We start from the raw sequence: 113,654 nt of genomic DNA, 5'->3' as shown, positions 1-113,654 counted from the left end.
GGCGCAGCGCTCGGCCAGCGCCGCCAAGGACATCAAGCAGCTGATCGGCGCATCGGTCGAGCGCATCGCCAACGGCGGCATGCTGGTGGACGAGGCCGGCAAGACGATGGAAGAGATCGTGCGCAGCATCCGCAACGTCAGCGAGATCATGGAGCAGATCACCATGGCCAGCGGCGAGCAGGAGGCCGGCATCGAGCAGATCAACCGCGCCATCATGGAAATGGACGGCGTGACGCAGCAGAACGCCGCGCTGGTGGAAGAAGCCGCCGCCGCCGCCGAGGCGCTGCAGGGCCAGTCGGCGCATTTGGCCGAGCTGGTCAGCGTGTTCCAGGTCGAAGGTGGCCCGCGCGCGGCCGGCGCATCGCCGCTGGCGGCACGTTCGCGCCAGGCGACGGGTCGCGCGCCGGCGCTGGCATGGCGCTCGTCGGCCGGCTGACCGACCACGGCACCGGAGGGCGGCATGCGGCCGCCTGTTCCCCGCCGGCGGACGGTACAATGACGCCGTCTATGATCAGGGGAAAATAACAATGTACAAGACCGCTTTGCACGCCGCCGCCACCGGCCTGGCGTTCGCCGCCATCAGCGCCTCGGCGCAGACCGCCGACAAACTCTACCAGGCCAACTGCGCCGTCTGCCACGGCGCCAGGATGGAAGGCGCCATCGGCCCGACCTTGGGCGAGCACGCCTGGATCCACGGCGCGCCGACCAAGGCCAATCTCATCAAGATCATCAGCAAGGGCGTGCCGGAGAAGAATATGCCGGCCTGGTCGCCGGCGCTGAGCGCCGCGCAGATCGCCTCGCTGGCCGACTACATCGCCGCCAACGCCAACAAGAAACTGGCGGCGCCGGCCGCCGCCGCCCCGGCCGCCAAGCCGGCCGCCAGCGATTTGCTGAGCGGCTTCAAGCTGCCGAAAGGCTTCCGCATCAGCGTCTACGCCGACGGCGCCGCCACCGCGCGCAGCATGGTCGTGTCCGACAGCGGCATCGTCTACGTCGGCTCGCGCAAGGCCGGCAAGGTGTACGCGCTGGTGCCGCGCGCCGACCAGCAAGGCGCCGACGTGGTCACCGTGGCCGAGGGACTGGAAAATCCGATCGGCGTGACGCTGCTGAACGGCGCGCTGTACGTCGGCGAAATCAGCCGCGTGATCCGCTTCGACAACATCGACCAGCGCTACGCGCAAAAGCCCGCCTACACCGTGATCAACACCGGCCTGCCGAACGACAAATGGCACGGCGAAAAAGTGCTGCGCGCCGGGCCGGACGGCAAGCTCTACATCCCGGTCGGCGCGCCGTGCAATATCTGCGACACCGACGACACCCGCAGCGCCAAGATCTACCGCATGAACCCGGACGGCAGCCAGGTGGAGGAAGTGGCGCGCGGCGTGCGCAACACGGTCGGCTTCGACTTCCATCCGTCGACCAAACAGCTGTGGTTCACCGACAATGGCCGCGACGAGCTGGGCGACAACACGCCATCCTGCGAGCTGAACGTGGTGACCAAGCCCAAGCAGCACTTCGGCTTCCCCTACTGCCACGGCGGCGTGGTGCCCGATCCGCAGTTCGGCAAGGGCCGGACCTGCGACGAGTTCGAGCCGCCGGTCGCCAAGCTGGGACCGCACGTGGCGCCGCTGGGCATGACCTTCTACACCGGCAAGCAGTTCCCCGAGGCGTATCGCAACAACATCTTCGTGGCCGAGCATGGCTCGTGGAACCGCTCGACCAAGATCGGCTACACCGTGCATCTGATCACGCTGTACGGCAACAAGCTGGTCAGCGACACCGCCTTCATCGACGGCTTCCTGCGCGGCGACGCGGTGGTCGGCCGTCCGGTGGACGTGGCCACGCTGGCCGACGGCTCGCTGCTGGTGTCCGACGACTACGGCGGCCGCGTCTACCGCGTGACCTACGACGGCAAGTAATCCAGCGCCAGCACCTGCTCAAGGGGGCTCCTCCTGTCCAGCGTCCCTATTGGACCGACAAGGGAGAAATAAGTTCGCACTCTATCGTTCAGGATTGCGGATCGAAATAAAAAACCCGCAGCTCCTGGCTGCAGCGGCAAGCCTTGGCAAGGCGCGCAGCCCAGGCGACGGCCTCCTCGCGCGACGGCAGTTCCAATACCGCGAATCCGCCATCCAGCGACGGCGCCCAGGAATAGCCGCCCTCGGCCGCCACGCCATCCGCAGACACCAGCACCGGCGCCACGCTCTCATCGATGCCGCCAGCAAAGACGTAGACGCCCGCCACCTTCGCCTCTTCGATCACCGCGTGCGAATCACGCACCACCGCTTCCCATTCGCCATCCGGCACCACCATTGCCGCACTCGGGAAAGAAATCAGATATTTCGCCATCGTCACCTCCGCGCAAATTAGCTCATGGAACTCATTTCGAAAGGACAGTGTGGCTCAAGCGCACGATGTGCGTCGCTCCATAACGGCGATAAGCTGGTACAAGCGTCTCTTGTTGTATTGCTGAAGCAAGCACGGATAGAGATTGCCGACAACATTAAAAAACACAAAGCCGAGGCCCGTCTTGGGCCCCGAGGAACTCCATACGTAGCCGGTCAGCAGCAGCATCACCGCAAACCCCACCCAGTGCGACACTTCCGCAGTCGCAATGTGCTGTCGCACATCCTTGAGCAAGTGCAGGTCGCGGTTCTTCGGCGGTTTGATGTTGGCGTTAAGCATCCGCAGCGGCGTCGCCAGCAGGATTTTCCGAAACCACGCGACCCCAAGCATTTCATACGTTCTTGCATCGGAAAACAAGTAGCGTGAACTGATCCATCCATAAATCGGCATTCGGCGCAACACAAGATCCGCGAAGAGTCCAATGATGAACGACAGGAACATCACGGCAATAGGGTTATTCAGAACTTGCATTCTTGCTCCTGAAAGATTCTTAAAATGTATGGGAACGAACTCCTCCAATGTGCTTCCGTATTATCACCTGAGCAGGCATTCACTGGGTCATTGCATGGCCGCCGAGATCAACCACGATCAACGAATAGTCCTGTCAAGCCGCCAAGACAATGGCATTTCAGTAGTGGTGGATCTACATCAAAGGGCGAAAAAAAACCGCCGGGGCTTGCGCACCCGGCGGTTCTTGCTGAGGCTAGCTCAGATTACTGCGCGTTGGCGGCAGCGGCGGCAGCTTCTTCCGCAGCGGCTTTCATCGACAGCTTCAGGCGGCCGCGGTCGTCGGTTTCCAGGACCTTGACGCGCACTTGCTGGCCTTCTTTCAGATAGTCGGCCACGGCGTTCACACGCTCATTGGCGATCTGCGAGATGTGCAGCAGGCCGTCCTTGCCTGGCATGACTTGTACGATCGCGCCGAAGTCCAGCAGCTTCAACACCACGCCGTCGTAGGACTTGCCCACTTCGACCGAGGCGGTCAGCTCTTCGATGCGGCGCTTGGCTTCCTGGCCGGCGGCGGCGTCCACCGAGGCGATGGTGACCACGCCTTCGTCGCTGATGTCGATCTGGGTGCCGGTTTCTTCGGTCAGCGCGCGGATCACGGCGCCGCCCTTGCCGATCACGTCACGGATCTTCTCAGGGTTGATCTTGATGGTGATCAGGCGCGGGGCGAAGTCCGACAGCTCGGTCTTCACGCTCGGCACGGCCTTTTGCATTTCGCCCAGGATGTGTTCGCGGCCTTCCTTGGCTTGCGCCAGCGCCACTTGCATGATTTCCTTGGTGATGCCCTGGATCTTGATGTCCATCTGCAGCGCGGTGATACCGTTGCGGGTGCCGGCTACTTTGAAGTCCATGTCGCCCAGGTGGTCTTCGTCACCCAGGATGTCGGACAGCACGGCGAACTTGCCGCCTTCCTTGATCAGGCCCATGGCGATACCGGCCACGTGCTCTTTCATCGGCACGCCGGCGTCCATCAGCGCCAGGCAGCCGCCGCAGACCGAGGCCATCGACGAGGAGCCGTTCGATTCGGTGATTTCCGACACCAGGCGCACCGAGTAGCTGAACTCTTCCGGCGATGGCAGCGCGGCAACCAGCGCGCGTTTGGCCAGACGGCCGTGACCGATCTCGCGGCGCTTCGGCGTGCCGACGCGGCCGGTTTCACCGGTGGCGAACGGTGGCATGTTGTAGTGCAGCATGAAGTCGTCGGTGTACTCGCCCATCAGCGCGTCGATCTTCTGCGAGTCGCGGGCGGTGCCCAGCGTGGCAACCACCAGCGCCTGGGTTTCACCGCGGGTGAACAGCGCCGAGCCGTGGGTGCGTGGCAGTACCGAGGTGCGGATCGAGATCGGACGCACGGTGCGGGTGTCGCGGCCGTCGATGCGTGGCTCGCCGTCCAGGATCTGCGAACGGACGATCTTCGATTCCATGTCGAACAGGATGTTGCCGACTTCTACCGAGTCAGGCGCGGCGGTGCCGGCGGCGGCAGCTTCCGCGGCCAGGTCGGCCTGGATTTCAGCCGAGGCGGCGCGCAGCTTGTCGGTGCGGGCTTGCTTGTCGCGGGTCTGGTAGGCGTCGCGCAGTTTGGCTTCGCCGAAGTGGGCCACGCGGGCGATCAGCGCTTCGTTCTTGGCGGGCGGCGCCCATTCCTGCTCCGGCTTGCCGCCGTCGCGCACCAGGTCGTGGATGGCGTCGATCACGGCCTTCATCTGGGTGTGGCCGTAGACCACGGCGCCCAGCATGATTTCTTCCGACAGTTGCTGGGCTTCCGATTCCACCATCAGCACGGCGGTTTCGGTACCGGCGACCACCAGGTCCATCTGCGAAGTCTTCAGTTGTTCAACGGTTGGGTTCAGGATGTACTGGCCGTTGGCGTAACCGACGCGGGCGGCGCCGATCGGGCCGTTGAACGGCACGCCGGACACGCACAGCGCGGCCGAGGCACCGATCATCGAAGCGATGTCTGGATCGATTTCTGGATTGACCGACAGAACGTGCACAATCACTTGCACCTCGTTCATGTAGCCCTCTGGGAACAGTGGGCGGATAGGACGGTCGATCAGGCGGGATGTCAGCGTTTCTTTTTCCGAAGGACGACCTTCACGCTTGAAGAAACCGCCCGGGATCTTGCCCGCGGCATAGGTTTTTTCAACGTAGTCGACGGTCAGCGGGAAGAAGTCCTGGCCTGGTTTCGCGTCTTTGCGCGCCACCACGGTAGCCAGCACGACGGTGTCTTCAATCGACACCATCACTGCGCCGGAGGCCTGGCGAGCGATTTCGCCAGTTTCCAGCGTGACGGTGTGTTGACCGTACTGGAAGGTTTTCGTAACTTTATTAAACATGGGTAATCCCTTTCTATTTGCCGACAGATTTTCAGGAGCTGTCGTTCACCTCACCACAGGCCGCCGGCCGGAGCCGGCCACCTTTACTACTACGGTACTACAACGTTCTACTTAGCAATTATTTAACGCCTTAAAAGACAAAATGCCCGCGACAGCAAACTGGCGCAGGCATTTTGTTTTAAGCCGGACGACGCAAGAATTACTTACGCAGACCCAGTTTGGCGATCAGATCGCGGTAACGGGTGGCGTCCTTGTCCTTCAGGTAGGACAGCAGGCTCTTACGACGGTTAACCATCTTGATCAGGCCACGACGCGAGTGGTGATCCTTGGTGTGCTCTTTGAAGTGGCCGTTCAGTTCGTTGATACGGGCGGTCAGCAGTGCAACTTGCACTTCTGGCGAACCGGTATCTTTTTGGCCACGGGCGTTGTCAGCGATGATCGCTGCTTTGTTGATGTTTTCTACGGTCATGATATTTACCTTTAACATGCGGTGCGCGGAGTCGTAACCCTGCCCACCGTGATTACAATAAAGCCTGGCCGAAAAGACCAGACCCGGAAGTATAACGGAAAAACGCAGGCATGGCGCTATTTTTGGCGCTTTTTTCGGGAGGTAAACATGAAAAACGCGATCGTTCTGACCATTCTGGCGCTGGCAACGAGCGCCTGCGCGCATTTTGGCGAGCCGCTGCCGCAACCCGGCGCGCCGCTGGCGGCGGTCAAGCAGCGGCTGGGCCAGCCCACCAACGTCTATGCCGACGGCGCCGACAGCCTGCTGGAATACGCCACCGGGCCGATGGGCCAGTACACCTGGATGGCGCGCATCGGCGCCGACGGCCGGCTGGTGTCGTATGAGCAGGTGCTGACCAGCGCCAAGTTCGGCACGGTCAAGCCGGGCAAGGACGACAAGGCCAGCATCCTGCGCACCTTCGGCCGGCCGACGCAGGTCACGCATTATGCCAGCGTCGATGGCGACGTCTGGCTGTACCGCTACAAGGAACAGGATGTGTGGAATTCGATGATGTCGGTGGAGTTCAACCGCCAGGGCGTGGTGCAGGCGATGGTCAACGGACCGGACGAGGAGCGCGAGGTGCGGCGGCGCTAGGTAGGAACTGTCCGACGCGCACTCTGGGCGTGCGCCGACGTGATTCGCGGCGCGCGGTTGCTATTATCTTCCCATCAATATTGCAACTTTTGGAGAAGCTATGTCCTTACGCACGCCCCCTGCCCGTCACGCCCTGTACGCCGCCACTGTGCTGGCGCTGAGTACCGTCAGCGCCATCGCCTGGGCCGATCCGTCGCCGGCGCTGGACCGCGCCAGTGTGTCGGTGGGCGCGTTTTACACCGAACCGCGCATCAACTACGAAGGCGACACCAACTACGGCCGCATCGACACCGGCACCTACAAGACCGACCACGTGACCCTGCCGCGCGTCAAGGCGCAAGTGCTGCTGGGCGACTCGCAGGGCCTGGACTTCGATTACTACCGCTACGACAAGACCTACAGCCCGACGCTGAGCGGCACCACCAACTATAACGGCCTGCCGCTGACCGGCAACGGCCGCCTGGACGCCAAGCTGAAACTGGACCTGGCCAACCTGGCCTATAAATGGTGGATCGGCAGCGGCACCGACGTGTTCGGCGTCGGCGTCGGCGCGGCCTACTATCAGGCCAGCCTGAAGGGCACGGCCAGCGGCGTGCTGAACGGCGTGGCCGGCAGTGGCTCCTACGATGAAAAAGAAAGCGCCTGGGCGCCGTTGCTGGAGCTGGGCTGGCGCCATGCGATTTCGGAAAACGTGCGTGTCTACGCCGACGCGTCCGGCATCAAGAAAAACGGCGGCAATATTCAGGGCCACATTTATGGCGGCGCCATCGGCGTTGAGTGGTTCCCGTCCAAGATGGTGGGCGTGGTGGCGGAATACACCGCCAGCAAGATCAGCCTGAACCGCGACCGCGACGGCACCGACCTGAATATTCGTCTGAATGGGCCGGCGGCTTACGTCAAAGTTCGCTTCTAAATCAGCAAGCATGTTAAATTGACACCTTCTAACTTGAGGGTGTCGATATGACGAAATCTCTCGCCGCGGTTCTCGCGGCGTTTTCATTGGCGACGCCGCCGGCGCTGGCATTGGCGGCCAATCGCGCGGTGGTGGAGTTCAGTACCTGTGCCAAGCCGGAGTGGCCCAAGGAGTCCTTGCGCAACAGCGAGCAAGGGACGGTGCAGTTGGCGTTTCTGATCGGCGCCGATGGCGGTGTGCACGATACCCGTGTCGAGCGTTCCAGTGGCCATCCGCTGCTGGACCAGGCGGCGCGGGAAGGTCTGGCGCGCTGCACCTTCAAGCCGGCGCAGGAGAACGGCAAGCCGGTCGAGAGCTGGACGCGGATGCAGTATGTGTGGACGCTGGAGGATCCAACGCCGCAGCAGATCGAGGCGTCGCGCGCGGCCCTGCGCGTCGCCGCCGAGCGTGGCGAGGCGGCCAGCCAGTATTCGCTGGCGGTGATGCTGCGCATGGACCATCAGGAGGTGCAGGCATTGTCATGGCTGCGCAAGTCGGCGGCCGAGGATTTTGCGGCGGCCGAGTCGATGCTGGGTGTGATGCTGCTCAACGGCGGCCAGGCGGGCGATGTGCCGGAGGCGGTGACGTTGCTGGGCAAGGCGGCGGAGCAGAACGAACGCACCGCGCAGGTGGCGCTGGCCGATTGCTACGAGAACGGACGCGGCGTGGCGCAGGACTACGCGCAGGCGGCGAAGTGGTATCAGCGCGCGGCGCAAGCGAACAGCCGCAACGCCCTGATTTCACTGGCGCGGCTTTACGACAATGGCCAGGGCGTGCCGAAGGACAGCGCCAAAGCGCAAGCGCTGCTGGAACAGGCCGTCGCGCAACGATAACCCCCGCACCTTGCCACTGTCGTCCCGGCGACAGCCGGGACCCATGCTGAGCTTGTGGGCATACGCCCTATGGATATCCTCTTCGCGGGTAAGACGGACCGGCGGTCACGAGTCGACGGTTAGTGGTCGACGACGCCGCCCTAGCCGAGCACCGCACGCACCTGATCGGCGGTAGGAATCGGCGCCACCGCGCCGTGGCCCAGCGTCGACAGGCCAGCGGCGGCGTTGGCGTAGCGCACCGCATCGGCCAGCGCGTCGCCAGCGGCCAGGCGCGCCAGCAAACTACCGTCGAAGCAGTCGCCGGCGCCGGTGGCGTCCACCGCCTGCACCTTGCGCGCGGCCGCCAGTTGCGGCTCGGCGCCCCGCTCCGCGTACCACGCGCCGGACGATCCGGCCTTCAGCACCACCGTATGCGCGCCATGCGCGCGCGCCCAGGCGAAGATCGCCGGCACATCGTCGGTGCCAGCCAGCGCCACCGCCTCATCCAGACTCGGAAGGAATAGATCGGTCATCGCAATCGTGGCGGCGATGGTGGCGCGGGCGCGCGCCAGTGGCCACAGCGACAGCCGCAGGTTGGGATCAAAACTGACCTTGCCGCCCGCCGCGCGCGCGGTCTCGATGGCGGCAAACACCGTATCACAGGCGCCGGCCGATATCGCCTGCGAGATGCCGGACACGTGCAGCCAGCGCGTGCGCCCGGCCGCGCCCAGGTCCATGGTCTGCGGCTGCATGCGGCTGGCCGCCGAGCCGGCGCGCAGATAACTGAAGCTGTGCCCCTGCGGCCCGTGGCTCACGAAATACAGGCCGGTCGGCGCCTGCGCATCGCGCGCCACCGCGCTGACGTCCACGCCCTCGGCCTGCCACAGGTCCAGCAGCATGCGGCCGAAATGGTCCTCGCCCACGCGGCTCAAATAGGCCACGCGCGCGCCCTGGCGGCTGGCGGCGATCACCGCATTGGAGGTGTCGCCGCCAAAGCCCTGGCGGTACATCGGTTCGCTGGAGGTGGCCTGGTTGAACTCCACCATCGCCTCGCCCAGCGCCACTACGTCAAATTGCGCGCTCATGGTTGCGGGTTCACTCGCTCAATCTTGGAATGCAGCTTGTTCAAAGCCGACAGATAGGCCTTGGCCGAGGCCACGATGATATCCGGGTCGGCGCCCACGCCGTTGACGATGCGGCCCTCTTTCGACAGGCGCATCGTCACCTCGCCCTGCGACTGCGTGCCGGTGCTGATGGCGTTCACCGAGAACAGCACCAGTTCGGCGCCGCTGCCTACCTCGCCCTCGATGGCGTTGACGGTGGCATCGACCGGGCCATCGCCGCGGCCTTCGCTGACGTGTTCTTCGCCATCGATCTGGAACGCCACCCTGGCGGTCGGCGTCTCGCCGCTGGCCGAGCGCTGCTCCAGCGAGATGAAGCGATAGAACTCGCTCTCCTGCGACTGCTGCTCGTCCGACACCAGCGCCAGGATGTCCTCGTCAAAAATCTCGGCCTTGCGGTCGGCCAGTTCCTTGAAGCGCGCGAAGGCGGCGTTGACGTCCGCTTCCGATTCCAGGTCGATGCCCAGCTCCTGCAAGCGCTGCTTGAAGGCGTTGCGGCCGGACAGCTTGCCCAGCACGATCTTGGTCGCGGTCCAGCCCACGTCCTCGGCGCGCATGATCTCGTAAGTTTCGCGCGACTTCAGCATGCCGTCCTGGTGGATGCCGGAGGCGTGCGCGAAGGCGTTGGCGCCCACCACCGCCTTATTGGGCTGGACGGCAAAGCCGGTAATCTGCGACACCATCTTGGACGCCGCCACGATCTGCGTGGTGTCGATGCCGCATTCGAGGTTGTAGTAGCCGCCGCGCGTGCGCAGCGCCATCACCACCTCTTCCAGCGCGGTGTTGCCGGCGCGTTCGCCCAAGCCGTTGATGGTGCACTCGATCTGGCGCGCGCCGCCGACCATCACGCCGGCCAGCGAGTTAGCCACTGCCAGGCCCAGGTCGTTATGGCAGTGCACCGACCACACGGCCTTGTCGGAATTGGGAATGCGCTCGCGCAGGCGGCGGATGGTTTCGCCGAACATCTCCGGCACCGCGTAGCCCACCGTGTCCGGGAAGTTGATGGTGGTGGCGCCCTCGTCGATCACGCCTTCCAGTACGCGGCACAGGAAGTCCTCGTCCGAGCGGCTGCCGTCCTCCGGGCTGAATTCGATATCGTCGGTGTACTGGCGGGCGAAGCGCACCGCGTTACGGGCCTGCGTGAGCACCTGCTCCGGCAGCATGCGCAGCTTGGCCTCCATGTGCAGCTTGGAGGTGGCAATGAAGGTGTGGATGCGTTTGCGCTCGGCCGGCGCCAGCGCCTCGGCGGCGCGGGCGATGTCGCGGTCATTGGCGCGCGACAGCGAGCAGATCGTCGATTCGCGCACCGCCGAGGCAATCGCCTTGATGGATTCAAAGTCGCCCGGCGAGGCCGCCGCGAAGCCGGCCTCGATGACGTCCACGCGCAGGCGCTCCAACTGCTTGGCGATGCGGACCTTTTCGTCGCGCGTCATCGAGGCGCCCGGCGATTGCTCGCCGTCGCGCAGCGTGGTGTCGAAGATGATAAGGCGGTTGGATGAGGTACTCATGATGGCTCCGTTGCTGATGCTGCGTTGCGTTGAATTCTCAGGGCCTGCCGCCCCGGCGTTAGCGCCGTTCGCTCGGATCGTCGCTGTGCATGTCGGTCTGGATCAGGCTGACCTTCTTGCCCTTGGCCGCGCGCCACGCCGCCACCGCGTAGCCGGACAGGCCGTAGATGGCGAACAATGGCCACAGCGTGGACGCCGGCTTGATGGCGATCAGCGCCAGTCCCAGCGCGATCAGGAACACCGTGATGAACGGCACCGACTTGCGGAAGTTGACGTCCTTGAAGCTGTAGAACGGTACATTGCTGACCATGGTCAGGCCGGCGAAGACGGCGATCGCCCACGAATACCAGCCCATCTCCAGTCCGGACACTTCCAGGTCCAGCATCATCAGGATAAAGCCGGCCATCAGCGCCGCGGCCGACGGCGACGGCATGCCCTGGAAGTAGCGCTTGTCCACCACTTCGATGTTGGTGTTGAAGCGCGCCAGGCGCAGCGCGGCGCCGGCGCAGTAGACAAAGGCCGCGATCCAGCCCAGCTTGCCGAGGCCGCGCAGCGACCACTCATACATCACCAGCGCCGGCGCGGCGCCGAACGACACCATGTCCGACAGCGAGTCGTACTGCGCGCCGAATTCGCTCTGGGTGTTGGTCAGGCGGGCGACGCGGCCATCCAGGCCGTCCAGCACCATGGCGATGAAGATGGCCCAGGCGGCGTGCTCGAACTTCTGGTTCATCGCCATGACGATGGCGTAGAAGCCGCAGAACAGCGCGGCCGTGGTGAAGGCGTTGGGCAGCAGGTAGATGCCGCGATGGCGCGGCCGGTCCAGGTCCTCTCCGCGGGCACGACGCGCAAAACGGCTGAAGCGGGACGTTTTGGGCAGTTTGGCTTGGGCCGCGTTCTTGGCGCGGCGGCGGGGAAAATTGGGCATAGGGTTCCGTTCTGGTTATCGGGTGTGCGCCACCATTATAGAGGAGGCGCCTGCTTACTTGAAGCGCACCTTGCCGACCGCGCGCATCGGCAGCGTGGTTTCGCCCGGCTCAAAGCTGGGCTCCTCGACGCCGGCGCGCAGATTGGTGGCATTCGCCACCACGCGCGCGCCGGTCACTTCCACCCGGTTGACGTAGTTGCCGGAACCCTCGAAATCTACCGTCTCGAGCACGGCGTCGGCGGGCTGGCGACCCATGGCGCTGGCGATGGCGTTGATGCGTTCCTTCAGGTTGAGGTAAGTGGCGGCGATGCGCTGGTCGTCCAGCCGTTTGCTGGTGGTCGGCGACAGCCCGAAACGCAGATTATTCAGGCTCAACACACCTTGCGCGGCGGCCACGGTTTTAGGCAGGCTGTCCAGATTGGTGGTGATCAGTTGCACCGACTGGCCGACGCGCCAGGCGGTGGGCACCCGTGGTGGGCGCGGCTGGCCCGGCGGCACCGGGCTTTCTTCCGGATAGACCGGGTAGGTGTAGTAGTTCTGGGTCTTGAGCTGGGCTTGCGGATCGGCCTTCTTGAGGATCTCCAGGCCCTGCTTCATCTTGCGGTTGGCGCGCGAGGCGGCCGCTTCCTTGTCCTTGTCGGTTTCCTCGACCGACAGCGTGGCGGTGGCCTGGTCGTTGGCGTGGGTCACTTCGCCGGCCGCCGGCACCACCACCAGCGTGCCGGCGGTCGACAGGGATTGTGCCTGGGCGGCGACGGCGAACGCCGCCAGGACGGCAACAGCGAGGTGTTTCATTGCGGGCTCCAGTGAGGGATAAACCCTCACTGTACCGCAACTGGCCCGGCGTGCCGGACGCTTACTTGAAGCGGACCTTGCCCACCAGTTGCATCTGCAGCGTGGTTTCGCCGGGCTCGAAGCTCGGCTCGGCCACGTCGGCGACGTCGGCAGTCTTCATGCGCATGAGCATGGCTGGCGCCGGGGCGGCGGCCTCGCGCTGGACGTAGTTGCCCGAGCCTTCGAAGTCGACCGTATCGAGCACGGCGTCGTTAACCTTGCGGCCCATGGCGTTGGCAATCGAGGCGATGCGTTCGTTCAGGTTCTTGTAGGTGGCGGCAATGCGCTGGTCATCCAGCTTTTTGGTGGTGTCCGGCGTCAGGCCGAAGTTGATGCTGTTCAGCGTCAGCACCTTTTGCGCGGCGGCCACGGTTTTAGGCAGCTTGTCGAGGCTGGTGGTGGTCACTTCCAGGTACTGGCCCACGCGCCAGGCGGTTGGCACGCGCGGCTGCCTGGCCTGGCGGCCGTTGTTGACCACCACTTCTTCCGGGTAGACCGGGTAGGTGTAGTAACCCTGGGTTTTCAGGCTGGCTTGCGGGTCTTCTTTCTTGACGATTTCCAGGCCCTGCTTCATCTTGGTGTTGACGCGCGAGGCTGCGGCGGCCTTGTCCTTGTCGCTTTCCTCGATGGCCAGCAGCACCACGGCCTGGTCGTTGGCGTGTTTGACCTCGCCGTAGGCGGGCACCACCACCAGGGTGCCGGTGGTCGGCAGTGCGTCAGTCGGAGCGGCATGGGCGCCCAGCGCGAGGGAAACGGCAGCGGCAGCGGCGAGTTGTTTGATCATGTTCATTACGGCTCCAGAGTTGAGATTACGACAAGCCGCACTTTACATGAATTCACTTTCCGCACGTGTAAGACATGGTGAGTGTTTGTAACAAAATCACTTGACGGCGCCGCTGCCGTCTTTGGTCTCCTGCCGGTCAATGCCCTCCATTTTGATGCCGCTGCGCGCGATCGTATAGATCACCGCGCCGATGCGCTCGAAGTCATTGCCGACGTCGGCTTCCGGGCGCAGGCGAACGTGCTGGACTTTGTTCTGTTCCAACAGCTTGACCAGCGCTTCCGGCGTTTGCACGCTGGTGCCCAGGGCCTGGATTTTGTCCTTGCCAATCACAACAGCGGTGGGTTGCGCCGGCAAGTCGGCGGCGATGCCGGCCGATGCCGCCAGCACTGAACTCATCACAATGGAAGGCCACAGCAGCAGCATTTGATTACGGGTCATGACAGCCCTCTCACAGTTTTACCGACAGCCGATCATACTCCGCTTTAAAGGCGGCGAAATACACAGATTTTCACCTGGTTCAGCGTCATGCCTGGCGCCGTTGCCATTCGTCGGCGATGTCGCCGACGGTTTTGGCGTTGCCGTTGCGTATCCAGGCCATCAGGCCGCGGTCGAAGCGGAACGACGGGCCGCATTGCCCGATCAGGAAGCGGCGGACATTCTGGGTGTTTTTGTAGGCAGCATCGACTTTCGTTGCGCGCGAGATGGCGCCGCCGTGCCAGTCAAAAGTGTTCATGCAGCCTCCTGACGCGGGTTTCGAACTGGACGAGGGTGTCGTCGTGGTGTAGACAAGGGGGAACTGGTGAAGATGATGGAGACGCTAGCATAGCCATAGTTGGCGCTCCAGATGCTCACACATTCCCACTGCGCAAATAAAAAGTACCCAAAACGAAAGGGTCTGACCCCGTACGGGGTCAGACCCTGGCCGCAGCGGTGTGCGGGTTTTGGTGGTGCCGCTAACTTTTACGGCGCGGCGGAATTTAGTTCTTCGACTGGTCGACCATCTTGTTCTTGGCGATCCAAGGCATCATGGCGCGCAGCTTGGCGCCGACTTCTTCGATCTGGTGCTCGGCCGTCAGGCGACGGCGCGAGATCAGCGTCGGTGCGCCGGCCTTGTTTTCCAGGATGAAGGACTTGGCGTATTCGCCGGTCTGGATGTCCTTCAGGCACTGGCGCATCGCGTCCTTGGTGGCCGAGGTCACGACTTTCGGGCCGGTCACGTACTCGCCGTACTCGGCGTTGTTCGAGATCGAGTAGTTCATATTGGCGATGCCGCCTTCGTAGATCAGGTCGACGATCAGTTTCAGCTCGTGCAGGCACTCGAAGTACGCCATCTCCGGCGCATAACCAGCTTCCACCAGCGTCTCGAAGCCAGCCTTGATCAGCTCGACCGTACCGCCGCACAGCACGGCTTGTTCGCCGAACAGGTCGGTCTCGGTTTCTTCGCGGAAGTTGGTTTCGATGATGCCGGCCTTGCCGCCGCCGTTGGCCGAGGCGTACGACAGGGCGATGTCACGCGCGCTGCCGGACTTGTCCTGGTACACGGCGATCAGGTGCGGCACGCCCCCGCCCTGGGTGTAGGTGGCGCGCACGGTGTGGCCCGGCGCTTTCGGCGCGACCATGATCACGTCGAGGTCGGCGCGCGGCACAACCTGGCCGTAGTGCACGTTGAAGCCGTGGGCGAAGGCCAGCACCGCGCCCTGCTTGGCGTTCGGCGCGACGTTTTCGTTGTAGACCTGGGCGATGTTCTCGTCCGGCAGCAGGATCATGATGACGTCGGCGGCCTTGACCGCCTCGTTCACTTCGGCGACCTTCAGGCCGGCCTTCTCCACCTTCTGCCACGAGGCGCCGCCCTTGCGCAGGCCAACGGTGACGTTGACGCCGGAGTCGCTCAGGTTTTGCGCGTGGGCGTGGCCCTGCGAGCCGTAGCCAATGATGGCCACGTTTTTGCCTTTGATCAGGGAGAGGTCAGCGTCTTTGTCGTAGAAAACTTTCATGTTCATTCCTAATTAAATTCGTTGTAAGTGACGTGCTTATACTTTGAGGATGCGTTCGCCGCGTCCGATGCCGGAACCGCCGGTGCGGACCGTTTCGAGGATCGAGGCGCGGTCGATCGAGTCGATGAACGCGTCGAGCTTGCTCTTGGCGCCGGTCAGTTCAATCGTGTAGCTCTTTTCGGTGACGTCGATGATGCGGCCGCGGAAGATGTCCGCCGTGCGCTTCATCTCTTCGCGCTCCTTGCCCACCGCGCGCACCTTGATCAGCATCAGTTCGCGTTCGATGTGCTGGCCTTCGGTCAGGTCCACCACCTTGACCACCTCGATCAGGCGGTTGAGGTGCTTGGTGATCTGCTCGATGATGTCGTCCGACCCGGTGGTGACGATGGTCATGCGCGACAGCGTCGCGTCCTCGGTCGGCGCCACGGTCAGCGTCTCGATGTTGTAGCCGCGGGCCGAGAACAGGCCCACCACGCGCGACAGCGCGCCGGCTTCGTTTTCCAGCAATACAGAGATAATGTGTCGCATGTCAGAGATCCTCCGAACCCAGCAGCATTTCGGACAGACCCTTGCCTGCCTTAACCATCGGCCAGACGTTTTCCGATTGATCGGTGATGAAGTTCATGAACACCAGCTTGTCCTTCATGGCGAAGGCATCGCGCAGCGCGCCGTCCACATCGCCCGGCTTCTCGATGCGCATGCCGACGTGGCCATAGGCCTCGGCCAGCTTCTCGAAGTTCGGCAGCGAATCCATGTAGGACTCGGAATAGCGCGAACCGTAGTCGATCTGCTGCCACTGGCGCACCATGCCCAGGAAGCGGTTGTTCAGCATGATGATCTTGGGCGTCAGGTGATACTGCTTGCAAGTGGCCAGCTCCTGGATGCACATCTGGATCGAGCCTTCGCCGGTGATGCAGGCGACGGTGGCGTCCGGATTGGCCATCTGCACGCCCATGGCGTACGGCAGGCCGACCCCCATGGTGCCCAGGCCGCCCGAGTTGACCCAGCGGCGTGGCTTGTCGAACGGGTAGTACTGCGCGGCCCACATCTGGTGCTGGCCGACGTCGGAGGTGATGAAGGCGTCGCCCTTGGTCACTTCCCACAGCTTTTGCACCACCGATTGCGGCTTGATGACCAGGTCCGAGGTCGGATACTTCAGGCATTCGCGGCCGCGCCATTCCTGGATCTGCTTCCACCAGTTCTTGAGCGCCGGCGCGTTGGGCTTGGCGTCGGTGGCGTCCAACTGGGCCAGGAATTCGATCAGCACGTCCTTGACGTTGCCGACGATTGGAATATCCACTTTCACGCGCTTGGAGATCGACGATGGGTCGATGTCGACGTGAATGATCTTGCGCGGGTTGGCGGCGAAGTGTTTCGGATTGCCGATCACGCGATCGTCGAAGCGCGCGCCGATGGCGATCAGCACGTCGCAGTTCTGCATCGCCATATTGGCTTCGTAGGTGCCGTGCATGCCCGGCATGCCGACGAACTTGTCGTCGCTGGCGCGGTAGGCGCCCAGGCCCATCAGCGTGTTGGTGACCGGGAAGCCGAGCTTGTCCACCAGCTTGTTCAGTTCCGGCGAGGCGTTGGCCAGGATCACGCCGCCGCCGGTGTAGATCATCGGACGTTCGGCCTGCAGCAGCAGTTGCACCGCCTTGCGGATCTGGCCGGAGTGGCCCTTGTCGACTGGTTTGTACGACCGCATCTCGACCTCTTTCGGGTACGAGAAGGTCGTCTTGTGCATCGAGATGTCCTTCGGAATATCGACCAGCACGGGGCCGGGACGGCCGGTGCGGGCGATGTAGAAGGCTTTCTTGACGGTGTCCGCCAGGTCCTTGACGTCCTTGACGAGGAAATTGTGCTTGACCACCGGGCGGGTAATACCGACCGTGTCGCATTCCTGGAACGCGTCCTGGCCAATGACGGCGCTCGGCACCTGGCCGGAAATCACCACCATCGGAATCGAATCCATGTACGCGGTGGACAGCCCGGTGACGGCATTGGTGACGCCCGGACCGGACGTGACCAGCGCAACACCGACCTTGTTCGACGAGCGCGAATACGCATCGGCGGCGTGGACCGCGGCCTGCTCGTGGCGTACCAGAACGTGTTGGAATTTGTCTTGCTTGAAGATGGCGTCGTAGATGTACAGGACCGCTCCGCCCGGATAACCAAAGACGTGCTCGACGCCCTCTTCGGCCAGGCAGCGCACCAGTATTTCTGCGCCCGTAAGTTGATTACCGCTGGAATGCGGTGAAGATGCTTCGGTATTCATGAAACATTCCTTTCAAGGTCCATAGGAGATTGATCGGATGCTCTGTCCTGACGAAGTACGAATACCGCTGCAGCTCTGCCCAGCTTCCCTTTATTTATGCGGTCGCACTGCCTCTTCCGCCAACCGTAGTGGCGTGCAAAGCGGCGCTAGCGCAAACTCTCGTTTGGCCGGGTTTTCCGTAGTGGTGTCGCATACCTCTCGTGCTTGTGGCACGGGCGAGAGCAAACTGCCTACATATGAAAGCGCGTCGTGTCGTGTGCGGCGTTGTGTGCCTGCGGCGACCAGACCATAGAGCTTCGGGGTTGTTCAAAGCGTTCCATACGGTACACCGGCGCACCATTTTGAGCAAGGGATAATTCGGATTTTGATCGTTTTTGCGCTAAAACCATGCAAATAATGACGTTTTTTGCTAGGATGCGCCTCAGTTCAAAACACCCGGCAGCCCTTTTCCCAGACGCATGGCCACAGACAAAGAATTATCCGACTTCCTCGAAAGCGTCGAACGCCGGGCCTTCAAGCAAGCCGTCTACGCAGTACGCAAGGACGAATCCGCGCTGGACATTGTCCAGGACGCGATGATCAAGCTTGCCGAAAAATACGGCGACAAGCCGGCCGCCGAGCTGCCGATGCTGTTCCAGCGCATCCTGCAGACCACCATCCTCGACTATTTCCGGCGAGAAAAGGTGCGCAACACCTGGGTCAGCCTGTTTTCCGGCCTCGGCCCCTCGGGCGACGAGCACGAGGACTTTGATATACTCGAATCGTATGCCGCCGAGGCCGGGTCCGAGGCGGCCGAGTCCAGCGCCGACAAGATCGAGCGCCAGCAGATGCTGGCCATCATCGATGCCGAGGTACAAAAGCTTCCGGCACGTCAACGAGAAGCCTTCCTGATGCGTTATTGGCAGGATATGGATGTCGCTGAAACCGCAGCGGCCATGGGCTGCTCGGAAGGCAGCGTCAAAACGCATTGCTCACGTGCAACACATGCGCTGGCCGAGGCGCTGGCAGCCAAGGGAATTAAATTATGAACACCGACGATCTGAACTTCGCTTACAAAGTGCGCCATGCGCTCAATGAACAGCTGGACGCGCTGCCGGCCGCCACCACCGACCGCCTGGCGCAGGCGCGCAAGCAGGCCTTGGCGCGCAAGAAGGCCGACGCGCCGGCGGCCGTGCGCGTGACCCGCACCGAGCCGGCGCTGGCCGGCGGCGGCCTGGGCGGCTTCTTCGCGCAATTCAACTGGCTGGGCCGCGTCAGCATGGTGGTGCCGGCGCTGGCGCTGATCATCGGCATGGTCGGCATCTACCAGTACGAGCAGCAGGAACGCATCGCCGACCTGGCGGAAATCGACGCCGCCGTGCTGTCGGACGAGCTGCCGCTGAACGCCTATCTGGACCACGGCTTCAACGCCTACCTGTCGCAAAGCGAGTAAGCCGATGGCATGGAGCGGTGGCGCCAAGCTGGGCGCAGGCGTGGCGGTGGCGGTAGTGGCACTCGGTGGCGCGGCGTGGCTGGGCAGCCAGCCGGACGCGCCGGCGCTGGTCAAGGCGCCGGTGGCGGCCGTGACCGGCGCCAAGCTGGCCGGCAAGGCGCCGGAAAAAGTCCTGTGGAAAGATTTGTCGCCCGCGCAGCGGCAGGCGCTGGAGCCGCTGGCCGCCGAGTGGGACGGCATCGAGCCGATCCGCAAGCAGAAGTGGCTGGCGATCGCCCGGCGCTACGAGCACATGAAGGCGGACGAGCAGGCGCGCGTGCACGAGCGCATGCGCGAGTGGGTATTGCTGTCGCCGGAGGAACGGCGCCAGGTGCGCCAGAACTATGCCCGCGCGCAAAAGCTGAATCCGTCGCAGAAGGCGGTGTCGTGGGAAGAATACCAAATGCTGTCGGACGAGCAGAAGAAGGAACTGGCGGCGCGCGTCCCGCAGCGCAAGCAGGTGGTCAATCTGCCGACGCCGGCCCAGGCCAAGGTGGCCACGCCGGCGCCGATCAAGCCGGCCACGCCTGCGGTGATCACGCCGATCGTGCCGCCGGCTTCGGTAGCGCCGGCCGATCCGAGCGTGCCGCTGCCGAACGCCTCCAACGTCACGCCGGTGCCGCCGACCGCCACGCCAGCCACGCAAGGCACGCCAGCCGATGTCAAATAACGTGGGCGCCACCATCCCGACCGTCAAGCGGCGCCTGGTTTCGATGGTGTACGAGTCGCTGCTCGGCTTCGCCGTGCTGTTCCTGCCGTTTCTCATTTTTGAGATTGCCACGCGCGCCAGCCACACGCCGCTGGTCGAGCACATGCGGCAGGCGCTGGCCTTCATCGTACTGGGCTTCTACTTCATCCACCAGTGGAGCCGCGACGGCCAGACGCTGGCCATGAAAACCTGGCGCATGAAACTGGTGGCGGCGGACGGCGGCGCGGTCACGCCGCGCGCGGCCGCCGTGCGCTACCTGCTGAGCTGGCTGTGGATCCTGCCGGCGCTGCTGCTGGCGCTGGCGCTGGACCTGCACCAGTGGCAGGCGCTGGGCGCCATCCTGGCCGGCATCCTGCTCTGGTCGCTGACCGCCTTCCTCGACAAAGACCGCCAGTTCCTGCACGACAAACTGGCCGGCACCCGCCTGGTGCAACTGCCGCCGCTGCCCAAGAAAAAGAAAGCCGCCGCGCCGGTGTAACGCCCCCCGTCACTCCGGCGGAAGCCGGAATCCATAGAACGCCTGCTCAGCGTGGACTCCCGCTTTCGCGGGAATAACGACGGTCTTTCATGGCAGAATAGAATTTTCCCCGCCACGAAGGACCGAAAATGAAACCAGTCGTCCTGGGCCTCGCCCTCGCCCTCGCGTTCGCCAGTTCCGCAGCCTTTGCCGCCGACATCCCACCGGCGCCTGTCGCCCGCGTCGCCCCGGTCACCGATACCTATTTCGGCGAAACCATCTCTGACCGCTACCGCTGGATGGAGAACGACAAGGCCCCCGACTGGCTGCCGTTCCTGAAGCAACAAAACGCCCACACCCGCGCCATCCTCGACACGCTGCCCAAGCGCGACGAACTGCTGAAGCGCATCCAGCAACTGTCCGGCGACATCGCCGCCCCGGCGCGCGTGGAAAAAGCCGGCGCGCGGCTGTTCTATCAACAGCGTCCCGCCGGCTCCAACAACTTCAAGCTATTCGTGCGCGAAGGCGGCAAGGACCGCGTACTGGTCGACCCCACCAAGTTCGACACCAAAACCAGCCACACCTCGCTGGACTGGTGGCACGCCTCGCCGGACGGCAGCAAACTGGTCTACGGCTTGTCGAAAGACGGCAGCGAAGACTCGGTGCTGCACATCATGGACGTGCGCAGCGGCACGGTGCTGAAGGAACGCATCATCAACACCCAGGGCGCGGAACCCAGCTGGCTGGCCGACAGCTCCGGCTTCTTCTACAACCAGCTGACCGGCGCGGTGAACACGCCCGAACGCTTCCTCGATTCGCAAGTGCGCTTCCACAAAGTGGGCACCGACGCCGGCAAGGACCCGATCCTGATGAAGCGCGGACTGGACGCCAAGGTCCAGTACGAAAAAATCCAGGCGCCGTACATCTTCACCTCATCGCACTCCCACTACGCGCTGCTGGTGCTGGCCGATGTGCGCAAGGAACGCCGCGTCTACATCGCGCCGCTGAAGGACGCGCAGACCGGCAAAGCCGCATGGCAGCCGGTGGCCGACTTCGCCGACGAAGTGATCGACATCGACCTGCACGGCGACGACCTGTATCTGCTGTCCACCAAAGACCATCCGCGCGGCCGCGTGCTCAAGACCTCCGCCAAGTCGCCAGCGCTGGCCAGCGCGCAGGAAGTGGTGGCGGAATCGGAGTTGGTCCTGCAAGGGACGGCGCGCGCCAAGGACGGCTTGTATATCCGCGCGATGGACGGCGGCATCGGCAAGCTGCTGCGCCTCGGCACCGACGGCAAGGTCGCCAGCATCGCCCTGCCCTTCGACGGCACGCTGGGCTCCATTGATGCCGACGCCGACGCGCCCGGCGCGCTGGTGATCCTGTCCGGCTGGCTGCAGCCGACCGGCATCTGGTCGGTGAGCGCGGACGGCAAACTGGCCGACACCGGCATCACGCCAAAACCCGCCATCGACGTCAGCGCCTACACCACCGAGCGCCGCTTCGCCACCGCCAAGGACGGCACCAAAATTCCGTATTCGCTGATCTACAAAAAAGGCCTGAAGCTGGATGGCAAGAATCCCGCCTTCATCTCGGCCTATGGCAGCTACGGCGCGGCCGCGTACACGCCGGCGTTTGCCGGGCGCACGCTGGCGCTGGTGGACCAGGGCGCGGTGGTCGGCTACGCCAATGTGCGCGGCGGCGGCGAATTTGGCCGCGAATGGCACCGCGCCGGCCAGCTGGAAAACAAGCCGAACACGTGGCGCGACCTGATCGCCGTGTGCGAAGAGATCCAGGCCAAGGGCTATACCTCGCCGGCCTACCAGGCGATTGGCGGACGCTCGGCCGGCGGCATCACCATGGGCCGCGCGCTGGAAGAGCGGCCGGACCTGTTTGCGGTGGTGGTGTCGGGCGTCGGCTGGCATAACCCGCTGCGCTACGTGGCGGAACAGAATGGCTATGGTGAGGAACCTGAATGGGGCGCGATCGCCGATCCGGCGGGCTTCAAGGCGCTGAAGAGCATCGACAGCTATCAGCAGGTGGTGGATGGCGTGAAGTATCCGGCGGTGCTGCTGACCACCGGCGTGACCGATCCGCGCGTGGCGCCGTTCCATCCGGCGAAGATGGCGGCGCGGCTGCAGGCTGCCACCACCAGCGGCAAGCCCGTGCTGCTGCGCGTCGACTTTGACGCCGGCCACGGCATGGGCTCGACCCGCGCGCAGCAGGACGCCGAGGCGGCCGATACCTACGCCTTCATCCTCTCTCAAACAACACCGCCGCACGGTGATTGAGACGCGGCGTTACCCCAAAAGGTTGGGGTCTGACCCCGTACGGGGTCAGACCCCTGTGCGCCGCAGTGCGGGGTGAACGGTTCCCGCTTGCGCAGCGTTAGAATCGTTCGTAGTTCTGCAGGTAGCGCCACTCGCCCGACGGCAGGCTGGCCATGGAGATGCGCCCCACCCGGATGCGCTTCATGGACACCACCTTCAGCCCGACTTCCTTGCACAGCTTTTCGATGGTGCCGAGCTTCAGGCCTTTGACCGCCCAGCGCAGGCGCGTTTCGTTTTGCCAGCTTACCTTGCCGTTGATCTGGTTGAGCTGCTGCAGGCCGCCTTCGATGATGTCGCCGGAGACTTCGACGATGATCTCCTGCTCCAGCGCTTCTTCGCTCAGTTTGCGGTTGACGCGGAAGTCCTGCGTGAACACAACCAGGCCACTGGCCTTGGCGTCCAGCGGCACCATCTGCTCCTGGCCGGTGACATGGCGCTTGAGGAAGCGCTGCCCCGGCGCCGAGCGCGTCAGCGTCTCGGCCTTGAGCAGATGCAGCGGCTGGGCCACACCCGCCGGCTTGTGCAGCAGAATGGTGACAGGGACGATTTCCATCAGCGTCGCATCGGCGGCGATGGTGATGTGCTGCCCGGGCGCGACGCGCGCGCCGACTTCTTCCACCACCTCGCCATCCACGCTGACAAAGCCGCCTTCAATATACAGCTCCGCCTCGCGGCGCGAACATTGGCGCTCTTCGGCGACGCGCTTGGACAGGCGGATGGTGTTGTCGTCGTTATCCAAAGAAGTCTCCAAACACGGTGATGGCGCGGTCGATATCGTCGCGCGTGGTGTCCATGTGCGTGACGATGCGCGTGCGCGGCCCCAGCGACATGCGGATGCGCGTCAGTTCCAGCACGTCGCCCAGCCCTTTCAGCACGAACTGTGGAATGTCGACGTAAAAGATGTTGGTCTGCGGCGTGCTGACCTTGAGGCCTTTCATCTTCGCCAGTTCGCCGGCGAAGTAGGCGGCGTTGTCGTGATCCTCGGCCAGGCGCGGGATGTTGTGCTCCAGCGCGTACAGGCCGCCGGCGGCGATGATGCCGGCCTGGCGCATGCCGCCACCCAGCATCTTGCGCCAGCGCTTGGCCTCCTTGATGAATGGACGGCTGCCCAAGAGGACCGAGCCGACCGGCGCGCCGAGGCCCTTGGACAGGCACACGGAGACCGAGTCGAAGCCGCGCGCGACCTCACGCGGGCTGACGCCCAGCATGACGGCGGCGTTGCACAAGCGCGCGCCATCGAGGTGCGTGGCCAGGCCCTTGTCGTGCGCCAGCTGCGTGGCCTGCTGCACGTAATCCATCGGCAGCACGCGGCCGTTGATGGTGTTTTCCAGCGCCAGCAGCCTGGTGCGCGCGAAGTGGAAATCATCCGGCTTGATGTAGGCTTCGATATCGGCCAGCGCGATGCTGCCGTCGGCCTGGTTGATGATGGGCTGCGGCTGGATGCTGCCCAGCACCGCCGCGCCGCCGCCTTCGTAGCGGTAGGTGTGCGCTTCCTGGCCGACCAGGTATTCGTCGCCGCGGCCGCAATGCACCAGCAGCGCGAGCAGATTGCTTTGCGTGCCGGAGGGCGCGAACACCGCGTCTTCAAAGCCGAACAAATCGGCGGCGTATTCCTGCAGGCGGTTGACGGTCGGGTCGTCGCCGTAGACGTCGTCGCCGACGTCGGCGGCGTTCATGGCCGCGCGCATCGCGGCGCTGGGGCGCGTGACGGTGTCGCTGCGCAGATCGAGCCAGTTCTCCATTACGCTACCTCTTCTTCAGCGAAGAAACGGGTGTTCATCTCCTGCAGGCCGACGGTTTCCAGCACCTCTTTCAGGCGCTCGGCCGGACGCTTGCGCGGCAGGTTCTTGTAGGTGGCGATGATCAGTTCATTCTTCATCGAGTGCTCCCAGCCCACCAGTTCCGTCACGGTGACGCTGTAGCCGTGCGCTTCCAGTTGCAGGCAGCGCAGCACGTTGGTGATCTGGCTGCCGAATTCGCGGGTGTGAATCGGGTGGCGCCAGATTTCGGTCAGCGCCGATTTGCCCAGCGACTGCCCTTTGTTTTTCTTCAGGACCGAGGCCACTTCGGCCTGGCAGCACGGCACCAGCACGATGTGTTTGGCCTTCTTCTTCAGCGCGAACTGGATGGCGTCGTCGGTGGCCGTATTGCAGGCGTGGAGCGCGGTGACGACGTCGATCTGCTCGGGCAGCAGCTTCGACTCGGTGGACTCGGCCACCGACAGCGGCAGGAAGGACATGCCGGGGAAGTTGAACTGCTTCGCCAGTTCCTGCGAACGCGCCACCAGTTCTTCGCGCGTCTCGATGCCGTAGATGCGCGAGTCGTTCTGCAGCGCCTTGAAGAACAGGTCGTAGATGATGAAGCCGAGATAGGACTTGCCGGCGCCGTGGTCGACCAGCGAGACCTTGTCTTTTTCGGCCAGCACTTCCTTCAGCAGCGGCTCGATGAACTGGTACAGGTGGTAGACCTGTTTCAGCTTGCGGCGGCTGTCCTGGTTCATCTTGCCGTCGCGCGTGAGGATGTGCAGCTCCTGCAGCAGGGCCACGGTCTGGCCCTCGCGGATCTCCGGCATGTTGTCGGCGCTGGTGACGGTGGCGCCGATCTTCTGGACGGGTTTCTTAGGCTGCTTCATCGATCCACGCCTGCTGAACTGCTTCGAGGACCTTTTCACCACCGCGCGACTTGTCGTCATCGAAGTCTTCGAGCTCGATGATTTTGTTGTGCAGATCGGTGAAGCGGATGGTGGCCGGATCGACGTCCGGGTATTTATCGTACAACGCTTCCGCAATCGCGGTGATGTCAGTCCACTTCATCTCAGTGTCCGCCTTCGCTCGCGTGGTTGATGGTGTACTTGGGGATTTCGATGACCAGGTCTTCGTCCGCCACCACGGCCTGGCACGACAGGCGCGACACGGCCTCCAGGCCCCAGGCTTTGTCCAGCAGGTCTTCTTCGGTTTCGCTGGCTTCGTTCAGCGAGTTGAAGCCCTCGCGCACCAGCACGTGGCAGGTGGTGCAGGCGCAGGACTTTTCGCAGGCGTGCTCGATGTGGATGTCGTTGTCCAGCATGATGTCGCACAGCGTTTTGCCGGCTGGGGCTTCGACGACAGCGCCGTCCGGGCACAGTTTTGCGTGGGGCAGGAATACGATTTGTGGCATGGTTAAACTCTTTATAGGGCCGTTCCCGCAGCGCGGGAACGAATAATCAAACGACTTGGTCCAGCGCCTTGCCGGCCAGTGCGCTGCGCACGCTGCGGTCCATGCGGCGCGACGCGAATTCTTCGGTGCCGTGCGCCAGCGCCTCCACCGCCGCCTTCACCGCCTGATGATCCACCGCACCGGCTTGCGACTGCGCGAGGATCTCGCGGGTGCGCGCCATCAGCGCATCGACCGCCGCGCGCTCGTCGTCCGACAGCAGCGCGCCATCCTCGTCCAGCGCCGACTGGGTCGCCAGCAGGATGCGCTCGGCCTCCACCTGCTCTTCGCGCAGCGCGCGCGCCTTCATGTCGACATCCGCCGACTTGTGCGAATCCTGCAGCATGCGCGCCACGTCATCATCGCCCAGGCCATACGACGGCTTGACGCTGATCGACGCCTCCACGCCGGAACGCAGTTCGCGCGCCGACACCGACAGCAAGCCGTCCGCGTCCACCTGGTAGGTGATGCGGATGCGCGCCGCGCCGGCCGCCATCGGCGGAATGCCGCGCAGCTCGAAGCGCGCCAGCGAACGGCAATCGGCCACCAGCTCACGCTCGCCCTGCAGCACGTGCACCGCCAGCGCGGTCTGGCCATCCTTGAACGTGGTGAACTCCTGCGCGCGGGCGCACGGGATGGTCGAGTTGCGCGGGATGATTTTCTCCACCAGGCCGCCCATGGTCTCGATGCCCAGCGACAGCGGAATCACATCCAGCAGCAGCCAGTCATCGCCCGGCGCGCGGTTGCCGGCCAGCAGATTGGCCTGCACGGCGGCGCCCAGCGCCACCACCTTGTCCGGATCGATGTTCGCGTGCGGCGTGGTGTGGAAGTATTCGCTCACCGCGCGATGCACGTGCGGCATACGCGTGGCGCCGCCGACCATGACCACGCCATCGACATCGTCCGCGTCGACATTGGCGTCGCGCAGCGCTTTCTTGATGGCCTTCATGGTCTTCTCGATCAGGTGCGCGGTGATTTCCTGGAACTTCTCGGCGGTGATGGTCAGGTGCACCTGCTCGCCTGACTTCAGCGTCGCGTCGACCACCACTTCCGATTTGGTCGACAGCAGTTCCTTGGCCTCGCGCGCTTTCACCATCAGCACGGCGGTATCCTCGTCCGACAGCGGCGCCAGTTTTTCCTGCTGGTGGATGTAGCAGAACAGGCGGTGGTCGAAGTCGTCGCCGCCCAACGCGGAATCGCCGCCGGTGGCCAGTACCTCAAACACGCCCTTGCTCAGTTTCAGAATCGAGATATCGAAGGTGCCGCCGCCCAGATCGTAGACCGCGTAGATGCCTTCCGAACCGTTATCCAGGCCATAGGCGATGGCGGCGGCGGTCGGCTCGCTCAGCAGGCGCAGCACGTTCAGGCCGGCCAATTGCGCCGCATCCTTGGTGGCCTGGCGCTGCGCGTCATCGAAGTAAGCCGGCACGGTGATCACCGCGCCCACCAGGTCATCGCCCAGCGAGTCCTCGGCGCGCTGGCGCAGCGTGGCCAGGATCTGCGCCGACACCTCCACCGGGCTCCTGACGCCGGCGACGGTCTTGAGTTGCACCATGCCCGGCGTATCCTGGAAATCGTAAGGCAGGTTCTCCGCGTAGGCGATATCCGCCAGGCCACGGCCCATGAAGCGCTTGACCGAGACGATGGTGTTCTTCGGATCGGTGGTTTGCGCCGCCTGCGCCTTGTAGCCGATGTTGGCGTGACCATTGGGCAGATAGCGCACCACCGATGGCAGCAGCGCGCGGCCATCCTCGTCGTTCAGCACTTCTGGAATGCTGTTGCGCACAGTCGCCACCAGCGAATTGGTGGTGCCCAGATCGATCCCCACCGCCAGCCGGTGCTGGTGCGGCGCGGTCGACATGCCTGGTTCGGAAATTTGCAGTAGTGCCATTGTGTACCTTTAATTCGGGGTCAGGTCCGCCATTTATACACGAGCCCAACCATTGCATGGTTGGGCTCGTGTATAAATGGCGGACCTGACCCCGGTTTTATGCTTCGATTGCTTCAAAGGCGAAGCGGACTTCTTCGCCGAATTTTTCGAGGAACATCAGCGCGCGCACGCCTTGCGCGGCGGCGGCGTAATCGCCGGCGTTGAGCTGCTGTTCGATCTGCGCCAGCTGCTCCTTGCGGGCGCCACGCAGCTGCTGGTCGAGCGCTTCCAGCGCGTCGCTGTCCTTGTCGGCGCGGGCGTCGCCCAGCGCTTCGCGCCATTCCATCTGCTGCATCAGGAAGGCCATCGGCATCGCCGTGTTCGACTCGGTCTGCAAATCGACGCCGTGCAGCTCGCACATGTATTGCGCGCGCTTTTGCGGATTCTTCAGGGTCTGGTAGGCTTCGTTGGCGCGGGTGGCCCACTGCATGGCGACGCGCTTTTCGGCGTCGGTGGCGTTGACGAACTTGTCGGGATGGACGCGGCTCTGCACGTCGCGGTAGGCGCTGTCCAGCGCCCCCGCGTCTACGGCAAACTGCTGCGGCAGATGAAATAGCTCAAAGTGATTCTGCATGACCTGTCAGACGCGGAAGCTTTCACCGCAACCGCAAGCGTCTTTCTCGTTCGGGTTGTTGAACTTGAAGCCCTCGTTCAGGCCTTCGCGCGCAAAGTCCAGCTCCGTGCCGTCGATGTACGGCAGGCTTTTCGGATCGACGAATACTTTGACGCCGTGCGATTCGAAGACGCTGTCCTCGTCCGTCACTTCGTCCACGTATTCCAGCTTGTAGGCCATGCCCGAGCAGCCGGTGGTGCGCACGCCAAAGCGCAGACCGATGCCCTTGCCGCGGCGCTCGATGTAGCGGTTGATGTGTTTCGCTGCTTTTTCGGTCAGGGTGATTGCCATGTGATTCTCCGTTGTCGCTCCGGCGTCAGCCGGAACGACCGTGTTTTTTACGCCGCCGCGGTGTGCTTGTTCTGGTAGTCCAGCACGGCGGCCTTGATGGCGTCTTCCGCCAGGATCGAGCAGTGGATCTTCACTGGCGGCAGCGCCAGTTCTTCGGCGATCTGGGTGTTCTTGATGGCCAGCGCCTGGTCCAGGGTTTTGCCCTTGACCCATTCGGTCACCAGCGAGCTCGATGCGATCGCCGAGCCGCAGCCGTAGGTTTTGAACTTGGCGTCTTCGATCACGCCGTCCGCCCCCACCTTGATCTGCAGCTTCATCACGTCGCCGCAGGCCGGCGCGCCGACCATGCCGGTACCGACGCTGTCGTCGCCTTTTTCAAACGCGCCGACGTTGCGTGGGTTTTCGTAGTGGTCCAGTACTTTTTCCGAGTAAGCCATGTTGATGCTCCTATTTCTTGAGTGTTAGTGGGCTGCCCATTGGATCGAATTGATATCGACGCCTTCTTTGAACATATCCCACAGCGGCGACAGTTCACGCAGTTTGTTGACCTTGGACTTCATCAGCTCTACCGCGAAATCGATGTCGGCTTCGGTGGTGAAGCGGCCGATGGTGAAACGGATCGAGCTGTGCGCCAGTTCGTCGCTACGACCGAGCGCGCGCAATACATAAGATGGTTCCAGCGAGGCCGAAGTACAAGCGGAACCCGACGACACGGCCAGGTCTTTCACCGCCATGATCAGCGACTCGCCCTCGACGTAGTTGAAGCTGACGTTCAGGTTGTGCGGCACACGGTGGTCCATGTCGCCGTTGATGTAGGTTTCTTCGATCTCCTGCAGGCCCTTGGCCAGACGGTCGCGCAGCGCCTTGATGCGGGCGATTTCGGTGTCCATCTCGACCTTAGCCAGGCGGAACGCTTCGCCCATGCCGACGATCTGGTGGGTCGGCAGCGTGCCCGAACGCAGGCCGCGCTCGTGGCCACCGCCGTGCATCTGCGCTTCGATGCGCACGCGCGGCTTGCGGCACACGTACAGCGCGCCCACGCCTTTCGGGCCGTAGGTTTTGTGCGCGGTGAAAGTCATCAGGTCGACCTTGGTCTTTTGCAGGTCGATGTGCACCTTGCCGGTCGCTTGGGCGGCGTCGCAGTGGAAGATGATGCCTTTCGAGCGGCACAGTTCGCCGATTTCGTCGATCGGCTGGATCACGCCGATTTCGTTGTTGACCAGCATGACCGAGATCAGGATGGTGTCCGGGCGGATGGCGGCGGTCAGCTGCTCGATGGTGATCAGGCCGTTGTCCTGCGGCTCCAGGTAGGTCGCTTCAAACCCCTGGCGCTCCAGTTCACGCACGGTGTCCAGCACGGCCTTGTGCTCGGTCTTGACGGTGATGATGTGCTTGCCCTTGGTTTTGTAGAAGTGCGCGGCGCCCTTCAGCGCCAGGTTGTTCGACTCGGTGGCGCCGGAGGTCCAGATGATTTCGCGCGGGTCGGCGTTGACCAGGGCGGCGACGTTGGCGCGCGCCTCTTCCACCGCTTTTTCGGCGGTCCAGCCGTACATGTGGCTGCGCGAGGCCGGATTGCCGAACTGCTCGCGCAGGTACGGAATCATCGCATCGGCGACGCGCGGATCGATCGGCGTGGTGGCCGAGTAGTCCATGTAGATCGGGAAATGCGGCGCGGTCTGGAAATTCACGTCGGCGATGTTTTTTTCTGGGGCGTTCATCTGGTTACTCCGTTATCTATCCGTATGGGCAGAGGGCTTACACTGCGGCGTGATTGCCGTTGCGGTGCAGGTGCACCACGTTTTGTGCCGCGTCCTTCTGCTTCTGTTGATCGACCAGATCCTGCAGCGATACGGAATCCAGATAATCAACCATTTTTTCGTTCAGCGTGGCCCACAGCTCGTGGGTCATGCAGCGCGCGCCACTGGCGGCGTCGGCGCCGTGGCAGTTTTCCTTGCCGCCACACTGGGTGGCGTCCAGCGGCTCGTCGACGGCGATGATGATGTCGGCCACCGTGACCTTGTCGGCCCGGCGCGCCAGGCTGTAGCCGCCGCCCGGACCACGGATCGATTCGACGATCTCGTGGCGGCGCAGCTTGCCGAAGAGCTGCTCCAGGTAGGACAGCGAAATCGCCTGACGCTGGCTGATGCCGGACAGCGTGACTGGTCCCTTGCCCTGGCGCATTGCCAAGTCAATCATCGCAGTCACAGCAAAACGGCCTTTGGTGGTCAGACGCATCACTACCTCGGTTGGGTTAAAATATCGACCTCATCGCCAATCACAAAGCCTGATTAGTTGATCGATTTAGTCAAGTATACCAAACTTTGATCAAGCTTGCTGGAGACGCTTTTTTTCAGCCCTTGAGCAATTGCATCGGCTGGAACAGCTGGTGCATGGTCGTGTTGGCAATGAAACTGAGGTTGTACGGGTGCTCCGCGACGATCTGCGGGAATTTCTTCATCACCGGCAACTTGCTCAACAGTTCAGCGATTTTCCCCCACAGCACCATCGTCGGCACCTCGGCGGCTTCCCTGGCCAAGCCGGCCATCACCGTTTCGAAGAACGGCAGCCAGGCCTTGGCGTCCTTGGACGGCGCCACGTGGCTGCGGAACACCAGCGAGGCGTTGAGCAACAGGAAACCCTGCGCGGTCAGCTTGCGCTGCAGGTCGGCCAGCGTCAGGATATGGCTGCCGCCGCCGCTGCGCGCCTGGGCCGAGACCGCCGCCATCGCCTCGCCGGCGGTGTTGTCCAGCTGGAGCTGGCCGTCGGCCACCAGCAGCATCTTCATGAAGTTGCGCAGCGAGGTGGCCTTGTTGACCGGCTTCGACAGGCCGCCGCCGACCTCGTCCGACCAAAGGCTGCCCACCGCCCCATCCATGAAACAGACGCCGGTGGCGCTCTCTGCTCGGGGATATGGTCCCTCGCCCACCAGCACATACTTCACCTGATGGAGCGGCAGGGCGAACGCCGCGAACAGACGCTGTTCGGTCGGCAGGTACTGGTCCTGCGCCAGTTGCGGCAGGTAGTCGGGGGTGGCCGCCATCACGGCTTCCAGCCCCTGGATCAGCAGCGGGCGCCAGGAAACATCGGCGCGGTCGAGCGCCTCCAGGATGGTGCTTGGAATCGTCATGCGGGAAAAAGCTGTAGAGGAAAGGCGCGATTGTAACGCGCCGGGGCCGTCCACGGCATTTTCTGATGGGAAAGTGTTAATATAATTTTCGAATAACTGTCTCACATTGAGGAATACATGGGTCGTCGCCGCTGGATTGCCGCTGCTGTGCTGTTAATGATGACCGGTGCCGGCGCGCAAACCGCCGCGCCGCCGGCGCTGGACGAGGCGCTGGACGCGCCGGCCCGCGCCCACGTCATCAACGAATTTGCGCGCCGGCTGACGGAGCAGCATGTGGATGGCGCACGCGCCAAGGCGGCGGCGGACGATCTGCGCAAGCGCCTGGCGCGCGGCGAATATGACGATCAGTTGACGGCCCGTGCGCTGGCCGCGCGTGTGACGCGCGATGTGGCAGCGGTGGCGCCGGACCGGCATACGTATCTGGAATGGGTGCCGTATGACCTGGGCGACGAGCGCCAGCGTCCCGCGGCGCCGTCGCCGGCGGCGGATAACTATGGCCTGAAGCGTTTTGAGACCTTGGCCGACGGTATCGGCTATCTGAAAATCACGCGCTTTGGTCCGCTGGACCGGGGAGCGATCGAGGCGGCCGGCCGTTTCATGTCACAGGCGGCCGATTGTCCGGCGCTGATCATCGACGTGCGCGATGCCGGTGGCGATGGGCAGGCGATGGCGGCGCTGTTGTCCAGTTATCTGCTGGTGGACCGGCGCAGTTATTTTTTCCGCGACAAGCAGATTCATCTGCATGACCAGATCGACCGCGAGGGCCGGGTCATGGCCGAGTACTGGACGTCGGACGACGTGGCCGGGCGCCGCTTTGGCGGCGACAAGCCGCTGTACGTGCTGGTCAACGACAAGACCAGCGGCGCGGCGGAAGGCTTTGCCTACGATTTGCAGCAGTACGTGAAGCGCGCGGTGGTGGTGGGCACGCCGACGCTGGGCGACGCGCGCGTCGGCGCCAGGCAGCGCATTTCGCGCCAGTTGCAGACGTCGATTGCGGTCACGCGCGCCAGCAACGTCATCACGCGCGCCAACTGGGAAGGCATGGGCGTGCAACCTGACCGGCTGAGCACCTCCGGGGCCGCGCTCGACACCGCGCTACAACTGGCGCGCAGCACCCTCCTCCAGCCAGCCGCCGGCAAAGCCGGCGCGGCGCAGGCCGTTCCTTAAGGCGGCGTTGTCCCGCATCAGCCGCCAGGGAAAGTCGTGCAGATGGTTTTCCACCATGATCACGGTCGGCCCTTCGTTGATGCCGAAGTGGTAGGGAGAGACCCAGCGGGCGCCACTCCTGCCGTGATGAAAGACCGTGGAAAACGATGCCTTGAAACCGTACGGGTTGCGCTCGCACAGATGCAGCCCCTGATAGTGCGCGATGCTGGGCAGGACGATTTCCGGGGCGAACGGTAGCGACGCGGCCACCGCCCACGGCGCCAGCGTGCCATCGTCCGGACCGTATGGTACGCCGCGTCCCACGTAGTCGTAAAACTTGCGCTGAATGCCGTCAATCTTGCGCGTGGCCGGACCGGGACCGTCGCTGGCGGTAATGCCCCAGCACAGCGCGCCGTATTCCGGAAAACCGAGCGGATTTTCGATCGCATAGCGCTGCTGCACGTAGGTGGCGCGGCGGCTGTTCTCAAAATAATCGAGGTCGTGGGCGCGCATGAAGTCGTCGCGGATGCCGCGCAGGTCCAGCCAGATGTGCGACATCTGGTGAATGAACAGCGGACCGGCGTACAGGTAGTCGATGCCGTAGACGGACTTCCATTCATAGGTGCTGGCCCAGGCGTCGTAACTGGCGCGCTCGATGGGGAAAGTCGGCGAGCCCAGCGCCAGCACATACAAGATCAGGGCCTCGTCGTAGCCTTCCCAATGCCAGCGCAGGAAACCCTGGCCCGGCTTCCAGCCGTGGCACATCAGGCCCTTGCGGCCGCGCATCCATTGCCAGTCGACGCGGCGGTACAGCAGGTCGGCCAAATCACGGATCTCGCGTTCGGCCGGCGTGTCGGCGCTGAAGTAGCCGGCGGCGGTCAGCACGCCGGCAATCAGCAAGGCGGTATCGATGCTGGAAAGCTCGCAGTCGAGCACGCGCTGGCCGCTGTGCATGTCGAGAAAGTGGTAGTAAAAGCCCTTGTAGCCGGTCGCGGTCGGCGACTCGCCTTGTTCGCTGGCGGCAAAGAAGCGCAGCGTGGTCAGCGTGCGCGCGACCGCGTCCTCGCGCGGCATGCAACCGCGCTCGACGCCGATGGGATAAACCGTCAGCGCCATGCCAACCGCCGCGATGCTGGCCGGCCAGTCGTCGGCGGTCTTGTCCCGAATCAGACCGTTGCGCGGATTGACCTCGTTGATGAAATAATCAAACGAGTCTTTTTGCAGCTTGTGCAGCAATGCCTGTGAGTCGCCAGAAGTCATGGGTAATGTGCCTGGATACCGAAGGCTGCATACTGGCACAGCGGACATCGCCGGTATGTACTGTTGCGCACGTTAGATAGAGCATGGCCGCTATTCAGCGTCCGGCTGCTGTGCGGGATGGGCTTGCTGGAATGCGGGCAACTCGCTGCACGCGGCGTGGATGCGCTGGATGGTCGGATATGGCGCCAGGTCGACGTCGAAGCGCAGCGCGGCAAACACCTGCGGCACCAGGCAGCAATCCGCCAGCGTCGGCGAGTCGCCATGGCAGTAACGGCCGGTGCGCGTATCATGGGCCAGCAACGCCTCCAGCGTCGCCATGCCGGTGCGCAGCCAATGCTGCTGCCATGCGAGTTTGACCTCTTCCGGCTGGGCGAGTTCCCCGGTCACATACTTCAGCACCCGCAAGTTACCAAGCGGATGCGTATCCGCCGCCACCGTCAGCGCCAGCGACCGCACGCGCGCGCGGCCGGCCGGATCCGTCGGCAGCAGCGGCATTTGCGGATGCGTCTCCTCCAGATACTCGATAATCGCCAGCGACTGGCCAATCAGGTTGCCCTCATCCTCCAGCGTCGGCAACAGCATGGCCGGATTGATGGCGCGATAAGCCTCGCTCAACTGCTCGCCGCCGTTGCGCAGCAGGTGCACCGGCGCCGCGTCGTACTTGATGCCCTTGAGGTTGAGCGCGATGCGCACGCGATAAGCGGCCGAGCTGCGGAAATAGGTGTAGAGCTTCATCAGCCGCGTTCCTTGTAGTGCGTAACGGTCTGCTCGATGGCGCCGAAGATGCTGGCGCCCTGCCCGTCCTTCATCTCGATGCGCACACTGTCGCCGAATTGCAGGAAGGCCGTCTGCGGCTTGCCGGTTTCGATGGTTTCATACATGCGCAGTTCCGCCAGGCAGCAGTAACCGACGCCACCATTGGCGATGCTCGACCCATGCAGGCTGCTCTGCTTGTTGGACACCGTGCCGGAGCCGATGATGGTGCCGGCCGCCAGCTCGCGCGTCGCCGCCGCGTGCGCGACCAGTTGGGCAAAGTTAAAGGTCATGTCGTCGCCGGCATTGGGCTTGCCGAACGGTTGCTGGTTCAGGTCCACCAGCAACGGCAGATGCAGCTTGTGGCCGGCCCAGTGCGTGCCCAGTTCGTCCGGCGTCACCGCCACCGGCGAGAACGCGCTGGCGGGCTTGGACTGGAAGAAGCCGAATCCCTTGGCCAGCTCGTTGGGAATCAGGTTGCGCAGCGAGACGTCGTTGACCAGCATCACCAGCCGGATGGCCTTGGCTGCCTCGTCCGGACTTGCGCCCATGCGCACGTCACCGGTGATGACCGCCACTTCGGCCTCCAGGTCGATGCCCCAGTCCTGCGACAGCGCATAGATCGGGTCGCGCGGGCCGACGAAGCTGTCCGAACCGCCCTGGTACATCAACGGGTCGGTGTAGAACGAGGCTGGCACGTCGGCGTTGCGCGCCTTGCGCACCAGCTCGACGTGGTTGATGTAGGCCGAGCCGTCCGCCCACTGGTAGGCGCGCGGCAGCGGCGAGTGGCATTGTTGCTGGTCGAAGGGCTTGGCGTCGACCGCGTCGCCGGCGTTGAGCGCGGCGTAGACTTGTTGCAGGCGCGGCGCCACCAGGTCCCAGTTGTCCAGCGAGTGCTGCAGCGTGGCCGAGATTTTCGGCACGTGCTGGTAGTGCGCCAGGTCGCGGCTGACCACGACCAGTTTGCCGTCGCGGCTGCCGTCCTTGAGGGTGGCCAGCTTCATGCGTTGTCTCCCGCCGATACATGCATCCAGGCGGCGTGCGTGGGGGCCTTCTTGGTTTGCGACCATTCTTCCAGCATCGCCCACTTGACCTCGTCCAGCTTGCGCATCATCTCCGGCGTGCCGACGTTGCAGGCCAGTTCCAGGCGGTGGCCGTTGGGGTCGAAGAAGTAGATCGACTTGAAGATGGTGTGGTTGACCGGGCCGATCACGTCGATGCCGGCGGCGACCAGGCGTTCCCTGGCGGCCAGCAGTTCGTCCATGCTGTCGACTTCCAGCGCCAGGTGCTGGACCCAGGCGGGCGTGTTGCGGTCGCGGTCCATTTCCGGCTGCGTCGGCAATTCGAAGAAGGCCAGCACGTTGCCGTTGCCGGCGTCCAGGAACACGTGCATGTACGGGTCCGGCGCCTTGGTCGAAGGCACTTCGTTTTCGGCGATCGCCAGCACGAAGTCCATGTTCAGGTGTTTGACGTACCAGTCGACGGTTTCCTTGGCGTCCTTGCAGCGGTAGGCGACGTGGTGTATCTGTTTGATTTTCATAGCTGTCTCCTTCTTGATTCCGGCATTAGATGCCAGATTCAGATATCATGCCAATCGTATTTTTCAAGCCATTTATCAGAATTTCCCATGAATCCCAGCCTGCGGCAAATGCGCGCCCTGGTGGCGCTGGCCAAGACCGGCAGCTTCACGCTGGCCGCCAGCCACCTCAATGTGACGCAATCGGCGCTGAGCGGCCAGATCAAGGAACTGGAGCAGTTGCTGGGCATGCGCGTGGTTGAGCGTACCACGCGCAAAACCCAGCTTTCCGAGTTGGGCCGGGAACTGTATCCGCTGTTCGACAAGATGCTGCACGATCTGGACCGCGCCATGGCCGACATCGCCAGCCGCAAGGCGCTCAAGCAGGGCTCGGTGCGCATCGCCGCGCCGCAGATGCTGTCCTGCACCATGGTGCCCGAGGTGATCGCCGCCTACCGCGAGCGCCATCCGGAGGTGCAGGTGCGGCTCACCGATTGCCCGCTGGAGCAGGTGTCGGCGCGCGTGTTCAGCGGCGAGGTCGACTTTGGCATCGGCCCCGAGCGCGACGCCACCGCCGAAATCGAGGCGCAACCGCTGTTCGACATGCCGTTCGTGGTGGTCTACCCGCCAGGACACGCCTTGGACCAACGCAAGCGCATCACCTGGAGCGACGTCAACCGCTATCCCTTTATTTCCTTGCAAGGCCAGTTCACGGAACGGCTGTTGCGCGATGTTCACGTTTCCGTCAGGGAACTTTCGCTCAGCCCGCACAACGAGGTGACCTTCATGACCACCGCGTTGGCCATGGTCCACGCGCGCCAGGGCATCACCGTCTGCCTGCCGTATGCCGAGAAAATGGTCCAGCTATATGGCCTGAAAATGCGGCCGCTGGCGGCGCCGGCGCTCACGCGGCGCTTTTTCATCTACACGCGCAGCGCCCGCGTCCTGTCACCGGCGGCCGACAGTTTTGCCGCTTTTTTGCATGAATTCGTCGCGGCGCACCAGTGGCACCGTCCGCCACTATAATTGCCAATATCCCATCCGCTTACAATTTCTTTCAATTCAGAAATGCTAATTGCCTGAAATCTATTGTGGAAGCGGTTTCTCTCTGTGTATCCTTCATTGATGAACATTCTGCACATTGATTCCTGCGCCCTTGGCGACCACTCCACTTCCCGCCAGATTACCGCGGCGGCCATCGCCGCGTTGACCGCGGAGAACGAGCAGGCAACCGTCCTGTACCGCGACCTTGCCGCGTCGCCGCTGTCCCATGCCAGCGGTCCGCTGCTGCAGGTCATCAGCCAGCGCTGGGACGCCGACATCCCGATGAACGCCGAACTGCGCGCCGAAGCCCTGCAAAGCGCCTCGCTGCTGCAGGAGTTCCAGGACGCCGACGTGGTGGTGCTGGGCGCGCCGATGCACAACTTCTCGGTGCCGTCGACGCTGAAGGCGTGGATGGACCGCCTGCTGGAACTGCAACTGGCCGCCGGCCGCCGCCCGGCCGACCTGCACCTGGTGCTGGTCACCGCCGGCTGCACGGTGATGGGCCTGCAGTCCGAGGATGAACTACTGGACAACCACGAAATCCAGCTGAAAGCCGCGTTCCAGTTCATGGGCGTCAGCCGCCTGCACCTGGTGCGCAAGCTGCACGACCTCGCCCCGGCGCTGGTGGCGTTCCAGCACGCCGCCTGACGCCGACGCCACCGCTGTTTATAATGCCGTCATGACTGCCAACACCATCGCCATCAATCAACAGATGGACAAGTTTGACGGCCATCACAGCGTCTGGCTGTTTGGCTACGGCTCCTTGATCTACAAGGCGGACTTCCCCTACCTGCAACGCCGCCCGGCCAGCATCGCCGGCTGGACGCGGCGCTTCTGGCAAGGCTCGCACGACCACCGCGGCACCCCGGAGGCGCCGGGCCGCGTGGTCACGCTGATCGAGGAACCCGGCGCCATCTGCCACGGCATGGCCTACCTGATCACGCCCGAAGTGTTCGCCCACCTGGACCACCGCGAAAAGAACGGCTACCTGCGCCTGGCCCTGCCCATCCGCCTTGAGGACGAGGGCGACGTCGAAGGCCTGGTCTACATCGCCACGCCGGACAACACCGCCTTCCTCGGCGCCGCCTCCGAGCAGGAGATTGCCGCCCACATCGCCCGCTCGGCCGGCCCAAGCGGCCCCAACAGCGACTACCTCAACCACCTGGCCAGCGCGCTGCGCGAACTGGGCCGCCACGACCAGCACGTGTTCGAGATCGAGCGCCACCTGGCCGCGCTGCGGTCAGAATAAATCCATCTGCCCGGCGTCCGCCGCCTTGGCGCGCGCGCCCAGCGGCGGCACCACCAGCGGCCGGGTGAACTGCGAGGCGTCCATCCGATGGAAGCGGCTGCCGTGCCCGGTCAAGCCCAGTCGCTCCGAGGCGATCTTGACGCGCTGGCGTATCAGCTCGGCCCACACGCCCTCGCCCTTCATGCGCGTGTCGAAGTTGCTGTCGTAGTCTTTGCCGCCACGCATTTCGCGCACGCGGTTCATCACGCGCTGCGCCCGTTCCGGGAAATGCGCCTGCAGCCACTCCTTGAACAACGGCGCCACCTCCCACGGCAGCCGTAGCACCGTGTAGTGCGCGCTGACGGCGCCGGCCTCCTTGACCGCCTCCAGTATCCGCTCGATATCCGGCTCGGTGACAAAGGGGATGATGGGCGCGATGCTCACCGCCACCGGTATGCCGGCGTCGGTCAGCGTGCGTATCGTGCGCAGGCGGCGCGCGGGGGCGGCCGCGCGCGGCTCCAGCGTGCGGGCGATGGCCGGGTCCAGCGTGGTGAGCGTGATGGCGACGCCGGCCTGCTGTTTGGCCGCCATCGGCGCGAGAATGTCGATGTCGCGCTCGATCAGCGAATTCTTGGTGATCAGCCCGACCGGATGCTGGCACTCCTGCAACACCTCCAGCAGCCGGCGCGTGAGCTTGTATTCGCGCTCGCACGGCTGGTAGGCGTCGGTATTGACGCCCAAGGCGATGGATTCCGGCTGGTAGCCGGGCTTGGCCAGCTCGCGCCGCAACATCTCGGGCGCGTTGACCTTGGCGAAGATCTTGCTCTCGAAGTCCATGCCCGGCGACAAGCCCAGATAGCTGTGCGTGGGCCGCGCGAAACAGTAAATGCAGCCATGCTCGCAGCCGCGATACGGATTGAGCGAGACGCTGAACGGCAAGTCCGGCGAGGCGTTGCGGCTGAGGATGGACTTGCACATTTCCTCGGTGACGTGGGTTTTCCATGGCTGCGCCTCTTCTTCCTCGCGCTCCCAGCCGTCGTCATAGGCTTCGCGCGTGTTGAGTTCGTACCGGCCTTGCATGTTGGACACCGCGCCACGCCCTTTTTGCGCCTTGAGCGAGGGCGGCGGCAGCATCACCTGCGCCTGATTGTTTTCATCGTGGGACATGGCATCGCTCGAAATACTGTATACATATACAGTATTCTAGGCGCTGCGCGCCGCCATATCAAGCGAAATCCGCTTGCATCCTTGGGGCGCGCGCGGCCAAGCTGGTATCATGCCGGGCTTCGCCCCAGCGTGCGCCCAGCGCAGCGCTCGGCAACCTCACAGTGAGCCACAACATGAATAATTCGAGCCAACCTCTGCCGTCTTTCTTCAGCCGGATCGCCATCGCGATCGGCGCCTTTTTCCGCGCCCTGTCCGACGCTGAATACGCCGCGCGCCTGACGCGCCTGGACGACGCGCCGCAACCCTCGGCCGCCCCGGTGGCGCCCGCGCCGGCCCCTGCGCCAGCTCCTGTCCCCGTCCCTGCGCCGGTGCCGCTGCGCGTCGCCACGCCGGACGCCGCCCTGCAACTGCTGTCGCTGTTCCAGCGCGAAGCGCGCCTGATCGACTTCACCCAGGAGAACCTGAGCGCCTACTCCGACGCCGACATCGGCGCCGCCGCGCGCGTGGTGCACGAAGGCTGCGCCAAGGTGCTAAAGGAGCATTTCACCATCCAGCCGATCCGCAGCGAGGCGGAAGGCAGCCGCGTCGAACTGCCGGAAGGCTTTGACGCCGCCGCCGTGCGCCTGACCGGCAACGTGGTCGGCAAGGCGCCGTTCAAGGGCACGCTGAGCCACCGCGGCTGGCGTTCGGCCGAGGTGCGCCTGCCCAAACTGGCGGAAGCGCATGACGCCGCCATCCTGGCGCCGGCGGAGGTGGAATTATGAGCGATCCACGTTACGCCATCGGCATCGACCTGGGCACCACGCACAGCGCGCTGTCGTATGTGAACCTGCAGGCCAGCGACGGCGAGAAAACCCAGCACGGCGTGCTGCCGATTCCGCAGCTGACCGCACCGGGCACCATCGAGGAACTGCCGCTGCTGCCATCCTTCCTCTACTTGCCGCACGCCGATGAACTGGCGCCCGGCGAGAACAATCTGCCATGGCAGCAGACCGCCGAAGAACAAGCCGGCGTGGCCGGCGAGATGGCGCGCAGCCGTGGCGCCACCACGCCGATCCGCCTGGTGTCCAGCGCCAAGAGCTGGTTGAGCCATCCCGGCGTCGACCGCCGCTCGGCGCTGCTGCCGAACGACGCGCCGGAAGAAGTGGCGCGCGTGTCGCCGCTGGAAGCCTCCACCCGCTACCTGGCCCACCTGCGCAAGGCGTGGGAGCAGGCGCACCCGGACGCGCCGTTCGGCGAGCAGGCGGTGACGGTGACGATTCCCGCGTCCTTCGATCCGGGCGCGCGCGAGCTGACCGCCGACGCGGCGCGCGCCGCCGGCTACACCAACCTCACGCTGCTGGAAGAACCGCAGGCCGCGCTGTACAGCTGGATCCAGGGCAGCGAAGGCCGCTGGCGCAAGGAGGTCAAGCCGGGCGACATCATCCTGGTGGTGGACGTGGGCGGCGGCACCAGCGACTTTTCGCTGATCGCCGTGCTGGAACGCGACGGCGTGCTGGAGCCGCACCGCATCGCCGTCGGCGACCACATTCTGCTGGGCGGCGACAATATGGACCTGGCGCTGGCGCACCTGGTGGCGCGCAAGCTGGCCGCCAATGGCACGCAGCTGGACGCGTGGCAGATGCGCGCGCTGACCTACGGCTGCCGCACCGCCAAGGAAAAGCTGCTGGCCGATGCCACCGTGGTCACCTGGCCTATCGTGGTGCCGAGCCGAGGCTCGAAGCTGATCGGCGGTTCAATCCGCACCGAACTGACGCGCGACGAAGTGTCCACCTTCATCCTCGACGGCTTCTTCCCGCAGGTGGAAGCGTCGGCGCGGCCGGCGGTGCGCACCCGCGCCGGCCTGACGCAGCTTGGCCTGCCGTACGCGCAGGATGCCGGCATCACGCGCCACCTGGCCGCGTTCCTGGCGCGCCAGGTGGGCGCCACGGCGGAACTGGAAGGTTACGCCGGCAAGCAAGGCGCCGAGGCGACCTTCCTGCATCCGACCGCGGTGCTGTTCAACGGCGGCGTGTTCAAGTCGGACCTGCTGGCCCAGCGCATCATGGCCACCCTCAACGACTGGCTGTACCTGGAGGGTGCGGAGCCGGCGCGCATGCTGGGCGGTGCCGACCTCGATCTGGCGGTGGCGCGCGGCGCGGCTTACTACAGCTACGTGCGGCGCGGCAGCGGCGTGCGCATTCGCGGCGGCACGGCGCGCTCGTACTACGTGGCGATCGAGTCGGCCATGCCGGCGATTCCCGGCATGGAGCCGCCGATCCAGGCGCTGTGCGTGGCGCCGTTCGGCATGGAGGAAGGCAGCGAGATCGAACTGCCGAATCAGGAATTCGGCCTGGTGGTGGGCGAGCCGGTGCAGTTCCGCTTCTTCGGTTCCTCGGTGCGCCGCCAGGACCAGATCGGCGATCTGCTGGACTTCTGGGGCCCGGATGAACTGATCGAGATGAACGAGATTCAAGCCAACCTGTCGCCGGAAGGCCGTCAGGCCGGCGACGTGGTGCAGGTGCGCCTGCATGCCATGGCGACCGAATCGGGCACGCTGGAATTGGCCGCCGTGGCCAACGACGGCCAGCGCTGGAAGGTGGAGTTCGACGTCCGCACAGCATGAGCAACTACGTCGTCAGCATCGACCTGGGCACCACCAACACGGTGATGGCCTACGCGGAAGCCGGCAGCGCGCAGATCCAGTTGTTCGAGATCGAGCAGCTGACGGCGCCCGGCGAGGTCGGTGCCGCGGCGTTGCTGCCTTCCTTGCGCTATCACCCCGCCGCCGGCGAACTGGCGGACGGCGAGCTGCAACTGCCATGGCGCGCAGACGATGTGGCCGGGCTGTCGCAGGTGGTCATCGGCCGCCTGGCGCGCAAGCTGGGCGCGCAGGTGCCGGGACGGCTGGTGGCCAGCGCCAAGAGCTGGTTGTCGCATCCGCAGGTCGACCGCATGGCGCCGATCCTGCCGTGGGGCGCGGAGGCCGATGTGGCCAAGGTGTCGCCGGTGGCCGCCAGCGCCTCCTATCTGGCGCATCTGCGCCATGCCTGGGATGCGCGCTTCCCCGCGCATCCACTGCACCAGCAGCAGATCGTGCTGACCATTCCCGCATCGTTTGACGAGGGCGCGCGCGCGCTGACGCTGGAGGCGGCGCGCATGGCAGGCTTGCCGTCGCTGCGACTGCTGGAAGAGCCGCAGGCGGCGTTCTATGACTGGCTGTTCCGCCAGCGTGCCACGCTGGCCGAGGAGCTGGCGCAGACGCGGCTGGTGCTGGTGTGCGACGTCGGCGGCGGTACTACGGACTTCAGCTTGATGAAGGTGGATGCGGCAGCCAGCGACGGCGCGGCGGGCCAGCCGGCCATCAGTCGCATCGGCGTCGGCAATCACCTGATCCTCGGCGGCGACAATATGGATCTCGCCCTCGCCCACCTCGTCGAAGCGCGCATGGCCGCGGGCGCGGCGCGGGACCACAGCGCGACGGCTAGCGACGGCGCGACGGCGACGTCCGCACGGCAAGCCCGCGCTGCGCCACCGCCGGCCCGGCTCTCGGCCAGCCGCCTGTCGCAACTGGCGGAGCGCTGCCGCGCGGCCAAGGAGCTGCTGCTGGCGGCCGATGCGCCGGAGCGCACCACGGTCACGCTGCTGGGCGCTGGGTCGAAACTGATCGGCGGCTCCCGCTCGGCCGAACTGACGCGCGACGAAGTCTCCGCGCTGGTCGTGGACGGCTTTTTCCCGCTGAATCCCGCGCGCGAGCCGGCAAAGCGCGGACGTGGCGCCATCGTCGAATTCGGCCTGCCCTACGCCGCCGATGCCGCCATCACGCGCCACCTGGCCGACTTCCTGCGCCAGCACGCCGCCGCCGCACGCGACGCCCTCGGCCTGCCCACCAACAGCGCCGTCGTGCCGATCCCGGACACGCTGCTGCTGAACGGCGGCGTGTTCCGCGCCGACGCGCTGGCCCGCCGGCTGCAAGCCACGCTGGCCGGTTGGCGCCAGCAGCCATTGCGCGTACTGCACAACGATAATCCGGACGTCGCCGTCGCCCGTGGCGGCGTCGCCTATGCACTAGGCCAGTCCGGCGCCGCGCCAGTCATCGGCGGCGGCTCCGCGCGCAGCTACTTCCTGCTGCTGGACGATGCCGCGCACGCCGACCAGCCGCGCCGCGCCGTCTGCATCCTGCCGCGCGGCGCGGCGGAAAGCCGCGAAGTCCTGCTGGCCGACCGCACCTTCGCCTTGCGTCTCGGCCGGCCGGTACGCTTCCACCTGGCCGCCTCCACTGCCGACGCGCCGCAAGCAGGCGACGTGGTCACGCTGCAGCCCGACGACTACGTCCAACTGCCCCCCATCGCCACCGTGCTGCGCGACAGCAGTGCAGCCGACGCGCGCAAGGAGATCCCGGTGCAGCTGGCCACCTCGCTCAGCGAGGTCGGCACGCTGGAAGTCCACTGCGTGGCCAAGGAAGACCAGCAACGCTGGCTGCTGGAATTCCAGCTGCGCGGCGAGACAGACAGCGAACCGGCGGACGACGACCAACCCGCCATGCCCGCCGGCCTGCCGGCCGCCATCGACAAAATCGACCGCATCTTCGGCAGCCGCGCGCAGCAGGTCGACCTCAAGGAGGTGAAGCAACTGCGCACCCAGCTCGAACACTTGCTGGGCAGCCGTGAAAGCTGGGCCACGCCGCTGCTGCGCCGCCTGTTCGACGCGCTGCTGGAACGCGCCAAGGGCCGCCGCCGCTCGTCCGAACACGAACGCGCCTGGCTTAACCTGAGCGGCTACTGCCTGCGTCCCGGCTTCGGCCACCCGCTCGACGCCTGGCGCATCGAGCAGTTATGGGCGATGTTTGAAACCGGCATCCAGCACCACAAGGACAGCCAGGTCTGCGCCGAGTGGTGGACGCTGTGGCGCCGCGTGTCCGGCGGCTTGAGCGTGGAAACGCAGTTGCGCGTGCTGGATGATTTCGCCTTCAACGTGCAGGCCGACGCGGCGGAGCGCGGCCGGCGTCCGGTCACGCTGGTCAACGGCAGCGAAGAAGACATGCTGCGCCTGGGCGCCTCGCTGGAACGCATCCCCGGCAACTACAAGGCCGAAATCGGCGCCTGGATGTTGGACCAGCTACAGAAAGCCAGCAAGGCCGCCGTCAAAGCCGCCGCCAACAAGACCCGCGCCGGCGCCGCTGACCTGGCCAGGGCCGAGGCGGCGCAGGGCCGCTTCCTGTGGGGTCTGAGCCGCGTCGGCGCGCGCCAGCCCTTCCACGGCAGCGCGCACGACGTGGTGGACACCGCCATCGTCGAACAATGGCTGGACGAAGTGCTGAAACTGGACTGGAAAAAAGTGGAGCCGGCCGGCTTTGCGGCCGCGCATCTGGCGCGCATGACCGGCGACCGCTCGCGCGACATCACCGACACCCTGCGCGCGGACGTGCTGCGCCGCCTGCAAGGCGTGGGCGCGCCGGCCAACTGGATCGCCATGGTGCGCGAGGTGGTGCAGCTCGACCAGGCCGACGAAAAGCGCATGCTGGGCGACGCGCTGCCGCCCGGTCTCAAGCTACTGAGCTGATGGTTTGAGCACTGGTGTCAGCGCCAGTGCCACCCCTTCGCCCAGCTCTTTGTCGCTCGCGAACAGATCGCCTCGCACCTCGTTTTTCGCCGCCTGGATATTGACCGTGTAAAGCATTGATGCGCCACCGTATGTGCTGGCAACCAGTTCGCCGCTGCCAGCATATGCATCCAGCCCGACTGACAACGCCAGCGTTGTGCCATCGCTGCGGTAATCCCGCGCATACGTGTTTGATACCAGGACCCTGCGCTGTTGGCCATCCCAGCGCGCCGCTGGGCCGGAGAACTGTGCCTGACGCAGCACCAGGTTCGGCTGCAAGACCATGCTGGCCTTGGTGTCGCTGCTCACGCGCTGCACCAGTTGCCCGCGCGCACGCGCAAATCGCGCGGACTGCAGCTTGCCGGTCTTCGCATCGTACACGCCGCCGACCGCCTCAACTTCCTGCGCCCAAATCGTCTCGTAATTGGCCGCGTCCAGCCCCGCCACCCTGTAGCCGGCAGCCTTCAGTTGCCGCTGCAGTTGATCCAGCAGCAGCGGTTTGCCTGCATCCAGATCATCGGCTTCCACGCTTGGCGGCAGCAGCACGATCAAGGTGCCTGGTGGCGGAGGCTTGAAGCCGGGTGCAATCAGATTATCCGTCGATGGCCGCGGTGCCGAAGCGCAGGCGGAAAGCAAAAAAGAGACGAGGCAGAGCAGTTTTTTCACGTGACGCATTCTTTAAAATATTGCCATGCGGCATTTTAATCGATGGCGTTCTTTTAATTCTCGCGAATTCTCACATAACTGGCTTGCTGCGCGACGAAGCCATCGAAGGCCTCGATCAGCGGATCGTATTTGTTTATATCGTTTTCCAGTTGGGCCAGCGCGTAGACGGTGGCTTCCAGCGTGGACAGCTGGTCCGGCAGGTGCGCCTTGCGGATCAGGTAGTGCGAGGGCGGCGTGTCGCGCAGCGGCAGGCGTGGCAGCGATTGCAGCAGCGGATTCAGATACAGCATCTTGCGGCTCTTGCGCCAGGTGCCATCCAGCACCACCAAGCGCAACGGCTCGCGCAGCCAGGCATCATCGAATGGCTGCGGCTTCGCCAGACCAAGAGCGGCATCCTCGGTGTCGGGATACAGCAGCACATTGCGGCGGTCCGGTGACAGCATCGCTTGCAGTTGCGCCGCGTCGAACGCTTCCCCCACCTCCAGCCGGCTGTTGGGCAGGCACAGATGCAGCAGCCGCGCGCTGCCCTTGGCGTTGCCGACTTCCAGAGGGTGCTGAAGAATCAGCACCTCCACCTGGTTGGTGACCGACTTCACCCAATGGCAGATGCAGGTCTGCCGGGGACGCAGGCACACGGCGCATAGCGCGCGCCGCGTGGTGGATGGGAGGCTGGCGGTATTCATGGACCGCCATTGTACCGTGGCTTAGAACTCTTCCCAGTCCGACTCGTTGGCGGTGACGGCCTTGCGCGGCGCGGCGGCCACCGGCGACGCTGGCCTTGGCCTTGGCGTTGACGCTGGCGCGGTCGCTTGGTCTTTCATCGTGGCGATGGCGGGCCTGGCCTTCGCCATCGCGGTCGCGGTTCCCGCCGTGGCGCGGCGCGGCAGCGCGGCGGCGCGGGCCGGCGCGCGCGGCGCGTCCGGCGGCGCGGCAACCTGCGACGCATCGAGCTTGAACACGCTGACCACGTCCGCCAGCTTGGCTGACTGCTCCTGCATCGACTCCGCCGCGGCGGCAGCCTCCTCCACCAGCGCGGCATTCTGCTGCGTTACCTGATCCATCTGCGTGATGGCGTCGTTGACCTGGGCGATGCCAATGCTTTGCTCTTCGCTGGCGTGGCTGATCTGGTTCATGATCTGCGTCACGCGGCTGATGCTCTGGACGATTTCTTCCATCGTCTGGCCAGCCTTGTCCACCAGTTCGGAGCCCATCTGCACTTTCTGCACCGAGTCGTCGATCAGGCCCTTGATGTCCTTGGCGGCGGACGCCGAGCGTTGCGCCAGATTGCGCACCTCCGATGCCACCACCGCGAAGCCACGTCCCTGCTCCCCCGCGCGCGCCGCTTCCACCGCCGCATTCAGCGCCAGGATATTGGTCTGGAAAGCGATGCCGTCGATGACCGAAATGATGTCGACAATCTTGCGCGACGAATCATTGATCGATCCCATGGTGTTGACCACCTCGCCCACCACCGAGCCGCCACGGCTGGCGATTTCCGATGCGCTGATCGCCAGCTCATTGGCCTGACGCGCGTTCTCGGCGTTGAAGCGCACCGTGGACGTCAACTCCTCCATCGACGACGCGGTTTCCTCCAGCGAACTGGCCTGCTCCTCGGTGCGCGAGGACAGGTCCTGATTGCCGGCGGCGATTTGTGTGGAGGCCGTCGCTATCAGATCGGTCCCATTGCGCACCTGGCCAACGATGTTCACCAGGTTGGTGTTCATGGTTTTCAGGGCATGCATCAACTGGCCGGTTTCGTCGCTGCTGTGGACCTGGATATCGCTGGTCAGATCGCCCGACGACACGGTTTCCGCCACCTTCAGCGCCGCGTTGATCGGCTGCGTGATGGTGCGCGTGATCCACCACGCGGCCACCACGCCCAGCACAATCGCCGCCAGACCAAGCATGACCAGCAGCATGCGGCCGCTCCGGTACTGCTGTTGAATCTCGGCCGCCGATTCATCCAGCAAGGCGGCCTGCTTGTCGACGAAGGCCTTCAGCGCGCCGAGATACTTGACGCGGCTCTGGGTCATGTCGCCTTCGTAGATCTGGGTGGCCTTTTCCAGATCGCCGGCGTTCTTGGCGGTAAACACGGCCTTGCGGAAATCGGTGTATGCCTTGCGCGTTTCCAGCACCTGCTTGAACAGCGGCTTGAGTTGTTCGTCATCGAGATTGGCGCCGATCTGGTCCTGGATCTGCGTGGCGCGCGCCGACGATTCCGCCATCTGCGCTTCCAGCTTTTTTTGGTCGGCGGGATCGCGCACCATGAAGGCGCCGGTGGTGCGCGCGGCGTTGACCTCGATGATCTTGCCCCATTCCGCTGTCAGGCGCTCATCGCGGATCTTCACGTTGATCATCTCGTCGGTCTTGTCACTGGCGCTGCTCAGGCGCAGGATGCCAATGGCGGTCATTGCAACCAGGAGTAACAAAATGAGCGAGAAACCAAAGCCGAGACGGGTACCGATCTTGAGATTGTTCATAGCCAGCTCCTAGCTAAAATCTGGGTTGTCCGATTTATGCTAGCACTAATCCCTCCGCTATAAGTGGCATGCGAGAAATATTCGACATTGCATCGCAGCATTAGTCGGTGGCGGGCGCGGCGCCCAGCAACTCCTCCACGCCGGCGACCACGGCCGGGTCCTTGATCACGCTGCGCAGCCAGAGGTGCAGCGGCATTTCGCCCCAGCCGGCGGCCCGCTCGGCCAGATAGGCCACCGGGCTGTGTGGCTCGGTGCGCCGGAAGAAATCCGCTACGAGACGCAGCTGCTGCAAGGCTTGCGTACGATTTTGCAAGGCAGCGCCCGGCTGCATGACAACGTTACCAAGAGTGGCTACGCCAGCATCGGCAGCGATCACGGCGTTGCCAAATGGCATCAGGCTGGCGACCGCGGCCTGCACCGCGTCGCGGGCTGGCGCGAAGCCGGGGCCGTCGGCGCCCAGTTGCGTATCTACCACGCGTTCCAGCGCGATCAGGCTGGCGAGGCAATATTCGGCGTCACCGAGCGGCGGCGTTTGCGTCATGCATTCCCGCACCAGCGAGGGGGTGCGCGCCAACAGCCAGAACAGGTTGCCGATGCGCTGATCACAGTCGCCGTCATCGACCAACGGATACAAATCGGTCCAATACTGCTCGCATAAACCGGCCAGCACCGCGTAGCCATCGCCAAGGCCGCGCAGACCGCGCGTCTTCGCCAGGGCTTCGGCCAGCCATACGGCCAGACGCAGGTCTTTGCTGCGGGTGGCGATCAAGTCGGCACAGCGCGTGGCCACCAGTGGCCAGTCGGCTTCCTTCAGCGCGGTCGCCCACTCGCCCTGATCCAGCGCGGGATCGTCGTGCTGGCGCGCCTGCGCGATCTCGTCGACCTCTTTGCTGAAAGACAGATCCTCGCCGCAGCGCTGCTCCGCGCCGACCGGTTGCAGCAGTGACGCTACGTTGAACATGGCGGCCTCCTATTTGATGGTGTATTTGAACTGCCCCTTGCCGTTGGCGCCGGCCTTGATGCGCGTGATCGGCTCTTCCTGCGCCATCTTCTCCAGCACCGCCTGCGCGATCTCCGGCAGCAGCGTGCCGTTCAGGATATGGTCCACGTTGCGGGCGCCGGAATCGACCTCGGTGCAGCGCGACAGCACCGCACTGACCAGCGATTCGTCGTAGCTGAACTCCGCGTGGTGGTGCTCGCGGATGCGCTGGGCGATGCGCGCCAGCTTGAGGTCAATGATCCCGCTCAGCACTGCGTCCGGAATCGGATAGTACGGCACCACCTTCACGCGTCCCAGGAAGGCCGGCTTGAAATGTTTGACCAGTTGTGGGCGCAGCAGCGCTTCCAGTTCGTCCGGCCCTGGCGGGTCTTCCTTGTTAAGACACGCCTGCATGATGGTGGCCGATCCCGCGTTGGCGGTGGCGATGATGATGGTGTTGCGGAAGTCGATCTCGCGGCCTTCGGCATCGTCCATCACGCCCTTGTCGAACACCTGGAAGAACAGTTCGAGCACGTCGGGATGGGCTTTTTCGATTTCGTCCAGCAGCACCACGCTGTAGGGGTTGCGCCGCACGGCCTCGGTCAGCACGCCGCCCTGGCCGTAGCCCACGTAGCCGGGCGGCGCTCCTTTCAGGCCGGAGACGCTGTGCGCTTCCTGATACTCGCTCATGTTGATGGTGAGGAGTTTTCGTTCGCCGCCATACAGCAGATCGGCCAGCGCCAGGGCGGTTTCCGTCTTGCCGACGCCGGAGGGGCCGACAAAGAGGAACACGCCCTTAGGCTTGTTGGGGTCATCCAGGTTGGCGCGCGCCGTGCGCACCCGCTGGGCGACGGCGGCGATGGCGTGGTGCTGGCCGAGGATGCGCCCTTGCAGCGCGTCCTGAAGCCGCAGCACGGTGTGGATTTCGTCCTTGACCATCTTCCCGAGCGGGATGCCGGTCCAGCCGGAGACGATGGCCGCGACCGTGGCGCCATCCACCTCCAGCGGCACCATCGGCGTTTCGCCTTGCAGCGCAAGCAGTTCTTCTTTCAGCCCTCGCACTTTGCCGCCGGCGTCTGCATCCGCGCCAGCCTCCGCTCGCTGGCGCGTGATGGCGGCGACGATGGATTGTTCGCGCTGCCAACGCTCAGCGTGGTGCGCATGTTCCTCCACCAATGCAGCATGCTCACCCTGCAGCTTCTGCAGGCGTTGATGGAGCGCGACGCTGCCCTCCTCCCGCCGCAAGGCGAGGATTTCGGTGGCGATGCGTTCCATCTGTCGTGCCGCGTCCTCCAGCAGGGCCGGCGTGCCGCTTTGCGCCAGCGCCACCCGCGCGCAGGCGGTATCCAGCACGCTGACTGCCTTGTCAGGCAGCTGGCGGCCAATGATGTAGCGGTGCGAGAGGCGCACCGCCTCGGTCACCGCCTCGTCACGGATGCGGATGCCGAAGTGCCGCTCCATCAGCGGTGTCATGGCGCGCAGCATGGCGCTGGCGATCTGTTCGTCCGGTTCCTCCACCTTCACGACCTGGAAGCGGCGCGCCAGCGCGGCATCCCTCTCGACATATTTTTTGTATTCGCTCCACGTGGTCGCGGCAATGGTGCGCAACTCGCCGCGCGCCAGCGCGGGCTTGAGCAGATTGGCGGCGTCGTTCTGTCCCGCCGTGCCGCCCGCGCCGATCATCGTGTGCGCCTCGTCGATGAACAGGATGATCGCGTGCGGGCTTTGCTTCACTTCGTCGATGACGTTTTTCAGGCGATTCTCGAACTCGCCCTTGACGCTGGCGCCAGCCTGCAGCAATCCCATATCCAGCGTGCGGATCTCGACGTCCTTGAGCACGGCCGGTACGTCACCCGTCGCCACGCGCAGTGCCAGCCCTTCCACCACGGCCGTCTTGCCCACGCCCGCCTCGCCGGTGAGGATGGGATTGTTCTGGCGCCGGCGCAGCAGGATGTCCACCACCTGGCGGATTTCCTGTTCGCGGCCGATGACGGGATCCAGCTTGCCGTCGCGGGCCTGGCGCGTCAGGCTGGTGGTGTACTGGTCCAGCGCCGGCGTGCGCGCGCCGCCTGCCTGCGCTATCCCCGCAAGCGGTTCTGCGGCGGCATCGCGGGCTGCGGTCGTCTCTTCCCGCGAGCCATGCGTGTACTTCTCCAGCTGATGTTTGACCTGGTCGATCGGAATGCGGGCAAATTGCGGCGATGCACGCTGCGCCAGTTGCTCCAGCTCCGGATCCGTCAGCAAGGCCACCAGCAGGTGCGCGCTGCGGATCTGCGCCGGCGGCGTTTCCAGTGAGGCGATCAACCACGCATGTTCCAGCAACAGCGGCAAATGACGCGAGAACACCGGCGTACGCGTGCTGCCGGTCTTGAACTGGCTGATTTCCTGATGCAGATCCGCCTCCAGCGTCGCCACATTGACGTCGCACCTGGCGGCGATGCACGCCACGTCGCAGCGCTCCTGCTCCAGCAGCGCCAGGAACAGGTGCTCAACCTCCACCTCGTACTGCCCAAGCGCGACGCAGATACTGGCGGCGCGGGTGGCGGCAAGACGGGTGGTGTCATTCAGTTTGCCGATCAGCGTTTTCAGTTTGGGATTCATGTCCGGCCTCCGCGCGCGCTGCGGTTGATGGAGTAATGCAGCGATGACGGTTGCAGCACCGCGTCAAAGCTGACGGTTTCGTTGTACGGCAAGCCGGCCAGGGTGCCAAAGATGGCAAAGCCGATGCGGTTGATGGCGCCCGGCTCGCGCTCCAGGCGCGCCTGCACGTTGCGCAGGCGTGGCTCGTGGCGCTCGATGGCGGCTTTCAGCGCGGCGCAGACGCGGGCGCGGTCGTCGGCGCTGTTGAGGCACATGCCGGCGAAGTCCACCAGGCCGTAATTGGCGATCGAGCGTTTGCATTCCGGGTAGGCCTGCATCAGCTCATCCGGCAGCGCGCAGCGGGTGTTGAGCAGGTCCTCCAGATCGCGCGCCACGCTGTCCTTGTACTGCTCCAGCGTCATCGGCCGGTCATGGGCACCGAGCAGGCGGTCCAGCAGGCCGGGAACAAAGCCGTTCATGGTGTGCCTTCAAAAAGAAGCCAGGCCGGGCGGCCTGGCCGAAAAGCGCGCCGCGACGGAGCGCCATGCTGCCTCCGTCGCGGGCGCGGGGGAGTGTCAGACGATGCGGTTGGCGGACAAATCCCAGCCGCCGGAGGTATTGCCGCCGGCGCCGCCGCTGATTTTCTGCTGCGTGTACTTCCACTTGATCTTGGAGAACTTGAAGGCCACGTCTTCGGACAGGATGTCGCCCTCTTCCACCGCCGGCGCCACCGCGCCGATCAGCACATTTTCGATTTCGATTTCAAAGTACTTCACGCGCTCGCCCTGGGCATCGGCGCGCATGAATTCGAAGCGGGCCTTGGGAATGGTGCGGCCGGCCGAGCAGGTTTGCAGCAGGATCGGCGAGGACAGGTCGGCCAACTTGGAAATCACGATGTCGCGGTGTTCGCAGCGCTCCGCCGTGTGGCCGCCACCGGTGGACGCGGTCGCCGACTTGGGCTGCTCCACGCCGAAGCTGACCGATTTGCACTCGATCCAGTCCTTGTGCCGGTCATCGTTGGATTCGCCCTTGATGCCGTCAATGTACAGATATACGTCGATTGCCATTGCATGCTCCTCTCGATTGTTGGGATTAGTGGTTGGTCGATTGCGGCAGCTCCGCGACCAGACGGAGTGAAACGGACAACTCATCAAGCTGGAAGTGCGGTCGCAGGAAGGATACGGCGCGGAATACGCCGGGCCGCCCGGCCACTTCATGCACCTGCACCGACGCTTCGCGCAGCGGAAACTGCGCCTTCTGTTCCTGGCTGGCGTTATCGTCCAGCAGCACGTACTTCATCAGCCAGCGGTTGAGGAAGTCCTCGACGCTGGAAGCGGAGGCGAAGCTGCCCACCTTGTCGCGCATCATGGCTTTCATGTAGTGGGCGATGCGCGAGACGGAAAAGATGTACTGCAACTGCGACGACAGCACGGCGTTGGCGTTGGCCGCGTCGCTGCTGTACCGCTTGGCCTTCTGCGTGGACTGGGCGCCAAAGAAGGCGGCATACGAGGTGTTCTTGCAGTGGACCAGCGAGATGAAACCCAGGTCGCTCAACTCCTTCTCGCGGCGGTCGGTGATGGCTACCTCGGTCGGACACTTGAGCGCCACCTCGCCCTCGTCGGTCTTGAAGGTGTGCGTGGGCAGATCGTCCACCAGGCCGCCGCCTTCCACGCCTCGGATGGCGGCGCACCAGCCGTAATCGGCGAACGCCGCGGTCAGCTTGGCGCCAAAGGCGTAGGCGGCGTTACACCAGAGGTATTTTTGATGGTCGGTGCCGTCCACTTCCTCCACGAAGTTGAAGCCTTCCACCGTGGTGCCATCGACCGGGTTGAATGGCAAACGGCCGAGGAAGCGCGGCAGCGTCAGGCCGACATAGCGCGCGTCTTCGGACTCGCGGAAGGCCTTCCATTTGGCATATTCCACGGTGTCGAACACTTTCGACAGGTCGCGCGGCCGCGCCAGGTCGCCATAGCTTTCCAGCCCAAACAGCTCGGGCGCCGCGGCGCTGATAAACGGCGCGTGCGACGCCGCCGCCACGTGCGACATCTGCTCGATGAAGTACATGTCCTCCGGCTGACGCGAGATTTCAAAGTCGCCCAGCAGTGCGGCGTACGGCGCGCCGCCGAAGGTGCCGAATTCTTCCTCGTATATCTTCTTGAACATCGTGCTCTGGTCGAATTCCAACGCCGACTGGAAGTCTTTCACCAGCTCCCGCTTGGTGGCGTTGAGCATGCGGATCTTCAGGCCCGCGCCGCTGGCGGAGTTCTTCACCAGGTAATGCAGGCCGGTCCAGCTTTGCTCCAGCTTCTGGAACGCCGGTGCGTGCATGATGGCGCTCAGTTGGGTGGAGATCAGCCGATCCAGTTCCGCCACGCGGGCGTCGAGCGTCGCAGACAGGTTGTTGGACACCACCACGGCGCCATCCAGCACTTGGTTGACCAGCTCCGAGATGATGTCCTTGGCGCGATCATGCTCCACGCTGGACTTGGCCACCTTGCTTTGTTCGACAATCTGGTCCAGCAGGCTGTCGCCTTCCAGAGCTGCCGCCGCTTGCCCCACCGGGTCGAGTTGTGCGGACATGTCAGCCTCCCTTGGCGGATTTGAGGCTGGACAGCTTGCCGGTGTTGTTCAACACCTCGCTCAGGATGTCCTCCAGCTTGTCGTTGCCGGCCAGCTTGTTGCGCAGGTCGGCCAGCTTGGTGCGCGCTTCCAGCAGCCTGGCCAGCGGTTCGACCTGCCGCACCACGGCTTCCGGACGAAAGTCTTCCATCGCCTTGAAACGCAGTTCGACATGCAGGCTGGTGTCGTCGTCCTTCAGCTGATTCGGCACCTGGAAGCGCGCCACGGGCGCCACGCCGCCGAGCACCTCATCGAAGTTGTCGCTGTCGATGCCGACAAACTTGCGGTCCTTGAGGCGTTTCTTCTCCACCTCCGAGTTGCCGGCAAAGTCGCCGACCACGCCCACCACAAACGGCAGTTCCTTGTTTTCCATGGCGTCGCCGATTTCCACGTCGTAGGTCATCTGCACGCGTGGAGGACGCACCTTGGTCAAGCGCTTTTGTATGCTGTCACCTTTAGCCATTTCCGCTCCTTATTTCAATCCGCCGAAGGGATCGTTGGTTTGACTGCCGCTTTTGCCGGTGGCTGCGGGCGGCGCTTTTTTGTTGGAGACCGGTGGCGACGCCGGCTGCCGGCGCGCAGCCATATTCGTCGTCGGCACCAGCACGTCTTCGCCAAGGCTGGTGCGCAGCAGCTTGGCCAGATCCTGCGCCTCGGAGCGCAGCGAACCATTCAGGTTGTTCTGCTGACTCAGATCCGCCAGCGCCCTGGTCGACAAGCGCAGACCGCTGACGGCGATGATGCTGTTGCCCAGTTTGTCGTTCGGGTCACGCTGCAGCGCTTCCTGCGCGTTGAGGATCGCCTCGCCGTAATTGGCGCGGTCGAATTTGATTTGCGCCATGTGCAGCCAGGGCGCCTTGTCGGCCGGGTAGCTGGCGGCGGCGTTTTTCAGAATGCCTTGCGCCTTGTCGACGTGGCCGGCGGCAAGCGCGGCATCGGCGTCGGCCAACGCGCGGTCGAGTGACTGCGATGTCGTCCTGTCCGCGCGGACCAGGCCTCCATCCGTGGCGCACGCCGCCAGCAACAGCAGGCTGGCGATACAGGGCAGCCATGTTCTTGAAGTGCTCATCGGTTTCTCCTTTTGCGTAACCGGGCGAGAAGATGGCCAGTATTCATGAAATGCCCACGGTACCGATTGCGCTTACTCAAGCGCCGTCCTCTTTTCCCTTTGCTTGCGCCTTCGCAAATAGACGAGCCGCCGCTTTCGCTCTAATGAACGTCTCGTTTAAAGACAAGGCATGGAGACAGCATGAGCATTCCATCCAAGGTGTTGTGGGGCGAAGGCCTGTTCCTGCGGCCGCAGCACTTCCAGCAACAGGACCAGTACCACGAGGCGCGCCTGCACCACACGGCACGCGCGCTGCATCCGTATCTGTGGGGCGTGCTTAATCTTCAATGGGACTTCGATGCGCTCAAGGCCGGCAAGCTGCGGCTGGAAGCGCTGTCGCTGATCTTCCGTGACGGTGAGATCGTCGACGCGCCCGCCAGCGCGCCGCTGCCGCAGCCGGTGGACCTGAGCCGCCTTCCCGCCAGCGTATTGGAAGTCACGTGGTACGCCGCGCTGCCCTCGCTCTCCGCCAATGGTGGCAACGCGGCGTCGCACGGCGACCTGCACGCCGGCCCGCGCTACGGCCAGACCAGCCGCGAAGTGGCGGACCTGTACACGCAAGCCGTGGAGGCAGACGTCAGCTACCTGCGCAGCGCGGTGCGGCTGATGTCCGATCTGGAGCCGCTGGGTGCCTTCGAATGTGTGCCGGTCATACGGCTGCGGCGCGTGGTGACCGGCGGCTTCGAACCCGATGTATCCTTCATCCCGCCAGGGCTATCGGTCGACAGCGCGCCTGCGCTGAAGGCGATGCTGGATCGCTTGCTGGACGCATTGCAGGCCAAGGTGCAGTCGCTGCAAGGACATATGCGCGAGCCTAGCCGCAACGTGATCGAGTTCCGCTCCGGCGACGTGTCTTCCTTCTGGCTGCTGCACACCGTCAGCACCTCGGCGGCGGCGCTGATGCATTACGCGCGCAATCCGGCACTGCATCCCGAGCGCCTGTTTGAATGCCTGCTCGCGCTGGCCGGTGCGATGATGACCTACTCCAAGCAATACACGCTAATCGACCTGCCGGCTTACCAGCATGACGATCCCGCGCAATGCTTCCCCGCGCTCGACCACATCATCCGCGACCTGCTCGACACCGTCATCTCCACCAAATACTTCTCCATCGCGCTGGCCGAGGAGAAGCCCAGCTACCACCTGGGCAAACTGGATTCCGGAAAAATCGACCAGCGCACCACGCTGTACCTGGCCGTCAGCGCCGCGCTGCCGGCGCTGGAACTGGTGGAGGTGGTGCCGCTGCGCGTCAAGGTCGGTGCGCCGGACGATGTGGAGAAATGCGTGCTGTCAGCCATGCCGGGCGTGAAGCTCATCCACGCGCCGCAAGTACCGGCAGCGATCCCGGTTCAACCGGACACCTACTACTTCGCACTGGAGGGAAAAGGCATGCTGTACGAACAAATGCTGAAAGCGCAGTCGATATCGATCTACGTGCCATCCGGCATACGTGATCTGCGCCTCAACCTGATCGCGGTGACGGCATGACGCCGCCGGTCGAACGCCGCGCCAATCCCACGCAGCTGGGCGGCCAGCGAAAACAGATCCAGCCTGGCTACGGCCATGTGCAAACGCTGCTCGACCTGCTCCAGGAGGGCTTCTATCTGCTGTTCATGCTGAAGAACGGCAGCATGCCGCCAGGCGAAGCCCCCTTCCTCGACACGGTCACCGCCTACCTCGCCGAATTCGACAGGGAAGCGCGCAAACTGCGCGCGCAAGGCGACGATATCGACGCCGCCAAATATGCCTACTGCGCGGCGCTGGATGAAATCATTCTGTCGTCGCAGTTTCCGATGCGCGAGGCGTGGGAGCGCCGCCCGCTGCAGCTGGTGATCTTTGGCGACCAGCTGGCCGGCGAACACTTCTTCGATCGCCTGGAAGCGCTGCGCAGCGCTGGCGGTTCGCGTCTGCCGGCGCTGCAGGTATTCCACATGTGCCTGCTGATCGGCTTCCGGGGCAAGTACGCGCTGGACTCCAGCGACAAGCTGGCCTACCTGAGCGCGCGCCTGGGCGACGAAATCGCCCACATGCAGGGCAAGAGCAAAGGCTTCGCGCCGCAGGCGGAACGGCCGGACCAGATCGTGCACAAGCTGCGTTCCAACACGCCGCTGTGGGCGGTGTCCGCCGTGTTTGGCGTGATCGCGCTGGGCTCATACCTGGGGCTGGAATCGTCGCTGTCGCACACCACGCAGGAATCGCTGGCAGGCTATTCGGACCTGGTCAAACTGGCGCCGCGCCCGGCCTACGTGACCATCACGCTGCCCTGACTACTGCGCCATGCGGAATTCGATACGGCGGTTGCGCGTGCGGCCTTCCGCCGTGGTGTTGTCGGCCACCGGACGGTCCGGGCCCTGGCCGGAGACCATCACCATATCCTGGCTGATGCCCTTCGCCGCCAGATAGGTGCGTACCGCCTCGGCGCGCGCCTGGCTCAGTGCCAGGTTGCTTTCCCGCCGGCCCACATTGTCAGTGTGGCCGATCACTTCCACCTTTTTGCCTTTCACCTTCTGCAGCGCGGCTGCCATTTCATCAAGGATGGCCTGGCCGGACGGCGTCAGCGTCGCCTTGCCGCTGTCGAATTCGATGATGCGCCTGGCCAGCGTTTCATCCAGCAGGTTTTGCTCGGCGGCGCTCACGCGCAGGCCGTTGTTGACGGTGTAGCTGGGATTGAGACTGGTGGCGATGTCGCTGGCGATCTGCTGCCGCTGCGCTTCGTTGGCCACCTCGCCGCGCACGGTGACGTTGGTGCCGTCGATTTTCAGCTCGCCCTTGCTGATCATTTTCAGATTGGAGCTGATCAGCTTCTGCACGTAGCCGTTCCAGTTGGGCGGCAGCGCTACCTGGGCGATGCTGATCTGGTCCACCACCCGCTCGGCGCCGTACAAGGCCCGAACCTGCACCAGCAGCGCGGCCTTGCTGGCTTCATCCGGCACGGCGCCGGTAACGACAATCTGGCCGGGTGTCTGGGCGATGGCGCACGTCGCCGCCAGCAGCAACGCGGCCATGGGCAGGTGCTTGCGCATGACGGTACTCCTTATCAGACAAAGGTTTCGTGAAATAGCGCTTGAACGGACCGCAGCGAAAGCTGGCCTTGCTCCAGGTAGGCCGAGAGCTTCTGGACGCGCGCGTCGCCGGCAATCAGCTCATCCACCCAGCCGGCGTAGTCAAAGCTGACCTGGTGCTCGGCAGCGCTGGCGGGGGCGATGATGGCGGCCAGCGTTTCCGGCGCGGCGCCGCCAAAGCCGATGATCAGCAATGGCTGGCCGTGCAGGTCGGCCAGGAACAGGCTCAGTTCAAAGTCCGCCTGCTGCAGGAATGGCACGATCAGATCGAGCCAGAACGCCGCCACCAGATAGCGCTGGCGGGATGACTGCGGCAACGGCAGCGCCAGGCTTTTGTCCAGCCGCTCGGCGCCGCTGCGGCGCACTGGCTGCAGCAATAGCCCTATCGCCAGTAGCGTGCGACGCACCGAGGCGCTGGCCAACATGGCTTCCAGCGCGGCGATGGTGTGGCGGTCGAGGAAGTCGATGAAGCTTTGCACGTGGCGGTCGTCGGCGGTGTCGATGTCTACGCGGCTGGCGGCCAGGGTTTGCAGTGGGGTTTCCGGCGTGGCGGCGTCCACGACATCCGCGGTCAGGCGGGCCTGCTCTTCCCACAGCGTGGCCAGGACCAAGGGGCTGCGCTGGACGAAGCTTGCGGGGTCGTCGACTTCGATGGCGCTCATGCTGAGAAAAGGATAGCGCCGCTGCGACAGGTCGCTGCTGGCCGCCAGATGGCCGGCGATGGCGCGCCGGCTGCGCGTGCCGACGAAGGCAAAGTCCAGCGGCGCCATGGCGTCGTAGTGGAGTTTCCAGCGCGGATCGAGACTCAGCAGGTTCATGACCTCGGCCAGCCAGTCGTCCAACAGGCTGACGAGCGCCAGATTGTCTGCCGCCTTGATGAAATCCGCGCGCGTGGGCAGTTTGCCGAAGTAGCCGATGCGCGCTGCCTGCGCCGCGCGCTTCATTGAGCCGCTCCGGCGGCGGCCGGCGCCGAGGCGGTGGCCGCCAACGGCGCGCCGACGATCGTCTCCGGCAAGCGCATGCCTTTGAAGCCCTGATCCTTCGCCGCACTGGCGCCGCTCTCAGGGCTGCTGATGATCTTCAGTCCCATCGCCACCGTAATCGCGCCGCTGCTCCAGCGCAGCTCAAACACCCCGCCCTCGCGTTTCTGCTTGGCTGCCGTATCGATCAGGCGCTTCAGCCCAAACTGGCCCGGCTCGTTGAACACCTCCACGGTGCGCCCATCCATGGCCACCGCCGTGATGCGCGCGCCGGGCGCTCCCTGCGGACTTGGATGCACCATGCTCGCCCACTGCGCTGGCGTATTCCGGTAGCGCAGCTGCTGGCCGTCGATCTCCACCGTGTATTCCAGCGTGCCCGGCGCCGGCATCGGCTGGATCTGGAACACAGTCTGCGCCGCTGTCTGCGACGACGCCACGCCGCCGGCCGCAATCGGCGCGCTCCAGCCCGGGAAGCGCTGCACCATCTGCGGCGACAGCGTGATGCCCATCTCCGCCCACGTGCGTGCCGCCAGCACGTCGCCACGCCGCAGCACCAGTGGGCCCAGCGTGGTGGTGGCAAACCTGGCGACCACGCCATCCGGCCCGAAGAACTGCGCGATTTCCGCGTCGGCGGCCTCCACTCGCGCATCCGGCGAAAACGGATATTTCGCGGCCAGCGTTTTCTGGAATGGCTCATACACCTGCGCCACCCAGGTTTTGTTGATCTCCGCCTCCGCCGGCCCCACCAGCACCGCAAAAATCTGCATCAGCGGCCGCACGAGGACGGGGCGGATGGCTTGTTTCTGCGCGTCGGTCATCCCCACCAGCATTTGTTCGTCAACATAGCGCAGCGCGTCGGCCAGTTCCGAGCCGCTGCCGTCCAGCGTCTGCTGCATGAACTGGCGCGCGCCGGGGCCGGGATCGCCTTGGTTCTTCAGCTGATTGAGCCGGCCGCGCAGCCTGGAAAGCAGCTCCATGTAGGCGCGCATCAGCGACGCGTCCTTGTCCTTGGCCGCCACCAGCTTGCCGATGCCGGCGAATTCACGTCCCACTGGCCCCATCGGCCTGTCCGAGGAAGGCGTCGCGGCCGCCGGCAAGTTGATATTGATCTGCGCCGGCGAGCGCCGCAGCACGCTGTACTTGACCCAGTTGATGAAGCCTGTCTGCGCCTCCTTCACCTCGGCGCTCATCACCGATGGGTTGTCCCAGGAAGTCTGCTGATGCAGGGCTGTCAGCAGCCTGGAAAGCGGCGAGAGCTGGGGATCGCCCAGCCGGTTCATCGCCGTCACCGCCGCGTCAAAACCATTCAGGTTGACGATGCTGACGCCTTGCACAAACTTCTGCCACTCGCGCGCGTAGTCGGCCTTGTATAAATCCGTCAGCCCCTTCTGGATTTGTTCCGGGCTGCCTTCCAGCGTCAGGTCGTCGCGGGCGGCGGTCTTCAGCACCCAGTCGGTGCTTTGCAGCTCGCGGCTGGCGGCGTCACGGAAGGCGTCCTGCACGAACTTCTCCCATGCGTCGCGCGTGTAGGCGCCCGGCACGGCGTAGCTGCCGGTGATGAGCGCCTGATCCTGTTCTCCCACCATGCGCGCCACCGTCATCGATGGAAAGCGCGTGTTGGCGCGGGCACGGATGTCGGCATACACCCGCTCCCGCGCCGGCATGCCGCGCACCACGCGCCGCAGGTTCTCGCGCGCCTGGTCCACCAGCGCCAGCTTCAGATCAATGCGCGGCCAGGCCGGATCGGGAATCTGCGCCAGATAAAACGTCATCAGCCGCTCGGCGCTGTGGATCATCTGCTCGCGCGACATGGCGCCGCGATTGTTCTCCAGCCATGCGCGCCAGTAGCGCGGCAACTGGTCGTTCAGGTGGCTGCCTTCCGCGTGGGATTTATCGGCCAGCATCAGATAGCTTTTCAGCGCGTTGTACGCGTCATCGACATTGGTCGGCGAGGCTTCCTGGAACTGGCGTCCCGCCACCGTGGTCGACCCTGTCGCGCCGGCCGGCTGCAACTCGGCGGCGTGCGCGTTCATCTCCGACAGCAGCGTCTCCAGATTGGCCACCACCGGCATCAGCATCACGTTCCTGGCCCCGGCGAAGTATTCCTCGCGCAGCTTGCGCTCCAGCTGCTCGCCCTGATAAAGCCCCATGCGCAGCGACCACGGACGCGAGGCGCGATACTTCTCCAGCTGCTCGATACGGTCCTGGATAATCTCCATCGCCTCCAGCCGCGATTGCAAATCCAGCCGCTTGGCCTGGAGCTTGATCACCTTGTCCAGATCCGCCTGCACGTTGCTCACCAGTTGGCGATTGCCCATGTACGACCAGCTCCAGCCGCCCAGCGCCGCGCCCAGCATCAGCGCTGCGCTGAAGAAGGCCGCATAGCGCAAGCGCACCTTGTTCTTGCTGGCGTACTGCGATACCAGATCCTTGTCGGCAAAGATCACCTTGCGGAACAGGTTAAGCAGGAAGAATCCCGAATGGCCGGATGCCGGCAGCGGCGCCGCATCCGGCGTGCTCAGGGCAAAGCGCTTAGCCACGCGCTGCGATTGCTCGTTGCGCGGCATGCCCTCCTGCAGCGCGCTGGTGAAGTAAAAGCCGCGAAACACCGGCTTGAACTGGAACGGATTCTCCTCAAACAGCGTGACCAGGAAGGCGCGCAGCGGCGTACGGATGGTCGCAAACTCCAGCGGGAAGGTGAACACGCCGGGCGCCATGCCTTCGCGCCGCTGCTGGCCCATGGTGGCGAGGCTCATCGCTTTCAGCCCGTCGCACAGCTCATCGAAGGCATGGTCGAAAAAGGCCACCACCTGCTGACTGGTGGTGTTGCGCTGATACGGCATGGTCGCGCCCCACACGCGTTCACGCTCGCCGCGCTCGGCCTGCGCGAAGAATTCGCCAAAGCCCGCGATCAGATCGGCCTTGGTGAACACCACGTACACCGGCGCAAACACCTCCAGCCGCTCGATCAGATCCTGTACCCGCTTGCGCAGGCTGCGCGCGAGTTGGATGCCGGCTTCGGGATCATCGCCGCGCAGCTCGGCGATGCTGACCGCGATGATGATGCCGTTGACCGGCGCGCGGCGGCGGTACTTCTTCAGCAGGTCGAGAAAGCCGAACCACTCGGCGCGGTGCTCCTCCTGCACCGAGTAGCGGCCGGCCGTGTCCAGCAAGATGCCCTCGGTGGTGAAGAACCAGTCGCAATTGCGCGTCCCGCCCACGCCCTGCAGCACTTTGCCGTCCGCGAAGGGAAACTGCAGGCCGGAGTTGGTGATGGCCGTGCTCTTGCCCGCCGCCGGATTCCCGATGATCATGTACCACGGCAGCTCATACAAGGCGCGTGTGCCGGCGACGATGCCCAGCTTCGATCCCCTGATGGTCTCGATGGCCTTCAGCATGCTGTCGCGGATGGCCTTGACCTCGGCTGCCGACGGATCGGCGGACGGCTCCTGGCGGCCCATGGCCTCGCCCAGCTTGTCCGACTCGCGCCGCGCGCGCCAGCGGCGCCACCACCACAGCACTCCGGCCAGCGCCAGCATCACCGCAATGGCGAGGAAAGCCCACACCAGCGCCAGCTCCAGCACCTGCGCGCCGAGGCAGAACAGGGCCGCCATCGCCGTCATGCCAAGCATGGTGAGGGTGCGGCTATCGGTCAGGAAGCTCCAGATTCTATGCAGCATGGAAGGTGTCCGGCGAAGATGGCGGCGCCCAGGCGGCGGGCGGACCGATCAATGTTGCCACCAACAAAGCCGGGATTTCTTGCGCGAAAACAATGGCGATTACTTCTTCACGGTGTTGGGCACGCGCAGCTCGGTGTGGCCGAAGTCCATCATGGTCCAGCGGCCGCCCCACGTCAGCCCGGCGGCCTCGGCGGCGGCGCCGTACAGCTGATAGCCGCGCATCGCCCACGGATCTTTTTCCGAGATGACCAGCTTGCCATCGCGCAGAAAGGCGCAGTCGGCGGCCAGGCCGAACTGGTGATAGCTCTGGAACGCCTTGGCGTTCGTCACGCTGGGGCCGGCAGCGGCCAGCGCGTTCTGCCGCTCTGGACTGCGGTAGCCCTCCAGAATCGCCATGTCGTAGCCGTGCCGCTCCTTCATCATGCGGAACACCAGCAGCAGCCGCTGCGCATAGGCGGGGTCGAGCAGTTGCCAGTTACGGTTGGCGCTGTCGAGCATGGGACGCACCAGCGTCACCTCGGCGGTGGTGAACACCAGCGGTGGCGGCGCCGGCGGCGCGGCCAGTTGCTCGCCCTGCAGCAGGCCGGCGATCTGGTCGTTGATGGCGTGGGTGTCGTTGTCGTAGCCGGACAGCATGCCACGGCCGCTCAGCATCAGCGCCAGCAATGGCGGCACCGTCACCAGCACCAGCGCCGCCAGCAGCAGCGGATAGCGGCGCCTCAGAAACGACAGCGTTCTTCGTGCGCCGCCGCCGGCTTCGCGGCCAAGGCCGGCGGCTTGCTGTACGCCCTGCCGATAGCCGCCGCGCAGACGGCACCCGATCCGGCCGCCCAGTGCGCCAATCGACTGCATCACCAGCTCGCGGACGGCGGGAAACAGCAACAGCCACGCGCAAAAACACGTCAACACGAAGAACAACAGCATGGAAAAGAGAAACATGGTGCGCTCCATCAAAACGGCCCCCCGCCGCAGACCGGACACTGCATCGTAGGCCGTTCGCAGCGCTGCGATATCGGTCAGATCAAATGCAAAGGGGATATTGTGGAAACGTCGAAACCAAAGCCGGACCTGTTGGGCGGCACCAGCACCCGCCGTCCGGCGCAGGACAAGCGCATCCTGGCGCAGTTGGAACATGGCGCCAGGCCGCCCGCCCGCGCGGCACGCACGGCCGGCTGGACCATCGATGGCTGGACCATCGGATTGTTCGCGCTGCTACTGCTGATGTGCATCACGGCATGGCTGATGCACGACCGCACGATCACGCCGGATACGTTCCGGCAAAGCGAAAGCCGCAGCGCCACCACGCGGCTGCCCGCCAGGACGGCGGTAGTGACGACGCCGACGCAGCAGCGCGGCGCGCCCGAGGCGCCGCAGGCCGCGGCCATCGTCAATGTGGAGATGGCGCGGGGGCTGGAGGTGCCGGAGACGCTGGCTGTCGACACTGAAACGCCCACGGCGGCCACCGTCGCCATCGCCAACGCGGCCAGCGCGACGCGCCCCGCTGCTGCCGTGCAACCGCAAACCGCGCGATCGCCGGCCGGCGTTGCGTCCAAGGCCGCCAGCACGCGCGCGCCAGCGCCGTCGGCAGCCGGCTCGATCAGGCAGCCGATGCCGGCCAGCACCGATACCGACGTCACCCTGCTCGCCGCGCTGGTGGCGCACGCCGGCACACCGACCGCCGTCGTGCCCGAACGCAGCCGCGACATCGTCGACCGTCAGGACGGCGACAACACCGGGCAACTGCTGGCGCGCTGCAAGCAACTGGGACTGATCGAAGGCATGCTATGCCGCTCGCGTATCTGCTCCGGCCGCTGGGAAAGCGACGCCGCCTGCCGCGCGCCCAACCATTAATCAGCCGCGCTTGGGGATGTCCAGGCCTTTGGCCACGGCGGGCCGGGCGACGAACGCGGCCAACACGCGCTGCACATTGGCGAACTTGTCGAACTCCACCAGGTCGCCGGCGCCATAGAAATTCACCAGGTTACGCACCCACGGCAGGATGGCGATGTCGGCGATGGTGTAGGCGTCGCCCATGACCCACTGGCGGCCTTCGAGGCGCTGATCCAGCACCCCCAGCAGGCGCTTGGCCTCGTTGACGTAGCGGTCGCGCGGGCGCTTGTCTTCATAGTCCTTGCCGGCAAACTTGTGGAAGAAACCGACCTGGCCGAACATCGGGCCGATGCCGCCCATCTGGAACATCAGCCACTGGATGGTCTCGTAGCGGCCGGCCGCGTCCTGCGGAATCAGCTGGCCGGTCTTGTCGGCGATGTACAGCAGGATGGCGCCGGACTCGAACAGCGCCAGCGGCTTGCCGTCTGGACCGTTCGGGTCGATGATGGCGGGAATCTTGTTATTCGGATTCAGCGACAGGAATGCCGGCGACATCTGGTCGTTGCTCTCAAAGCTGACCAGATGCGGTTCATACGCCAGGCCGGTTTCCTCCAGCGCGATCGACACCTTGACGCCATTCGGCGTCGGCAGCGAGTACAGCTGGATGCGGTCGGGATGCTGGGCCGGCCATTTGCCGGTGATGGGGAATGCGGACAGGTCTGCCATGGAACGTGCTCTCAAAGTAAGGATCACTGATTATCCCCGAAGCGGGAAAAACGCGCTGACGACGCAATTCTTGAGCAATCCCAACACCCTTAGATGAGCACCAGGCAACAATGCCGACTCCGATCATGATGGAGGCGGACTTCATCGCTGGTCTGCCGCTAGCGTCGGCAAAGACCCGAATGCGGCTCGGGAGGAATTCCGCAACCATCCAGGTGACATCGCGCCGATCTGTGAACCGATCCGCGACAAGTGGCTCGCGGCCCAGGGCGCCGCCCTGCCGCAACTGCTAAGTCAAAGGCAAACTCAAAACACTCAACGCCACGCTGCTTGAATCGCAGCAGAAGCGCGACGCTGATGCCCATGCCATGATAAGTCATCCGGCCATCGCAGCTTATCTGGGCTATCTGCAAACGCAGCCGCTGAAGGCCGAGTTCGCCGCCAGCAACAATACACGGCCATCCTGGTGTCCTCACACATGATACTGGTATGCGCCGCGCCGATTCTCCTGCGCCTGCTGGATGCGCTGCGCGAGCTGCTTCCGCTCCAGTTGTTTTACTTCTTGCTGGAAAGGCTGACGCAGTGGCGGATGATGTTTATCTGGGACTATGCGGTCATTCTTGCCTGTCTCGCAGGCGGACTGCTGCTGATCTACATCGCGCAGCGCACCGTCTTCAGTGCCGCGCGGTTGCGTCTGATTCGTCTGCGCAAGACGCAATGCCTGGCCTGCGGCGAAAAGCTACGCGCAACAGACCAGGGCTGGTGCGAGGTCTGCGGCGCGAATCAGGCCGCGCCGTGCCGGCAATGCGGTCAGCCCCACCGGCTGCTGGCCTTCCACTGCAGCCATTGCGGCACGTCGGCCTCATTGTAGTGACGCGCCAAGGCGGTGGACACTAACCTTTGGGTGGGTATTTACCCAGTCGAGCTCGTACCTTACACTTTGCATTCACCATCTAACCTAGGGGCACTTATGAGCAAGATTATTGTTGTCTACCACTCGGGATACGGCCACACCAAGCGCGTGGCGGAACACGTTGCCGAGGGCGCCGGCGCCGAGCTGCTGGCCATCGACGCCGAAGGCAATCTGCCGGAAGCCGGCTGGGACCAACTGGCCGCGGCCGACGCCATCGTCTTCGGCGCACCGACCTACATGGGCAGCCCAAGCTGGCAGTTCAAGAAATTCGCCGACGCCTCCTCCAAGGCCTGGTTCACCCGCGTCTGGCAAGACAAGGTATTTGGCGGCTTCACCAACAGCGCCAGCCTGAACGGCGACAAGCAGGTGTCGCTGATCTCCATGCAGACGCTGGCCTCGCAGCACGGCGGCATCTGGGTCAGCCTGGGCCTGCCACCGGCCAACACCAAGGCCGCGCAGCGCACCGACGTCAACAACCTGGGCGGCTCGGTCGGCCTGCTGGTGCAATCGCCCTCCGACGCCAGCGTCGACGAGATCCCGCAAGGCGATCTGGACACCGCCAAAGCCTACGGCAAGCGCATCGCCGACGTGACCGCCCGCCTGGCCAAGTAATCCGCGCCCATGCGCAAAGGCCCGTGATCGCTCACGGGCCTTTTACTTTCTGTCGCCGCATATGACAATACGGTTTTTAATCACCTGAACGTCATCATGCAACTACCAAGCTTCAACGATCAATTTTCGACTAATCTGGCTCTGCTGCCTGCCAGGGACGCGGTGGCAGCCATCGAACTGCTCGACCAGTCCGGCGCGACCGTGGCGACGATCGAAAACAAGCCCGGCCAGGCCGGCTCGCTGCGCGTCTACGCCTGGCTGGCGGACACGCTGGGCGCGATCACGCCCGAAGCGGCCGAACTCGGCCTGAAAATTTACGCCGAGCACACGCAGGACGCGCGCGCCCATCCCGGCAAACACCCGAACATCGACCGTCTGTTCAACATCCAGACGCCCGCGCAAACGCTGCAGGTGAAACGCCTGTAAGTTCCGGCCCCGCAATGCAAAAAGCCCAACCGGTAAGGATTGGGCTTTTGGGTATTCTGGCTCCCCGACCTGGACTCGAACCAGGGACCTGCGGATTAACAGTCCGTCGCTCTACCGACTGAGCTATCAGGGAAAAGAGGCCGTATTATAGACGGCCCTTGTTCAGTTGTCTAGACTGAACGGCCATTTCTTAGAAACCGCCGCGGAACTGCACGCCAAACTGACGTGGCTCGTTGACGAAGCCGGTCAGGTTGTTGAAGTCGATCGCACCGATCACGCGCTGCTGGTTGGTCAGGTTGCGCACGTAGCCGGCCACTTCGTACTTGCCGCCGTCCCAGTTGTAACCCGCGCGCAGGCCGCCTTCGGTCAGGGCCTTGCCGGTGAACTCCTTCGCTTCATACAGGAAGAAGTTGATCTTGCTGCGGTACGACCAGTCGGTCAGCACGAACAGGTTGCCGTTGGCCAGCGGCCAGTTGTAGCGCGCCGAGGCGTTGAAGATCCACTTGGCCGCCTGTGGCAGCGGGTTGCCGTTGATCGACACCAGACCGTTGGCGCCGATCGGATCGGTGATGGTGCACTGCGCGCACTTGGCCACGTACAGGCTCGGGTCTTCGATCTTGGTGAAGTTGTACGAACCGCTGAAGCTGGTCTTGAAGTCCGGCGTGATGAAGCCTTCGATCTCGCCCTCGATACCACGGCCCTTGGTCTTGGCCGCGTTGATCAGCTTGGTGACGTTGGAATTGCCGCCGACCACGGTCAGCTGCTGGTTCTTGACGTCGTAGTCGAACACGCTCAGCGACGCGCGCGCGCGGCGGTTGAACAGGTCGGCTTTGATGCCGGCTTCATACGAGGTGATGGTTTCCGCATCGGCCACGGTGATCGGTACCGACGACGATGCCGCCGCGATCGATGGCGCGCGGAAGCCGGTCGCCACGCGGGCGTAGGCGCTGACATCCTTGTTCAGCTTGTAGGTGCCGCTCAGGTCCCAGTTCGCCTTGTTCTTGCTTTCTTCCACCGATTTCGGACCGATCTGGGTCACGTTCCACGCGTCCACGGTGCGGAAGTCTTTCTTGTCGTGGGTGTAGCGCAGGCCGCCGCGCAGCGTGAAGTCGCTCGACACGTCATAGGTCAGCGAACCGAACACCGCGTAGGCTTCGTTGTTCTGGTGGCTGGCCAGGTGCGAGGTCTGCGCCTGGGTGGTGCTGTCGAAGTTGTCGCTGTAGCCGTCGCCGCTTTCCTTGAAGTAGTAGACGCCGGTCTGCCAGTTCAGCGGGCCCGCGTTCTTCGATTCGACGCGGAATTCCTGGGTGTACTGCTTCAGGCCGGTCAGCCCGCCACCGGTCTGCACCTGGAACGGGATGAAGCCCGGACCGGTCGGCGTGCCGCCGTCGATGTCGCCGCGGCTGTAGTAGTTGTCCACGCCTTCGTAGCCGGTGATCGAGAACAGCTTGACCGAACCCAGGTCCCAGGTCAGGCGCGCGTTGGCGCCGTTGGTGCGCAGGTTCTGCATGTTCAGGCCGTTGGTGTTGATCTTGGTGAAGTCGTAGCCGTCGACCAGATCGTTGGTGCCCTTCTTGATGATGTTGGCGCGGAACAGGCGGGCGCTGCCATCGGTGGTGCGCGAGTGCACGTTGAACAGAGCGTTGAAGGTGGTGCTCGGCTGGTACAGGAACTGCACGCGCTCGGCGTGTTCGTTGTAGCCTTCCAGCGCGTCGTTCTGCTTGGTGTAGGTGTTGTCGACGAAGTTGTCGCGGTGCTGACGCAGGGTCGACACGCGCATCGCCCACTGGCTCGACAGCGGCACGTTGACGGCCGCTTCCAGGCTGGCGGTGTTGTGGGTGGCGTCGGACACGCTGTAGTAGCCTTCCACCTTGTCCAGGCTAGGCTTGGCCGATTCAAACTTGACCACGCCGGCCGGGGTGTTGCGGCCGAACAGCGTACCCTGCGGGCCGCGCAGCACTTCCACGCCGGCCACGTCGAAGACCGGGAAGCCCTTCAGGATGGCGTTCTCTTGCACCACGTCGTCATAGATCAGCGACACTGGCTGCGAGGCGAAGGTCGAGAAGTCGGTGTTGCCGTAGCCGCGGATGTAGAAGCGCGGGAAGGTACGGCCGTTCGACGATTCCACGTTCAGCGACGGCACTTTGCCCGCCAGGAAGCGGATGTCCTGGCCGCCGGACAGCAGCACGTCCAGTTTTTCATTGCTCAGCATGGTCACGGAGACCGGCACATCCTTGATGTTTTCCGCGCGGCGCTGGGCGGTCACGGTGACGGTTTCCAGCTGTGGCTGGGTGGTGGCGGCGGCGTCAGTCTGCGCCAGGGCAGTACCGATAGGCATCACGGCGCTCAGCGCCAGCAGGCGCTTGTGCATCTTCGACAGTTTGATCATTCAATTTCCCGATTTAAATGTAGTGCAAAGAGTTGGAACAGTCGTCTCCTGCTTTCTCTTTTGTGGTCACCACCCGCTCATCTGTCGTGATCGTGGTAGCGCTAGGGCCTCTACGCCGTCGCGGTAGCTAGCAATATTGCACTGACTTTTTTGAAAGGCGATATTTTCTTAGATTGATACCAGGTATTGCAAGCTGAATATATCTGAAACCCAATTAACTGTTAGAAATTCGGCTAAGCATATGCAACAACTGAATATTCAGTGGTTTACGCGTGTCGGCATATCCACAACATGTGAGATTGACAAGCGGGCGGGAGAACGGCGGCGGCGCACTGTTGCGCAAATGACGCACGGCCAGCGAGGGCTGGCCGTGGTGAAAAAGTTACATACCGAGCGATTTGAGCAATTCGTCGGCGTCGGTGTCGATGGCGGGCGCCGGGGCGCTGGCCGCCTGGTGGGTGTCGCGCTCCTGCTCCAGCAGCGCGTCGGGGTCGGCGATCTCGCTGGCGTCGAAGTCGTGCAGGCGGATGAACTCGGTGCGGTCGATGGCCAGCTCCAGGTAGAAGATGTTGCTCTTCTCGGTGTAGAAGCTGACGCGGCGCATTTCCGGCCGGTCCAGCGGGGTGTCGACGCTGAGCACGATCTGCTTGTTCAGCACCAGCATCTTTGGCTGGTTCTGCGTGATGTTGGTCTGCAGCTCGCGGCGGATCTTGCCGGTGAAGTCGCCGACGATCTGGTTCATCAGCTCGCCGAGGATGTTGGCCACCTCGTCCGAGGTGTGCGACCCGGCCAGCTCCGACTTCGGCATGCCCATGTGCAGCATGTAGCGCTCGTAGATTTCCATCGCCGTGTCGGCGGCGAAGTTCAGCACCACCAGGCCGGTAAAGCCGCCGTCGAACAGCACGAAGCAGCCGATGTCGGGCTTCAGGCCAACCCGGGTAATGCGCTGCACCATGCCGGAATAATTCACCTTGCTTTGCGTCGCCACGTTCAGCACCCGGGTCACCGAGTTGCACAGACTGGACAACAGGTCTTCCGTGCCGTAGACAATCGCTTCGTTTTCGCCACTCATATTTCTACCTCTGTATGCTTTTCTTAGGATGACAACAAGGCTCAGAATAACGAGTAGCAAGATTCCCGTCCATAGGAATCACGTAATTCTGTGAGATTTCCGTGCCAACCTGCGCACGCCGCGCTTGACGCCCCCCGAGGGAAACGTGACAATGAAATGGTTGCGCTATCTTTTTATGACAAAACCGCTGGTAATACCATAAAGAGCCGCGCGGCGCCCCGACACCTACAACGATAATCGAGACACGATGAGCCATACCACCCTGAGCCCGACGGGCAAACTATCGGTCATGGAAAAGATCGGCTACAGCCTGGGCGACCTGGCCGCCAATCTGATCTTCCAGACCTTGCTGACCTTCATCGCCTTCTTTTACACCGACGTCTACAAGATTTCCGCCAACGCCGCAGCCACCATCATCTTCATCGGCGGCCTGACCGGCGCCTGCTTCAATCCGCTGGTGGGCCTGCTGGCCGACCGCACCGTCACCCGCTGGGGCAAGTTCCGCCCATGGCTGCTGTGGACCTCGGTGCCGTTCGGCCTGATCGCCATCCTCGCCTTCAGCACGCCCAACCTCGGCGACAACGGCAAGATCATCTACGCCACCCTGACCTACATCGCGCTGCTACTGATCTACTCGGCCAACAACCTGCCCTACTCTGCCCTGAGCGGCGTGCTGACCGGCAGCATGCAGGAGCGCAACAGCCTGTCGTCGTACCGCTTCGTCGCCGTGATGGTGGCACAGCTGATCATCCAGGTGCTGCTGCTGCCGCTGGTGCTGATCCTGGGCGGCGGCGACAAGGTCGAAGGCTTCCGCAACACCATGATCATCTTCGCCGTGGCCGGCACCATCTGCTTCCTGATCACCTTTGCCACCACCCGCGAGCGCATCGTACCGACCGCCGCCCAGCGCTCCACCATTGGCCAGGACCTGGCCGACCTGCTGCGCAACAAGCCGTGGGTGGTGATGATGCTGCTGACCATCCTGGTGTTCGTCACACTGGCGCTCAAGGGCGGCCTGTACATCTACTACTTCAAGAACTACCTGAGCGAGGCGGCGCTGTCGGCGTTCCTGAAGGACATCGGCTTCATCAACTTCATCGGCCACCTCAACGCCGGCCTCAACAGCATCGGCCTGACCAAGTTCCAGTGGCCGGAAGACCCGGCCACCTCGGCCTTCAGCCTGTTCAACGGCGCCGGCATCGTCTGCATGATCATCGGCATCGGCTTCTCCAAGGGGCTGGCCGACCGCTACGGCAAGCGCGACGTGTACGGTGTGGCGCTGTTCATCTCCACCCTGTTCATGCTGGCGTTCTACCTGTACCCGCCGACCTCGATCGGCCTGGTGTTCGGCTCGCAGATCCTGCACGGCTTCTTCTACGGCATCACCATCCCGCTGCTGTGGGCCATGATCGCCGACGTTGCCGACTACTCCGAGTGGAAGAACAACCGCCGCGCCACCGCCCTGCTGTTCTCGGCCATGATCTTCGGCCTCAAGGCCGGCTTGAGCATCGGCGGCGCGCTGGTCGCGGCCCTGCTGTCGAGCTTTGGCTACGACGGCACCCAGGCCGTGCAGCCGCACAGCGTGGCCGAGGGCATCCGCCTGTCGATCAGCGTGTACGCCTCGCTGCCCTTCCTGGCGGGCGCCGCGCTGCTGTACTTCTACGAAATCAACAAGGCGTCTGAACGCACGATCGAACTGGATCTGCAAACGCGCCGCGCTCAACCTACCGCATAAGGCAGACCATGTCCGAACAACTGACCCCGGCCGAAGAACAGGCCCTGCAGCGCGCCATCTCGCAGCCGCTGGTAAGCCACATCTACACCGCCGACCCGTCGGCCCATGTCTTCGACGGCAAGATCTACATCTACCCGTCGCACGACATCGAGGCCGGCATCCCGTTCAACGACAACGGCGACCACTTCGGCATGGAGGACTACCACGTGCTGTCGATGGACAGCCCGGACGGCGCCGCCACCGACCACGGCGTGGCGCTGCACGTGAAGGACGTGCCCTGGGCCGAGCGCCAGATGTGGGCGCCGGACGCGGCGCGGAAGGACGGCAAGTATTACCTGTACTTCCCCGCCAAGCGCGCCGACGGCATCTTCCAGATCGGCGTGGCGGTGGGCGAGCAGCCGCAAGGCCCGTTCACGCCCGAACCGGCAGCCATCGAAGGCAGCTACTCGATCGACCCGGCGGTGTTTGAAGACCAGGGCGAGCACTACATGTACTTTGGCGGCATCTGGGGCGGTCAGCTGCAGAAGTACCGCAACAACGCCTTCGACGCCGCCAACGAAGAGCCGGCCGACGACCAGCCGGCGCTGACCGCGCGCGTGGCGCGCCTGACGGCCGACATGAAACAGTTCGCCGAGGCGCCACGCGACGTCGTCATCCTGGACGAGCACGGCCAGCCGCTGCTGGCCGGCGACCACGACCGCCGCTACTTCGAAGGCCCGTGGATGCACAAGTACAAGGGCAAGTACTACTTCTCTTACTCGACCGGCAATACGCATTTCCTGTGCTACGCGGTAGGCGACAACCCGTACGGCCCGTTCACCTACCAGGGCAAGATCCTGACGCCGGTGATCGGCTGGACCACGCACCACTCGATCGTCGAGTTCGGAGGCCGCTGGTTCCTGTACTACCACGACAGCAGCCTGTCCAAGGGCATCACCCACCTGCGCTCGGTGAAAGTGACCGAACTGCACTACGACGAAGACGGCCGCATCAAGACCATCGATCCCTACGGCAGATAAGCCGCCACAACGCAAAAAGCCCAACCTGCAAAGGTTGGGCTTTTTTGTATTCTGGCTCCCCGACCTGGACTCGAACCAGGGACCTGCGGATTAACAGTCCGTCGCTCTACCGACTGAGCTATCAGGGAATTGAGGCCAACATTGTATCGGCCCGACGCGGATTTGCCTAGGGGCGAACGACATTTTTTTGACGCGCCCACAGCCGCCCTGCCCGGCCTCACCCCGGCCCACATCTGGGCACTAGCATTGGGGCACTCTACTTGGGAAACTCGGTCTGTACCGCCTGTAACACATCGGAGCTTGAACGAACCGTCTTAATGTGCAAGCCCTTAAACTCCGGCATGGCGCTGAGACGCTGTGGGAAATCGTCGTCCCCCCAGACCAACACAAGAAAGCGCTTGCCTGCGGCGTTTATTAGTTCATCAAATTTTATAAACCGCGACAAATTCACCATCGACAGAGACCTGCCCGTCTTTACCTCAATCACGATACTCAGTCCGTCAGGCCTGCGAACTTCAAAATCGGGCTCGTAACTCATCGCGGCCTCCCCTTCCGGAACTTCAGGAATCTGGAGTCTCGACCCGTTCAGCACATCGTACCCCGCAGGCAGCTGCTCCAGTCCTCGCAAGACGTGCTCCTCCGCCAGCGATCGCGGAGACCGATCCAGATTCGATCGCACCCCATTCATTTCGACTCCTTCCATTTCCAATTCTCCGCAATGAAGTCCCGCTCACGGCCAGCTGTACTGTAGTGACATTGCCACCAATCATCTTCAAAAGCTGCTGAAGTGCGACTTTGCGATCAATCTCGGATTTCAAAGTCAGCGTAAGTTCACCATACACCTTTTATCCCCCCCAGGTGTAAATCAAGAACCAGTAGAACTCGCGGCACCATCAAGTTGCATAATATAATAGCATTTTAATCAACCTCGGGATACGCCAATAATCACAACGGGATTGGCCCTGAAACGCAAAAACCCAGCCGGGTTAGGGCTGGGTTTTTGGGGTCATGCTGAATTCTGGCTCCCCGACCTGGACTCGAACCAGGGACCTGCGGATTAACAGTCCGTCGCTCTACCGACTGAGCTATCAGGGAATTGAGGCCAGAATTGTATCCGTCAGAACGCTGTTTGCCTAGAGCTAAAACAGCTTTTTTTAGCGCGCGGCGCGCTTACTGGCCCACGCAGATGATTTTGGTCGCGTATTCGCTGGCGGCGGACTTCTTTTTGGTCGCCCAGGCGACCGCCTCCTCCGCCTGCGCGATGGTCATCACGGTGGCTTTTTCCTTGTTGCGGATGAAGGAGACACCTTCAAACACGCCCTCCTTGCTGCGCATCACCTTGGCAAACACGGGCGGCTTCTGGTCGCCGTCGGTGATTTTGTTCTGCTGCACCAGGTAACGTTGGTCTTGATTTTCCATATCGATAACTCAAAAGTAAAAAAGCCCAACCGTAAAGGATGGGCTTTTTAAGTATTCTGGCTCCCCGACCTGGACTCGAACCAGGGACCTGCGGATTAACAGTCCGTCGCTCTACCGACTGAGCTATCAGGGATTAGAGGCAACATTTTATACTGTTTCTTTCGCATCGGCAAGATGCAACGTACTGCGGTATTTTTTGTTGCCATTTCTTCGCAACACAGTGCGAAGAAACAAGAGTTTAGAGCACTTTGGCGATGGCGTCAATAACGATATCGATGTTGCGCGAGTTCAGCGCGGCCACGCAGATGCGGCCGGTGTCCACGGCGTAGATCGATTCCGCGCGCAGTTGCTCCACCTGCGCCTTGCTCAGGCCCGAGTACGAGAACATGCCGATCTGATCACGCACGAAGGCGAAATCGTGGCCCTTGGCCGCCAGCTTGGTCACGAACGCCTCGCGCATTTCCTTGATGCGCACGCGCATACCGGCCAGCTCGTCTTCCCACAGCTGGCGCAGTTCCGGCGTGGTCAGCACGGTGGCCACCACCTTGCCGCCGTGCACTGGCGGGTTCGAGTAATTGGTGCGCACCACGCGCTTCAGCTGCGACATCAGGCGGGCCGCCTCGTCGGCGGTGGCGGCAACCACGCTCAGCGCGCCCACGCGCTCGCCGTACAGCGAGAACGATTTGGAGAACGAATTCGACACCAGCAGCGGGCTGCCGGCTTCGGCGAAGCGGCGCACCACGGCGCCGTCCTCGGCGATGCCGGCGCCAAAGCCCTGGTAAGCCATGTCCAGGAACGGCACCAGGCCGCCGGAGCTGATGGTGCCGATCACCTCGGTCCACTGGTCCGAGGTCAGGTCGGCGCCGGTCGGGTTGTGGCAGCAGGCGTGCAACAGCACGATCGAGCCGCGCGGCATGGCTTTCAGGTCGGCGATCATGCCGGCAAAGTTGACGCCGTGGGTGGCGGCGTCGAAGTAGGCGTAATTGTTGACCTTGAAGCCGGCGCTTTCAAACAGCGCGCGGTGGTTTTCCCAGCTTGGGTCGCTGATGTAGACTTGCGCGTCCGGCGCGAAGCGCTTCAGGAAGTCGGCGCCGATCTTCAGCGCGCCGGTGCCGCCGATGGCTTGCACGGTCACCGCGCGCTTCTCTTGAATTACCGCGCTGTCGGCGCCAAATACCAGTTCCTGCACCGCCTTGTCATAGGCTGCCAGACCTTCGATCGGCAGGTAGGTGCGCGGCGCTGGCGCGGCGATCAGGATTTCTTCCGCTTTCTGTACGCACGATAGCAGCGGCACCTTACCGTTGTCGTCATAATAAACACCAACACCCAGATTGATTTTGTTCTGGTTGATGTCGGCGTTAAAGGCTTCGGTAATACCCAGGATCGGGTCGCGTGGTGCCATGTCGATGGCGCTGAACAAGCTAGGATTCATCATGATAAGATTGGATTCGATTGGAAGCGGTTCGCAGCAGAGATGTATAGACAGCGCCCTTAAAATAACGACTTCAGGCCGCTGGCAGGCCATTATTCTAACAAAGGTCTGAGCACGATGGCTGATTTACCTACCGCAGAAACCCCTCAGGCGACCGTGATTACCTTCCCGGATTCGCCGTTCAAATTGCACCAGCCCTTCCCGCCGTCCGGCGACCAGCCGACAGCGATCGAACAGCTGTGCGAAGGCGTCAACGACGGCCTGTTTTTCCAGACCCTGCTGGGCGTGACCGGCTCCGGCAAGACCTACACCATGGCCAACACCATCGCCCGCCTGGGGCGCCCGGCCATTGTGTTCGCGCCCAATAAGACGCTGGCGGCGCAGCTGTACTCGGAATTCCGCGAGTTCTTCCCCGAGAACGCGGTCGAGTACTTCGTGTCGTACTACGATTACTACCAGCCGGAAGCCTACGTGCCGCAGCGCGACCTGTTCATTGAAAAGGATTCGTCCATCAATGAGCACATCGAGCAAATGCGCCTGTCGTGCACCAAGTCGCTGATGGAGCGGCGCGACGTGGTGATCGTGGCGACCGTGTCGGCCATCTACGGTATCGGTAATCCGAACGAATACCACCAGATGATCCTGACGCTGCGCCAGAAGGACCGCGTCTCGCAGCGCGACATCATCGCGCGCCTGATCCAGATGCAGTACACGCGCAATGAAGTGGACTTCGGCCGCGGCACCTTCCGCGTGCGCGGCGACACGCTGGACATCTTCCCGGCCGAGAATGCGGACCTGGCGGTGCGGCTGGAGATGTGGGACGACGAGCTGGAGTCGATCCAGCTATTCGACCCGCTGACCGGCCGCGTCAAGCAGAAGATCCCGCGCTTCACCGTGTATCCGGGCTCGCACTACGTGACGCCGCGCTCCACGGTGCTGAACGCCATCGAGTCGATCAAGGCCGAGCTGCGCGACCGCCTGGAGTTCTTCCGCAAGGAGGGCAAGCTGGTGGAGGAGCAGCGCCTGGAACAGCGCACGCGCTTCGACCTGGAGATGCTGGCGGAAATCGGCTTCACCAAGGGCATCGAGAACTACTCGCGCCACCTCAGCGGCGCCAAGCCGGGCGAGCCGCCGCCGACGCTGGTCGACTATCTGCCCAAGGACGCCATCATGTTCCTCGACGAGTCGCACGTGCTGATCGGCCAGTTGAGCGCCATGTACAACGGCGACCGTTCGCGCAAGACCAACCTGGTGGACTACGGTTTCCGCCTGCCGTCGGCGCTGGACAACCGCCCGCTGAAGTTCGAGGAATTCGAGCAGAAAATGCGGCAGACCATCTTCGTTTCGGCCACGCCGGCCGAGTATGAAACCTCGCACGCGGACCAGGTGGTGGAACAGGTGGTGCGGCCGACCGGCCTGGTGGACCCGCAGATCATCGTGCGCCCCGCCCTGTCGCAGGTGGACGACCTGATGTCCGAGATCACCGACCGCGTGGCCAAGAACGAGCGCGTGCTGGTGACCACGCTGACCAAGCGCATGTCCGAGCAGCTCACCGAGTACCTGGCCGACCACGGCATCAAGGTGCGCTATCTGCACAGCGACATCGAAACGGTGGAGCGCGTGGAGCTGCTACGCGATCTGCGTATCGGCACCTTTGATGTGCTGGTCGGGATCAACCTGCTGCGCGAAGGCCTGGACTTGCCGGAGGTATCGCTGGTGGCGATCCTGGACGCGGACAAGGAAGGCTTCCTGCGTTCCGAGCGCTCGCTGATCCAGACCATCGGCCGCGCGGCGCGTAACCTGAACGGTGTGGCGCTGCTATACGCGGACCGCATGACTGATTCGATGGAGCGCGCGATCGGCGAAACCGAGCGCCGTCGCGCCAAGCAGATTGCCTACAACGAAGCGCACGGCATCACGCCGCGCGGGGTGAAGAAGATCATCAAGGACATGATCGACGGCGTCTACAGCGAAAAGGGCGCGAAGGAAGAGCTGGTGGTGGCGCAGGAGGCGGCCAAGTACGAGTCCATGAGCGAGAAGCAGATCAGCAAGGAAATCAAGCGCCTGGAGAAGGCCATGCTGGAACACGCCAAGAACCTGGAGTTCGAGAAGGCCGCGCAGGTGCGCGACCAGTTGCATCATCTGAAGCAGCAGCTGTTCGGCGCGCCGGGCGCGGACAACATCGCCTGATCCCTGGCCGCGTGCGGGAACCGCAAAACCCGCACTGCGGCGAACTGGGGTCTGACCCCGTACGGGGTCAGACCCCGACCTTGTGGGTTGGCAGCAAGACTCAATCCGGCGCCGTCTACTTCGGCGCCTGGATGAAACCAGTCAGCGATTCCACCAGTTGTGGCGCCACCGGCAGTGTTGGGGTGCTGTACGAGCGGATCTGCTGTTGCTGATCATCCGGCACCAGCTTCAGTACGTGGTTCATGCCGTCGATGATGACCAGTTTGGCCTTGGGCGCCGCTGCCGCCAGCGCCTTGGCGTCATCCACCTTGACCTGGATATCGGTCGTCCCCTGCACAATCATCACCGGCATCTTCAGCGCGGCGACGGCCTTGAGCGGATCGTGCCGCAGCAGCGACATCAGATACGGCTGCACGTCCGGACGAAAAATCGGCATCAGCGGCGGCGACACCTTGTCGACAGTCTTGCCAGCCTTGAGATCCGCCATGATGCGGTCCGCCTCCTCCCGCAGCGGCGGCGGCAGGCGCTCCTGCAACTGCTCCCGCAGCAGATCATCGATGGCCCGGCCCGAGCCGGCAATCAGCACACACGCATCCGCCCCGCCCTGCGCGCACGCCTCGGACGCGATCAGCGCGCCCTCGCTATGCCCCACCATCACCACGCGCGAAAAGCGCGGATCGCCGCGCAGCTTGTTCAGCCACGCGGCGGCATCGCCGACGTAATCATCCAGCCGCAAATCCTCCTCCTTCCAGATCGGCAGCGCGCTGGCGCCGATGGCGCGCTTGTCGTAGCGGATCGAGGCGATGCCGTTCTTCGCCAGCGCTTCCGCCAGCAAGCGCAGCGAGTCGTTCGGGCCGGGCAGCATGGTGCTGTTGCCATCGCGGTCGGTGGGGCCGGAGCCGGCATGCAGCAGCACCACCGGCACCTTGCCGCTCACGCCATCTGGCGTCAGCTCGGTGCCGTAGACGGCGCCGCCACCGACTTCCAGCGACACCGGCCGCTGCGCGGCCACCGCGGACAGGGACATCATCAACAACGACAGCATCAATTTGAAACGCATACTTTTCTCCATTTATTGAGGAAGACGTTTGTACAGCAGCAGCGAGTAGCCGGCCACCAGCGGCGCCCAGGCAATCGTCAACACCAGCAGCGCCCAATGCGGCGCCCCGAGCCACAGCGCCAGCATGCCAAGCAGGCCGCTGGCCACCATCAGCTTGCCCGCCAGGCGATGCGTGGCGTTCCAGACGCGCTCACTGGCCAGGGTCCACGGCGTGCGGATGCCCATGAAGAAGTTGCGCCGCACCTTGCCCATCGGGTTGCCGAGCAAAATCAACACGGCAAACACCAGCAGCATTGGGGCGCGCGACATATCCAGCTTGTAGCCCAGCGCATTACTCAACGCGAACAGCTCCACGCACGCCATCACCGCCACCGGCACCGATATCATGTAGCCATAGGTGGCGCCCGACGCCTCCAGCTCGAATTTTTTAGGCGACAGCCAGGGCAGCACCAGCCCAAGCAGCAGGAAGCCGCCCATCATCACCGGGCCGATTACCCACACATGCCAGCGCGGGCCATAACCATCCACCTGGCCGGCGAAGTTCCAGTGCACCGGCATGCGCTCGGGCAGCAGCGGATAGTAATACGCGGTGATGGCAGACATGGCCAGGATCATCAGGACACACAACAGAATCGCGCGTGACTTCATTTTTTCCTCTCCTTGGTATCGGCGCCGGCCAAGTCCATCATCCAGGACAGCACATCTTGCAGCACGGTGGTGTTCAGTCCATACCAGATAGTTTGACCTTCGCGCCGACGCGTGATGAGGTCCGCCTGCGCCAGCACCGCGAAATGGTGCGACATGGTCGGCTTGCTCATGTCGAAGTGCTCGGCCAATTCGCCGGCCGTCATCTCGCCGCCGCGCAGCAGACGCAGGATCTCCCGCCGTGCAGGATCGGCGATGGCTTTGAAGGCGCTGTTGGATGCGGTCATTAGGCAAATATCTAATTAGACAGTTATCTAAATATAGGCCGTTTTAAAGGCCGGGTCAAGGCCCGGCCAGTTTTATTCAGCCAGCGCCACGCCGTCCTCGTTAAACACGTGCCACCGATCAGGCGCGACCAGGATGCGCGCCGTCTGGCCGTTCTGCCAGAGTGCCTCCGCATCCACGCGGGCGATCAGTTGTGTGGCGCCGCTATCCGGCGTCAGGTAGACATAGCTGGCGTCTCCCAGCAATTCGGCGGCATGCACCTGCACGTGCATGCCGCCGTTGTCGCCGGCCGCTTGCAGCGCCATATGCTCCGCCCGCACGCCCAGCGTGACCCCGGCGCCAACCACCAGTCCGCGCCGCGCCGCCACCGGCACCAGCGCGCCGCCGGCCACCCGCACCGTCATCTGCTGCGCATCGATTGCTTCCACCTTGCCGGCAATCAGATTCATCGCCGGCGAGCCAAGAAAACTGGCGACGAACAGATTGGCCGGCTTCTGATACAACTCCAGCGGCGCCCCCACCTGCTCCACCACGCCGCCGCGCAGGACCACGATGCGATCCGCCAGCGTCATGGCCTCCACCTGGTCATGGGTCACGTAAATCATGGTGCTGCCCAAGGTGCGGTGCAGGTTTTTCAGCTCGATGCGCATCTGCACCCGCAGCGCCGCGTCCAGATTGGACAATGGCTCATCGAACAAAAATACCTCGGGCTGACGCACAATCGCACGGCCGATCGCCACCCGCTGCCGCTGTCCGCCGGACAGCTCCTTCGGCTTGCGCTCCAGCAGCGCCTCTATCCGCAACACGGCTGCCGCCTGCATCACTTTTTCACGGATGGCGGCCGGCGCCAGACCCGCCAGCTTGAGCGCAAAGCCCATGTTGTCATACACCGTCATGTGCGGATAGAGCGCGTAGCTCTGGAATACCATGGCGATGCCGCGCCGGGCCGGCGACACATGTGTCATATCCTTCCCGCCGATCATGACTGTGCCCGCATCGGCGCTCTCCAGGCCGCAGATGGTGCGCAACAACGTCGACTTGCCACAGCCGGATGGCCCGACGAACACCACGAATTCACCATCGGCGATGCTTAAATCGATGCCACGCAAAATCTGCTGCTGGCCAAAGCCTTTGCGAATGCCTTGTATTGCGACTCCTGCCATGCGCGTCCCCTTAACCCAACAGCACGTCGATATGATGCTCGCCGCCTTCGCGCAGCGGAATGCGCGCCACGCCATCTTGCGGCGCCAGCGCGACGCCGTCGAGCGTCACGCCAACCACGCGCCCGGCGCTGCCCTGCGGATTGTTGACCACGATGTGATACCGGGCGCCGTCTGGCGAGGTATAGCGAATACTGAATTCCGGCCAATCATCCGGCACACGCGGCGTCAGCACGATATGCCGGCCCGCCTCGATATGGAAGCCCAGCACCGACTCCAGCCCCACGCGGAACATCCAGCCAGAGGACCCGGTGTACCACGTCCAACCGCCGCGTCCCACGTGCGGTGCTTCACCATAGACATCGGCCGCGATCACATATGGCTCTACCTGATATACCGCCACCGCCGCCGGATCGAGCGCGTGGCTGACAGGGCTGAGCATCTCCAGCAGCCGCGCCGCGCGGTCACGCCGTCCCGCTTCCGCCAAGGCACGCACGGCCCAGCAAGCGGCGTGCGTGTACTGCCCGCCGTTCTCGCGTACGCCGGCCACGTAGCCTTTGATGTAACCAGGATCATTGGGTGTATTGACAAAGGCGGGCGTCAGCAGCCGGATCAGGCCATCGTGCTCGGACACCAGCCGCTGCTCCATCGCGTCCAGCGCCTGGTTGGCGCGCTGCTCCGGCGCGGCGCCGGACATCACGGCCCAGGCCTGGGCCAGCGCGTCGATCTGGCACTCGTCGCTTTCGCTGGAACCGATGACGGCGCCGTTGTCGTAGAAGGCACGCCGGTACCATGCGCCATCCCAGCCATCGGCATTCAGCGCGTAATCGAGATGGTCGTGATAGGCGCGGTAACTGAGCACGCGCGCATGGTCGCCGCGCTGCTCGCAGATCGGCAGGAAGTCCTTCAGGATACGCGACAGGAAAAAGCCCATCCACACGCTCTCCCCGCGCCCTTCGCGGCCGACGCGGTTCATGCCGTCGTTCCAGTCGCCGGTGCCCATCAGCGGCAGCCCGTGTTCGCCCTGCGTCAGCGAGCGGTCCAGCGCGCGGCAGCAATGCTCGTAGATGTCGCCGCTGTAGCCGGACAGCTCCGGCTTGAGATAGACCTCATCCTCGCCCTCCTCCAGCAACCGCGCCTTCAGGAAGGGCTCCACTTCATCCAGCACGCTGCGGTCGCCGGTGGTGCTGATGTAGAACGCGGTGATGTACGGTAGCCATAGCAGGTCGTCCGAGAAGCGCGTGCGCAGGCCCTGTTCCATCGGCGCGGTGTGCCACCAGTGCAGCACGTCGCCCTCCACAAACTGGTGGGCGGCATGGATGCGGATCTGCTGGCGCGTCAGGTCAGGCCGCGCGTACACCATGGCGCTGGAATCTTGCAGCTGATCGCGGTAGCCCAGCGCGCCGCCAGACTGGTAAAAGGCCGAACGGCCCCAGATGCGGCAGCTCAGGTTCTGATAGGCGAGCCAGCCGTTGAGCATCACATCCACCGCTGGCACGGGAGTGCGCACCTGCACGGCGCCGACGGTGCTGCGCCAGAACGCGGTGACATCCTCGTAGGCTTGCTGCACCGCGCCCGGCGCCGCATAGCGCCGCACCAGGTCCAGCGCCGCACCGCGTTCCACCGTTTCGCCCAGCAGGAATACGCATTCCAGTGTCGCGCCGGGCGCAAGCTCGCGCGTGGCCTGCAGCGCCGCGCAGGGGTCGAGGCCGGCACCGCTGACGCCATCCAGATGCGCCACGGCCAGTGCGGCAGGTTGCGCCGTGCTGCCGTGCAGACCGATGAACGCTGCGCGGTCGGCGCTGTAATGGGTGCTGGCGCCATCGCACAGCGCGGCAGCGAATGTCACGCCGTCGGCAAACACGCCAGCGAGGGGATTATGCGCCAGCAGCACGCCTGCCGCATCGTGTTCGGTAACGACAAAGCGGCTGCTGTCAGCCGGCGTACCGCCCAGCACCAGGCGCTGATACGAGAACAGCGACAGCCGCCGCGCCGCCGCGCCCCGGTTGGTAACGCGTACCCGCACCAGCCTGACCGGGTCGTGGCGTGGCACGAACATCGTGGTTTCCTGCTCCAGCGCATGGCTGACGTGGCGGAAGCGGGTGTAGCCGAAACCATGCGCGGCCTCGTAACCCGCCGGCGCCGGCACGGGCCCAGGCACGGGTGACCAGAATTGGCCGCTGTCGTCGTCGCGGATGTACAGCGCTTCGCCATGCGGATCGCGGATCGGATCGTTGTACCATGGGGTGAGGCGATGCACGCGGCTATTGCGGCTCCACGTATATCCCGCGCCGCTGTCGCTGACCAGAAAACCGAAATGCTCGTTGGACACCGCATTGGTCCACGCCAGCGGCGGCCGTTTCAGGCCGCGCCCCGCGTCCCAGTCCATGCGGATCAGGTATTCATCGCCTGCCTCGCTGAAACCGCCGTAACCGTTGAAGAAGCGAAGTGCCGCGCCATCACCCAGCGATGCCGGACCATCGGCCTGCGCCGCCGCGCTGGCGGTAACGCTCAACGGCGCGGGCTGCGGCGTGCCATCCGGCCTGTCCAGCGCGGGCAGTCCGTCATGCACCACCAGCAGCGCAGTGAGTTCGATGTGCGCCAGATCGGGCGCCGAAAAGTCGGCGGCATCGCGGATATACACGCCCTCCTCGTCCGCCCATGCGTCCGGCGCGCCAAGCAGCAGCAGATTCAGGCGCAGCCCCAGCGCAGCCCAGTAGCGGCGCGCGCGCAGCACAAGCTCTGTGTCGGCATCGCCAGGACGCGCGGCGCGCAGCAGCAGGTGAATCGTTGGCAGCCCATGCGCTGACGCTCCGGCGCCGCCGCTCACCGCTGCGCTGTCGGCAGCCAATGCGGCCGCCGGCGCGCGCAGGCCGGACTGGCCATACAAGATGGCGCCAGCCAGACGCTGGCAGTATTCAGCCTGCCTGGCACTCAGGCCCATCCGCTCTTGCAGCGCATTGCCGGCGGCGCGCGCCGCGTCGAGCAGCGGCAAGCCGTCATCGCGCAGCGCGCTGGTCAGCACGAGCGCCAGTTCGCGGCTGGCCGCCGCGCCAAGCGCAAAGGCCACGCGCGCCTGTCCGCCCGGCGCCAGCGTCACGCTGCGGCGCAGGCTAAACGCCGTATCCAGCACATTGCCCACCGTGCCGGACAGCGCGCCATCCATCCCCGCCGGCGCGCGCAGATCGCGGCCGCGCCCGACGAAACGCGTACGGTCGGTTTCAAAGCCGGCTGCGTCGCCGCCTGCCGCCGCGTGCACCATCCACAGTCCCGCCTCGCCCTCGCCGCGCGGACGGCGGCGTGCCAGCAAAGCGCCGCTGGCGGCGTCGTATTCGGTTTGCACAAACAGCTTGGAGAAGGCCGGATGCGCGGCCTCGTCGGATTGGCGGTTCAGCACTACCTCCAGATAGCTGGTCACTTCAATCCGCCGTGGACGATCGGACAGATTACTCAGCAGGATACTGCGCACTTCCACGTCGCGCGCCGGATCGACAGCCGCCTCCACGCGAGCCTCGATGCCGTTGGCGACCACGCTGATCCAGCTGCTGCCGCCATCGCCGCCGGCATTGCGTTGCGCATCTTCCACGCCGCCAGGCTGCGCGCCGAGCGACCAGTGGTGGCCGCTGTCGGCGTCGCGCAAATAGAAGAAGTAACCTTCGGCGTCTTCAATGCGATCGCCGTTCCAGCGCGACAGCATGGTATCGCCGACGCGGCTGAAACCTGTGCCGGCGCCGGTCAGCAAGGTGGTGAAGCTGCCATTGGACAGCAGTTGCGCGTGGCGCATCAGTGGATGGGTCATGGTCGTTATGCGGTTGGGTTAAGGCAGGCGCCATTGCTGGCGACGATGTCGGCATACAGGTAGGCGCTGTCCTTCAGCGTCCGCTGCTGCGTGGCGAAGTTGACGTGAATGATGCCGAAGCGCTTGGCATAGCCCAGCGACCATTCAAGGTTATCGAGCAGCGACCACACCATGTAGCCGCGTACGTTCACGCCCTGCACCAGCGCCGCGCTCAGCGCGCCCATGTTCTTGCGCAGGCAATCGACGCGCAATGGATCGTGTACGCGGCCGCCTTCCGCCACCGGCGGGTCGTAAAAGGCCGAGCCGTTTTCCATGATGTACAGCGGCGTGTCGCCATAGCGCTGCTTGAAGTTCAGCAGCGTATCGGTCAGCCCTTGCGGGAACACCTCCCACCCGGTTTCAGTGTACGTGGCCTGCGGCTGGCGTACCGGCGCCACTTTCAGCGGCCAGTTGGATGGCTCGTTGCGCACCACGGCGCGGGTGTAGTAGTTGATGCCGACGAAGTCCAGCTTCTGGCCGATCAGGTCGAAATCGGCCGCCGGCCAGTCGGGCCATGCGTCGCCGAACATCTGCTTCAGCTCCGCCGGGTAGCGGCCGAGGAAAATCGGATCCAGGTACTGTCGGTTCATGTAGGCGTCGGCACGGCGGGTGGCGTCCAGGTCTTCCCGCGACTGGCTGGCCGGGTACTTCGGCTCGATATTGACCACGATGCCGATCCGGTGCCGGCCAATTTCGCGGTAGGCCTTGACGGCGCTGCCGTGCGCACGCATCAGGTTATGGCTGGCCAGCGCCGCCTCGTGCAGATTGCGGTGGCCCGGCGCGAGTGTGCCGTGCATGTAGCCGCCATCAGTCACCACCCATGGCTCGTTCAATGTGGCCCAGGATTTGACCCGGCCATCAAAGGCCTTGAACAGGATGCGCGCGTAATCGGTGAACCAGTCGGCGATGTCCGGATTGAGCCAGCCGCCGCGATCATCCAGCGCCGCCGGCAAGTCCCAGTGGTAGAGCGTGACCAGTGGCGCGATGCCATTGGCCAGCAGCTCGTCGATCAGGCGGCTGTAGAAATCCAGGCCGACCTGGTTGATGGCGCCACGGCCTTGCGGCAGGATGCGGCTCCACGAGATGCTGAAGCGGTAAGCCTTGAGCCCCAGCCTGGCCATCAGTGCCACGTCCTCCTTGTAGCGGTTGTAATGGTCGCAGGCGATATCGCCGTTGTCGCCGTCGCGCACATTGCCCGGCACCGCACAGAAGCGCTGCCAGATGCTGGCGCCAGCGCCATCGGCCAGCGGTGATCCTTCGATCTGGTAAGCGGAGGTGGCGCTGCCCCACAGGAAGTCAGGCGGGAAATGGATGGTTTGGCTCATTGGTCGGTATCCCTGAAAGTTAAAACGGTGCGCCATCGATCAGCAAGACCGCTGGCAGACTGGTAATCGTGACCTGGCGTCCCTGCCAGGTCACCGGCTGGCCGTTCAGGCTTGCCGCGCCGGGTGCGGCAGGCCACGGCCAGGTGTAGATCACGCCGCCCGGCGGCATGTGCGGCATCGCCGCGACGCGCAGTGCGACACGTCCGCCCTGCCGCGCCAGCGTGTAGTTCAGCGGGCCATACGGCGTGCGCAGGCCTTGCAACGCGACGCCCTCGCCGGCCAGCCATGCGGTGGGAACGCCTTCCGCCAGCAGCAGCGCGTGATCGGCCTCGCGTTCATAGGCGAAGGAATCCAGCGCCGCGCGGATGTAGTCGGAGGAGATCCAGCCGTGCGGCATATCGCCGAGGAAGCGCGGCTGGCGCGGATCGCGGCCGACCACTTCGGCCCACTGGTTCCAGGCGCGCGGCCGCTGGTCGGCGTAGAAGTAGTCCAGCAGCGCCGCCGCGCGTTCGCGCCAGCCCAGGCGGATGAAGGCGCTGACGTTGCGCAGTTCATAGGGCGTGTAGTCGTCCCAGGCCTTGCCGCCATCGCGGCGGGCGCGGAAGAAGTCCCAGTATTTTTCATAGGTGGCATTTAGCATTGCGGGCGGCAGGTGGTGCTGTTCGCCGCCCGGCGTCAGGGCGATGGTGGACGACGTGGGGTCGAAGTCGCCCAGTTCCGCCGCCCCGGGCAGGTAGTTGATGCCGTGCGCGCGGGTGCTGGCTGCCAGCGAAGCATGGAGGTCGTGGCGGAATTCATCGCGTTGGGCGGCCAACCGGCGCGCGGCGTCCGTGTAACCAAGGATGGCGGCGATGTCGGCGGCGTCCTTGTAGCCGCGCATGGCCCAGAAGTCGTCCCAGTAGGAATGCATGGGCTTTTCGGAGTAGCCTTCGTGGCTGATCGATGCGGGCATCAGTCCAAACAGTGCTTCCCGGCCGGCGGCGCGGTTGGCCGACGAGCGTTCCGACTGGCGCAGCGCTTCCATGTAATTGGCGGCGGCTTCCACGCGTGGCCACACGGCGGCCAGCGCCGCCTTGTCCCGTGTGTAGCGATACAGTTCGGCGGCGAGGAAAATCAGTTCGCCGTGGCTGTCGTTTTCCGGTACCGGATCGGCGCCGCGCAGGTCGACGCAACATGGCACCTTGCCGTTGTCGAACTGATAGGATGCATACCAGCGCAGGTAGCGGGCGGCGGTGTCGGGCTGGCCGAGACGCAGCAGCGCTTCGGACATCATGGCGCCGTCGCGTACCCATGAACGGCGGTAGGAGCGCGTGCCTGGTTGCAGGGCATCGCCTTCGCGGGTCATCAAAATGTGGGCCAGCGAAGAGCGCAGCGTGTCCGCCATGTGTTGTCCGGCCGGCGGCACCGCCAGCGTCACGTGATTCAGTTTGGCGCGCCATTCCGCCGCGACCTGGGCCTGGCGTGCGGTGAGCCATGCAATGGCGTCGGCAAGCGGTGGGGCGGCGGCCATGCCCGCCATGGGCAGCGCCGCGCCCAGGACGACACTGCCGTGCGCGGGCAGCGTGATGTCGTAGCTGAGTGTGGCGGAAGCCATGCCGGCGTCGTCATGCAGCGTTTGGACGCGTGTGCCGTCCGCGCCGCGCGCGCGGGCGGCCACCGGACGCGCGGCGGGCAGCAGGCCGGCATCGAAGGAAGACAGGGCCACGCTGGATGGCACCACGGCCGGATAGATTGTGCCGCCGCCATTGACGCTGAGCGCCTTGCCGTCCCACGCGATGTCGTTGATGGCACTGTAGCCGCCGGGCGTGTTGAGGAACTGGCGCGGCGCGTTGACCTGGAACGGACGCGCGGCCAGCACCAGCGTCAGCTTTTTCTCTTGCGCCTCCAGATTGGTCAGCGTGTAACGCGCCAGCAGCTGCGATGCGGCCGGTGTGCCGTCTGCTGCGGCGGTGACGCTCAGCGTCCATGACGGATGCCGCCATGTCACCGTCGGGACCGGCAGGTAGCCGTCTTCCAGGCTTTGGCTGACCTGCACGTCGGCCCAGCTGACCAGGCGTTCGCCATCGCGCACGAACGGCTCGAGCGAAAAGCCGCCCTGCTTCGCTTCCACAGCGCCGTCTTCGGAAATCAGCGCGCTATGATCGCCGCCGCCATCGACGCCCACCAGCGTCCAGTAAGGCTGCTGGCCGCTGAAGCCGCGCGGATAGGTACCGCGCGGCGCCGTTGCGGCCAGCGCCGACAGGAACTGGTTGGGTGTGGCGCCATAGGCCAGGTCTTTCAGCGCCACCTCGGCCAGCGCATAACCGGCGGCGGGGCCGGCATGCAGCGACAGGCGGATATAGCGCGTTTCCGACTCCGGCAGGCGCAAGGGATCGTCGCCGCCATTGCCGGTGTCAACGCGGCGCACCGTGCGCCACTGGCGGCCGTCATCGGAAAATGCGACGTCGTAACGGCTGGCGTAACGGCGGTCCAGCCAGTGCAGCAGCAGGCCGCCGAATTCGCGCGGCACGCCAAGGTCGATGACGATTTGCTGCTCGCCGCCACGGCTGATCCACGCGCTGGCGGGATTGCCGTCCAGCGCCAGGGCGGCTCCGCCCTGCGGAATGGCGGACGATGCGCGCGCTCGGGGCTGCGGCCAGGTGGCCGGTGTGGGCGGCAGTTCGCGGATTTGCAACTGGCGCAGATATACAGTGCCTTTGCCGCCGCCATTGCCAGCGCTGACCACGAATTCCAGCCGCTCCGCGCGGGTCAGGCGGTGATCCTTGGCTGGTCCCCACGCAAAGGCGATCTGGCGCTTCTTGATGCGCACCAGTTGCCACGCAGTCGGGAACACGTAATTCTGCTGCCGGAACCACCAGACATTATCGCCGCTGCCGTCGGTGAGCTTGAATTCGAAATGGTTGACCGGCGCGTCGGCGCGGATGTAGAACGAAATCTCGTAGTTGTCCGGCAGGTCCAGCGGCAGGGTGCGGCGGACGAAGGCATAGCCTCCCTTGCCGGCGAAATCGAAGTCCAGCCGCAGGCCGCCATCTGCCGCGCTGGCGCGTGACTGCACACCGTCCGAAGCCTGCGCCTGCCAGGCGCTGATGTCGGAAAAGTCGTCCAGCATGCGGGACGGTGCCGCGGCACTGGCAGCGGTACACGTGGCGACCAGCGCCAGCACCAGGAGCAGACATGCGCGCGGCATCTTCATCCCTTGACGCTCCCCACCAGCAAGCCCTGTATGTAATAGCGCTGCAGGCCAAGGAACAGCAACAGCACCGGCAACACGGTCAACACCGAGCCGGCCATCATCAGTTCATTGTCCTGCACGTGCTCGCGCGACAGCGACGCCAGCGCCACCGGCAGCGTGTACAGATCCTTATCCGTCAGCACGATCAGCGGCCACATAAAGTCATTCCACGTGCCGAGGAAGGTGAAGATCCCCAGCGTGACCAGGATCGGCGTCAGCAAAGGCAGCACGATGATGCGGAAGATCTGGAATTCGCTGGCGCCGTCCATGCGCGCCGCTTCCAGCAACGCATCCGGTATCGTCAACGCGTACTGGCGCACCAGGAAGATGCCGAAGATGCCGGCCATCGCCGGCACCAGCACCGCGCCATAGGTGTTTACCAGACCGAGATACTTCAGCAGCAGGAACAGCGGCAGCATCGCCACCTGGCTGGGAATCACCAGCGCGCCCAGCATCGCCTTGAAAATCCGGTCGCGTCCCTGGAAGCGCAGCTTGGCAAACGCGTAGCCGGCGCTGACGTTGAACAGCAGCGACAACGCCGTCGCCGCGCACGACAGCAGCACGCTGTTGAGCAGATACTGGCCGATGCCGGCGTGGCTGAACAGCTCGCGGTAGTTGTGCAGCGTGGCCGACTGCGGCACAAACCGCAGTGGAAAACCACTGGACTCGCCCGGCGCCATCAGCGACGCGGACAACATCCACAACAGCGGGAACAGCGTCAGCACGCCGGCGCCAAGCATCAGTCCATTGAGCAGCAAGGCGCGCGGCTTCATACCTCGCCTCCCTTGGCAAAGCGCAGTTGCAGCAGCGTGACGCAGAACATGATCGCAAACAGCACGAATGCCACCGCCGACGCGGCGCCGAGGTTCCACCACTTGAAGCCCTGTTCATACATGAAGTACAGCACACTGACCGTGCTTTGCACCGGGCCGCCCTGCGTCATCACATACGGTTCGGCGAACAGCTGGAAGTAGCCGGTCATGCTGAGGATGCTCACCATGAGCAGCGTGGGCCCGAGCATCGGCCAGGTCACGTAGCGGAACTGCTGCCAGGTGCCGGCGCCATCCAGCCCGGCCGCCTCGTACAGGTCCTCCGGAATGCTTTGCAGACCGGCCAGGAAGATGATCATGTTGTAGCCGAAATTCTTCCACACGGCGAACAGGATAATCGCCGGCATGGCCCATTGCGGGTCGTTCAGCCAGTCCACCGCCGGCAGGCCCAGTCCCTGCAAGCCGTAGTTGATCATGCCGTAGCGGGTGTGCAGCAGGTAGCGCCAGATCACCGCCACGGCCACCAGCGACGTCACCACCGGCGCGAAGAAGGCAGTGCGGAACAGGCCCTTGAACCAGGTCAGGCGCGAATGCAGCAGCAGCGCGGCGCCCAGCGAGGCGGCAATCGACAGCGGCACGCCCACCACCACGAAGTACAGCGTATTGCCCAGCGCCTGCCAGAACAGCGGCGTTTGCAGCAGCTCGACGTAGTTGCGCAGGCCGACGAAGCGCAGGTTGCGCAGATCGGCCAGCGCGTAGATGTCGAAATCGGTCAGGCTCATGATCAGCGCGGCCAGCACCGGCAGGAAGAAAAACACGCCGATGACCAGCAGCGCAGGCGCCACGAAGCACCAGGCGGCACGTTGCGAATTCATCGCCTCTCCTTCCGCGCCAGCATCCAGCGGCGCTTTTCCAGTATGTGGTCGGCCTTGGCGTCCAGCAGCGCGGCGGCCTGCGCCACCGTCAGTTCGCCGTGCGTCACGCGTTCCGCCACCAGACGCATCTCGGTGGCGATCTGCTCCCACTCCGGCACCTTGGGCGTGGGCCGTACCCGCTCGAACTGCTGCGCGAAGGCGCGCGCGTACACATCGTTCGCCAGTCGCGGCATGGCCCAGTTGCTGCGGCGCGGCGGCAGATCGCCGGTCAGTTCATGGAAGCGCGCCATGGTGTCGGTGCGCGATAGATATTCGATCAATTGCCAGGCTTCCTTCTTGTGGCGCGAGGAGGCGGCCAACACCAGGCTGGAACCGCCGGCCACCGAGGCGGCGGGACCGGCCGGTCCGGGCAAGATGGCGGTCATCCACTCGTCCTGCTGCTCCGCCGGCAGGCGGCGTTTGAATTCGCCCATATTCCACGGCCCCGAGATGTAGAACGACACATAGCCCATGCCGAATTCGTGGTACACATTGGTGATGCGGTTGAGCGGCGCCAGCTTCTGCGCGTACATGTCCGCGTATAGCTGCAACGCGCGCTGGAAGCCGGCGCTGCGGAAATTGCCGTAGCGGTCGCCGTCGCGCAGCAGCGCTTCGTTCTGCTGCAAGGCCAAGGCGAGCAGCGGCTCGAATTCGTCGCTGGGCAGCAGGATGGCGTAGTTGTCCGGGCCGACCAGGCGCTTGATGGCGCGCATCGCCTTGATCCAGTCCGCCCAGGTTTGCGGCGGCGTGGCGAAGCCGGCGCGCGTCAGCAAATCCTGGCGGTAGAACAACACGCGCGTGTCGACATACCAGGGCAGCCCCCACAGCTTGCCATCGACCACGTTGGTGTCCCAGATGCCGGGGAAATAGTCGTCCTGCTTCACCACCGCTGATGCGGCCACATAGCTGTCCAACGGCGCCAGGGCGTTCAGCACTTCAAACTCCGGTATCCACGTATTCCCGAGCTGGAAAATATCCGGCATCACTTCGCCAGCAAAGGCGGTCAGCAGCTTTTCGTGCGCGGCGGTCCAGGGCAGTTGCTGCACTTCGACGCGGACACCGGGGTGCGCGCGTTCAAATTCCGGTATCAGCGCGGTGACCACTTCGCCCTCGCGCCCCATGGCCCAGAACTTCAGCACCACGCCCTGCTGCTGCCGCTGCGTGCAGGATGACAGCAACGCCAGCAGCGACAGCAGCAGCGCAATGGACATACGCCGCATCATTTCTCCAGCCAGCCGCCGGTGAAGCCGGCGCGTTGCAGTCCAAGGCGGATGGCGGGATGGCGGCGCATCACGCGCCATACCAGCTCGTTGCGGTAGTTCTCGGTCATGGCGATGATCGGCCCCTGGTCGATGCCGAGATAGTCCTTGTCCACCCAGCCTTTGCCCGCCACTACCTGCCCTTGTGACACCGGCACGTTGTACTTGAAGCTGGGGTTAAAGGCGTCGTAGAAGCCGTATTCGCCGTAGATGAAATCACCGTAGCGCTGCTTCATCTCCAGCACCGCCGGCACCACGATCTCCGGCGCGAACGGCAGCGAGGCAGCGGCGGCGGTCGGCGCCAGCGTGCAGTCGTCGTAGGCTTTCAGGCCGCCGACGCCGCGCGCCGAGTAAGTGCGAAACGGCAGTTGCGTGCCCTTGTACTCCAGCACCTGGTCCACCGGACCGTCGCTGGCGGTGATGCCCCAGACATTCTGACCGTAGCCTTCGCAGCGCAGCGGATTGGCGATCGCGTACGCCTGCTGCGCATAGGTGGCGCGGCGGCTGTTCTCGAAGTAGTCGTAGCCGCGCGCGCGCATGTATTCGTCGCGGATGCCGCGAAAGTCGATCCACACATGGCTGTACTGGTGCACGAACAGCGATGGGAAGCCCAGATGTTCCTGGGCGCCCTTGCCTTCCAGGCTGTTGCCATAGGTGCTGGTCCATGCCTGCCAGGCATCCGGCTGCACCGGATGCGTGGGTGAGCCGAGCGCCAGCACGTAGATCAGCATCGCCTCGTTGTAGCCTTTCCAGTCGTAGCCGTGGAAACCGCTCTCCGGCTCCCAGCCCAAGGCGATGGATGGCTTGCGCGCCTGCGCCCAGGTCCAGTCGACCCGTTCATAGATTTCTTTCGCCAGCTTGCGGATTTCCTGCTCGCCGGCGTCGTTACCGTCGAAGTAGGATTCGCAAAACAGCGCGCCAGCCAGGAACAGCGCGGTGTCCACGGTCGACAGTTCAACCTTGTCGTTGTAGCGCAAGCCGGTCTTCATGTCCAGGAAGTGGTAGAAGAAACCCTTGTGGCCGCTGGCGACCGTGCCCTTGCCCGGTCCCTGTGGCGCGTTGCGGAAGAAGCGCAAGGTGGCGAGCACGCGGTCGCGCGCCTGCTGGCGCGTGATGTAGCCGCGCTCCACGCCGATCGGATAGGCGGTCAGCCCGAAGCCAACCGCCGCCACGCTGGAAAACGACGGTGTCGGATAACGGTCCGGCACCAGGCCGTTGGCGGGATTGGTGGTCTCCCAGAAGAAGCGGAACGTGCGTTGCTCGATGTCGTCGAACACCGGCGGCAGCGAGGTTTCGCGGGCCAGCGCGGGCGCCACGCCGGACAGCGCGCAGCAAGCCAGCACCCAATTCAAAACAATACGATGGCGCATGCGGACCTCAGAAAGCATAACGGGCGCTGAACTTCACGGTGCGCATCGGGCCGCCCACGGAGTTCGGCACGCCGAGGTTTTTGTTGTCGCCGCCCAGGCGGTTCTGCGGATTGCCCGGTCCACCGCCCCAGCCGTCATAGCCGCCGTAGTTGATGCTGTTGAAGAGATTCAGCACGTCGGCGCGCAACGACACGCGGCCAAAGCGGAACGCGACCTCCTTCGACAAGCCGACATCCACCTGGTGGAACGAGTCGCCGTTGCCCTTGGCCGAGACGCACTGGTCAAAGCCGCGCGAGCAGTCGGTGATGCGGTATGGCAGGCCGGAGCCCACGATCACCTTCCCGGACAACATCAGCCCCCACGGCAGCCAGCCGTCCGAGACGCCGGCCACCACCAGCCGGTGACGTTCGACGTCGGTCGATGGATTCCACGCATACGGATAGCGGCCATAGGTCCAGTTGAAGATGTTGTTGGTCCACTCCTTGTTGGTCGTCTCGCCACGGCTGTAGGTGTAGGTGGCGCCCAGGCTCCAGGTAGAGGCCTTGGTGTACGGCTTGTCCGCCTTCAGATACAGCGAATCGGTCTTGGCCTGGCTGACGAAGTCGCCCAGCACCAGGGTGCTGTAGCCCGGCACCGATCCCCACAACGGATCGATCGGGCTCTGATTGCCCCAGCCGCCTTTTGGATCGCGGTTGCCGCCGAACCAGTTGAACTGATTGTGGCTGCGCGAATTGGTGTAGCCCATTTCGCCGTTCCACATGCCCAGGGCCTGGCGCAGGCCGAAGCTGTATTGGTCGGTGTACGCCATCTTGTGGTCGTTCTTGATCAGCCAGACCTCGCCGCCCGGCTGCGCGTTCTTCTGCGCCTCGTCCAGCGCGTGATTGGCGATGGTGCGATCGTAGGCGCGGCCCCAGCCGGCGAACAGCACCGAGGCGCGGTCGCCGAACAGGTCGTAGGACAGGCCGAGACGCGGCGCCCAGGCGTTCTTGAACGGCTTGCGGCTGTTGCCGGTGCTGATGTAATCGTTGATGTTGACACCGCCCTTGGCCAGCGACTGCGCGTAGGTCTGGCCGGCCACCGCGCCATCGCGCGTGTCCTGCTGGCTGAAGATCGCCACGCGGTCGGCCGGCGTGACGTAGTTATCGTTCAGCATATTGTCTTCGTAGTCGTAGCGCAGGCCGAGGTTGAGCAGCAGCTTGTCGTTGAACTGCCAGTCGTCCTGCAGGTAGATGCCGTACTGGTTGTTGGCGAAATCCACGCCGGACGCCGGAATCGCCGGGTCGGTGCGGATGATGCTCGGCTGGCCGGTCACGGTATCGATGCGTTCATAGATCTGATCCACCACCCGCGCGGTGCCGGACAGGTTGTAGCTGATGTGCTTCACCTTGAAGCCGGCCTTGATGGTGTGGCCTTTGAGCCCGGTGTAGGTCAGGTCGTCCTGCAGCAGCTGGCCGCTCTGCTGGCGAAACTGGTTGTTGGGCGAGCCGCCGACGATCAGCACATCCACCACGTTGTTGTCCGTATTGCTGGGCGAGACCTGGTAGCGGATATACGGGCTGGTCGCCGTCGAATGCGGATTCCAGGTGTACTTTTCGTAGCCCAGGCGCGCCTCGTTCAGCCAGCCGTTGCCGCTCCATTCGTGCTTGAAGTCGAAGCGGTCCTCGTCATTGCTGCGGTTGAGGGTATTCTCCGCCACGCTGAGCTTCATATCTTCCGGAATCAGGTCGGTCTCGCGGCGGATGCGGGCCGTCGCTTCCACGCGCTGGTTGTCGGTCAGCTGCGCGTCCACCTTCAACAGGAACAGGTCTTCCTTGAAGGACGACACCGTCGCGCCCTGCTGCGCCAGCAGCGAGGGCACGATGCCGGCATTCGGCAGCAGGTCGGTGCGCTGCGCGATCACCTGGCGCGGGCTGTCGATCTTCTTGCCCTCGTAGGCGAAGAAGTAGTGCGCCACGTCTTTCTTGATCGGTCCACCCAGCGTCACGCCGTATTGGTCCTGCGACGATGCCGGCCGGCCGATACCCTGGCGCTCGGCGTCCTTCTGGAACGGATCGAGCGCGGTCAGGTTGGTGCCGGTGTGGTCCCAGAAGGCATCGCCATGCAGCTCATTGCCGCCCGATTTGGTGACGGCGGTAATCGCCGCGCTCGACACCTGGTCATACTCCGCCTTGTAGTTCTGCGAAATGACCTTGTACTCCGCCACCGCCGACTGCGGGAACGGGTTGCCGCGGCTGGAGTCGATGCCGGACACGCCGCCGCGCAGAATATTGTTCTTCTGGCTGACGCCATCGATGAAGACGTTGACGTTGTCCTGGTTCTGCGCCCCGCTCTGCAGCTTGACGTTGCCGCTCTGGTCGACATCGAAACGCACGCCCGGCGCCAGGTCGGCAAACGACAGGAAGTTGCGCGTCACCTGCGGCAGCTTCTCGATCTGCTGGCGCGACACCGAGGTGCCGACTTCCGAGCCGGCGACGTCGCGCCGCGTGGCCGAACCGGTGATGACCACTTGCGTGACGCCTTCCTGCAACTGCAGGTCGACCTGGCTGGTCTGGCCAACGCTGACCGTGACCAGTTCCGACGCCTGGTCGCCCACCTTGATCTGGTACGTGCCCGGCGCCACGCCGGTCAGCACGTAGCTGCCGTCGGCGCGGGTGACGGCGTTGTAGGCGTAGCCGTTCAGCTGATTGACCGCCAACACCGGCGTGCCGGCTGCCGCGGCGGCGCCGCGCTTGACCTGCCCCTGAATCGTGGCGCTGCTCAGTTGCGCGCTGGCGTAAGGGGCGGCCAGCAGGACAGCGGCCAGTGCGGCCGCCATGACGGAAAGACGCAATGCGGGATTGCGGGTTGCTACTGTTTTCATGGTTGTCTCCTGATTTTTTTGTATGTATCTAGGTCATGAACTGCAGTGTTGCGGGTGGGGTTATGGTGTGCTGGACTCTCCCGTGGAGGCGCGTACCACCAGCGTGGCGGCCAGCGTGGCCATGCTGGCTGGCGCGCCGGCGCCGCTGCCGTCGATGGCGGACAGCAGCCGTTCCAGCGCCTGCACGCCCAACTCGGCGATGGGCACGCGCACCGTGCTCAGGGCGGGACTGACGTACCGCGCGATGGGAATATCGTCGAAGCCGGCCACCGCCATGTCGCGCGGCACCTGCACGCCCCCCTGCGTCAGTGTCAGCAGCGCGCCGATGGCCATCATGTCGTTGGCGGCGAACAGCGCTTGCGGACGTTGGCCCGCCGGCAGCGCCAGCAGCGCGCGCCCCACCGCCTCGCCGGATGGTTCCGAGAAGTCGCCTGCAAACACGCGCGGCGCGGCGCCGGGCGCCAGTCCGGCCAGCGCCGCGTGATAGCCGCGCAGGCGTTCCTGCGCCTCGTAGTTGCCGGACGGTCCGGCGATGAAGGCGATGCGCTGGTAGCCGCAGCCCGCCAGATGGACCACCATCGCATGGGCGGCACTGTAGTTATCGACCGACAGCGCCGGATAGTGGGTGCCGCCGGCGGCGCTGTTCATCAACACGATGGGCAGTTCGTCCGGCAGGTTGTCGGACAAAAAAGCGGCGTCGACGTGCGGCGACATCACCAGCAGGCCATCGACGCGGCCGCGCATGGCGCGCAGCGCCAGCGCCGCCTCGTCGGCGTCGCCGTGCAGGCTGGAGACCATCAGGTGCAGGCCGCGCTGGCGTGCCGCGCCGTCGATACCGCGGATCATCTCCGAGAAGAACTCGCCATACAGGTCCGGCAGCAGCACGCCGATGGTGTTGGTGGTGCTGGTGGTCAGGCTGCGGGCGCCGACATGCGGCATGTAGCGCATGCGCTTGACCACCTCCAGCACGTGCTTGCGGGTGTCGTCGGTGATGCTGGCGTGGCCGTTGAGCGCGCGCGACACCGACGCCACCGACACGCCCGCCGCCTGCGCCACATCCTTGATGGTCACTGCCATAGATCGCCCTTTTTGAAAATGTAACCGGTTACATTGCTATCAAAAAATAAAACCGGCAACTTCGATAACGAATGTAACCGGTTACATTGGTGTGAAATAAAGTGTACTCGCATTTTCATGCGAGCACCAAAGCTTTTTTATAATGTTTTCACGAATTCGCGGATGCCGCCCAACAGCATTTCGATCGACATCGCGGTCAGGATCAGGCCCATCAGGCGCTCGAAGGCGGTCATCACCTGCGGGCCGAGGACTTTCTGCAGCTTTTCCGCACTGAGGAAGACCATCAGCCAGATCACGCCCACCGCCGCCAGCGCGGCCACGTGCACCAGCACTTCGCCGGTGCTTTCACGCGAGAACAGCAGCACCGTGGCCAGCGCCGATGGGCCGGCCAGCGCCGGGATCGCCAGCGGCACGATGAAGGGTTCGGCGCCATCGGCGCGGCCCAGCACGCCGTCGGGGTGCGGGAAGATCATGCGGATCGAAATCAGCAGCAGGATCACGGCGCCGCCGATGCGCAGCGACACTTCGGACAGGTGCAGCGCCGACAGGAAGTGGCGGCCGAAGAACATGAAGATCAGCAGCAGCACAAAAGCGATGCCGCATTCGCGGATGACGATGCGCGGCCGGCGCGCCACCGGCACCGGATTGAGCACGCTGGCGAACAGCGGAACGTTGCCGAAGGGGTCGGTCACCAGCAGCAGCAGGATGAAGGTCTGGAAGAAGTCTTGGGTCATGGGCGTCTGTGTAGTGGGGTTGACATTGCTTGGCTTTGACAGCATGCGGCACCCTTGAAACCCGCACACCGATAAAGCCGGGGTCTGACCCCGCAGGGGTCAGACCCCTTCGTTTGGGGGTAAAAAAAGGGAGCCGCGGCTCCCTTGTCAAAGCGGCTTAGGCGGCCGTTTCGCCTTTCTTGATCCACGCCGCCAGCTGGTGCGGACGCAGGCCGTCGTAGTCTTCGAACGGCTGGTGGATCCACGGGTTGTGCGGCAGTTCTTCCATCTGGTAGTCCGGACGGAAGGCCGAGCTGCCCTTGGTCCAGATGACGGCGGTCTTCACTTCGGTCACGCCGGTGAAGTTCTGCTTCAGGTGGTCCACCACCTTCATCAGCGTCACGCCGGAATCGGCCAGGTCGTCGATCAGCAGGATCTTGCCGCTCAGCGGGCCCTTGGTCATGGTCATGTACTTGGCGATGTCCAGGTCGCCCTGCACGGTGCCCTTGTCTTCGCGGTAGGAGCTGGTCGACAGGATCGCCAGCGGCACGTCGAAGATGCGCGAGAACACGTCGCCCGGACGCACGCCGCCGCGCGCCAGGCACAGCACCATGTCAAACTTCCAGCCGGATTCGTGCACCTTGAGCGCCAGGCGCTCGATCAGGCGATGGTATTCGTCCCAGGTGACCCAGAGGTGTTTTTCGTTCGATTGTGGGGTGGTCATATTTTTCCTTGATTACGCGAACGGGTGACGCAGCACGATCGTTTCTTCACGATCCGGACCGGTCGATACCATGTCGACCGGCACGCCGACCAACTCTTCGATACGCTTGATGTAGTTGCGGGCCGCAACCGGCAGGGCTTCCATGGTCTTGGCGCCGACGGTGCTGTCCTTCCAGCCCGGCATTTCCTCGTACACCGGCACGCAGCGCGCGGCTTCCTCGGCGCCCGACGGGAAGATGTCGACCGCTTCGCCGTCGATGGTGTAGCCGGTGCACAGCTTCAGCGTTTCCAGGCCGTCCAGCACGTCCAGCTTGGTGATGCACATGCCGGTCACGCCGTTGATCTGCACCGAGCGGCGCAGCAGCGCGGCGTCGAACCAGCCGCAGCGACGGGCGCGGCCGGTCACGGTGCCGAACTCGTGGCCCACTTGCGCCAGGTGGTGGCCCACGCCGGCGTCGGTTGGCAGTTCCGATGGGAACGGGCCCGAGCCCACGCGGGTGGTGTAGGCCTTGGTGATGCCCATGACGTAGTGCAGCATGCTCGGGCCGACGCCGGCGCCGGCGGCGGCATTGCCGGCCACGCAGTTGGACGAGGTCACGAACGGATAGGTGCCGTGGTCGACGTCCAGCAGCGAGCCTTGTGCGCCTTCGAACAGCAGGTTGGCGCCGGCCTTGTGCGCCTTGTACAGCGCGCTCGACACGTCGGTCACCATCGGGCGCAGGCGCGGCACGTAGGCCAGCGCGTCGTCCAGGGTCTTCTGGTAGTCGACCTTGGGTGCCTTCAGGTAGTTTTCCAGCACGAAGTTGTGGTAATCCAGGTTGGCTTCCAGCTTTTCGGCCAGGCGCTTTTCGTTCAGCAGGTCGGCGATACGGATGGCGCGGCGCGCCACCTTGTCTTCATAGGCCGGGCCGATGCCCTTGCCGGTGGTGCCGATCTTGGCGTCGCCGCGGGCGGCTTCGCGCGCGTGGTCCAGCGCGGCGTGGTAAGGCAGGATCACCGGCGCGGCGTCCGACACCTTCAGGCGCGAGGCGACTTCCACGCCCACCGCTTCCAGCTTGTCGATTTCGCGCAGCACGTCCGGTACCGACACCACCACACCGTTGCCGATGTAGCAGGCCACGCCCGGGCGCATGATGCCCGACGGGATCAGCTGCAGCGCAGTCTTGACGCCGCCGATCACCAGGGTGTGGCCGGCGTTGTGGCCGCCCTGGAAGCGCACCACGCCTTGCGCGTGGTCGGTCAGCCAGTCGACGATTTTGCCTTTACCTTCATCGCCCCATTGGGTGCCGATGACGACGACGTTTTTTGCGTTTTTGTTTGACATCACATTAACCTAAGTTTTTAAGAATCCAGTTACTACCATGCTCGTCGAGCACCAGCGCGCGATCGCACTCGAACTCGTCCAGTTCGTGGCTGTGACCCGGCATACTCTGGATCACCACTTCGCCGGACTTGCGCAGTTCGGCGATTTTTTCCTTCAATTCCGGCGCGTTGCCCCACGGCGCGCGGATCGAATGCTTGCGTTCCGCGGTGGGCAACAGGCGCGCCAGCTCGCGCAGGTCGAGCGAGAAGCCGGTGGCGGGACGCGCCCGGCCGAAGGCCTCGCCTACGTGATCGTAGCGGCCGCCGCGCGCCACCGCGTTCGGCAAGCCTGGCACGTACAGCGCGAACATCGCGCCGCTTTCGTACTGGTAGCCGCGCAGGTCGGCCAGGTCGATGGCCACCTGGGCGCGGCCCAGCGCCGATGCCGCCAGCGCGGCCAGTTCGGCCAGCGCCTTGGCGATGCCCGGCAGGTCCGGCAGCACCTCCCTGGCGCGCGCCAGCACCTCGACATCGCCGTACAGCGACGGCAGCGCCAACAGGGCGTCGCGCACTTGCGGCGTGTAGTTGGCCGCCAGCGCCTGCAGGTCCGGCACATCCTTGGCGCGCAAGGCAGCATGGATTTTAGCCTGATCGCGCTGGGCGGCCGGGCAATTTTCCAGCACCGCGCGCAGCACGCCGACGTGGGTCAGGTCCAGGCGCACCGCGGTGAAACCGGCCAGCGCCAGCGAGGCCAGCGCCAGTTCCTGGATTTCGGCGTCGGCCTCCAGGCCGGCGTGGCCGTACATCTCGCAGCCGATCTGCAGCGGCTCGCGGGTGGCGTGCAGACCCGACGGACGGGTGTGCAGCACGCTGCCGGCGTAGCACAGGCGCGTGACCGAGGCGCGGTTCAGCAGGTGGGCGTCGATACGCGCCACTTGCGTGGTCATGTCCGGGCGCAGGCCGAGCATGCGGCCGGACAGCTGGTCGACCAGCTTGAAGGTGCGCAGGTCGGTGTCCTCGCCGGCGCCGGTCAGCAGCGACTCCAGGTACTCCAGCAGCGGCGGCATGACCAGCTCGTAGCCGTACAGGCGGAAATTATCCAGCATCAGGCGACGCAACTCTTCAATCTTGCGCGCTTCCGACGGCAAGACGTCGGCGATATTCTCGGGCAGCAGCCAATTCTGCATGGGACTTATTTAATTAAAAAATGAACAATGCGGCGCACAGGCCTTGGCCGCTAACTGGAGGGCCGAACCTGATATTTTACGCGAAAACGCGTCTTCAGAGGGGAAAAAGATGCGAACAAGCCACCCCGCATCGGCAGCGGGCGGCGCGCCGGCCTGTGGCTGCAGGGTCAGACCCCGTACGGGGTCTGACCCTGAAGCGGAGCCTCGGGTTACTTCTTGGCTGGCGCGGCGGCGCCGCCGGCGCCGGCGCCCTTGAAGTATTTGAAGAAGTCGGAGCTTGGGTCCACCACCATCACGTCGCCATGGTTCTTGAACGTGCTGCGGTAGGCTTCCAGGCTGCGGTAGAACTTGTAGAACTCGGGGTTCTTGCCGAACGCCTCGGCGTAGATGGCCGATGCCTTGGCGTCGCCCTCGCCCTTGATTTCCTCGGATTCGCGATACGCTTCGGCCAGGATCACCGAACGCTGGCGATCGGCGTCGGCGCGGATCTTTTCGGATTCCGCCGCGCCGGTCGAACGCAGCTCGTTGGCCACGCGCAGGCGCTCGGCTTTCATGCGCTCGTACACCGAGTTGTTGATCTGCTCCACATACTCGACGCGCTTGAGGCGCACGTCGATGATCTCGACGCCGATCTGCGCGGCTTCCTGCACCACCTTGGCGCGAATGCCCTCCATCACCTTGCCGCGCTGGCCGGAGATCACCTCGGCCACGGTGCGCTTGGTGATTTCCTCGTTCAGCGCCGCCTTGATGATCTGCGACATGCGGTCGCGCGCGCGGCTCTCGTCGCCGCCAAAGGTGACGTAGTACAGCTTGGGCTGCGCCTCGCCGCGGCCGATGCGCCATTTGACGAAGCTGTCCACCAGGATGTTCATCTTCTCGGCGGTGATGAAGCGCTCGGCGTCCGGCGATTCGATCGTCATGATGCGGTTATCCAGCAACAGCACGTTCTGGAACGGCGGCGGCAGCTTGAAGTGCAGGCCCGGCTCGCGGATCACTTCCTTGATCTGGCCCAGCGCGAACACGATCGCATACTTGCGCTGGTCGACCACGAACACGGTCGACGACAGCAGCATCAGCGCGATGAACGCCAGGACAACGGTACTAGCTATGCGATTCATTAACGGCTCTCCCGTTCACGTAAGGACTCGCGCGAGCGCTGGTCGCGCTGGCGGTTGACTTCCACCGACGGCATCAGGTCGGACGGCAGCGTGGGGTTGACCGCTGGCGGCGTGCCGGCGGCGGCCTGCGCGGCGGCGCGCGCGGCGGCGGCTTGGGCGTCGGTGGCGGCGGCCTGCTGGATCAGTTTATCCAGCGGCAAATACAGCAGGTTGCTGCCGTTCTTGGCGTCCACCATTACCTTGGAGGTGTTGGCGAAGATCTGCTGCATGGTGTCCAGGTACATGCGGTCGCGGGTCACGGCCGGCGCCTTCTGGTACTCCACCAGCACCTGCTTGAAGCGCGAGGCGTTACCGGTGGCGTTTTCCACCACCTGAGAACGATAGCCCTCGGCTTCCTGCAACAGGCGCGAGGCGGCGCCGCGCGCGGTCGGGATCACCTGGTTGGCGTAGGCCTGGCCCTCGTTCTTCTGGCGCTCGCGGTCCTGGCCGGCCTTGACGGCGTCGTCAAACGCCACCTGCACCTGCTCCGGCGGCTGCACCGCCTGCAGCGTGACGCTGGACACCAGCACGCCGGAGGCGTAGCGGTCCAGGATCTGCTGCATCAGCTGCTGGGTTTCGAAGGCGACCTTGTCGCGGCCCTCGTACAGCACGAAGTCCATCTTGTTCTTGCCGACGATTTCGCGGATCGAGGTCTCGGCGACCTGGCGCACGGTGTCTTCCTCGTCGCGGTTGTTCATCAGCCACGCCACCGGGTCCTTCAGCTTGAACTGCACGGCGAACTGGATGTCGATGATGTTCTCGTCATCGGTCAGCATCAGCGATTCGCGCGCCTGCTTGTTCTTGATATTGCCACGGTAGCCGATTTCCACCATGCGCATCTGCGACACCTTAACCGTCTCGTCGCTCTGGAACGGGTACGGCCAGCGCCAGTTGAAACCGGAGCCGGTGGTGTGGCTGACTTTGCCGAAGGTGTAGACCACGCCGGTCTGGCCTTCCTGCACGATGAACGAACCGCTGGCGAGCCAGATCAGCGCCACCACGGCGCCGATGGCGCCGGCCGTGGCGCGCACGCCGCCGGTGATGTCGGGACGATTGCCGCCGTCGCCGCCGCCGTTGTTGTCGTTGTTATTGTTGTTGGGCGGACGCTTCTGGCCAAACAGGTTGTTCAGCTTCTGGTTGAAGTCGCGCCACAGCTGTTCCATGTCTGGCGGGCCCTCGCCGGGCTTCTTGCCTTCATTGGCTTGCGGCTTGTTGTCCTTCCCCCAGCGGGGGTCGTTCAGCGACAGCTTCAGGCCGAATCGTTTCATAAGTGAGGAGACACGCATTAGTGTGATCCAACGTCAGTAAGGGTGGGACTGCTCTCTACTTCCAATTCTTCTAATTCTTCTGATTCTTCTTGTTGCGCGTCGTAGGTCGGATGCAGGCGCGCGTTGGGCGCGGCCTTGGCCCATTCGGTGATGGCGTCGCGCAGCAGGTCCAGTCCTTCCCCGGTGCGGGCACTGAGGAAGACGCGAGAAATCTTATCATACTCATCTCGCTCAACGGACGGTTCCAGCCCCGCCGCGTCGATCTTGTTCCACACCAGGATCTGCGGGATGTGATCGGCGCCGATCTCCTGCAACACCAGGTTGACCTGCTCGATCTGCTCCATGCGCACCGGCGACGCGGCGTCCACCACGTGCAGCAGCAGATCGGCGTGGATGGTCTCCTCCAGCGTGGCGCGGAACGCCGCCACCAGCTGGTGCGGCAGCTCGCGCACGAAGCCGACGGTGTCCGACAGGACCACGTGGCCGACTTCCTCGTTCATGTAGACGCGGCGCGAGGTCGTGTCCAGCGTGGCGAACAACTGGTCGGCGGCATACACGCCGGCCTTGGTCACCGCGTTGAACAGCGTCGACTTGCCGGCATTGGTGTAGCCCACCAGCGAGATCGAGAAGGTCTGGGTGCGGTTGCGCGAACGGCGCTGGGTCTCGTGCTGCTTGCGCAGCTTGGCCAGGCGCGAACGCAGCATTTTCACGCGCTCGCCGATCAGCCGGCGGTCGGTTTCCAGCTGCGTTTCGCCGGGGCCGCGCAGGCCGATACCACCCTTCTGCCGTTCCAGGTGGGTCCAGCCGCGTATTAATCGGGTGGCAAGGTGCTGCAACTGCGCCAGCTCGACCTGCAACTTGCCCTCGTGGCTTTTCGCGCGCTGGGCAAAGATGTCGAGAATCAGGCTGGTCCGGTCCAGCACCCGGATGTTCAGGCGCTTTTCCAGATTGCGTTGCTGCGCCGGCGACAGCGCGTGGTTGAAGATGACGATTTCGATGCGGTCCGCCAGCACGGCCTGGCCGATTTCGTCCGCCTTGCCGCTGCCGACGAAATAAGCCGCGTCCGGGGCCGAACGCCGGGCCGTGATGACCGTCACCGGCTCCGCCCCCGCCGAGCGGGCCAGCAGATTCAGTTCCTCGACGCTGGCGGCAAAGTCGCCCTGGCCAAAATCGATACCGACTAGAGCTGCGCGCATACGACGGTCAGGCTAAGTGAAAAAAAGCGATGCTGCAAATGCTTATTCCGCTTCGTTTTCGATATTGAGGTTGACGGCGCGCGCCGGTACCACGGTGGAGATGGCGTGCTTGTAGACCATCTGGGTCACGGTGTTACGCAGCAGTACGACGTACTGGTCGAACGATTCGATATGGCCTTGCAGCTTGATGCCGTTGACCAGATAAATCGATACAGGAACATGCTCCTTGCGCAAGGCATTCAGGAATGGGTCTTGTAACAGTTGCCCTTTATTGCTCATAACAGCTCCATTTTATGTTGTTGTGTTGGAAGTGGAGGCGAAACGCTTGATTTCAAGTACGTGGCCCAGCGAAAACTCATCCAAAAGTCAAACTATTTTCGCTGAAACACCGCTCGCCACGTAAAAAGTGGTGCTTCTAAGCCACTGTAACCTGTTTTTGTTTTTTTTGCAGGGAGTTCCTGCAAAAAAACGCGAAAAAATTGTGTCATGCCGGCGCCAGCCGGAATGCATCGAACGCGGACCGGTGATGCGCCGCATGGATTCCGGCTTGCGCCGGAATGACGTCGCTGAACACCGCGTGATGCCGGCGCCCGACGACGTCACTTTTCGGAGGATTTGGCGAACGGATTCTTGCCGGTCCGCAGTTCGATCCGCAGCGGGGTCCCTACCAGATTGAACGTGTCGCGGAAGTGCTTTTCCAGATAGCGCTTGTACGGCTCGCTGATGGCGTCCAGCGCGTTGCCGTGGATGACGATCACCGGTGGATTCATGCCGCCCTGGTGGGCGTAACGCATCTTCGGACGGATCGAACCCTTGCGCTTCGGCTCCTGCTTCTCCACCGCCTCGATCAGCGCGCGGGTCAGCTTGGGCGTCGACAGGTCGGCGAAGGCGGCGGCATAGGCCGCGTCCAGCGACTTCATCAGCGGGCCGATGCCCTGCCCCTTCAGCGCCGAGATGAAGTGCATCTTGGCGAAGCCGAGGAAGTCCAGCTTGCGGTCGATGTCGATCTTGATCTCGTCGCGGCGCCACGATTCCAGGCCGTCCCACTTGTTGACGGCGATCACCAGCGCGCGGCCGGTTTCCAGCACGAAGCCGGCGATGTGGGCGTCCTGCTCGGAGATGTCCTGCTGCGCGTCCAGCATCAGCACCACCACGTTGGCTTCCGAGATCGATTGCAGCGTCTTCACCACCGAGAACTTCTCGATGGCCTCGAACACCTTGCCGCGGCGGCGGATGCCGGCGGTGTCGATCAGCGTGTACTTCTTGCCGTCGCGTTCAAATGGAATCTCGATCGAGTCGCGGGTGGTGCCCGGCATGTCGAAGGCGATCACGCGCTCTTCGCCGACCAGGGTGTTGATCAGCGTCGACTTGCCGACGTTGGGCCGGCCCACCAGCGCGATCTTGACGCCGCGGTCGGTCTTCTCCAGCTCTTCCGGGTCTTCCGGACGCTGCTCGAAGGCGGTGTCCAGCGCCAGCTCCACCAGGTCGGCCACGCCGTCGCCGTGGGCGGACGAAATGACAGCCGGTTCGCCCAGTCCCAGTTCATAGAAGTCCGCCACCACCGCGGTGTAGCGCATGCCCTCCGATTTATTCACGACCAGGATCACCGGACGGCCGCTCTTGCGCAGGAAGTCGGTGATGGTCTTGTCGTGCGGCGTCAGGCCCTGGCGGCCGTCGACCAGGAAGACCACGACGTCGGCTTCGGCCACGGCCTGCTTGGTCTGCTTGGCCATCTGGTGGAGGATGCCTTCCTTGGCCACCGGCTCAAAGCCGCCGGTGTCAATGACCAGGAAGGGACGTTCGCCGACACGGCCCTCGCCATAGTGACGATCGCGCGTCAACCCAGGCAAGTCCGCCACCAGCGCATCGCGCGAGCGGGTCAGACGATTGAACAAGGTCGATTTCCCAACGTTGGGTCGACCCACTAATGCGATTACCGGCTTCATTTTTTACTCGACCGCAAATGCGGTCACTGTCCCTGATTGGGTTTGGAAAATCAAATTCGTGCCAGCGATGACCGGATCAGCGTTGATCGCGCTGCCGTCGGTCGCCACACGACCAATAAATGCGCCATCTTCCCGCGACAGGAAGTGCACATAGCCCTGGTAGTCGCCCACCGCCACCGCGCGGCCGTACGACACGGGGGTCGACAGCACGCGGTAGGACAGTTTGTCGTTCTTCCAGGCGTTGGCGCCGTTTTCACGGCTGAATGCGGACACCGCGCCCTTGTCGTCCGAGACGAACACGAAACGCTGGTCCACCGCCACGCCCTTGTCGGACGAAGCGGCCTTGCTCCACTTTGGCGCGCCGGTGGCGACGTCGAAGCAGGCGACGCGGCCTTGGTACGACACCGCGCAAATATCTTTTTCAAAAATCACCGGCGTGCCGGCGATGTCGGTCACGCGCTCCAGCTCCGTGGCGCCGCGCGGCTCGCCCACCACCACCTCGAAGCGCTGCTGGCCGGCGGCCAGCGCCAGCGCCAGCAGCTTGCCGCCCGGCTGGGCGATGTAGGCGTTGGGCGGCGCGATCACCATGCCCGGCGCGTTGCGCAGCGTCAGGGCCGGCGTGTTGCGGGTAACGTTCCACTTCTTCTCGCCGGTCTTGGCGTCGTAGCCGGTGATGATGTTGTCGACGCTGCGCACCACCACCAGGCCACCGCCGGCTTGCGGCGACGACAGCACCTCGCTGGTGGCCTGCGCCTTCCACAGCTGCTTGCCGTTGATGTCGTAGGCCAGCACCTTGCCCTTGGCGCCGCCGACCACCACCACCTCGCCGTCACTGCCGACGCCGGCCGTCAGGTCGGTGCCGGTCTTGACGCGCCAGATTTCCTTGCCGGTGGCCGCGTTCAGGCGCACCAGCACGCCGTCGGCGTCGGCCACGTAGACGCTGTCGCCCACCACGGCCGGCGTGAAGACGGCGTTGCCGGCCTTGCCGACCGAGTACTTCCACGCCACGCGCGGCGTCAGCGAGGCGTTTTTCAATTCCACCAGCGGCGCCGGCTGGTTCTTGGTTTCTTTGGATCCGAACAAGGAACAACCGGCCAACATCGCAAACACGCTTGCTGCAACAACTTTTTCGGTAATACGCATAATTTATAAGCCTTGATCGTTACGAGTCGGTTTACGCTGCGCCTTTGGCGGCTGGCACGGAGCCGCCGATCGCTTCGAGTTTCAGCTGGATCAGTTGACGGCCAGGGTTGTTCTTGTCGGTGGCGTCCAGCGCGGCCTGATAGGCGGCGCGGGCTTCGGCCAGCTTGTTCTGCGCGGCCAGGATGTCGCCCTTGCGGTCGGCAACGGCACCGGCAAACTGCGCCGGCACATCGCCTTCCAGCGCCTTCAGCGCTTCCGGGTAGGCTTTTTCATCCAGCAGCACGCCGGCCAGGCGGATCTTGGCCACCGCCTTGAACTCGTCGGCGCCGTGGTCGGCGGCCCACTGCAGCTGGGCCTTGGCCGATTTCAGGTCATTGGCGTCGAACGAGCTCTTGGCGGCGACCAGCGCGGCCATGGCGCCGTAGGCGGTGCCGCCGAATTTGCTTTCGATGTCGCCGGCCGCGCGCAGCGCCTTGGCGTTGTCCTTGGCTTCCACGGCGGTCTGCAGCTCGTTGTACAGCGCCGACGCCTGCTGCGCCTGGTCACGTTCACGGAACTTCCAGTAGGTGTAGCCGGAATACGCCGCCAGCGCGGCGATCAGCACCCAGGTGGTGGCGTTGCCGTACTTGTCCCACCACGCTTTGAGGGACGCCAGTTGTTCTTGTTCTTCAAGATCGTATGCCATGGTATTGGTCTGCCGTTATCGTTGGTTGAATTAGTGGTTGCAGTGCTCGTCGTGCACGTGGTGGTGGTGGTCGCCGCTGTCGGTGATCTGGTCCACCACGAAGTCGACGACGTCGTCGAACGGCACCGTGGTCTGCTGCTGCTCGCCCTCGGCCGCGCGCATCGCCTTGACGGCGGCGGTGTTGTTGCTCACTTCGTCCTCGCCGATGATGACGGCGAACGACGCGCCGCTGCCATCGGCCTTCTTCATCTGCGACTTGAAGCTGCCCGCACCGGCGGCGGTGGAGCCGTGCATGATCACATCCAGGCCGGCGTCGCGCAGGCGCTCGCCCAGCACGAAGGCCTGCAACTGCGCCGCTTCACCCTGGTGCACCAGGTAGACGTCGCACTGGTTGGGCGCGTCCGGCTCGCCGGCTTCCTTCATCAGCTCCAGCAGGCGCTCGATGCCCATGGCGAAACCGACGGCCGGCGTCGGCTTGCCGCCAAACGAGGCGATCAGCGGATCGTAACGGCCGCCGGCGCACACCGTGCCCTGCGAGCCCAGGGCGTCGGTCACCCATTCGAACACGGTGCGGTTGTAGTAATCCAGGCCGCGCACCAGGCGCGTGTTGATCACGTACTGCACGTTGGCGTGATCCAGGATCTTGCGCACGCCGTTGAAGTGGGCCAGCGATTCCTCGCCCAGGTAGTCCATCAGCTTGGGCGCGGCGTTGACCAGGTCCTGCAGCGCCGGGTTCTTGGTGTCCAGGATGCGCAGCGGGTTGGTGTGCAGGCGGCGCTTGGCTTCGGCGTCCAGCTGGTCCTCGTGTTTTTCCAGGTAGGCGATCAGATCGACGCGGTGGCGCGCGCGCTCCTCGGCGTCGCCGATCGAGTTGATCTCCAGGCGGATCTCCGGCAGGCCCAGGTCATCCCACAGGCGGCGGCACATGATGATCATTTCCGCGTCCACGTCCGGACCGGAGAAGCCCACGGCCTCGCAGCCGAACTGGTAGAACTGGCGATAGCGGCCGCGCTGCGGACGCTCGTGGCGGAACATCGGGCCGGTGTACCACAGGCGCTTCGGGCCTTCGTAGACCAGGTTATGTTCGATGACCGCGCGCACCGCGCCGGCCGTGCCTTCCGGGCGCAGCGTCAACTGGTCGCCGTTCATCGAGTCCTCGAAGGAGTACATTTCCTTCTCGACGATGTCGGTCACGGCGCCGATGGCGCGCTTGAACAGCGCGGTGTCTTCCACGATCGGCGTGCGGATCTGCTGGAAGCCATAGCTCTGCACCACCGACTGCGCGGTGTTCTCGAACAGCTGCCACAGGTGCGAGTCCTGCGGCAGGATGTCGTTCATGCCTTTGACGGCGACGATTTTTTCAGTTTTAGACATATTCTTTGCTGTAGTTCTTCTTCACGTAATTCAGTACGATTTCCTGGAATTCCTCGACGATGCGCTCACCGCGCAGCGTGGCCACCTTGGCGCCGTCAACGAACACCGGCGCCGCCGGCGATTCGCCGGTGCCCGGCAGGCTGATGCCGATGTTGGCGTGCTTCGATTCGCCCGGACCGTTGACGATGCAGCCCATCACGGCCACGTTCATCGCTTCTACGCCCGGATACAGCTTTTTCCACTCCGGCATCTGGTCGCGCAGGAAGGTCTGGATGTTGTCCGCCAGTTCCTGGAAGGTGGTGGACGTGGTGCGGCCGCAGCCCGGGCAGGCGATCACCATCGGCGTGAACTTGCGCAGGCCCATGGTCTGCAGGATCTCCTGGCCGACCACCACTTCCTTGGTGCGGTCGCCGCCCGGCTCCGGCGTCAGCGAGATGCGGATGGTGTCGCCGATGCCCTCCTGCAGCAGCACCGACAGCGCCGCCGTCGAGGCGACGATGCCCTTGCTGCCCATGCCGGCCTCGGTCAGGCCGAGATGCAGCGGGTAGTCGCAGCGCTTGCCCAGTTCGCGGTAGACGGCGATCAGATCCTGCACGCCCGAGACCTTGCACGACAGGATGATCTTGTCGCGCGCCAGGCCCAGTTCCTCGGCGCGCTGCGCGTTCTCGATGGCCGAGGTGATCAGCGCCTCATACATCACCTGCTGCGCGGTCCATGGATTGTCGCGCACGGCGTTTTCGTCCATGATGCGCGCCAGCAGCGCCTGATCCAGGCTGCCCCAGTTGACGCCGATGCGCACCGGCTTGTCGTGGCGCGCCGCCACTTCGATCATCTGCGCGAACTGGGTGTCGCGCTTGGCGCCCTTGCCGACGTTGCCCGGATTGATGCGGTACTTGGACAGCGCCTTGGCGCACTCCGGATAGTCCTGCAACAGCGTGTGGCCGTTGTAGTGGAAGTCGCCGACCAGCGGCACGTCGACGCCCATCTTGTCCAGCTGATCGCGGATGTACGGAATCGCTTCGGCCGATTCCGGACGGTCCACGGTCAGGCGCACCAGTTCCGAGCCGGCGCGCGCCAGGTCGCGGATCTGGATCGCGGTTTCGATGGCGTTGGCGGTGTCGGTGTTGGTCATCGACTGCACCACCACCGGCGCGTCGCCGCCGACCCAGATTTTGCGCTCGCCGTGCTGGATCAGCACGCGGCGGCTGGCGCGGCGGTCGGCTGGTCCCGATGGAATAGCAGTTTGCGTCATGATGTTCTAACTCTGTTCTTACTCGATACTTACTTGATATTTACGCGCGAAATCGTGCCGCCGGGGATGGTCGGCAGCGCCAGCGGCGCGCCGCCCAGCGTGGCCTCCACGCCGCCCGGCTTGCCGACGATCAGCAGCGCCGGGTCCTTGATATCAAAGGTCTCGGTGCTGCCGGCTTTGACCAGACGCGAAATCAACGGCGTCGTGCCCGGGCGGCGGATCTCCACCCACGAATCTTCTTTCAACTTCAGCACCAGCTGACGGCCTTCGGCGGCGGCTGGCGCGGTGGCAGCGGCCGCCGGCGTAGCTGGCGCTGGCGTCGCGGCCGCCGGGGCCGGGGCGGCCGATGGCGCGACTGGCGTTGGCGTCGGGGCGGCTGGCGACGCAGCGGCGGCCGGCGCATCAGCCGCGGGCGCCGGCGTGGCGGCGGCCTGCTCGCCCTGCGGCGGCACCGACACCAGCGGCACGTTAGGCGACTGCAGCGGCGCGGCCTCCTCGCCCGGCTTGACCAGCGTGGTGTCCAGCGGCGCCGAGGCATCGGCCGGCTTGGCCTCCTCGGCGGCGACATCCTTGCGCTGGAACAGCGAGGCCGGAATCAGGCCGCTCTGGTAAGCGTAAGCGCCGGCCGC

Annotated in this window: 104 protein-coding genes and 4 tRNA genes (2 of these 108 only partly in view); 26 read left to right on the top strand and 82 right to left on the bottom strand. The window is 64.3% G+C overall.

Going from position 1 to position 113,654, the window contains the following annotated elements:
- A protein-coding gene (locus FHW58_RS27760; RefSeq protein WP_179671335.1) for a methyl-accepting chemotaxis protein crosses the window boundary here: on the top strand, positions 1–436 show its 3' end. Its footprint begins 1,214 nt before the window's first position; 436 of the gene's 1,650 nt are visible here — the last part of the coding sequence; the start codon falls outside the window, past its left edge; its stop codon occupies positions 434–436.
- A 91-nt stretch (positions 437–527) separates the two neighbouring features.
- The gene (locus FHW58_RS01540; RefSeq protein WP_179671334.1) at positions 528–1,919 is read left to right on the top strand and encodes a PQQ-dependent sugar dehydrogenase; all 1,392 of its coding nucleotides are present in this window, start codon (positions 528–530) and stop codon (positions 1,917–1,919) included.
- An 88-nt stretch (positions 1,920–2,007) separates the two neighbouring features.
- Here the strand turns inward: FHW58_RS01540 and FHW58_RS01535 are convergent, their stop codons facing one another.
- From FHW58_RS01535 to rpsO, 4 genes are all read right to left on the bottom strand, one after another.
- The gene (locus FHW58_RS01535) at positions 2,008–2,349 is read right to left on the bottom strand and encodes a YciI family protein (protein WP_179671333.1); all 342 of its coding nucleotides are present in this window, start codon (positions 2,347–2,349) and stop codon (positions 2,008–2,010) included.
- Between the two features lie 54 nt (positions 2,350–2,403).
- On the bottom strand, positions 2,404–2,877 hold the full coding sequence (locus FHW58_RS01530; protein WP_179671332.1) for a hypothetical protein: 474 nt from the start codon (positions 2,875–2,877) through the stop codon (positions 2,404–2,406).
- 242 nt (positions 2,878–3,119) lie between these two features.
- Positions 3,120–5,249 carry a polyribonucleotide nucleotidyltransferase gene (gene pnp, locus FHW58_RS01525; RefSeq protein ID WP_179671331.1) on the bottom strand — a complete coding sequence of 710 codons (2,130 nt, stop codon included), beginning with the start codon at positions 5,247–5,249 and terminating at the stop codon, positions 3,120–3,122.
- Between the two features lie 199 nt (positions 5,250–5,448).
- Positions 5,449–5,718: a 30S ribosomal protein S15 gene (gene rpsO / locus FHW58_RS01520; protein ID WP_179671330.1), complete on the bottom strand. Its 270-nt coding sequence runs from the start codon at positions 5,716–5,718 to the stop codon at positions 5,449–5,451.
- Between the two features lie 147 nt (positions 5,719–5,865).
- Between rpsO and FHW58_RS01515 the strand changes: the two genes are divergently transcribed.
- From FHW58_RS01515 to FHW58_RS01505, 3 genes are all read left to right on the top strand, one after another.
- Complete coding sequence (locus tag FHW58_RS01515) at positions 5,866–6,351, top strand: hypothetical protein (protein WP_179671329.1); 486 nt, start codon at positions 5,866–5,868, stop codon at positions 6,349–6,351.
- Positions 6,352–6,451: 100 nt separating this feature from the next.
- The gene (locus FHW58_RS01510) at positions 6,452–7,264 is read left to right on the top strand and encodes a hypothetical protein (RefSeq protein ID WP_179671328.1); all 813 of its coding nucleotides are present in this window, start codon (positions 6,452–6,454) and stop codon (positions 7,262–7,264) included.
- Between the two features lie 47 nt (positions 7,265–7,311).
- Positions 7,312–8,136, top strand: a complete 825-nt coding sequence (locus FHW58_RS01505; protein WP_179671327.1) for a TonB family protein — start codon at positions 7,312–7,314, stop codon at positions 8,134–8,136.
- A gap of 140 nt (positions 8,137–8,276) precedes the next feature.
- Here the strand turns inward: FHW58_RS01505 and FHW58_RS01500 are convergent, their stop codons facing one another.
- From FHW58_RS01500 to FHW58_RS01455, 10 genes are all read right to left on the bottom strand, one after another.
- Entirely contained in the window at positions 8,277–9,200 is a 924-nt protein-coding gene (locus FHW58_RS01500) for a sugar kinase (protein WP_179671326.1), read from the bottom strand.
- On the bottom strand, positions 9,197–10,744 hold the full coding sequence (locus tag FHW58_RS01495; RefSeq protein ID WP_179671325.1) for a 2-isopropylmalate synthase: 1,548 nt from the start codon (positions 10,742–10,744) through the stop codon (positions 9,197–9,199). The genes FHW58_RS01500 and FHW58_RS01495 overlap by 4 nt, the downstream gene beginning before the upstream one ends.
- Before the next feature lie 58 nt (positions 10,745–10,802).
- Entirely contained in the window at positions 10,803–11,672 is an 870-nt protein-coding gene (gene pssA, locus FHW58_RS01490) for a CDP-diacylglycerol--serine O-phosphatidyltransferase (protein WP_179671324.1), read from the bottom strand.
- 54 nt (positions 11,673–11,726) lie between these two features.
- Positions 11,727–12,467: an SIMPL domain-containing protein gene (locus tag FHW58_RS01485; protein WP_179671323.1), complete on the bottom strand. Its 741-nt coding sequence runs from the start codon at positions 12,465–12,467 to the stop codon at positions 11,727–11,729.
- Positions 12,468–12,528: 61 nt separating this feature from the next.
- A complete protein-coding gene (locus FHW58_RS01480) occupies positions 12,529–13,296 on the bottom strand; it encodes an SIMPL domain-containing protein (protein ID WP_179671322.1) in 768 nt (255 codons plus the stop codon).
- A gap of 90 nt (positions 13,297–13,386) precedes the next feature.
- Positions 13,387–13,728, bottom strand: coding sequence for a hypothetical protein (locus FHW58_RS01475; RefSeq protein WP_179671321.1), 342 nt, complete (start codon positions 13,726–13,728; stop codon positions 13,387–13,389).
- 85 nt (positions 13,729–13,813) lie between these two features.
- Positions 13,814–14,023, bottom strand: coding sequence for a DUF6434 domain-containing protein (locus tag FHW58_RS01470; protein WP_179671320.1), 210 nt, complete (start codon positions 14,021–14,023; stop codon positions 13,814–13,816).
- 244 nt (positions 14,024–14,267) lie between these two features.
- On the bottom strand, positions 14,268–15,284 hold the full coding sequence (ilvC, locus tag FHW58_RS01465; protein ID WP_179671319.1) for a ketol-acid reductoisomerase: 1,017 nt from the start codon (positions 15,282–15,284) through the stop codon (positions 14,268–14,270).
- A 36-nt stretch (positions 15,285–15,320) separates the two neighbouring features.
- A complete protein-coding gene (gene ilvN, locus FHW58_RS01460; protein ID WP_092273446.1) occupies positions 15,321–15,812 on the bottom strand; it encodes an acetolactate synthase small subunit in 492 nt (163 codons plus the stop codon).
- Between the two features lies 1 nt (position 15,813).
- A complete protein-coding gene (locus tag FHW58_RS01455; protein WP_179671318.1) occupies positions 15,814–17,559 on the bottom strand; it encodes an acetolactate synthase 3 catalytic subunit in 1,746 nt (581 codons plus the stop codon).
- A gap of 458 nt (positions 17,560–18,017) precedes the next feature.
- Between FHW58_RS01455 and FHW58_RS01450 the strand changes: the two genes are divergently transcribed.
- From FHW58_RS01450 to FHW58_RS01430, 5 genes are all read left to right on the top strand, one after another.
- Positions 18,018–18,587 (top strand): RNA polymerase sigma factor, encoded by a 570-nt coding sequence (locus FHW58_RS01450; protein ID WP_179671317.1) that lies wholly within the window; start codon positions 18,018–18,020, stop codon positions 18,585–18,587.
- Positions 18,584–18,991: a DUF3619 family protein gene (locus tag FHW58_RS01445; RefSeq protein ID WP_179671316.1), complete on the top strand. Its 408-nt coding sequence runs from the start codon at positions 18,584–18,586 to the stop codon at positions 18,989–18,991. The genes FHW58_RS01450 and FHW58_RS01445 overlap by 4 nt, the downstream gene beginning before the upstream one ends.
- Positions 18,992–18,995: 4 nt before the next feature.
- Complete coding sequence (locus FHW58_RS01440; protein ID WP_179671315.1) at positions 18,996–19,700, top strand: DUF3106 domain-containing protein; 705 nt, start codon at positions 18,996–18,998, stop codon at positions 19,698–19,700.
- Positions 19,690–20,217 (top strand): RDD family protein, encoded by a 528-nt coding sequence (locus FHW58_RS01435; RefSeq protein WP_179671314.1) that lies wholly within the window; start codon positions 19,690–19,692, stop codon positions 20,215–20,217. The genes FHW58_RS01440 and FHW58_RS01435 overlap by 11 nt, the downstream gene beginning before the upstream one ends.
- A 128-nt stretch (positions 20,218–20,345) precedes the next feature.
- Complete coding sequence (locus tag FHW58_RS01430) at positions 20,346–22,484, top strand: prolyl oligopeptidase family serine peptidase (RefSeq protein WP_179671313.1); 2,139 nt, start codon at positions 20,346–20,348, stop codon at positions 22,482–22,484.
- A gap of 97 nt (positions 22,485–22,581) precedes the next feature.
- On the opposite strand, the gene FHW58_RS01425 is transcribed toward FHW58_RS01430, so the two are convergent.
- The 12 genes from FHW58_RS01425 to FHW58_RS01370 all read right to left on the bottom strand — a co-directional run bounded on the left by FHW58_RS01425 (position 22,582) and on the right by FHW58_RS01370 (position 31,676).
- Complete coding sequence (locus tag FHW58_RS01425; RefSeq protein ID WP_229265010.1) at positions 22,582–23,262, bottom strand: RNA pseudouridine synthase; 681 nt, start codon at positions 23,260–23,262, stop codon at positions 22,582–22,584.
- Positions 23,255–24,265 carry a low-specificity L-threonine aldolase gene (gene ltaE, locus FHW58_RS01420; RefSeq protein WP_179671311.1) on the bottom strand — a complete coding sequence of 337 codons (1,011 nt, stop codon included), beginning with the start codon at positions 24,263–24,265 and terminating at the stop codon, positions 23,255–23,257. The genes FHW58_RS01425 and ltaE overlap by 8 nt, the downstream gene beginning before the upstream one ends.
- Positions 24,265–25,155: an SAM-dependent methyltransferase gene (locus FHW58_RS01415; protein ID WP_373996615.1), complete on the bottom strand. Its 891-nt coding sequence runs from the start codon at positions 25,153–25,155 to the stop codon at positions 24,265–24,267. The genes ltaE and FHW58_RS01415 overlap by 1 nt, the downstream gene beginning before the upstream one ends.
- Positions 25,142–25,336 (bottom strand): Fe-S cluster assembly protein IscX, encoded by a 195-nt coding sequence (gene iscX, locus FHW58_RS01410; protein ID WP_135204321.1) that lies wholly within the window; start codon positions 25,334–25,336, stop codon positions 25,142–25,144. Before iscX ends, FHW58_RS01415 begins: the two co-directional genes overlap by 14 nt.
- A 1-nt stretch (position 25,337) precedes the next feature.
- Positions 25,338–25,679: an ISC system 2Fe-2S type ferredoxin gene (fdx, locus tag FHW58_RS01405; RefSeq protein WP_179671310.1), complete on the bottom strand. Its 342-nt coding sequence runs from the start codon at positions 25,677–25,679 to the stop codon at positions 25,338–25,340.
- A gap of 46 nt (positions 25,680–25,725) precedes the next feature.
- A complete protein-coding gene (gene hscA / locus FHW58_RS01400) occupies positions 25,726–27,606 on the bottom strand; it encodes a Fe-S protein assembly chaperone HscA (RefSeq protein WP_179671309.1) in 1,881 nt (626 codons plus the stop codon).
- A 97-nt stretch (positions 27,607–27,703) separates the two neighbouring features.
- Positions 27,704–28,219 carry a Fe-S protein assembly co-chaperone HscB gene (gene hscB / locus FHW58_RS01395; protein WP_179671308.1) on the bottom strand — a complete coding sequence of 172 codons (516 nt, stop codon included), beginning with the start codon at positions 28,217–28,219 and terminating at the stop codon, positions 27,704–27,706.
- 6 nt (positions 28,220–28,225) lie between these two features.
- Complete coding sequence (gene iscA, locus FHW58_RS01390) at positions 28,226–28,549, bottom strand: iron-sulfur cluster assembly protein IscA (protein ID WP_092273492.1); 324 nt, start codon at positions 28,547–28,549, stop codon at positions 28,226–28,228.
- 47 nt (positions 28,550–28,596) lie between these two features.
- Positions 28,597–28,986, bottom strand: coding sequence for a Fe-S cluster assembly scaffold IscU (iscU, locus tag FHW58_RS01385; protein ID WP_179671307.1), 390 nt, complete (start codon positions 28,984–28,986; stop codon positions 28,597–28,599).
- Between the two features lie 24 nt (positions 28,987–29,010).
- On the bottom strand, positions 29,011–30,267 hold the full coding sequence (locus FHW58_RS01380) for an IscS subfamily cysteine desulfurase (protein WP_179671306.1): 1,257 nt from the start codon (positions 30,265–30,267) through the stop codon (positions 29,011–29,013).
- Between the two features lie 37 nt (positions 30,268–30,304).
- Positions 30,305–30,784, bottom strand: coding sequence for a Fe-S cluster assembly transcriptional regulator IscR (iscR, locus tag FHW58_RS01375; RefSeq protein WP_179671305.1), 480 nt, complete (start codon positions 30,782–30,784; stop codon positions 30,305–30,307).
- Between the two features lie 115 nt (positions 30,785–30,899).
- The gene (locus FHW58_RS01370; protein WP_179671304.1) at positions 30,900–31,676 is read right to left on the bottom strand and encodes a uracil-DNA glycosylase; all 777 of its coding nucleotides are present in this window, start codon (positions 31,674–31,676) and stop codon (positions 30,900–30,902) included.
- Between the two features lie 117 nt (positions 31,677–31,793).
- Between FHW58_RS01370 and FHW58_RS01365 the strand changes: the two genes are divergently transcribed.
- Complete coding sequence (locus tag FHW58_RS01365) at positions 31,794–32,843, top strand: S41 family peptidase (RefSeq protein WP_179671303.1); 1,050 nt, start codon at positions 31,794–31,796, stop codon at positions 32,841–32,843.
- On the opposite strand, the gene FHW58_RS01360 is transcribed toward FHW58_RS01365, so the two are convergent.
- The 4 genes from FHW58_RS01360 to FHW58_RS01345 form a co-directional block, all read right to left on the bottom strand.
- A complete protein-coding gene (locus FHW58_RS01360; protein WP_179671302.1) occupies positions 32,772–34,082 on the bottom strand; it encodes a glucoamylase family protein in 1,311 nt (436 codons plus the stop codon). The two genes, FHW58_RS01365 and FHW58_RS01360, sit on opposite strands and share 72 nt — an antisense overlap.
- A gap of 90 nt (positions 34,083–34,172) precedes the next feature.
- Positions 34,173–34,817 carry a maleylacetoacetate isomerase gene (gene maiA, locus FHW58_RS01355; RefSeq protein ID WP_179671301.1) on the bottom strand — a complete coding sequence of 215 codons (645 nt, stop codon included), beginning with the start codon at positions 34,815–34,817 and terminating at the stop codon, positions 34,173–34,175.
- The gene (locus FHW58_RS01350) at positions 34,817–35,839 is read right to left on the bottom strand and encodes a fumarylacetoacetate hydrolase family protein (protein ID WP_179671300.1); all 1,023 of its coding nucleotides are present in this window, start codon (positions 35,837–35,839) and stop codon (positions 34,817–34,819) included. The genes maiA and FHW58_RS01350 overlap by 1 nt, the downstream gene beginning before the upstream one ends.
- Positions 35,836–36,375, bottom strand: coding sequence for a VOC family protein (locus FHW58_RS01345; RefSeq protein ID WP_179671299.1), 540 nt, complete (start codon positions 36,373–36,375; stop codon positions 35,836–35,838). The genes FHW58_RS01350 and FHW58_RS01345 overlap by 4 nt, the downstream gene beginning before the upstream one ends.
- Before the next feature lie 87 nt (positions 36,376–36,462).
- Here FHW58_RS01345 and FHW58_RS01340 point away from each other — a divergent pair, with 87 nt between their 5' ends.
- From FHW58_RS01340 to FHW58_RS01330, 3 genes are all read left to right on the top strand, one after another.
- On the top strand, positions 36,463–37,377 hold the full coding sequence (locus tag FHW58_RS01340; RefSeq protein WP_179671298.1) for a LysR family transcriptional regulator: 915 nt from the start codon (positions 36,463–36,465) through the stop codon (positions 37,375–37,377).
- A 99-nt stretch (positions 37,378–37,476) separates the two neighbouring features.
- Positions 37,477–38,043, top strand: coding sequence for an NAD(P)H-dependent oxidoreductase (locus FHW58_RS01335; RefSeq protein WP_179671297.1), 567 nt, complete (start codon positions 37,477–37,479; stop codon positions 38,041–38,043).
- 31 nt (positions 38,044–38,074) lie between these two features.
- Positions 38,075–38,644: a gamma-glutamylcyclotransferase gene (locus FHW58_RS01330; RefSeq protein WP_179671296.1), complete on the top strand. Its 570-nt coding sequence runs from the start codon at positions 38,075–38,077 to the stop codon at positions 38,642–38,644.
- On the opposite strand, the gene FHW58_RS01325 is transcribed toward FHW58_RS01330, so the two are convergent.
- Positions 38,636–39,790: a PA0069 family radical SAM protein gene (locus FHW58_RS01325; protein WP_179671295.1), complete on the bottom strand. Its 1,155-nt coding sequence runs from the start codon at positions 39,788–39,790 to the stop codon at positions 38,636–38,638. The two genes, FHW58_RS01330 and FHW58_RS01325, sit on opposite strands and share 9 nt — an antisense overlap.
- 173 nt (positions 39,791–39,963) lie before the next feature.
- Here FHW58_RS01325 and FHW58_RS01320 point away from each other — a divergent pair, with 173 nt between their 5' ends.
- The 3 genes from FHW58_RS01320 to FHW58_RS01310 are packed head-to-tail and all read left to right on the top strand — an operon-like array spanning position 39,964 to position 45,331.
- On the top strand, positions 39,964–40,554 hold the full coding sequence (locus FHW58_RS01320; protein WP_179671294.1) for a DUF2760 domain-containing protein: 591 nt from the start codon (positions 39,964–39,966) through the stop codon (positions 40,552–40,554).
- Positions 40,551–42,395 carry an Hsp70 family protein gene (locus tag FHW58_RS01315; RefSeq protein ID WP_179671293.1) on the top strand — a complete coding sequence of 615 codons (1,845 nt, stop codon included), beginning with the start codon at positions 40,551–40,553 and terminating at the stop codon, positions 42,393–42,395. Before FHW58_RS01320 ends, FHW58_RS01315 begins: the two co-directional genes overlap by 4 nt.
- Positions 42,392–45,331, top strand: coding sequence for an Hsp70 family protein (locus FHW58_RS01310; protein WP_179671292.1), 2,940 nt, complete (start codon positions 42,392–42,394; stop codon positions 45,329–45,331). Before FHW58_RS01315 ends, FHW58_RS01310 begins: the two co-directional genes overlap by 4 nt.
- Here FHW58_RS01310 and FHW58_RS01305 read toward each other — a convergent pair.
- The 10 genes from FHW58_RS01305 to FHW58_RS01260 form a co-directional block, all read right to left on the bottom strand.
- On the bottom strand, positions 45,320–46,036 hold the full coding sequence (locus tag FHW58_RS01305; protein ID WP_179671291.1) for a hypothetical protein: 717 nt from the start codon (positions 46,034–46,036) through the stop codon (positions 45,320–45,322). The two genes, FHW58_RS01310 and FHW58_RS01305, sit on opposite strands and share 12 nt — an antisense overlap.
- A 53-nt stretch (positions 46,037–46,089) precedes the next feature.
- Positions 46,090–46,719: a tRNA-uridine aminocarboxypropyltransferase gene (locus FHW58_RS01300; RefSeq protein WP_179671290.1), complete on the bottom strand. Its 630-nt coding sequence runs from the start codon at positions 46,717–46,719 to the stop codon at positions 46,090–46,092.
- 21 nt (positions 46,720–46,740) lie between these two features.
- Entirely contained in the window at positions 46,741–48,516 is a 1,776-nt protein-coding gene (locus FHW58_RS01295; protein WP_179671289.1) for a methyl-accepting chemotaxis protein, read from the bottom strand.
- Positions 48,517–48,616: 100 nt separating this feature from the next.
- Positions 48,617–49,477, bottom strand: a complete 861-nt coding sequence (tssA, locus tag FHW58_RS01290) for a type VI secretion system protein TssA (RefSeq protein ID WP_179671288.1) — start codon at positions 49,475–49,477, stop codon at positions 48,617–48,619.
- Positions 49,478–49,486: 9 nt separating this feature from the next.
- A complete protein-coding gene (tssH, locus tag FHW58_RS01285) occupies positions 49,487–52,096 on the bottom strand; it encodes a type VI secretion system ATPase TssH (protein WP_179671287.1) in 2,610 nt (869 codons plus the stop codon).
- Positions 52,093–52,554, bottom strand: a complete 462-nt coding sequence (gene tssE / locus FHW58_RS01280) for a type VI secretion system baseplate subunit TssE (protein ID WP_179671286.1) — start codon at positions 52,552–52,554, stop codon at positions 52,093–52,095. The genes tssH and tssE overlap by 4 nt, the downstream gene beginning before the upstream one ends.
- Before the next feature lie 96 nt (positions 52,555–52,650).
- Entirely contained in the window at positions 52,651–53,142 is a 492-nt protein-coding gene (locus FHW58_RS01275; RefSeq protein WP_179671285.1) for a type VI secretion system tube protein Hcp, read from the bottom strand.
- Between the two features lie 25 nt (positions 53,143–53,167).
- Positions 53,168–54,655, bottom strand: a complete 1,488-nt coding sequence (tssC, locus tag FHW58_RS01270) for a type VI secretion system contractile sheath large subunit (RefSeq protein ID WP_179671284.1) — start codon at positions 54,653–54,655, stop codon at positions 53,168–53,170.
- Between the two features lies 1 nt (position 54,656).
- Positions 54,657–55,157, bottom strand: coding sequence for a type VI secretion system contractile sheath small subunit (gene tssB / locus FHW58_RS01265; RefSeq protein WP_179671283.1), 501 nt, complete (start codon positions 55,155–55,157; stop codon positions 54,657–54,659).
- Between the two features lie 9 nt (positions 55,158–55,166).
- The gene (locus FHW58_RS01260) at positions 55,167–55,763 is read right to left on the bottom strand and encodes a M48 family metallopeptidase (RefSeq protein WP_179671282.1); all 597 of its coding nucleotides are present in this window, start codon (positions 55,761–55,763) and stop codon (positions 55,167–55,169) included.
- 180 nt (positions 55,764–55,943) lie between these two features.
- On the opposite strand from FHW58_RS01260, the gene tssK reads away from it, so the two are divergent.
- Complete coding sequence (gene tssK / locus FHW58_RS01255; RefSeq protein ID WP_179671281.1) at positions 55,944–57,290, top strand: type VI secretion system baseplate subunit TssK; 1,347 nt, start codon at positions 55,944–55,946, stop codon at positions 57,288–57,290.
- Entirely contained in the window at positions 57,287–58,069 is a 783-nt protein-coding gene (gene icmH / locus FHW58_RS01250) for a type IVB secretion system protein IcmH/DotU (protein ID WP_179671280.1), read from the top strand. The genes tssK and icmH overlap by 4 nt, the downstream gene beginning before the upstream one ends.
- Here the strand turns inward: icmH and FHW58_RS01245 are convergent, their stop codons facing one another.
- The 4 genes from FHW58_RS01245 to FHW58_RS01230 form a co-directional block, all read right to left on the bottom strand.
- Positions 58,070–58,825 carry an OmpA family protein gene (locus FHW58_RS01245; RefSeq protein ID WP_179671279.1) on the bottom strand — a complete coding sequence of 252 codons (756 nt, stop codon included), beginning with the start codon at positions 58,823–58,825 and terminating at the stop codon, positions 58,070–58,072. It abuts the gene before it with no gap.
- A 14-nt stretch (positions 58,826–58,839) separates the two neighbouring features.
- Positions 58,840–59,808 (bottom strand): type VI secretion system-associated protein TagF, encoded by a 969-nt coding sequence (tagF, locus tag FHW58_RS01240; protein WP_179671278.1) that lies wholly within the window; start codon positions 59,806–59,808, stop codon positions 58,840–58,842.
- Positions 59,805–63,524 carry a type VI secretion system membrane subunit TssM gene (gene tssM / locus FHW58_RS01235; protein ID WP_179671277.1) on the bottom strand — a complete coding sequence of 1,240 codons (3,720 nt, stop codon included), beginning with the start codon at positions 63,522–63,524 and terminating at the stop codon, positions 59,805–59,807. Before tssM ends, tagF begins: the two co-directional genes overlap by 4 nt.
- A gap of 99 nt (positions 63,525–63,623) precedes the next feature.
- Entirely contained in the window at positions 63,624–64,463 is an 840-nt protein-coding gene (locus FHW58_RS01230) for a M15 family metallopeptidase (RefSeq protein ID WP_179671276.1), read from the bottom strand.
- A gap of 102 nt (positions 64,464–64,565) precedes the next feature.
- On the opposite strand from FHW58_RS01230, the gene FHW58_RS01225 reads away from it, so the two are divergent.
- On the top strand, positions 64,566–65,375 hold the full coding sequence (locus FHW58_RS01225; RefSeq protein WP_179671275.1) for a hypothetical protein: 810 nt from the start codon (positions 64,566–64,568) through the stop codon (positions 65,373–65,375).
- On the opposite strand, the gene FHW58_RS01220 is transcribed toward FHW58_RS01225, so the two are convergent.
- Positions 65,376–66,080 (bottom strand): glutathione S-transferase N-terminal domain-containing protein, encoded by a 705-nt coding sequence (locus FHW58_RS01220; protein WP_179671274.1) that lies wholly within the window; start codon positions 66,078–66,080, stop codon positions 65,376–65,378.
- A 475-nt stretch (positions 66,081–66,555) separates the two neighbouring features.
- Here FHW58_RS01220 and FHW58_RS01215 point away from each other — a divergent pair, with 475 nt between their 5' ends.
- From FHW58_RS01215 to FHW58_RS01205, 3 genes are all read left to right on the top strand, one after another.
- Positions 66,556–66,948: a hypothetical protein gene (locus FHW58_RS01215; RefSeq protein ID WP_179671273.1), complete on the top strand. Its 393-nt coding sequence runs from the start codon at positions 66,556–66,558 to the stop codon at positions 66,946–66,948.
- Between the two features lie 99 nt (positions 66,949–67,047).
- On the top strand, positions 67,048–67,602 hold the full coding sequence (locus FHW58_RS01210) for a flavodoxin family protein (protein WP_179671272.1): 555 nt from the start codon (positions 67,048–67,050) through the stop codon (positions 67,600–67,602).
- Positions 67,603–67,698: 96 nt separating this feature from the next.
- The gene (locus tag FHW58_RS01205; protein WP_179671271.1) at positions 67,699–68,028 is read left to right on the top strand and encodes a DUF2322 family protein; all 330 of its coding nucleotides are present in this window, start codon (positions 67,699–67,701) and stop codon (positions 68,026–68,028) included.
- A gap of 57 nt (positions 68,029–68,085) precedes the next feature.
- Here FHW58_RS01205 and FHW58_RS01200 read toward each other — a convergent pair.
- From FHW58_RS01200 to FHW58_RS01190, 3 genes are all read right to left on the bottom strand, one after another.
- A tRNA-Asn gene (locus FHW58_RS01200) sits at positions 68,086–68,161 on the bottom strand.
- A 57-nt stretch (positions 68,162–68,218) separates the two neighbouring features.
- Positions 68,219–70,417 (bottom strand): TonB-dependent receptor, encoded by a 2,199-nt coding sequence (locus FHW58_RS01195; RefSeq protein ID WP_179671270.1) that lies wholly within the window; start codon positions 70,415–70,417, stop codon positions 68,219–68,221.
- Between the two features lie 382 nt (positions 70,418–70,799).
- Positions 70,800–71,489, bottom strand: coding sequence for a DUF3334 family protein (locus tag FHW58_RS01190; RefSeq protein WP_179671269.1), 690 nt, complete (start codon positions 71,487–71,489; stop codon positions 70,800–70,802).
- Positions 71,490–71,736: 247 nt separating this feature from the next.
- Here FHW58_RS01190 and FHW58_RS01185 point away from each other — a divergent pair, with 247 nt between their 5' ends.
- Complete coding sequence (locus FHW58_RS01185; RefSeq protein WP_179671268.1) at positions 71,737–73,224, top strand: MFS transporter; 1,488 nt, start codon at positions 71,737–71,739, stop codon at positions 73,222–73,224.
- An 8-nt stretch (positions 73,225–73,232) separates the two neighbouring features.
- Positions 73,233–74,243, top strand: a complete 1,011-nt coding sequence (locus tag FHW58_RS01180; protein ID WP_179671267.1) for a glycoside hydrolase family 43 protein — start codon at positions 73,233–73,235, stop codon at positions 74,241–74,243.
- Between the two features lie 52 nt (positions 74,244–74,295).
- Here the strand turns inward: FHW58_RS01180 and FHW58_RS01175 are convergent.
- From FHW58_RS01175 to FHW58_RS01150, 6 genes are all read right to left on the bottom strand, one after another.
- A tRNA-Asn gene (locus FHW58_RS01175) sits at positions 74,296–74,371 on the bottom strand.
- 128 nt (positions 74,372–74,499) lie between these two features.
- The gene (locus FHW58_RS01170; RefSeq protein ID WP_179671266.1) at positions 74,500–74,946 is read right to left on the bottom strand and encodes a hypothetical protein; all 447 of its coding nucleotides are present in this window, start codon (positions 74,944–74,946) and stop codon (positions 74,500–74,502) included.
- Positions 74,947–75,262: 316 nt separating this feature from the next.
- Positions 75,263–75,338: transfer RNA gene (locus FHW58_RS01165), tRNA-Asn, on the bottom strand.
- Positions 75,339–75,413: 75 nt separating this feature from the next.
- Positions 75,414–75,662 carry a hypothetical protein gene (locus FHW58_RS01160; protein WP_179671265.1) on the bottom strand — a complete coding sequence of 83 codons (249 nt, stop codon included), beginning with the start codon at positions 75,660–75,662 and terminating at the stop codon, positions 75,414–75,416.
- A gap of 57 nt (positions 75,663–75,719) precedes the next feature.
- Positions 75,720–75,795 (bottom strand) — tRNA-Asn (locus FHW58_RS01155).
- Positions 75,796–75,900: 105 nt separating this feature from the next.
- Positions 75,901–77,097 carry an amino acid aminotransferase gene (locus FHW58_RS01150; protein WP_179671264.1) on the bottom strand — a complete coding sequence of 399 codons (1,197 nt, stop codon included), beginning with the start codon at positions 77,095–77,097 and terminating at the stop codon, positions 75,901–75,903.
- 114 nt (positions 77,098–77,211) lie between these two features.
- Here FHW58_RS01150 and uvrB point away from each other — a divergent pair, with 114 nt between their 5' ends.
- Positions 77,212–79,284 (top strand): excinuclease ABC subunit UvrB, encoded by a 2,073-nt coding sequence (uvrB, locus tag FHW58_RS01145; RefSeq protein ID WP_218892613.1) that lies wholly within the window; start codon positions 77,212–77,214, stop codon positions 79,282–79,284.
- A gap of 115 nt (positions 79,285–79,399) precedes the next feature.
- Here uvrB and FHW58_RS01140 read toward each other — a convergent pair whose 3' ends face one another.
- The 27 genes from FHW58_RS01140 to FHW58_RS01010 all read right to left on the bottom strand — a co-directional run.
- Positions 79,400–80,344 (bottom strand): alpha/beta hydrolase, encoded by a 945-nt coding sequence (locus FHW58_RS01140; protein WP_179671263.1) that lies wholly within the window; start codon positions 80,342–80,344, stop codon positions 79,400–79,402.
- Positions 80,345–80,356: 12 nt separating this feature from the next.
- Positions 80,357–80,959: an SdpI family protein gene (locus FHW58_RS01135; protein WP_255484622.1), complete on the bottom strand. Its 603-nt coding sequence runs from the start codon at positions 80,957–80,959 to the stop codon at positions 80,357–80,359.
- Positions 80,960–80,988: 29 nt separating this feature from the next.
- Positions 80,989–81,276: an autorepressor SdpR family transcription factor gene (locus FHW58_RS01130; RefSeq protein WP_179671261.1), complete on the bottom strand. Its 288-nt coding sequence runs from the start codon at positions 81,274–81,276 to the stop codon at positions 80,989–80,991.
- A 72-nt stretch (positions 81,277–81,348) separates the two neighbouring features.
- The gene (locus FHW58_RS01125) at positions 81,349–82,437 is read right to left on the bottom strand and encodes an ABC transporter ATP-binding protein (protein WP_179671260.1); all 1,089 of its coding nucleotides are present in this window, start codon (positions 82,435–82,437) and stop codon (positions 81,349–81,351) included.
- Positions 82,438–82,447: 10 nt separating this feature from the next.
- A complete protein-coding gene (locus FHW58_RS01120) occupies positions 82,448–86,233 on the bottom strand; it encodes a GH36-type glycosyl hydrolase domain-containing protein (protein WP_179671259.1) in 3,786 nt (1,261 codons plus the stop codon).
- A 5-nt stretch (positions 86,234–86,238) separates the two neighbouring features.
- On the bottom strand, positions 86,239–87,597 hold the full coding sequence (locus FHW58_RS01115) for a GH1 family beta-glucosidase (protein ID WP_179671258.1): 1,359 nt from the start codon (positions 87,595–87,597) through the stop codon (positions 86,239–86,241).
- 19 nt (positions 87,598–87,616) lie between these two features.
- Positions 87,617–90,784 carry a discoidin domain-containing protein gene (locus tag FHW58_RS01110; RefSeq protein ID WP_179671257.1) on the bottom strand — a complete coding sequence of 1,056 codons (3,168 nt, stop codon included), beginning with the start codon at positions 90,782–90,784 and terminating at the stop codon, positions 87,617–87,619.
- A 2-nt stretch (positions 90,785–90,786) separates the two neighbouring features.
- On the bottom strand, positions 90,787–91,602 hold the full coding sequence (locus FHW58_RS01105) for a carbohydrate ABC transporter permease (protein WP_179671256.1): 816 nt from the start codon (positions 91,600–91,602) through the stop codon (positions 90,787–90,789).
- The gene (locus FHW58_RS01100; protein ID WP_179671255.1) at positions 91,599–92,474 is read right to left on the bottom strand and encodes a carbohydrate ABC transporter permease; all 876 of its coding nucleotides are present in this window, start codon (positions 92,472–92,474) and stop codon (positions 91,599–91,601) included. Before FHW58_RS01100 ends, FHW58_RS01105 begins: the two co-directional genes overlap by 4 nt.
- Entirely contained in the window at positions 92,471–93,724 is a 1,254-nt protein-coding gene (locus tag FHW58_RS01095; RefSeq protein WP_218892612.1) for a sugar ABC transporter substrate-binding protein, read from the bottom strand. Before FHW58_RS01095 ends, FHW58_RS01100 begins: the two co-directional genes overlap by 4 nt.
- An 8-nt stretch (positions 93,725–93,732) precedes the next feature.
- Positions 93,733–95,142 (bottom strand): glucoamylase family protein, encoded by a 1,410-nt coding sequence (locus FHW58_RS01090; RefSeq protein ID WP_218892611.1) that lies wholly within the window; start codon positions 95,140–95,142, stop codon positions 93,733–93,735.
- 7 nt (positions 95,143–95,149) lie between these two features.
- Complete coding sequence (locus FHW58_RS01085; protein ID WP_179671252.1) at positions 95,150–98,002, bottom strand: TonB-dependent receptor domain-containing protein; 2,853 nt, start codon at positions 98,000–98,002, stop codon at positions 95,150–95,152.
- 60 nt (positions 98,003–98,062) lie between these two features.
- The gene (locus tag FHW58_RS01080; RefSeq protein ID WP_179671251.1) at positions 98,063–99,079 is read right to left on the bottom strand and encodes a LacI family DNA-binding transcriptional regulator; all 1,017 of its coding nucleotides are present in this window, start codon (positions 99,077–99,079) and stop codon (positions 98,063–98,065) included.
- Positions 99,080–99,216: 137 nt separating this feature from the next.
- Positions 99,217–99,813 (bottom strand): MarC family protein, encoded by a 597-nt coding sequence (locus tag FHW58_RS01075; protein ID WP_179671250.1) that lies wholly within the window; start codon positions 99,811–99,813, stop codon positions 99,217–99,219.
- Between the two features lie 157 nt (positions 99,814–99,970).
- Positions 99,971–100,516: a phosphoribosyltransferase gene (locus tag FHW58_RS01070; RefSeq protein ID WP_179671249.1), complete on the bottom strand. Its 546-nt coding sequence runs from the start codon at positions 100,514–100,516 to the stop codon at positions 99,971–99,973.
- A gap of 12 nt (positions 100,517–100,528) precedes the next feature.
- Complete coding sequence (locus FHW58_RS01065) at positions 100,529–101,839, bottom strand: adenylosuccinate synthase (protein WP_179671248.1); 1,311 nt, start codon at positions 101,837–101,839, stop codon at positions 100,529–100,531.
- A gap of 4 nt (positions 101,840–101,843) precedes the next feature.
- Positions 101,844–103,004 carry an ATP phosphoribosyltransferase regulatory subunit gene (locus tag FHW58_RS01060; protein ID WP_179671247.1) on the bottom strand — a complete coding sequence of 387 codons (1,161 nt, stop codon included), beginning with the start codon at positions 103,002–103,004 and terminating at the stop codon, positions 101,844–101,846.
- A 209-nt stretch (positions 103,005–103,213) separates the two neighbouring features.
- Positions 103,214–104,122 carry a protease modulator HflC gene (gene hflC, locus FHW58_RS01055; protein WP_179671246.1) on the bottom strand — a complete coding sequence of 303 codons (909 nt, stop codon included), beginning with the start codon at positions 104,120–104,122 and terminating at the stop codon, positions 103,214–103,216.
- A complete protein-coding gene (gene hflK / locus FHW58_RS01050; protein ID WP_229265008.1) occupies positions 104,122–105,429 on the bottom strand; it encodes an FtsH protease activity modulator HflK in 1,308 nt (435 codons plus the stop codon). Before hflK ends, hflC begins: the two co-directional genes overlap by 1 nt.
- Before the next feature lie 17 nt (positions 105,430–105,446).
- Positions 105,447–106,625: a GTPase HflX gene (gene hflX, locus FHW58_RS01045; RefSeq protein WP_179671244.1), complete on the bottom strand. Its 1,179-nt coding sequence runs from the start codon at positions 106,623–106,625 to the stop codon at positions 105,447–105,449.
- Between the two features lie 42 nt (positions 106,626–106,667).
- Positions 106,668–106,904, bottom strand: a complete 237-nt coding sequence (hfq, locus tag FHW58_RS01040) for an RNA chaperone Hfq (protein WP_072780809.1) — start codon at positions 106,902–106,904, stop codon at positions 106,668–106,670.
- A 320-nt stretch (positions 106,905–107,224) separates the two neighbouring features.
- Entirely contained in the window at positions 107,225–108,571 is a 1,347-nt protein-coding gene (der, locus tag FHW58_RS01035; RefSeq protein WP_179671243.1) for a ribosome biogenesis GTPase Der, read from the bottom strand.
- A 3-nt stretch (positions 108,572–108,574) separates the two neighbouring features.
- Entirely contained in the window at positions 108,575–109,714 is a 1,140-nt protein-coding gene (gene bamB / locus FHW58_RS01030; RefSeq protein WP_179671242.1) for an outer membrane protein assembly factor BamB, read from the bottom strand.
- A gap of 31 nt (positions 109,715–109,745) precedes the next feature.
- Positions 109,746–110,399, bottom strand: coding sequence for a tetratricopeptide repeat protein (locus FHW58_RS01025; protein WP_179671241.1), 654 nt, complete (start codon positions 110,397–110,399; stop codon positions 109,746–109,748).
- Between the two features lie 30 nt (positions 110,400–110,429).
- Positions 110,430–111,773 carry a histidine--tRNA ligase gene (gene hisS, locus FHW58_RS01020; RefSeq protein WP_179671240.1) on the bottom strand — a complete coding sequence of 448 codons (1,344 nt, stop codon included), beginning with the start codon at positions 111,771–111,773 and terminating at the stop codon, positions 110,430–110,432.
- A complete protein-coding gene (gene ispG / locus FHW58_RS01015; protein ID WP_179671239.1) occupies positions 111,766–113,025 on the bottom strand; it encodes a flavodoxin-dependent (E)-4-hydroxy-3-methylbut-2-enyl-diphosphate synthase in 1,260 nt (419 codons plus the stop codon). The genes hisS and ispG overlap by 8 nt, the downstream gene beginning before the upstream one ends.
- A 29-nt stretch (positions 113,026–113,054) precedes the next feature.
- Positions 113,055–113,654, bottom strand: the 3' portion of a protein-coding gene (locus FHW58_RS01010; protein WP_179671238.1) for a RodZ domain-containing protein. 420 nt of this gene lie beyond the right edge of the window; 600 of the gene's 1,020 nt are visible here — the last part of the coding sequence; the start codon falls outside the window, past its right edge — the gene reads right to left on this strand; it ends in the stop codon at positions 113,055–113,057.

The sequence above is a fragment of the Duganella sp. 1224 genome (assembly GCF_013408245.1).
Lineage (GTDB): Bacteria > Pseudomonadota > Gammaproteobacteria > Burkholderiales > Burkholderiaceae_D > Rugamonas.
This window is presented reverse-complemented; position numbering and strand designations above follow the sequence as displayed.

Coding starts and splice junctions, on each gene's coding strand:
- tssB (WP_179671283.1), bottom strand. CDS start 55,157: ATGGCTAAAGGTGACAGCATACAAAAGCGCTTGACCAAGGTGCGTCCT.
- FHW58_RS01140 (WP_179671263.1), bottom strand. CDS start 80,344: ATGCGTTTCAAATTGATGCTGTCGTTGTTGATGATGTCCCTGTCCGCG.
- FHW58_RS01435 (WP_179671314.1), top strand. CDS start 19,690: ATGTCAAATAACGTGGGCGCCACCATCCCGACCGTCAAGCGGCGCCTG.
- fdx (WP_179671310.1), bottom strand. CDS start 25,679: ATGCCACAAATCGTATTCCTGCCCCACGCAAAACTGTGCCCGGACGGC.
- FHW58_RS01445 (WP_179671316.1), top strand. CDS start 18,584: ATGAACACCGACGATCTGAACTTCGCTTACAAAGTGCGCCATGCGCTC.
- uvrB (WP_218892613.1), top strand. CDS start 77,212: ATGGCTGATTTACCTACCGCAGAAACCCCTCAGGCGACCGTGATTACC.
- iscA (WP_092273492.1), bottom strand. CDS start 28,549: ATGGCAATCACCCTGACCGAAAAAGCAGCGAAACACATCAACCGCTAC.
- FHW58_RS01025 (WP_179671241.1), bottom strand. CDS start 110,399: ATGGCATACGATCTTGAAGAACAAGAACAACTGGCGTCCCTCAAAGCG.
- tssE (WP_179671286.1), bottom strand. CDS start 52,554: ATGAACGGCTTTGTTCCCGGCCTGCTGGACCGCCTGCTCGGTGCCCAT.
- tssM (WP_179671277.1), bottom strand. CDS start 63,524: ATGCTGCATAGAATCTGGAGCTTCCTGACCGATAGCCGCACCCTCACC.
- maiA (WP_179671301.1), bottom strand. CDS start 34,817: ATGAAGCTCTACACCTATTTCCGCAGCTCGGCCGCTTATCGCGTGCGC.
- tssK (WP_179671281.1), top strand. CDS start 55,944: ATGAGCATTCCATCCAAGGTGTTGTGGGGCGAAGGCCTGTTCCTGCGG.
- ispG (WP_179671239.1), bottom strand. CDS start 113,025: ATGACGCAAACTGCTATTCCATCGGGACCAGCCGACCGCCGCGCCAGC.
- FHW58_RS01510 (WP_179671328.1), top strand. CDS start 6,452: ATGTCCTTACGCACGCCCCCTGCCCGTCACGCCCTGTACGCCGCCACT.
- FHW58_RS01345 (WP_179671299.1), bottom strand. CDS start 36,375: ATGAAAATCAAACAGATACACCACGTCGCCTACCGCTGCAAGGACGCC.
- FHW58_RS01130 (WP_179671261.1), bottom strand. CDS start 81,276: ATGACCGCATCCAACAGCGCCTTCAAAGCCATCGCCGATCCTGCACGG.
- rpsO (WP_179671330.1), bottom strand. CDS start 5,718: ATGACCGTAGAAAACATCAACAAAGCAGCGATCATCGCTGACAACGCC.
- FHW58_RS01535 (WP_179671333.1), bottom strand. CDS start 2,349: ATGGCGAAATATCTGATTTCTTTCCCGAGTGCGGCAATGGTGGTGCCG.
- FHW58_RS01515 (WP_179671329.1), top strand. CDS start 5,866: ATGAAAAACGCGATCGTTCTGACCATTCTGGCGCTGGCAACGAGCGCC.
- FHW58_RS01540 (WP_179671334.1), top strand. CDS start 528: ATGTACAAGACCGCTTTGCACGCCGCCGCCACCGGCCTGGCGTTCGCC.
- FHW58_RS01485 (WP_179671323.1), bottom strand. CDS start 12,467: ATGAAACACCTCGCTGTTGCCGTCCTGGCGGCGTTCGCCGTCGCCGCC.
- FHW58_RS01440 (WP_179671315.1), top strand. CDS start 18,996: ATGGCATGGAGCGGTGGCGCCAAGCTGGGCGCAGGCGTGGCGGTGGCG.
- FHW58_RS01100 (WP_179671255.1), bottom strand. CDS start 92,474: ATGAATTCGCAACGTGCCGCCTGGTGCTTCGTGGCGCCTGCGCTGCTG.
- FHW58_RS01350 (WP_179671300.1), bottom strand. CDS start 35,839: ATGAAGCTGGCCACCCTCAAGGACGGCAGCCGCGACGGCAAACTGGTC.
- FHW58_RS01505 (WP_179671327.1), top strand. CDS start 7,312: ATGACGAAATCTCTCGCCGCGGTTCTCGCGGCGTTTTCATTGGCGACG.
- FHW58_RS01260 (WP_179671282.1), bottom strand. CDS start 55,763: ATGAGCACTTCAAGAACATGGCTGCCCTGTATCGCCAGCCTGCTGTTG.
- ilvC (WP_179671319.1), bottom strand. CDS start 15,284: ATGAAAGTTTTCTACGACAAAGACGCTGACCTCTCCCTGATCAAAGGC.
- pnp (WP_179671331.1), bottom strand. CDS start 5,249: ATGTTTAATAAAGTTACGAAAACCTTCCAGTACGGTCAACACACCGTC.
- FHW58_RS01470 (WP_179671320.1), bottom strand. CDS start 14,023: ATGAACACTTTTGACTGGCACGGCGGCGCCATCTCGCGCGCAACGAAA.
- FHW58_RS01450 (WP_179671317.1), top strand. CDS start 18,018: ATGGCCACAGACAAAGAATTATCCGACTTCCTCGAAAGCGTCGAACGC.
- FHW58_RS01475 (WP_179671321.1), bottom strand. CDS start 13,728: ATGACCCGTAATCAAATGCTGCTGCTGTGGCCTTCCATTGTGATGAGT.
- FHW58_RS01360 (WP_179671302.1), bottom strand. CDS start 34,082: ATGACTTCTGGCGACTCACAGGCATTGCTGCACAAGCTGCAAAAAGAC.
- hscB (WP_179671308.1), bottom strand. CDS start 28,219: ATGCAGAATCACTTTGAGCTATTTCATCTGCCGCAGCAGTTTGCCGTA.
- FHW58_RS01325 (WP_179671295.1), bottom strand. CDS start 39,790: ATGTCCCACGATGAAAACAATCAGGCGCAGGTGATGCTGCCGCCGCCC.
- iscX (WP_135204321.1), bottom strand. CDS start 25,336: ATGAAGTGGACTGACATCACCGCGATTGCGGAAGCGTTGTACGATAAA.
- FHW58_RS01370 (WP_179671304.1), bottom strand. CDS start 31,676: ATGACGATTCCAAGCACCATCCTGGAGGCGCTCGACCGCGCCGATGTT.
- FHW58_RS01300 (WP_179671290.1), bottom strand. CDS start 46,719: ATGAATACCGCCAGCCTCCCATCCACCACGCGGCGCGCGCTATGCGCC.
- FHW58_RS01380 (WP_179671306.1), bottom strand. CDS start 30,267: ATGAACGCCCCAGAAAAAAACATCGCCGACGTGAATTTCCAGACCGCG.
- ilvN (WP_092273446.1), bottom strand. CDS start 15,812: ATGCGACACATTATCTCTGTATTGCTGGAAAACGAAGCCGGCGCGCTG.
- tssA (WP_179671288.1), bottom strand. CDS start 49,477: ATGTTCAACGTAGCGTCACTGCTGCAACCGGTCGGCGCGGAGCAGCGC.
- hscA (WP_179671309.1), bottom strand. CDS start 27,606: ATGGCACTACTGCAAATTTCCGAACCAGGCATGTCGACCGCGCCGCAC.
- FHW58_RS01190 (WP_179671269.1), bottom strand. CDS start 71,489: ATGAGTGGCGAAAACGAAGCGATTGTCTACGGCACGGAAGACCTGTTG.
- FHW58_RS01430 (WP_179671313.1), top strand. CDS start 20,346: ATGAAACCAGTCGTCCTGGGCCTCGCCCTCGCCCTCGCGTTCGCCAGT.
- FHW58_RS01080 (WP_179671251.1), bottom strand. CDS start 99,079: ATGGCAGTGACCATCAAGGATGTGGCGCAGGCGGCGGGCGTGTCGGTG.
- FHW58_RS01310 (WP_179671292.1), top strand. CDS start 42,392: ATGAGCAACTACGTCGTCAGCATCGACCTGGGCACCACCAACACGGTG.
- bamB (WP_179671242.1), bottom strand. CDS start 109,714: ATGCGTATTACCGAAAAAGTTGTTGCAGCAAGCGTGTTTGCGATGTTG.
- FHW58_RS01245 (WP_179671279.1), bottom strand. CDS start 58,825: ATGCGCAAGCACCTGCCCATGGCCGCGTTGCTGCTGGCGGCGACGTGC.
- FHW58_RS01320 (WP_179671294.1), top strand. CDS start 39,964: ATGAATAATTCGAGCCAACCTCTGCCGTCTTTCTTCAGCCGGATCGCC.
- FHW58_RS01170 (WP_179671266.1), bottom strand. CDS start 74,946: ATGGAAGGAGTCGAAATGAATGGGGTGCGATCGAATCTGGATCGGTCT.
- FHW58_RS01160 (WP_179671265.1), bottom strand. CDS start 75,662: ATGGAAAATCAAGACCAACGTTACCTGGTGCAGCAGAACAAAATCACC.
- FHW58_RS01205 (WP_179671271.1), top strand. CDS start 67,699: ATGCAACTACCAAGCTTCAACGATCAATTTTCGACTAATCTGGCTCTG.
- FHW58_RS01085 (WP_179671252.1), bottom strand. CDS start 98,002: ATGAAAACAGTAGCAACCCGCAATCCCGCATTGCGTCTTTCCGTCATG.
- FHW58_RS01340 (WP_179671298.1), top strand. CDS start 36,463: ATGAATCCCAGCCTGCGGCAAATGCGCGCCCTGGTGGCGCTGGCCAAG.
- FHW58_RS01090 (WP_218892611.1), bottom strand. CDS start 95,142: ATGCGCCATCGTATTGTTTTGAATTGGGTGCTGGCTTGCTGCGCGCTG.
- FHW58_RS01065 (WP_179671248.1), bottom strand. CDS start 101,839: ATGTCAAACAAAAACGCAAAAAACGTCGTCGTCATCGGCACCCAATGG.
- icmH (WP_179671280.1), top strand. CDS start 57,287: ATGACGCCGCCGGTCGAACGCCGCGCCAATCCCACGCAGCTGGGCGGC.
- der (WP_179671243.1), bottom strand. CDS start 108,571: ATGAAGCCGGTAATCGCATTAGTGGGTCGACCCAACGTTGGGAAATCG.
- FHW58_RS01195 (WP_179671270.1), bottom strand. CDS start 70,417: ATGATCAAACTGTCGAAGATGCACAAGCGCCTGCTGGCGCTGAGCGCC.
- FHW58_RS01530 (WP_179671332.1), bottom strand. CDS start 2,877: ATGCAAGTTCTGAATAACCCTATTGCCGTGATGTTCCTGTCGTTCATC.
- hfq (WP_072780809.1), bottom strand. CDS start 106,904: ATGAGCAATAAAGGGCAACTGTTACAAGACCCATTCCTGAATGCCTTG.
- FHW58_RS01335 (WP_179671297.1), top strand. CDS start 37,477: ATGAACATTCTGCACATTGATTCCTGCGCCCTTGGCGACCACTCCACT.
- FHW58_RS01230 (WP_179671276.1), bottom strand. CDS start 64,463: ATGTTTCTCTTTTCCATGCTGTTGTTCTTCGTGTTGACGTGTTTTTGC.
- FHW58_RS01415 (WP_373996615.1), bottom strand. CDS start 25,155: ATGAAGCAGCCTAAGAAACCCGTCCAGAAGATCGGCGCCACCGTCACC.
- FHW58_RS01365 (WP_179671303.1), top strand. CDS start 31,794: ATGGGTCGTCGCCGCTGGATTGCCGCTGCTGTGCTGTTAATGATGACC.
- FHW58_RS01495 (WP_179671325.1), bottom strand. CDS start 10,744: ATGAGTACCTCATCCAACCGCCTTATCATCTTCGACACCACGCTGCGC.
- FHW58_RS01315 (WP_179671293.1), top strand. CDS start 40,551: ATGAGCGATCCACGTTACGCCATCGGCATCGACCTGGGCACCACGCAC.
- FHW58_RS01180 (WP_179671267.1), top strand. CDS start 73,233: ATGTCCGAACAACTGACCCCGGCCGAAGAACAGGCCCTGCAGCGCGCC.
- FHW58_RS01125 (WP_179671260.1), bottom strand. CDS start 82,437: ATGGCAGGAGTCGCAATACAAGGCATTCGCAAAGGCTTTGGCCAGCAG.
- FHW58_RS01215 (WP_179671273.1), top strand. CDS start 66,556: ATGATACTGGTATGCGCCGCGCCGATTCTCCTGCGCCTGCTGGATGCG.
- FHW58_RS01500 (WP_179671326.1), bottom strand. CDS start 9,200: ATGAGCGCGCAATTTGACGTAGTGGCGCTGGGCGAGGCGATGGTGGAG.
- hisS (WP_179671240.1), bottom strand. CDS start 111,773: ATGTCTAAAACTGAAAAAATCGTCGCCGTCAAAGGCATGAACGACATC.
- hflK (WP_229265008.1), bottom strand. CDS start 105,429: ATGAAACGATTCGGCCTGAAGCTGTCGCTGAACGACCCCCGCTGGGGG.
- tagF (WP_179671278.1), bottom strand. CDS start 59,808: ATGAAGCGCGCGGCGCAGGCAGCGCGCATCGGCTACTTCGGCAAACTG.
- FHW58_RS01295 (WP_179671289.1), bottom strand. CDS start 48,516: ATGAACAATCTCAAGATCGGTACCCGTCTCGGCTTTGGTTTCTCGCTC.
- FHW58_RS01070 (WP_179671249.1), bottom strand. CDS start 100,516: ATGACCACCCCACAATCGAACGAAAAACACCTCTGGGTCACCTGGGAC.
- FHW58_RS01210 (WP_179671272.1), top strand. CDS start 67,048: ATGAGCAAGATTATTGTTGTCTACCACTCGGGATACGGCCACACCAAG.
- FHW58_RS01455 (WP_179671318.1), bottom strand. CDS start 17,559: ATGAATACCGAAGCATCTTCACCGCATTCCAGCGGTAATCAACTTACG.
- FHW58_RS01480 (WP_179671322.1), bottom strand. CDS start 13,296: ATGAACATGATCAAACAACTCGCCGCTGCCGCTGCCGTTTCCCTCGCG.
- hflX (WP_179671244.1), bottom strand. CDS start 106,625: ATGCGCGCAGCTCTAGTCGGTATCGATTTTGGCCAGGGCGACTTTGCC.
- iscR (WP_179671305.1), bottom strand. CDS start 30,784: ATGCGTCTGACCACCAAAGGCCGTTTTGCTGTGACTGCGATGATTGAC.
- FHW58_RS01115 (WP_179671258.1), bottom strand. CDS start 87,597: ATGAGCCAAACCATCCATTTCCCGCCTGACTTCCTGTGGGGCAGCGCC.
- pssA (WP_179671324.1), bottom strand. CDS start 11,672: ATGCCCAATTTTCCCCGCCGCCGCGCCAAGAACGCGGCCCAAGCCAAA.
- ltaE (WP_179671311.1), bottom strand. CDS start 24,265: ATGGAGAACTGGCTCGATCTGCGCAGCGACACCGTCACGCGCCCCAGC.
- FHW58_RS01220 (WP_179671274.1), bottom strand. CDS start 66,080: ATGGCAGACCTGTCCGCATTCCCCATCACCGGCAAATGGCCGGCCCAG.
- FHW58_RS01330 (WP_179671296.1), top strand. CDS start 38,075: ATGACTGCCAACACCATCGCCATCAATCAACAGATGGACAAGTTTGAC.
- tssH (WP_179671287.1), bottom strand. CDS start 52,096: ATGAATCCCAAACTGAAAACGCTGATCGGCAAACTGAATGACACCACC.
- FHW58_RS01105 (WP_179671256.1), bottom strand. CDS start 91,602: ATGAAGCCGCGCGCCTTGCTGCTCAATGGACTGATGCTTGGCGCCGGC.
- iscU (WP_179671307.1), bottom strand. CDS start 28,986: ATGGCTTACTCGGAAAAAGTACTGGACCACTACGAAAACCCACGCAAC.
- FHW58_RS01135 (WP_255484622.1), bottom strand. CDS start 80,959: ATGATCCTGGCCATGTCTGCCATCACCGCGTATTACTATCCGCTGCTG.
- FHW58_RS01110 (WP_179671257.1), bottom strand. CDS start 90,784: ATGCCGCGCGCATGTCTGCTCCTGGTGCTGGCGCTGGTCGCCACGTGT.
- tssC (WP_179671284.1), bottom strand. CDS start 54,655: ATGTCCGCACAACTCGACCCGGTGGGGCAAGCGGCGGCAGCTCTGGAA.
- hflC (WP_179671246.1), bottom strand. CDS start 104,122: ATGAATCGCATAGCTAGTACCGTTGTCCTGGCGTTCATCGCGCTGATG.
- FHW58_RS01075 (WP_179671250.1), bottom strand. CDS start 99,813: ATGACCCAAGACTTCTTCCAGACCTTCATCCTGCTGCTGCTGGTGACC.
- FHW58_RS01120 (WP_179671259.1), bottom strand. CDS start 86,233: ATGACCCATCCACTGATGCGCCACGCGCAACTGCTGTCCAATGGCAGC.
- FHW58_RS01095 (WP_218892612.1), bottom strand. CDS start 93,724: ATGTCCATTGCGCTGCTGCTGTCGCTGCTGGCGTTGCTGTCATCCTGC.
- FHW58_RS01150 (WP_179671264.1), bottom strand. CDS start 77,097: ATGATGAATCCTAGCTTGTTCAGCGCCATCGACATGGCACCACGCGAC.
- FHW58_RS01060 (WP_179671247.1), bottom strand. CDS start 103,004: ATGCAGAATTGGCTGCTGCCCGAGAATATCGCCGACGTCTTGCCGTCG.
- FHW58_RS01185 (WP_179671268.1), top strand. CDS start 71,737: ATGAGCCATACCACCCTGAGCCCGACGGGCAAACTATCGGTCATGGAA.
- FHW58_RS01275 (WP_179671285.1), bottom strand. CDS start 53,142: ATGGCAATCGACGTATATCTGTACATTGACGGCATCAAGGGCGAATCC.